A 115,343-nucleotide genomic window follows, 5' to 3' on the forward strand; every position below is an offset into this window, starting at 1 on the left:
TTCGAAATTCCCATTGGCATCGGTAACGCCTCCGGTGATAACATCCGGGTTTTCGGCACTTTGCAACACCAGGGTTGCAAATTCCAACGGTGCACCGTTATCGGCATCGATCACTTTTCCGGTAACGACAGCTTTTCGCTGGGGGTCGCTGCCGGGAGATTGAGCAAATAAGGTAAAGGTGGAGAATAACAGCAGGACGAGGGCTGTTGAGGTCTTAAGATCTTGTTTCATAGCTAGTTAGTGTCTAATCTTTTTCTTAAATCGTTGGACACCAAAAGTAGCAGAAGGTTTAACAGTGCGTAGTTAAAGGCCTGTTAAATAAAAAACCGGTATGTGGTATACCGGTTAATGTTTTCATAAAATGGCTTCGATCGCCTCGGGAGGCCTTCCTACAACGGCCTTATGGTCTTTAACCACGATAGGGCGTTCTATGAGTTTAGGGTGCTCAGCCATGGCTTTTATGAGGTCCTCATCGCTCAGGTCTTTTCCTTTGAATTCTTCCTTCCAGATCTTTTCGTTCTTTCTGATCAGGGCTTCAGGCTTTATATTTAAATATCCGAGAAGGGTTTTCAGGTCACCTTCCGATAAAGGGTTATCCAGATATTTAACAACCTCGAATTCCTGCCCTGACGCTTCCAGGATCTGCAGGCCCTGTCTTGATTTGCTGCAACGCGGATTGTGATAGATCTTGAGCATATATATTGATTTTAGTGTGGTTTCTAGAGCTCTTCCTGTTGTTGTCCCATCATCATGAGATACGCCTTGAGGAAGCCGTCGATATCGCCATCCATGACCGCATCTACATTTCCGGTCTCAAAGGCCGTTCTCACATCTTTTACCAGTTTATAAGGGTGCATGACATAATTTCTGATCTGCGACCCCCATTCGATCTTCATTTTCCCGGCTTCGATCTCGTCCTTGGCGGCCTGACGCTTCTTTAACTCGATCTCGTAAAGCTGCGATTTAAGCATTTGCATGGCCTTCTCGCGGTTTTCCAGCTGGGAGCGGGTTTCTGAGTTGTGAATAACGATCCCGGTAGGGTGGTGGGTAAGAATGGCCTTGGTTTCTACCTTGTTCACATTCTGTCCTCCGGCACCACTTGAACGGGCAAAATCCCAGGAGATGTCTGCCGGATTGATATCGATCTCTATGCTTTCATCGGCCAGCGGATAAACGTAAACCGAGGCAAAAGAGGTGTGGCGTTTGGCGTTACTGTCAAAGGGTGAGATACGCACCAGGCGGTGAACCCCGTTCTCTCCCTTAAGCCATCCAAAGGCAAAATCACCCTCAAATTCTAAGGTTACCGTCTTGATCCCGGCAACGTCGCCTTCCTGGTGGTTGAGCTCTTTGATCTTGAATCCCTGCTTTTCGCCCCACATGAGGTACATACGCATAAGCATGGAAGCCCAATCACAGCTCTCGGTACCTCCGGCACCGGCGGTGATCTGTAGTACGGCACTCATGCTGTCGCCTTCTTCAGATAACATATTCCTGAATTCCAGACTCTCGATCTGTTCCTTGGCTTTGTGGTATTGGGTGTCTACCTCTTCTTCGGAGGCATCGCCTTCACGGTGAAACTCCAGCAATACTTCCAGGTCATTGACCAGGGTATTGGCAAGATTGTAGTCGTCTACCCATTTTTTCTCTGTACGAAGGGCTTTCATGATCGCCTCTGCCTCTTTGGGATTGTCCCAAAAATCGGGGGCAAAGGTTTTTTCTTCCTCGTTCTGGATCTCTATAAGTTTCGCCTCTATACGGAGGTATTTTTTTAATGCTTCGACCCTTTTGCCTAGGTCTTTGAATTGATCGGTGGTGATCATAGGGATGTAATTTTGCTCAAAAGTAAGGTACTTTTTTCATACCTCCTACCGGCAAGGAGGCAGGAGGCTATGATAAACCTCAATTTATTGTGTAAAAACTACTATTTATTGTAAGAATTGTTTTTAAGGCTACTTTGACTATTTTTAGGCTTCTTATTTAAACCAACCATTTTATGTATTTACCACACCGTAAACCATCTGATCTGCTTTTTGCGATCCTGATATTGTCGATGCCTCTTTTACTGGGGGCTCAGGTAACCGATAATAAGGACCTGAAAAAGTACGACGGCTTCTTCGATTTTTATTACGATAACGACAAGGGGAAGATCTACCTGGAGATCGACAACCTCGACAAGGAGTTTCTTTATGTGTACTCCCTGAAAACCGGTGTAGGGAATAATGACCTTGGCCTGGATCGCGGTCAGTTGGGTAACGAACAGGTCGTGTATTTTACCCGTTCGGGGAATAAGATCCTTTTGGTACAGCCTAATTTGAAGTACAGGGCGGTTAGTGATAATGCTATGGAAAAACGATCGGTAGAACAGGCCTTTGCACGTTCGGTATTGTATGGCTTTGAGATCAAGGAAAAAACGGCCAATGGTTTTATTGTTGATATGACCCCTTTTTTAATGGAAGACTGGCACGGGGTGGCAGCGCGAATAAAAAGTGCGAACGGGGGTAGTTATTCTTTAGATAAGACACGATCGGCACTCTGGTTGGAGAGCACCCGCTCTTTCCCTGAGAATAGTGAGTTCGAAGCGTTGCTTACCTTTAAGGGAGCTCCTAAGGGCAATCTCCTGCGCTCAGTGACCCCGAATGCAAAATTGCTTTCGGTCATTCAGCACCATTCGTTCATAAAACTACCGGATGATGCCTACGAAACCAGAAATTTTCATCCGGGAGCAGGAAGTATCATGATGAGCTATTACGATTATGCCGGGCCTATTGGTGATGATCTTATTCGCAGAATGGCCATCAGGCACCGATTGGAGAAAAAAGATCCGAATACCGCGGTGAGTGAAGCCGTGGAGCCCATTGTATATTACCTGGATAACGGTACCCCGGAACCTGTGCGAAGCGCACTTATGGAAGGAGCATCCTGGTGGAACCAGGCTTTTGAAGCCATTGGGTACAAAGATGCGTTCAGGGTGGAGATCCTGCCCGAAGACGCCGACCCTATGGATGTGCGTTATAACGTGATCCAGTGGGTGCATCGCTCTACCAGGGGTTGGAGCTACGGAGCTTCTGTTACCGATCCCCGTACGGGTGAGATCATTAAGGGCCATGTGAGCCTTGGAAGTCTAAGGGTGAGGCAGGATTACCTTATTGCTCAGGCCCTGCTCGATAAGCCCTTTAGTGCCGAAAATGATCAAATGATGGAAGTGGCACTCTCGAGAATACGACAATTGGCGGCTCACGAGGTGGGGCATACCCTCGGATTCACCCATAATTTTGCGGCAAGTGTAAGCAACAGGGCTTCTGTAATGGATTATCCGCATCCGCTTTACGAGCTCAAAGATGGGAAAGTAGTGGCTTCTAATGCTTATGATACCGGAATAGGAGCATGGGATAAGGTGAGTGTGGCTTGCCTGTATGGCGATATTCCTGAAGGAACGCAGGAGTTTGCCTATGTTGAAGGAGTCTTAAAGAAGGCCCGTGAAGAAGGACTGCGTTTTATTACCGATGCCGATGCCCGTGCTACGGGGGGCGCGCATCCTGAGGCTCACCTTTGGGATAATGGTGAAAATGCAGCCAAAGCCCTGGAGGATGTCATGGACATAAGAAAGGTGGCCATTTCGCACTTTGATGCCGACCATATTAAAGAAGGCACGCCCTATTCTGTGCTGGAAGATGTTTTTGTACCACTTTACCTGTTCCACCGATACCAGACCGAGGCTGCAGTGAAAGTGATCGGTGGGGTAGATTATCGCTATGCGGTAAAAGGTGATGGCGGAATGATCGCTACCTATGTGCCTGCAAAGCAACAAAAGCAAGCCTTAAAGGCGGTGCTCGCTACACTTGAGCCCGAAGCACTGGCAATACCTAAAGAGCAGTTGGCCCTGTTCCCGCCAAGAGCTTTTGGTTACCCGAGAACACGAGAGAACTTTAAGTCGAAGACCGATGTGGCCTTTGATGCATTAAGTGCTGCCGAGACCGCGGCCGATATGAGTTTGTCGCTGCTCTTACACCCAGCCAGGGTGTCTCGAATGGTGCAGCAACATGCTGTAGATGCCTCTTTGCCGGGTGCAGGTGACCTTATGGAGTCACTAATAGCAAATACCTTTGGGCAAAAGCACAAAGACAACTACCTTCGCGAAATACAACATACAGTGAACTTCAGAGTTCTGGAGCATCTGTTGCGACTGGCGGGGAATAAAGGAGCCTACTCCCAGGTCAATGGCGAAGCCCTGAAGGCGATCGTGCAATTGGAGAAAGCCCTTAAAAAGGGATATGATTTTCCGGAAGGCTATACCCTTGAATACCTGAGCCGTGTTGAAAGGTTCAGGGAGCATCCGGAAGATTTTAAAGCCGCACCGGTGAAAAAGATCCCCGACGGTTCTCCGATCGGAAGTTATTGTGACTAAAATAGAGAACAATGGATATAAATTTAATTAGCGATACGGTAACCAAACCGAGTGCAGGCATGCTCGATGCCATGATGAATGCCGAGGTAGGTGATGATGTGTTCAAGAATGACCCTACCATTAATGCCCTCGAAGAAAAGGTAGCTGCCTTATTTGGAAAGGAGGCTGCCCTGTTATTCCCGAGTGGTACCATGGCGAATCAAACCGCCATCAAGGTGCACACCCAGCCGGGAGACCAGCTTATTGCCGATAAGTATGCCCATATATACAATTATGAAGGGGGAGGGGTGAGCTTTAACAGTGGCGTATCCTGTAAGCTTCTCGATGGCCACCGTGGCATGGTAACGGCTAGCCAGGTCGAAGCAGCGATCAATCCGCCCGACTTCTATCACAGTCCGCTAACCACCCTGGTGTCGCTGGAGAATACCACTAATAAAGGAGGTGGCGCCTGTTGGGACCTCGAGGAGATGAAGGCTATTCGCAAGGTTTGCGATGATCACGGATTAAAATACCACCTCGATGGTGCCAGGCTATGGAATGCCATGGTGGCGAAACAACAAAGCCCAAAAGATTTTGGAGCCCTTTTCGATACCATCTCCGTTTGTTTTTCCAAGGGATTGGGATGCCCGGTGGGATCCATGCTGGTAGGGTCAAAGGCCGATATGGATAAGGCCCTGCGTATACGTAAGATCTTTGGAGGAGGCATGCGACAGGCCGGTTACCTGGCAGCTGCAGCCATATACTCCATAGATCACCAATGGGAGCGACTGGCAGAAGACCATAGAAAGGCAAGGGAGATCGGTGATGTTTTGCAAACCCTGCCTTTTATTAAAAGCATAGAGCCTTTGGAGACCAATATCCTGATCTTTAATCTCACCGACCGTGTCGATGAACAGGAATTCTTAAAGCTGCTCAATGATCATGGAGTACGTATTATTACGATGGGGCAGGGAAAACTGCGTATTGTGACCCATATGGACTACACAGACGAACAGCACGAATATTTTATAGATCTTATCAAAAGATTACCTGTAAAAAAAGCGACCGTTTAAGGTCGCTTTTTTTTGCAGTGTTTTGCTTTGTGCTGTTTACTCACCGGATAATTCCTTCACTGAAGCATCGGGAGCATTCTTTTTAACCGATTCGATCCCGTTTTCCATTCCTGATTCGGAAGCATACATTTGCGAACTACCGATGATCTGTCCGTTCGCAGCTTTCAGGTTGAAGTGGAATTTTCCGTTCGCGGCAGTTTTTCTTTCGAACTTACTGTCGTCGGCAGCATTGGTCATAACCGATTTTACGCCATTTTCTGCCCCTGCAAGGCTTTCATACCCCTGGCTGGAAAGAATAACTTGTCCGTTTCCGGCCTTGAGGTTAAAGTAGTACTTGTTGTTTTTTTCGCTTTGAAATATCTCAAACATACGAACGCAATTTTTGTGATTAATGTATTGATTATCACTAAAATACGATCTTTCTTAGAGATTATGTGGCTTTCTTCCTTTTATGTAAGAAAAAAACGTTTAACAACGGACTATTTCGTTATTTGAACATATCCATTCCGGGAATATCGGGCATACCTTCCTTGGCTACGGCTCCTAATTCGGCTTCATTTACCTTGGTCGCCTTTTCTATGAGTTTGTTCATATGCAGCACCAGGTAGTCTTCCAGTTGTTCCTTATCTTCCAACAGGGCATCATCGATCTTGATCTCCTTGAGTTCCCTGTTGGCGGTCATGGTTAATTGGAGCAGTTGGTCATTGCTCTCTTCAGATACCATTACAGTATCCAGTCTTTTCTTAGTCTCTTCTATTTTTTTCTGGGTTTCCTTGATCTTTCCCATCATACCCATCAGATCTCCAAACATGTTATTTTTTCTTTAGGTTCGCAGGGGCAAAATTAATAATTTCATAAGCGATATCTTAAATCTTTCCCGAACAAAGTGTATTCCTTAGCGAAGTATTATTTTTGTGCGGATATTAAAGTGAGAACTCCTATATGAAGGTAGCAGATGCCCCGTTGGCCACTAAAAGACCTGTAGAACTTAAGAAACACGGTGATGTGCGCATCGATGAGTATTACTGGCTCAACGAACGCGAAGATAAAGAGGTGCTGGCATACCTCGAACAGGAAAATGCCTATTATGAGGCCGCTACGGCCCATACCTCAGACCTGAAAGAGAAGTTGTTCAATGAGATGCGCTCCCGCATCAAGGAAGACGATGAGTCTGTTCCCTATTTATATCACGGCTATTGGTATATCACCCGATTCAGGGAAGGTGGTGATTATCCGCTATATTACCGGAAAGCCGATAGGGAAGGCGCTGAAGAAGAGCTGCTCTTTGATTGCAACGCCATGGCAGAAGGGCACCAATACTTTAATCTGAGGGGGATCAACATAAGTCCCGACAACCAGTGGGTGGCCTATGGTGTCGATACGGTAGGCCGACGCATTTACACCATCTACATCAAGAATCTGGTAACCGGGGAATTCTACAAGCACGAGATCACCAACACCACCGGAAGCAGTGTATGGGGTAATGACAATACTACGCTGTTCTACACGCGCAAGGACGAAGTTACGCTGAGGTCTGATAAGATCTACAGGCACGTTTCGGGGACTGAACCGACTACAGACGCCCTGGTATATCACGAAGAAGATGAGGCGTTTTCGGCCTTTGTCTATAAGTCGAAATCATCCCAATACATCATTTTTGGCTCAGAGAGTACGCTAACCTCCGAATACAGTATTTTATCGGCCGATAAGCCGGGAGGAACACCAGTGGTCTTTCAACCGCGCATACGCGGACTCGAATACGATATTTCTCATTTTGAGGATCACTTCTATATTTTGACCAATGCCGATGGGGCAACAAACTTCAAGTTGATGAAAACCCCGGTTGGGAGTACCGCAAAGGATTCCTGGCAAGAGGTGATCGGTCACCGCGACGAAGTATTGCTTGAAGATGTCGATATCTTTAAAAAATACCTGGTGCTAAGTGAGCGTAAGGAGGGACTCAACCTGATCCGGATCATCAGGTGGGAAGATGGTCATGAATACTATATTCCCTTTGATAATGAGACCTATACCGCCTTTGCATCTACCAACCTCGATTTTGATACGGAAACGTTGCGGTATGTTTACAATTCGCTAACCACACCTGCAAGTACCATAGACTTTAATATGGATACCCGCGAAAAGAAGGTGTTGAAAGAACAGGAAGTTCTGGGAGGTGAATTTAATAAGGATAATTACGCTTCTGAGCGTATTTGGGTTACCGCAGACGACGGCCAAAAGGTTCCGGTCTCAATGGTTTACCGCAAGGGGATGGTTCGCAACGGACAGAATCCTCTGTTACTCTACGGATACGGGTCGTATGGCGCTATTATTGACCCTTACTTTTCAAGTGTTCGCCTGAGTTTATTGGATCGCGGATTCATCTATGCGATCGCACACATTCGCGGAGGGGAATACCTTGGACGCAACTGGTATGAGCAGGGGAAATTACTTCACAAGAAAAATACCTTCACCGACTTTGTGGCCTGTTCTAAAGCGCTGATCGCCGAAAATTACACGTCTCCCGATCATTTATATGCTATGGGAGGATCTGCCGGTGGCCTCCTAATGGGGGCGGTGATCAATATAGCCCCGCAATTGTACAAGGGGGTAGTGGCGCAGGTACCGTTTGTAGATGTGGTAACCACTATGCTCGACACCAGTATTCCTTTGACCACAGGAGAATTTGACGAATGGGGAAATCCCGAGGATCCCGAATATTACGAGTATATCAAATCGTACTCCCCATATGATAATGTAGAAGAAAAGGCGTATCCGAATCTGTTGGTAACAACCGGGTTGCACGATTCCCAGGTGCAGTACTGGGAGCCTGCTAAATGGGTGGCCAGGCTTCGTGAGCGCAAGACCGATGATAATATCCTGCTGTTTCATACCAATATGGACGCCGGACACGGAGGAGCTTCAGGGCGCTTTGAGGCCCTTAGGGAAGAAGCTATGGAATATGCTTTTCTCCTTGATTTAGAATGTATAAGAGACTAATTGAAAAAAAATTATAAATTTGCAGGTGCATAAGGCCCTTCAAATTCTTTGGACCTAACTATAATAATATGGAACAAAAGATCACAGCTTTCAACAATGTGCTTGAGTTGGTTGGGAATACTCCGCTTATCAAGCTGAACAAAATAACAAGTAACTTTCCCGGTAATTTTTACGCTAAAGTAGAAGGTTTCAATCCAGGTCACTCTTCTAAAGACCGTATTGCCCTTCACATTATCGAAGAGGCCGAAAGAAAAGGTATTCTTACCCCGGGAGATACGATCATCGAAACTACTTCAGGAAATACGGGATTTAGTATCGCTATGGTAAGTATTATCAAGGGATATGAGTGTATTCTTGCTGTGAGTTCGAAATCGTCTGCAGATAAGATCGATATGCTTCGCGCCATGGGTGCCAAAGTATATGTTTGTCCTGCAAATGTAAAGGCCGACGATCCGAGATCTTACTACCAGGTTGCTAAGCGCTTGCACGAAGAGATCAAAGGTTCGGTTTATATTAACCAGTATTTTAACGAACTCAATATGGATGCTCACTACAAGAGCACCGGTCCGGAGATCTGGGAGCAAACAGGAGGGACCATTACCCACCTGGTAGCTTGTAGTGGTACCGGAGGGACCATCTCAGGAACCGCAAGATTCCTGAAAGAGCAGAACAAAGACGTTAAGGTGATCGGGGTTGATGCCTATGGTTCTGTATTGAAAAAATATCACGAAACCAGAGAGTTCGATCCTAAAGAGATCTATCCGTACCGCATTGAGGGTCTCGGTAAGAACCTGATCCCTACAGCAACCGATTTTGATGCTATCGATAGCTTTGTAAAGGTTACCGATGAAGAGGCGGCACATACCGCTCGTGAGATCTCAAAAACAGAAGGATGCTTTGTAGGATATACCAGTGGTGCTGCCATGCAGGCAGTGAAGCAACTGGCTGCGGATGGGGAGTTCGATGAGAACAGTATCGTTGTGCTTATCTTCCCTGACCACGGTTCGCGCTATATGAGTAAGGTATACAGCGACGACTGGATGAACGAGCAGGGATTCTTTGACACCGTTAATTCAGAATTAGAACAGGATATCCAGTACGTGCAATAAGCAGGTACCGTACCCAACATATAAAAGCGCGGAGTTTCACTGAAATTCTGCGCTTTTTTTATGTCCGCACTTTCGTTCTTTACTATGCGTATAAACAGTATGCCGGGATTTGCGATCCCGGACTTTTTCAACAATGATTGTTAAAAAGAACTTGGTTTAAACCTTGCTGAGGACCCAAATTCACTCCCTTTTTTTGTAATTTGACCTCATCGGGGATGCGAGATCCCACAAGGCTTCGAAAGCATTTTGGTGTAAACGATGTTGACCGTAGTTTTAAAGTGGATCGAATCATCTGTGTGATGACAGCCCCGGAAGGTTCAGGTTTTTAGGTGATCGAAGTATTGATGCCTTTAATGATGAGAGATGATGTTGTTTGGATAAAGGGGTAGTACTTTATACTTGCTTAAAACTTATTGAAATAACGCTGAAAATTGTCTTGATGAAGAATATTTTGATCACCGGAGTATCTACCGGAATTGGCCATGTTACTGCATTCTATTTCCTCGAAAGAGGGTACCGTGTTTTTGGTAGTGTGCGAAAGGAAGCAGACCTCAAGCCGCTTCAGGAAAAGTACCCGGAGACCTTTATAGGTTTGGTGTTCGACACTACAGACCAGGAAGGAATCGATAAGTCGTTTGAAGAAGTTAAAGCTACTTTGGCGGGTGAATCCCTCGATGTGCTGGTGAATAATGCCGGGATCTCTGTGAACGGTCCCATGGCGTATGTAACCATCGAAGAGTTCAGGCACCAGCTCGAGGTTAATGTGCTGGGCGTGCTGCGTGTTACGCAAAAGTTCCTACCCCTGTTAGGTTTCGATAATGACCTGCCTAAAGGGCATATTATCAATATCAGTTCCGGGTCAGGAAAAGTAACGCGTCCGTTCATGGGGCCGTATTCGGCCTCGAAATTCGCTTTGGAATCCATGTCTGATGCCATGCGAAGAGAATTGCTCGACATGGGGATCAGGGTAACGGTAGTGGAGCCCGGACCTATAAAGACCGAGATCTGGGAAAAGGCCAGAAGTGGAGGGAACGAATCGAAGTATTTCGATACCGTCTACGGTAAGATCTATCGCAATATGGGGCGTATGGTCGATAATATGGAAGGTATCGCCCTGGATACCGAAAAGGTCTCTGAGGTGATCTATGACATCGCAGAAGGTCGAAAGAAAAAGACGCGTTACCTGGTAGCTCCAAAGAAATGGCTCTTCCTTTTGGCCATGTATGTACTGCCCGACAGGACGCTTGATAAGATGTTTCAAAAGCAGTTTCAAAAGCTGTTTCAAGATTGAGAAATAAGTTATGATAAGAAGGCAGAATTATTTACTTTTGCCACCGTTTGAACGACAATTTTAAAACACTCCATATACATGAGAGATTTATTTGACCGGATTAAAGAGAACAAAGGCCCTCTTGGAAAATGGGCTTCCCAAGCTGAAGGATATTTCGTGTTTCCTAAATTGGAAGGACACATTTCCAACAGGATGAAGTTTAATGGAAAGGATGTTATTACATGGAGTATTAATGATTACCTGGGGCTTGCAAATCACCCCGAGGTGATCAAGGCCGATGCCGATGCTGCTGCAGAACACGGTGCTGCTTACCCAATGGGAGCGCGTATGATGAGCGGACATACCGATCTTCACGAACAACTACAAAACGAGCTGGCTGCTTTCGTAAAGAAAGAGGCGGCTTACCTGCTTAACTTCGGATACCAGGGAATTATGTCGGCTATCGACGCACTGGTAACCAAAGATGATATCATTGTATACGACGTAGATTCACACGCGTGTATCATTGACGGGGTACGTCTTCATATGGGGAAACGTTTTACCTATCAGCACAACGATATGGAAAGCCTTGAAAAGAACCTGGAGCGCGCTACCAAAATGGCAGAGCAAACAGGCGGAGGTATCCTCGTGATCTCTGAAGGTGTATTCGGAATGCGTGGAGAACAAGGTCGTCTTAAAGAGATCGCTGCCCTTAAAAAGAAATTTAACTTCAGACTTCTCGTTGATGATGCTCACGGATTTGGTACGCTTGGTGCTACCGGGGCAGGAGCAGGAGAGGAGCAAGGGGTTCAGGACGATATCGATGTGTACTTCGCTACCTTTGCTAAATCTATGGCAGGTATCGGGGCCTTCTTAGCTGCAGATCAGGAGATCATCGATTATCTGAAATATAACCTGCGTTCACAAATGTTCGCCAAGTCGCTGCCTATGATCTTTGTAAAAGGTGCATTAAAGCGTCTGGAAATGTTAAGGACCATGCCTGAGCTTAAGAACAAGCTTTGGGAGAATGTTAATGCGCTTCAGAGCGGACTTAAAGAGCGTGGTTTTGATATCGGGAATACACAGAGTTGTGTTACCCCGGTATATCTTAACGGAAGTATTCCTGAGGCAATGGCCCTGGTAAAAGATCTTCGTGAGAACTACGGGATCTTCTGTTCTATCGTAGTGTATCCGGTAATTCCTAAAGGTCTTATCCTTCTAAGAATGATCCCAACCGCTACGCATACCATGCAGGATATTGAAGAAACACTTGAGGCATTCTCAGCGATCAGAAGTCGTCTGGAGAATGGTACCTATAAGCGTCTGTCGCAGGCTGTTGCCATGGCGATGGGTGAATAAAGGCTTGCCTTACATAATAGAAGTTGCAATAAGAGCCGCCGGGGAAACCCGGCGGTTTTTTTGTTCATAGGTAAGGAACTGGCTCCTTCCGCTTTTCGATCAGGTTCAAAAAAAAGTTCCGGATGGGGACCGGAACTGATTTTTTTCAACATGCGTAATAGCACTGGTTAAGTAGGGTATGATTTGAGTAAATCTTCACTGATCACATTGTTGGGGCGCTGTACCAGTGAGTAATAACAACAATTTTAACAACACTGCTAATATAAGGCTGGTTTACAGTGTTTTAAAACTATTGTTGCAACTGCCCTTTATTTTGTGGTTTAATAGCCGTGATATGTTGTGAGGTGAATCCTACGTACCGATCTCTTCAGCTATTTTCCTATGATCTTGCAAACCAACAAATTGGATTACTGTTTGAGCTTCTTGATAGACTCTTATTGCAGTAGTATTTCCCAATTGCGCCTGTATTGTTTGGTTTACAGTGATTTTTTATAGGTTCTCCACTTCTTGATGAGTCGTGGATCGTAATCTTTCCACAGGGCTTGCACCTGGTTGTTGGTTTCGAGTTCCGGATTGGTCTCTACAACCTTGATCCCTTTCCTGTTAAAGAGGTCGATCACCTCTTTAAAAATGATGGCGGTTACACCCTTTCCTGCAAATTCCGGCTTCACGCCAATGAGAAGTAAGGTGGCCTTGTCGTTCTTTTTCATGGCCTTCATCAGGTGATAGAACCCAAAGGGAAAGAGTCGGCCCTTGGATTTCTGTAGCGCTTTTGTAAATGATGGTACCACAACAGAAAAGGCTACCAGTTCTCCGTCTTGATCAGCGATAAGCGCAATGTAGTCGGGGTGGATGAACTTGAGGAACTTCTCCTTGTAGTGTTCCACCTGGTAAGGCTTAATAGGGGTGAACGATTGCAAGGAGCTATAGGTCTTGTTCATCAGATCAAAGATCCGGTCGGCATAGGGCAGGAGCTCCTTATTCGATTTAAAGGTGAGCAACTGGAACCCGAACTTTTTCATGATCAGCCCTGAGAACTTTTCTACCTTCGGAGGCACCTCTTTCGGAACGTCGATCTCGTATTCCTTCCAGTCTACTTCTTTGGTAAAGCCCAGACCTGTGACCAGGTCGTTGTAGTATTGCGGATTGTAATAGGTAGACATGCTTCCGGGACGGTCGAATCCTTCCAGTAACATTCCGGCCTTATCCATATTAGTGAATCCTGCCGGCCCTTCGGCGTATTCCAGGTTGAGCTCACGCCCTTTTTCGTATACTTTTTCAAACAGCTTCTCCGCTACTTCCTTATCGTTAATGGCTTCGAACCATCCCCACCTGATCTTGGGTTTTCCCAATTCCTTTACTTCCGGCCAGTTCACAATAACGGCGATCCTTCCTGCGGCTTTGTTGTTTTTGTAGGCCATATAATACCAGGCGTCTGCTTCCTGGTAGGCGGGATTCTTATTCCAGTCGAAGTTGTCGATCTCTTCATTAATGATCGGGGGTACCCAATGCGGGCTGTTACGGTAAAGCTCAAAAGCGAGTTTTACAAAATTGGTAAGTCTACGCCTGTTGGTGATCTCCCTGATCTCAATACGCTGTTCGCTCATAGGTCAATGCTCTGCAAGGGTTCTCAGAACCTCTTTTTTCGTTTCTTTTTCTTTTTACGAAGCGCACGTTTTTCAAAGTCGGATACGTTGTCGATCTTCTTTTTCGGATCCTTATGATAATCCAATCGGTAGGCGATCCCAACTTCTCCAAATATTCTTCGGGGCGTATCTTTAATATTGGTACCTCCCGAAATATCTACCTGCAGGTTCTTGTTTAAAAGGTGTGCAGCTCCTATTCTGAAGACCCCGTCACCATAAAAATCACTCTTATAGCCCTGGTGTTCAGCAAATAGCGAAAACCTTCCGTTGCGCAAGGAATGGGTTAGGGTGATGATGTAGTTGATCATGGGATCATCGCCGGTAAATTTATCATAAATGAGGTTGGAAACCAAGACCCAACGAGGCATTAGTTCGTGTTGTGTGATGAGCATTACCTTCGGACTTACGGTTGGTTCGGCAGGGGGTAAAAAAGGGTTGTCTCCAAAATTAAAATTCGCTCCGGCATAAACTGCAATGGCCGGCACGAGGTTCTTCCATTGAAATCCGTTATTGGCATTCCAGCTGTACAAATTAGGCTGGTCTCTACCTTCTTTTTTAAAGGGATCGTATATCAGGTATTTGACCCCAACGGTATTCTTTAGAAAATTGGAGCGATCGTACTCGGCTCCGGGAAGGGTAGAGTTGTCGGTAACCTGTTCGTAGGCAGCACTACCATCGATAATGAGTTCGAGCTCTTCCAACAGTAATCCGTAGCGAAAAACATAATCCAGGCCCAGTCGGCTGGCCTCAGTGCGCAGTCCGCTATGGTCCCTTTGCTCGTAAAAGAATCCGTTCTCACCTTGTATTACTCCGGTGCCAACACTAAAAGCACTGTATGAAGCTCCGGGACGGTTCGAATTTATGGTGTTGGTGTATTGCGACCAACCGTGGTAAAAACTAAAAAAAAAGGTAATTCCTAATAGTAGAATACTTTTCATAGGGTTAAGTTTTAGCGTTTTCGGGGGTGATGACGAACTAATTTTCCGGTCTAAAATAAAAATAAAGTAACATAAATCCTTCAAAATAAGCCTTGACACCCCCTTTAATAACAAGGGTAGGGTCAATTTATTATATTTTTAAGGGGAAGGCCTAAGTGAATCCCTTATTTTTGCCCCGAATTACAAAGTGAACATTATGCAATTTTTGAGAACGCTGTTCATTATCATTCTCATCCTTTACGGAATGCGTATCCTCGGTAGGATCTTCGGTCCTTTTCTAATGCGCTTCGCTTCAAAGAAAGTAGAGAAGAAGTTTAGAGAACGTTATGAACAGCAATACAATCGACAACAAAATAATCCGGGATATCAGGAAGGCGAAACCATTGTAGAGCCTAAACACAAGGCTTCGTCATCTAAAAATTCTTCAGAAAAAGTTGGAGAATACATCGATTTTGAAGAAATTGACTAACCTAATCAAGTTCGCAATTTAATGGCAGACCTATTAAAAAAAGCAGTACCTCATTTTGTGGTACTGTTCTTGTTTATGATCACTGCGCTTCTCTATTTTTCTCCGGTTCTTCAGGGGAAAAAGATCTTTCAAAGTGATATTGTTCAATATATTGGAATGGCTCATGAGAGAGATCAGCACAAACAGGCTACCGGAGAGGAATCTTACTGGACCAATAGTGCCTTTGGAGGTATGCCTACCTATCAGCTGGGGGCTAATTATCCGCATAACTATATCAAAGAACTCGATCGCGTCTTACGCTTCTTACCGCGGCCGGCCGATTACCTTTTCCTTTATTTTATTGGCTTTTATATTTTCATGCTGGTCCTGCGGGTGCCCTGGAAACTTGCAGCCATCGGGGCTTTAGGTTTTGGGTTCTCTACCTATTTGATCATTATCCTGGGGGTGGGACATAATGCAAAAGCACATGCTGTGGCGTATTTCCCATGGGTGCTCTCGGGTATCGTTTTGGCCTTGCGCAAACGGTATGTTGCCGGATTTTTGCTTACCGCTCTTGGGATGGCGCTTGAGATCAGTGCCAACCACTTTCAGATGACCTATTACCTTTTGCTCCTGGTATTGGTGTTGGGGCTGGTGTACCTTATTGATGCTGTAAAGAACAAGGAACTTCCCGATTTTTTTAAAGCTATCGGGGTATTGGTGCTTGCTGTTGTTTTGGCTATTGGTACTAATGCAGCCAACCTGATGGCCACCAGCGAATATGCGGCTTGGTCTACAAGGGGCTCAAAAGAACTAACCACAGATCCGGAAGGCAATCTGCTGAAGAAGAGTAGTGGTCTTGATAAAGATTATATTACTGCCTACAGTTACGGCCTCATGGAGTCTTTTAACCTGTTCTCCCCACGTTTGTTCGGAGGTGCCGATCAGGAAAATGTCGGAGAAGATTCTAATACCTTTCAATTCCTTATCAACCAGGGCGTGCCAAGATCGCAGGCTACCGGGTTCGTAAAGGCATTACCCATGTATTGGGGCGGACAGCCGGGAGTGGCGGCTCCGGCATATGTAGGAGCGGTATTGCTGTTTTTCTTCGTTCTGGGGATCTTCCTGGTAAAGGAAAAGCACAAATGGTGGCTGGCATTTGGTGCCTTACTTTCCCTTGTGTTATCATGGGGTAAGAACTTCGAGCTGCTTACCAATTTCATGATCGATCATTTTCCTCTCTACGACAAGTTCAGGGCGATCACCTCGGTACAGGTCATCCTGGAGCTTTGCGTGCCGGTGCTGGCAGTAATGGCTTTGGCCGCATTGCTTAATAAAGACCGGGATCATAACGAAAAGGCCAACGCCATAAAATACACTGCCATGATCTTCGGAGGCATTGGGGTGATCCTGTTCCTGCTCAAGGGAACATTCGATTTTGCAGGAGCTTACGACGACTACTACGCCCAGTCTATAGGGCCGGAGGTGGTAGATATGATCATTCGCGACCGCAAGGCATTTTACACCCAGGACCTGCTCCGGAGTATTGTTCTCGTAGCTTTGGCCGGCGCATTAAGCTGGTTGTGGCTTAAAGATAAGCTCAAGCAGAACTTATTTATAGCAGGAGTGGGAGTGCTTATACTTTTCGACCTGGTCGTGGTAGACCGACGCTATGTGAACGAAGAGGATTTTGTTCAGGCAAGGGTCATGAATAAGCCTTTCAGAGCCGATGCTGCAGATAATGCCATTCTTCAGGATGACGATGATCACTTTAGGGTGTTTAATCTCAAGGAAGGACTTAATGGTGCGAGTACATCGTTTTTTCACCATTCTCTTGGAGGGTACCACGCTGCGAAGCCCAAACGCATACAGGAATTGTACGAATACCAGATCGCCAGGAACAATCCTGAAGTATTGAATATGCTCAATGTGAAATACCTGAAACGACCCGACGAACAGGGTGCCATGACGGTGATCCGGAATCCCGATGTTAATGGTAATGCCTGGTTCGTTAGTTCTCTTGTTGCTGTTCAGGGTGCCGATGCCGAAATGGCGGCACTCAGTACGATGAATACCAAGGAGCAAGCGGTTTTTGATGAAACCGCCTTTGGAACCATGGCGAAATACCAGGGGAATTATGCAGTCGATTCGCTTACAACCATCAAATTAGAACAGTATCGCCCTGATGTATTGGTGTATCGAAGTACTAATGATCACGATGGGATAGCCGTATTCTCCGAAATGTATTATCCGCACGGATGGAAGGCTACCATCGACGGAGAACCGGCCGATACCTTTAGAGTGAATTATGCCCTTCGTGCCCTTTTTATTCCTGAGGGAACCCATGAAGTGGTCTTTACCTTCGATCCCGAAGTGGTCAAAACCGGTAGCACGCTTGGTCTCATAAGCAACCTCCTCTTGCTGCTTTGTGCTGTTGGTGGTGGATATCTGATATGGAAAAAGCAATCGGAACAACCAAAATCATAGCATTTGGAGCGGCGCAAGGGTAAAAGGGTACTGATCGTAACGTATTACTGGCCTCCGGCAGGAGGACCCGGAGTACAGCGGTGGCTGAAATTCGTGAAATACCTCCCCGGGCAAGGTGTAGAACCATGGGTTTATATACCTGAAAATGCCCATTACCCCCTTGTAGATGAAGGGCTGATCAAGGATGTACCCACAGGCATAAAGGTGCTTAGCAGGCCTATTTTCGAACCCTACCAATTGGCATCGTTGTTTTCTAAAAAAGGAACCCGCTCTATGAGCCGTGGCCTCATTAGCGAGAAGAAGCAAGGCTGGACAGAACGCCTGCTATTATGGGTACGTGGTAACTTATTTATTCCTGATGCCAGAAAGTATTGGGTAAAGCCCTCTGTAAAGTACCTGGAAGACGTGCTCCGATCCGAACAGATCGATACCGTTATTACAACGGGGCCACCACATAGTGTCCATCTTATCGGACTGGAATTAAAGAAGCGCTCCGGGATACGATGGATCGCCGATTTTCGTGATCCGTGGACCAGTATTGGGTATCATCAAAAGCTCAGGTTAACGGCCCGAGCTGCGCAAAAGCACAAGGATCTGGAGAAGCAGGTGCTTTCAGTGGCCGATGTGGTGATGGCTACGAGCAAGACTACAGCAAAAGAGTTCGAGGGGATCGCCGGCAGGGAGGTGGCGACCATTACCAACGGATTTGACGAATACGATCTAAGAGATCATAAGCCCTCTGAGAAATTCTGTATTTCGCATATCGGATCACTCTTGTCTGGGCGTGACCCTAAGATCTTATGGGAGGCTCTGGCTGAATTAACACGGGAGCGTGATGATATTCGGTCCTATCTGAAATTAAAGCTTGTCGGTGCCGTTAGTGAAGATGTATTGCGATCGGTGCAAGATGCCGGATTAAGCCCTTTCCTTGAGCACCAGGGCTATGTGGCCCACGAGCAAGCCCTGATCCTTCAACGAGAGGCGCGTGTATTGCTATTGCTGGAGATCAATAAGGAAGAGACCAGGGGTATTATTCCCGGGAAACTCTTTGAATATATGGCAGCCCGAAGACCCGTATTGGCCATAGGTCCGGAAGGGTGGGAGGCCGGAGAGCTGCTTGAAGAGAGTGGAGCAGGCAAAGTATTTACCTATAAAGATAAAACCCCTTTAAAGGCTACTTTGATCGCGTTGTACGAAGATTACAAGCAAGAAAAGGTCGAACCGGAGAACACCGATCTTGAGAAATTTACAAGAAGAGCCCTGACCAAAAGGCTTGCCAACATCATATTAGAGCATTAATGGGTATTGTCAAGAGTCAATCACTTAAGAATTTGCTGAGCACCTACCTGGGTTTTGGGATAGGAGCCATCAATACCCTTTTCCTGTTCACTTATTTGCTAACAGATACCTATTACGGTCTGGTTACCTATTTACTGTCTACCGCAAACCTTATGATGCCCCTTATGGCCTTTGGGGTGCATAATACCCTGGTCAAGTTCTATTCGGGGTATGGAACTAACGGAGAGCAAAGAAAGTTTACGACCATGATGCTATGTTTACCTGCCCTTGTAGCCATTCCTTTGGGAATAGCGGGTTGGTTGGGCTTTCATTGGATCGAAGCCTTTTTAACCAGGCGGAATCCGGAAGTGGCCCCCTACATCTGGACCATTTTTGTTATAGCTTTCGCGCTGTCGTATTTCGAGGTCTTTTACGCCTGGTCTAAGGTGCATTTACAAACCGTTTATGGGAATTTTCTTAAAGAGGTCTTTCCAAGGCTTTGTGTGATGATCCTGTTAGTGCTTATTGCCCTTGACATGCTGGAGGTTGCCCATTTTATCGTGGCCATGGTTGGGGTGTATGTATTGCGCATGTTGCTTATGGCTACAAGCGCGTTTATGGTGGTTAAAAAACCTGAGCTGGAGTGGGGGTTACCCACAAATTTCCGTTCGATACTCAAATATACCAGCCTGATCATTATCGGAGGGTCTGTTGCAGTGGTCTTTCTGGATATCGATCGATTTATGATCAACCAGTATAAGGAGATTCAGAATATTGCCTATTACAGTGTAGCGGTTTTTATCGCCGTGGTTATTGCTGTTCCGGCCAGAGCACTTCACCAGATCACCTATCCGCTTACTTCCGGTCTGATGAACAGTGGGAAAATGGATGAGTTGGAAGCATTGTATAAGAAGAGCTCTATCAACCTCTTTTTGGTTAGCGGACTCATATTCCTGCTTATTGTGCTTAATGTAGACCAGTTGTACCTGGTGTTACCTGAAACTTACCGCGGTGGGGTCATTGTGGTCTTTCTGATCGCGCTGGCCAAATTGAGCGACAGCCTTTTGGGAAATAATAATGCCATTATATACAACAGTGATCATTACAGGATGGTATTGTTCTTCGGGTTATTTTTGGCAGTACTCACCGTATTGCTCAATATGGTGTTCATTCCGCTTTGGGGGATCAATGGTGCGGCGTTTGCATCGTTGCTCGCCTTCTTGATATTTAACGCCACGAAGCTGTGGTTCGTTAAAAAGAAAATAGGAATCTCACCTTTTAGTCAAAACACCTTCAAAACCTTCTTACTGATCTGTGCTTTGGTACTCATCTTTTATTTCTGGAATTTCTCTTTCCACCCGTTACTTAATATCGCTTTAAAAGCGTTCCTTATAACAGTGATCTACCTGGTGGTTGCATACCGCCTTAGGTTATCTTCAGAGGTAAATGAAGAGATCGATAAGTACATAAAAAAAGGGACGCCGTAACCGGCATCCCCTTTTAGCTAGATCAAAATATATTTTAGTTCTCAAGCATTCTTAGCTTCTTCCGCCTCGGGAACTTCTTCCCGATGATCTTCCTGAAGCCTTTCTTACCTGGGTGCTTCTGCTTTTATTGCTTACCCTGGTGCTTTTTGAATTATTTGAAACGTTCCTTGAGCTTTTTGAATTCCTCGTAACGTTCCTGGTGCTTTTCGAATTCTTTGAAACATTCCTTGAGCTTCTGTTCACCGTTGGTGTATTTGAATTCGAATTTCTGCTCTTACCCTTATAGCTCTTAGTGTTGTTGCGCTGTGAGGTATTCCTGGTCTCCACAGAACGCTTTACAGTCGCTCTTGAATTTTCTCCTGAGGTCCTTGTATAGCCTCTGTCCGGTTTGCCAACATTCTGACTTCTGCGTGGGGTGACCGATTTTCTGCTATTGCTTCCAACCGCAGATCTTCGGGTACTTGTTCTGTAGGCATCAGATTTACTGTAGGCACGTTGGTTCGCTTCGTACTTCAGGCTTCTTTTTCTAATGGCTCTCTGGATGCTGGCGTCGTTTCTGCTGGCTACCCTTCGGTCGTTTCTATACACATTTCTACGCGGATTGCTTTCTTTGTAATGGTATGTTCTCCCGACAGGAGCGTAAGCTCTTCTGTGGTTGTTTCTGTAAGGGCGGTAATACGTATATCGTACGGGGTGGTAATACCTTCTGTAAGGCCTGGTATTTACGAGGCAAAAATTAACAGCAGGTCTTACAAAATAACTGTAAACGGGGCGGTGTACGTACAATCTGTTATACATGTTGATGTACCCGTTAAACCGTGCAAACCTTCCGTATCCATCGTAATACACATAGAGTCCGCCAATTCTTGAAACCCTTCCTCTTTGATAAAACACGTTCAGGCCTCCAATGCGGCTTACCCTTCCGTAGAAGTCGTAATAGATAGGCGTGTTCTCTATCTGGATCACTGCTCCGTAATCGTCATACTGTACCCACGGACTGTAATTGAATCCGGCGTTAAAACTTATGCTTACGTTTCTGCTGCGATAGTCAACACCTACGTAATTCGGATTGTCGATAAAGAAATCATACTCTCCGTCGGGATATACCGAAAACGTAATACCGTTCTCAACAAAGATGAGCGCATCTTGATACCCAAAAATTCTTCGGCCGGCATTCTCAGTAGTGGTAGAACCAAATGCCACCTGGCTTATAATAAGGCTAACGAAAGTTAAGATGAGATTTTTCATGGTCAAATGGTTTTAAGGTTAAACAATTTGCGGTTGGTATGTGTTTTTTTAAGAATCAAATCGCGTGCCAAAAAATGAAACACTTTGAATTCACTGGGGTTTCCAGCATATCGCATTAAATCAATCTATTGCTAATCAGCCTGTTAAGATTGTTAAAAAAGAAAACTCCGCAAACCGGTGAATTTCCGATGTTGCGGAGTTTTGCAACTAACCAACCAAATAATCAAAAATTAGCATGAAGCTAAAACGTTTGTATTTTTTTGAGATCAAAATCGTTTTATACAGAAGACCGGGATAAACGATCGAAAATTAGAAGAGTTTAGCATCAGGTCTTCAGATTCAGGGATTCTGTCGTTCATCCAGTTAAAAGCAATTAGCGTGCCAAAAATCTAAATATGGGGTAAAAAAATATGTTCACAGTCCGTGTAGCAGCGTGTATAATGGTTTGTTGTGCAGCTTGTTATGGTGTTTAATGGCTGATGGTTTTAAAACTCAGAGCTTATCCTGAAGGTATTTCCAGGTAGCTCCTTTTTTAGCTGCAACCACTTCTTCCGGGGTTCCTGCAGCAATCAGCTGTCCCCCCTTGATACCGCCTTCCGGCCCCAGGTCGATCAGATGATCGGCACATTTTATAAGGTCCAGGTTGTGCTCGATCACGATCACCGAATGTCCTTTTTCAATAAGCGCATTAAAAGAAGCCAATAGTTTCCTGATATCGTGAAAGTGCAATCCTGTTGTAGGCTCGTCAAAAATAAACAGGGCTTTGTCTGCACTATTGCCTTTAACCAGGAACGAAGCCAGTTTAATACGCTGGGCCTCACCACCAGACAGGGTAGAAGAAGACTGTCCCAGGGTTACATATCCCAGTCCTACGTCCTGCAAAGGCTTTAGCTTATTTGTCACCTTGGTCTGTTGATGCGTTCTGAAGAAATCTACGGCGTCATCGATGGTCATATTCAGGATGTCGTCTATATTCTTGTCTTCGAACTTGACTTCCAGGACATCCTTTTTAAAGCGCTTGCCTCCACAGGTTTCACATTCGAGGTGCACATCGGCCATAAATTGCATTTCTATGGTCACTTCGCCTTCCCCCTTACAGGTTTCACAGCGACCGCCCTCTACATTAAATGAAAAGTGCTTGGGTTTATAGCCTCTGATCTTTGCCAGCTTCTGAGTGGAGAACAGGTTTCTTATATCATCATAGGCTTTGATGTAGGTAACCGGGTTAGACCGCGATGAGCGACCTATCGGATTCTGATCTACGAACTCAACGTGTCTGAGCTTGCCGAAATTACCTTCCAGGGCCGAGAATTGCCCTGCTTTTTCACCGTACCCTCCCAGTTCTTTCAGAATGGCAGGGTAGAGGATCTTTTTGACCAAGGTACTCTTTCCGCTTCCGGAAACCCCGGTGATCACCGTGAGTCCGTTGAGTGGAAAGCGCACGTCGATATTCTTCAGGTTGTTCTCCCGGGCTCCAATGACATCAATGTAAAAGCTGCCTTTTCTGCGTTTTTCAGGTAGGGCGATAAGCTCTTCACCATTGAGGTATTTTGCCGTAAGGGAATCACTTTTCAGGATGTTTTCAAAATTGCCTGTGGCAACCACATTACCTCCATGGGTTCCTGCCTCAGGACCTATGTCTATGATCTCATCGGCAGCTCGCATAATATCTTCGTCGTGCTCGACAACGATCACGGTATTGCCAAGATCCCTTAATGAGCGCAATACCCCTATAAGTTTTTCGGTATCTTTAGGGTGTAGTCCAATACTCGGTTCATCGAGAATGTACATAGACCCCACCAGGCTGCTCCCCAGGGAGGTGGCCAGGTTGATGCGTTGGGATTCTCCACCACTAAGGGTATTCGATTTACGATTCAGGGTGAGGTAATCAAGACCTACATTAGAGAGGAATTCCAGGCGGCTGGTGATCTCTTTGAGCAAACGTTTAGCAATAGCCTGTTCGTGTTCTTCGAGCACGAGACTATTAAAGTATTCCTTTAATTGATCTATTGGAAGCTCCACCAGGTCGAGGATCGTTTTGGTTCCAACCTTCACATAGGAGGCTTCTTTGCGAAGTCTTTTGCCCTTACAAACCTCACATCTGGTTTTACCGCGATAGCGGGAGAGCATGACCCTGTTCTGGATCTTATAACTCTTATCTTCAAGCTCCTGGAAGAAGTCACGGAGTCCGGTAAAATATTGGTTACCGCTCCATACCAGGTCCCGTTGTGCTTCGCTAAGCTCGTACCACGGTTTGTGTATGGGAAAGTCGAACTTATAGGCATTATTGACCAACTGATCCCTGTACCAGCTCATAGATTCTCCACGCCAGGCAAAGATGGCATTTTCATAGATCGACAATCCTGTGTTGGGAACAATAAGTTCCTCGTCAAGCCCGATCACATCGCCATAACCTTCGCATTTAGGGCAGGCGCCGTAGGGGTTGTTAAAACTAAACAGGTGAACATTGGGTTCGAGAAAGGTAAGTGCGTCCTTTTCAAAGCGATTGCTGAAATGGTGCATTTCACCGCTGCTCAGATCTTCAACGAAACATTCGCCCTTACCTTCAAAAAAAGCGGTGTCGGTAGCATCGGCCAGACGATTGTAGAAATCTTCATCATGGCGTACTACGATACGATCAACTACAAGATAAAAGTCGTGGTCGATCTCTTCTTCGATCTCTTCGATCCGGAGCACCTCATTTTTGTATTTGATACGGGCATAGCCTTGTTGTGAAAGTATCTGCAGGGTTTTGACCACACTGCGTTCTTCGGGAATGTGTACCGGTGCGAGCAATAGCAGTTTGGTGCGCTCTTCATAAGACTTGATGCGATCGATCACATCAGAAACGGTATCTTTTTTTACCTCTTCGCCCGAAACGGGGGAGTAGGTCTTACCAATACGGGCATAGAGCAGTTTGAGGTAATCATAGATCTCTGTGGTGGTTCCTACGGTAGAACGCGGATTGGTAGAATTGACCTTTTGTTCGATGGCAATGGCCGGTGCGATCCCTTTGATAAAATCGACCTTAGGTTTATTCAGGCGTCCCAGAAACTGGCGGGCGTAAGACGATAAGCTCTCCACGTATCGTCGCTGACCTTCGGCATAAAGGGTATCAAAAGCCAGGCTGGATTTACCACTACCCGACAATCCGGTGATCACCACCAGTTTATTGCGCGGTATGGCCACATCTATATTTTTGAGATTGTGGAGTTTAGCGCCCTTTATGAGGATATTTTTCTTTGGGTCTAAGGTCGAAATGTTGGTCATAACCTGAATTGAAAAGCACAAAGATAAGAATCTAATAGGTTTGATTTTAAACGTCTTGTAAAAGAAAGATTATAAAGAAATGCCAATTTTTTTTTGTTTTTCTCTGTCAAATAGCTTTATATTTGGTTCATCCGAGCCTAAAAAACGAACGCCTATTCTATAAAATTACTTTTATCAATCAACTAATTACTATGTCTTTATTTTCCGTAAAGACTGGTGCGTTAAAAAGTAATTTTATGGACCAACAACTTCAGGACTCATGTTTGGTGAAGCGTTATCTCGACGGCGATGAAAAGGCACTTGAAGTGCTGATCAACAAACATTCTCAACGTATTTACGGATTTATTTATTCCAAGGTCTACGACCGCGATGTTACCGAGGATATTTTCCAGGACACTTTTATTAAGGTGATCAAGACCCTTAAGAGAGGGAAGTACAATGAAGAGGGGAAATTTCTTCCCTGGGTGATACGTATTGCTCAAAACCTTGTGATCGATCACTTTCGTCGTAATTCCCGTATGCCCAAATTCGAAGGCAATGATGAATTCAATATCCTCACGGTGCTGGGTGATCCCGGACTTAATGCCGAAAAACAGATCATTAAAGAGCAGGTGGAAACCGACTTGAAATCCCTGGTGGCAGAACTACCTCAGGATCAGCAGGAAGTGCTTATCATGCGATTGTACAAGGATATGAGCTTTAAGGAGATCGCAGCCGTTACCGGGGTTTCTATTAATACGGCTCTGGGGCGTATGAGGTATGCCATTATCAATCTGAGAAAGCTGGTGAAAAAAAATAATATTATTTTAACCAACTAACACAATAACAAGAGGTTCGCTGCGTTATCATATTGAATTTTAAACGCATAGCATGGCAAATCTTTACATTTCAGAATCCTCAAAACAAAAACAACTAAAACCCAGAAAGGAGACCATTCGTTTTCTTCTGGATTATTCTAAAGCTTTAAGTGTTACTAAGTACAAGGAGATGACCTTCGAGACCATCTCGAACTGATCCTTAGAAAAGATCCCGGAATATTACCGGGATCTTTTCTTTTTAATATACTCGTCGATCACGGTCTTTCTTCCGATGGTCCGGGTAATAATATCCTTATCCAGGTCCCATCCGCGGGCCGGTGAATATTCTCTTCCGTAAAATATGATCTGCAGATGTAGTTTGTTCCATTTTTCTTTGGGGAACAAGCGTTTAGCATCTTTTTCGGTTTGCACTACATTTTTCCCTGTGGTGAGGTTCCAGCGGTACATCAGTCGATGAATATGGGTGTCTACAGGAAAGGCCGGGATCCCAAATGCCTGAGCTACCACGACACTGGCTGTTTTATGGCCCACACCGGGCAGTTCTTCCAGGGCTTCAAGGCTTTGAGGCACCTCTCCTTCATATTTATCGATAAGGATCTGCGATAGCTCATGAATCGCCTTCGATTTCGAAGGGGATAGCCCTACCGGCTTGATGATCTCACGGATCTCATCAACAGTTAGGTTCACCATATGGTAAGGAGTAGAGGCCCTTTTAAAAAGGATCGGGGTAATGGTGTTCACCCTTGCATCGGTACTTTGTGCAGAGAGCAATACGGCGATCAAAAGGGTGTAAGGGTCTGTGTGATCCAGAGGAATGGGAACGGTAGGATAAAGTTCTTCAAGGGTATTTACAACGAATTCGGCCTTTTCTGCTTTGGTCATTATTTGCTAATTTAGACGAACGTAAAACTATTAAAAAAATTCTATGAACACATTGAAAGCAGGGGATAAGGTACCCGCCTTTTCCGGAGTAACCGATAAAGGAGAACCGATAAGCCTTGACGATTATAAAGGAAAAAAACTCGTGGTGTTTTTCTATCCCAAAGCGAGTACACCGGGATGTACTGCCGAGGCTTGTAATCTAAGAGATAACTACAAAGATTTGCAGGACAAGGGCTATGAGCTTTTAGGCGTTAGTGCCGATTCTGTAAAGCGTCAATCTAATTTTAGCACTAAATATGAATTTCCTTTTCCATTGGTCGCCGATGAAGAGAAGGAGGTGATCAATGCCTTTGGGGTATGGGGGCCTAAGAAATTCATGGGACGTGAATACGACGGCATTCACCGAATGACCTTTATCGTAAATGAAGAGGGGGTGGTAGACCGCGTGATCGCTAAGGTAAAGACCAAAGATCACGCTGCCCAGATCCTGGAAGACTGATGAAGCTATAGCAAAAAGAAAAGCCCCGGTGTTCAAATCCGGGGCTTTTTTGTTGTGGTATGCAATGCAGTTATGATTTCGATTTCTCCTCAATGGCTTTAGGAGCTTCGTAATCAAACAATTGTTTCTCTTTAATGAGTTTGGAGATCCCTTCAGGAAGCATTTCTTCCCAGCCTTCTTCTCCTTCAGAGATCTTTTTAAGTACTTCTCTTGAGAAGATATTAAGGCTTTCAGGATCGTAATCGAAAATATCGACCACTTTTCCATTGTATTTAAAGAACTTATAGAGCTCTTTCATACGTGGGTGTACCTTCAGGTTGTTGCTGGTAACGAGGAGTCCGGTATCCGGATCGATCATCGGATATAAGTATACCCTAAGGTCCTTGTAGAATAGTTTACCAAAGGCTTCGAGGATGCCTCCGCTCAAATGACGGTAATAGCGCTCGTCAAAGATCTCTACCAGGTTGTTAACTCCCATGGTAAGGGCCATACGTTCTTTGGTATAATTCGAGAAGTATTCTACCAGTTTGTAGTATTCCTGGAAGTTGGATATGAGCACGGTTTGTCCAAGAGAGCAGAGCAGTCGTGCGCGATCCATGAAATCTTCTTCATCGATCTCACCTTCGGCTCTGAGGTTCGAAAGCGTGATCTCAAAGATCACCTGGGTCTTTTCTTCCTCAACCTTGTTCTCGCGAATGAAAATGTCATACGATTTTTTGAACATGTCCATATTCACCTTGGTTACCGGTCGGAAACTTCCTCTCAAGGCCAGAATATTGCGTTTGTAGAGAATGGCGGCCGGAAGGATATTGTTTCCGTCAGGTCCGAACATTACCGCTTCGGTCATACCGTTCTTCACCAGCTGTAAGCTCATGACGCGGTTGTCTACATTTTCGAATCTCGGACCGGAGAAGTTGATCATATCGATCTCGATGGTGTCCTTATCTATGTGGTCGTAAAGGTATTTCAGGAGCTTCTTAGGCTTGTGATGCTTGTAAAAGGCACCATAGATCAGGTTTACCCCAAGAATACCAAGGGTTTCCTGCTGTAGCCTGGCTTCGTTCTGTTTGAAACGAATGTGAAGGATAATATCGTTGTATTCCTCACCGGGTTCCAGCTGGAACTTGATCCCCAACCATCCGTGGCCCAGATACTTCTTGGCGAAGTCAATGGTGGCAACGGTATTCGCATATGAGAAAAAGATCTTATTGGGATGTTCCTCTCTGGAGATACGCTGTTCCATGAGGGTCATCTCATGAGACAACATCTTTTTAAGGCGTTCTTCGGTAACGTATCTTCCGTCTTCCTCGGCACCATAGATCGCGTCACTAAAGGCTTTATCGTAGGCACTCATGGCCTTGGCAATGGTTCCGGAGGCACCACCTGCCCGAAAGAAATGCCTTACGGTTTCCTGACCTGCTCCTATCTCCGAAAACGTACCGTAAATAGTTTCGTTAAGATTGATCCTCAGGGCTTTGGCCTTAAGGGAAGGAACGTTCTCAAAATTCTTGTCTCCTTTTAAAACTAAGGGCATAGCGCAATTTTATTTTGAAAACAAAGTTAAAAAGTTTAATGAAGGTAATCGGATAATAAATGATAAATTTGAGAAAAAATTCAGTTTGAGAGTAACGTTTTTAGGCACAGGAACTTCACAGGGAATTCCGGTTATCGGAAGCGATCATCCCGTGTGTAAGAGTGAGGATCCCCGGGACAAACGACTGCGCGTTTCGGTTATGGTCTCCTGGGATAAATACAATTTTATTGTGGATTGCGGCCCTGATTTCAGGCAACAAATGCTGGCTAATGATGTAAGGCATATAGACGGTATTCTCTTCACTCACGAGCATGCCGATCATATTATGGGGATGGACGATATTCGTCCTTTTTTCTTCAGGCAGGGCGATATTCCCATCTATGCCCATCGCAGGGTTTTAGAGTCCCTACGCAAGAAGTTCGATTATATTTTTGCTACGGAAGACCGCTATCCCGGAGCACCTGCCGTAGAGGCAAATGAGGTGGTGAACGGCGAAGTCCTCCATCTGGGAGGCATCGATGTGATCCCAATAAACGCCTGGCACAATCGCCTGCAGGTTTTTGGTTACCGGTTTGGTGATTTTGCCTATCTCACCGATGTCAAACATATTGAAGCAGCAGAAGTGGCTAAGCTTAAAGGGGTAAAGGTATTGGTGGTCAATGCCCTAAGGAAAGAAGCGCATCACTCTCATTTTAATCTGGAAGAAGCCATGGAATTTGTTCGGGAAGTGGCCCCCGAATATGCTTATTTCACCCATATAAGTGCCTTGCTTGGCTTTCATGCGGAAGTAGAACAGGAGCTTCCCGATAATATGTTCCTGGCCTATGATAACCTCGTCGTAGACCTTTAAACGATTGTGAATTGTGAATGATGAATTGTAGATTACCTCTCATCACTGCGTCACTGCATAACCGCATGACTGCATAACCGCATCACCGTGTAACCGCATAACTTCGTACCTTCGTAACCTCATAACCCTAAAACACCATACCCATGAAAAGAAGGATCTTTATGTACCTCTTTGTTTTTTCGGCTCTTATCAACCTATACCAATTTGTGAGTGCCAAAAAGTTCGTAGAGGCTGAAGTGACTAAGAATCAGAGCCTGAGGAGCAGCAATGCAAAACTCACCGATTCTGTGCAGTCCTTACTACTGAAGCAAATGGATTTGCAATATTTTGACCTGGAGCATAACGATGATGCATTTGCGTATTACGAAGAGCTCAACCTCGAGGATCCTACACGCTATATCGCCGATAAATTGCTGGAAACCAACGAACAGAATGGAGATAACCCCTTAGTTCCCTATGAAGGAATGAGCGGTTCATCCATGAAGATCAATAAGATCAAGGTACTTAACCACCGTTGGATCATTGCCGATTTCTCTGATGGCAAATACTGGGGAGAGGTCCTCGTGGAGTATTTTATCAATGACGACATGAGCATTGATTTTACTACCATCGCACATTTACTGTATACCCGAAGCTAGGTAACTTCCGGCTTCTGTAATTTTTTTCTTATTTTTTGCGGTAGAAATCAACACCTATGATCGAACGGTTAGGACAAATTTTTACCGATGCTTACCGGAGGTTTATGCCCGACGCCTTTGTTTTTGCGATCGTGCTTACCGTAATATGTGCCCTCGCGGCCATGATTGTGATGTCTTCGGGCTTCTTTGAGGTATTAGAAGCCTGGTATCAGGGATTCTGGCTGTTGCTGGAGTTCGGTATGCAAATGGTGCTATTGGTGATCACGGGTTACAGTATAGCCCTGGCGCCTTTTTTAAGACGACAGATCGATAAACTTGCCGTACACCTGAAGACACCCCGGCAGGTTTATTTTTTCGTTACCCTTACCGGTACCCTGTTATGCCTTGTAAGTTGGGGGTGGATCATTATCACAGCGGTACTTGCAAGAGAACTGGCCTTGCGGGTTAAAGGTGTACATTACCCGTATCTCATTGCCTGTGTCTATTGCTCTTTTATAAGTTGGGTTACCGGACTTTCAAGTAGTATTCCGCTTTTACTGAACACCCAGGATAATTTCCTTATCGAAGCGGGCATTCTTCAAGAAACCATCCCAACCGGGTTTACCCTGGGATCTACGCTTAATATGGCTATGTTACTGAGCACGGTGATCCTTGTGCCTACAGTGATGTGGTTGTTACGCCCCGGGAAGGCAACAGACAAAGAACTTACGGTCATGCTTGAAGCAGGGGATACACCAAAGGAGATTCGATCTATTGCTCAGGAGGCAGATGCGACCAGGCTCCCGGGCGAAAAAGCGTGGTCCGACCGTCTGAATCACAGTGTGGTCCTGCAATACCTTATAGCCTTAAGCGGGGTGATCTATCTCGGCATGCATTTTTATAGCAATGGGGGCGATCTGAATCTGAATATCATGATCTTTATATTCCTGATGTTGGGCATGTTACTGCACAAAACCCCCATGCGTTATGGCATCTCTATGAAAAGGGCAAGTAGTAATGTTTCTGCCATCTTGTTTCAGTTCCCGTTTTACGCAGGGATCATGGGGATCATGATGTATACCGGACTGGCACGGGAGCTTGGCGAACTCATGGCGGCTTATGCCAGCCCCGATAACTTTCCTGTGTTTGCTTTCCTTACCGGTGGCTTGGTCAACTTTGCCATTCCGTCGGCCGGTGGCGAATTTGCCGTTATCGGACCCAGTGTGTTGCAGGCGGTGAACGATCTCGGGATTTCAGGAGACCAAACCATACCCATGATCGCCCGATCGGCCATGGCTATTGCCTATGGAGAATCTTTGAGTAATTTGTTACAACCCTTCTTTTTGTTGTTGGTCATTCCGGTGATGGCTGCCGGAATAAAGATACAGGCCCGGGATATTATGGGGTTTTTAGTGATCCCGTTCATGGTCTTTATGTGCGTACAGCTCCTGATTATTTACTTCTGGCCACTTGCCTGGATCAACTAAGTACCGGCTTATTTGATCTTATGAATAGGTTTCTTTTTGGTCAAGCCTCCGATGGTGTCTTTAACAGTAGAGAGCACCATGAAGGCATTGGAGTCGACCTTTTCGATCTCTGTCTTCAGCCGGGCAAATTCAAGACGGGTGATCACCGTATAAACAATGGTGATATCTCTTAATGTTTTTCCGTCAGCAGTAGTGGTGTATCCGCTTTGTCCTTTAAAAAGCGTGCATCCTTTTCTCATTTTTCCAACTATAGTCTTTCTAACTTCCTCATACTTATGTGAGATGATGGTCACAGCCATGTATTCTTCCAGACCGTCAATAACGAAGTCTACGGTTCTTGAGGCGGCAAAATAGGTAAGAATGGCATAGAGAGCGATCTCTGCTGTTAATACATAGGCAGCAGTGAGAAAGATCAGAAGATTAAAGATTAGAATAATGTTTCCGACCGTGAGGGGTGTCTTTCGACTCAGGTAGATGGCCAGCACCTCCGTTCCGTCAATAATAGCACCCCCGCGAATGGCCATGCCAATACCCAGTCCCAGGAAAAAGCCACCAAAGGCAGCTACCAGGATCCTGTCGTTGGTAATAGCCTCGAAATGAAACAGATGAATGGCCAGTGATAAGACGGCAATAGCAATGATACTTTTTATGGCAAAACGCCGGGTGATGGCAAAATAAGCAAGGATGAGAAAAGGAAGGTTAATTGCAAAAATAAGGATGCCTAATGGGATCCCGGAGATAGCAGAGACGATAAGAGAGATTCCCGTAACCCCACCATCAATAAAATTACTCGGCAGCAGAAAACCCTTCAGGCCAAAGGTAGCAGAGGCGATCCCTATAAAAATATAGAAGGTGTCTGTTACCCAGTGACGTAGCTCGATTTCCAGATCGGAAACCTGTTTTTTAAAATTTTTTTCATTGTATTTAAGATCTCCGGCGTGTTTTCTGAAATTGCGCTTTACCGTATCGATAATGATCCTCTTGTACAGGTAGTTCATAAGCTGCAGATTATTAACCTTTTAAAGGTATTAATAATCCCGTTGCTTTTTTGGGGATTTACCTGAAGTCCTGTTTTAATTTAACGGACAGGTGAGGGGATGTTGGCGATGGTTAAAATGCGATACAAACAGGAGCAGGAACAGCAAGCTCGTCTGTTTTATCCAGTTTCCCGGTAGTCAGGTCTCTTTTAAAACACACGAGGTTCTCTGAATGTTCATTGGCTACTACGAGGAATTTATTATCTGGGGAGATGGCAAAGTTTCTTGGCCAAGCCCCAAAGACCTCCTGAAAGCCAATAGGGGTCAGAGCTCCATTTTCTGTATTCACCTTGTATATAGCGATCGATTGATGTCCGCGATTAGAGGCGTAAAGAAAGTTTCCTGTGGCATCGAGGTGAATATCTGCACAAAAGTTTTCTCCGCTAAAATCTGCAGGGAGTGTGGTAATTGTTTGAGCGGGGGTATAGCGCTCTGTGGTCTTATTTTTCCTGATCAGGGTGATGGTCGAATTGAGCTCATTGATCACATAACCATAGCGGCCCGAGGCAGCCATGACCATATGTCGAGGCCCGGCAGCGGGAGCAAGGGCGATGGTATCTGTAACCCTGAGCTGCTTTTCTTGATTCTCCTTAACCAGTGTACTGATAATAATTTGATCACTCCCCAGGTTTGCCGTGGCCATATGGGTATCGTTCAGGAAGGTTGTGCTGTGTGCATGTGAGGCCTCCTGTCGGGGGTGAGGACCCTGACCTTGGAACTGAACACTGTCAATAGTACTAAGTTGCCCGTCTGTATCCATATGGATCAGGGCAATATTGCCGCCACTGTAATTGGAGATAACGGCTGTTTGGGCATTATGTATGCTAATATGGCAAGGGTGAGCGCCGAATGTTGATGCAGAATCGACAGGAGAAAGCAGGGTGTCATTGATCTGAAACGACAGTACTTTTCCTTCAACCTCTTCACTTACCGCCAGAAGCATTTTATGGTTAGCCGTTTTCCTGATAAAGGAGGCATTCCTTGCCTTTGCAGCCAGGGAAAGTCCTTTGAACTTTCCTTCAGGAGAAATTGTGGTGTGGTATATCCCTTTACTTTGGTTTCGGCTATAGGTACCTATAAAAAAAGAGGTGTCATTTGCCGTTGCAGCTTTATCGCCTTTGGTATGGCATGCACTTAAAACAGAGGCGAAAGCAGCGAGTAAAAAGATATACGTATTCTTCATATTAATTGTGGGCATCAAGCCATTTTAACATGGAATAAAAGTTTTGCGGAGCTACCCCATGGCCAACAGGAAATTCTTCATAGGTATGGTCTACGCCCAACTTTTTGAGGAATTCAGGTGTTCGTTGCGCCCATGAAACGGGGATCACCTGGTCTGAACTCCCGTGAGAGGCATACACGGAAAGGGCGGAGTGATCGAGTGTTTTGATCTGCTCGCCGAGGATATCCGGATTGATATATCCGCTTAATGCCATTACGTTCTTCACTTTCTCGGGGTAGGTTAATGCGACCGCATAGCTTAATATACTACCCTGGCTAAACCCTATCAGGTTCACTTTGTCTTTTGCTAGTCCGTAGGCATCGCAGGCTTCATCGATAAACTCAGCAATATGGTCTCTGGATCTAATGGCCTGTTCGTTGTCGCTCCATTTGTTCTGATCTGCATCAAAATTAATAGCATACCAGGCGTATGCATTAGGCATAAGAGTGTAGGGAGCTCTTGCAGAGATCACGAAAAAATGATCGGGGAGTTCACCGGAAAAGGAAAAAAGATCCTGTTCGTTCGAACCATACCCATGAAACATAAAGATCACGGGAGTATCCTGAGTTATCGTTCCTTCTGCAGGTCGTATAAGGTGTTCCAGGCTAAGAGATTTTGAAGTCAAAGCGCTATGAGTTTAATTAGAGGATTATTGAATAAAGGTGAACCATTTTTGAAACCAGGGACCTATAACCGGCACTGCGTACCATTTACCCTGGATTGCCCCTACAAATCCGTAAGCCCAAAGGGCAAAGAACAGGATCCAGTAGGAATACTGAAGCATCCAGATGTCCAGGCTGCCAATAATAAGTCCCATCGCCCAGTAAATGAGGTGGACCCCAAAAGCCTGGCGAATATGAAAACGCGCAAATGCATTTTTAGGCTCTTGATTCATGAAAATTGCGATCAATGCCCCGATTAGGGTGAGGTATGCAATGATGGCCGTGGTTTTACCTTCGTTTTCTACCGTTTGCATATCAGGGTTATTCTTCAATTTCGGTAAATGAGCCGTTGATCACTCCGAATACGTAACCTTTAAGCTCTTGTTTTAAAAAGGCGCTGTTCTTCGAGGTTGAAAGGATATGCCCTTTGGTAAAGGTGTATGTATGTTGTGGGTCAAAAAGGGTGAGATCGGCCTCAGCACCTTCTTCCAGTGTGGTTTCTTCTTTGAGGAAGCGCCTTCTTCCTGCTCCCAGTACCCGAATAGCGTCTTCAAGGGGTAACAGGGTGTTCAGAGCTCCAAACGCGCTCTCCAGGCCTATGCTGCCGTAATCGGCATGATCAAACTCCACTTTTTTAAGTTCGATATCTCTTGGATCATGATCGCTGGTAACCATGTCGATAGTTCCGTCCTTAAGCCCTTTTATAAGCGCTTTACGATCTTTATCGGTACGCAATGGAGGCATTACCTTATATCGGGTATCAAAGCCTTCCAGAACTTCTTCGGACAGGAAGAGATGGTGGATCGCAACGCTGCAACTCACATCAAGACCCTTTTTCTTCGCTTCTTTGATCAGGGTCACGCCTCGTTCGGTCGAGATCGTAGGGATGTGAAGTTTTCCACCGGTATACTCCAGGATGTACAGGTCTCTGGCGATCTGTAATTCTTCAGATAATGCCGGGATCCCTTTTAATCCCAGACGAATGGCAGTAGCCTCTTCGTTAACCACTCCTTTTCCTGAAATACTCTTTTCTAAGGGGAAAGACATCACAAGGCCGTCGAAGTTCTGCGTGTACTGCAGGGCGATCTTCAGTAGGTTCGGATTGGTTACCGGCGACTTGTAATCGCCAAATGCCACGGCTCCTGCCTGCTGCATATCGTAGAGTTCTGCAAGGTCTACGCCTTGGCCTCCGGCGGTCAGGGCACCTACGGGGTGTAGGGTAGTAGCCGTTCGTTGCCCTTTATGGCTTATAAATGCGATCTGCGCACTCGAATCGGTAACCGGCTTGGTGTTCGGATTTACTGCCACAGCTGTGAATCCGCTTCTTCCTGCCACCTTGATCCCGTTGGCCAGGGTTTCTCTTTCTTCATATCCGGGCTCTCCAAAACAAACACTACTGTCGAACCATCCGCGGGAAACATGGAGGTTATCCTTTTCTATAATACGGGTGTTCTTTTCCGGAGTAATTTGCCCGGCTATGGTGTGTATTTTACCATTTTTGATAAGAATGTCACTTTGTTGGCCGTGATGCTTGCCCTGAGGATCGATGATCGTAACTGATCTTAGGAGGATATTCATTTAAAATATTTTAAAATGAGCATTTCTGTTAGGAAAAAAGCTATTGCAAAAATAACAAACCATTTCCAAAGCTCATTGACCTTATTCTCACTTTTTACCTGTTCAAGACCCTCGTCGATACTACTGTATGCTGTAATGTTTTTAAAGGCTTCAGGATCGTGATATTCAAGTTGGCTTTCGGTTCTGGGTTCATTAAAGCTGATGTTCCCGATAGTTTCGTTCTCTTTGATAATGCGGTAATGGCCCGGACTTGTGATCTGCTCATCAGGATAGACCCTGACATAATTACCATAGGCTTCCTGTCGGGGAATCACCGAAGTTATCCCGTTGTCCAGGGCAAGGATCTGATCCTTTTGGAGAGTGGTTCTTATGTCTGCACTTTCCTGGTTGCCAAAGGTGTAGTAAGACCTTGGCAGTCGCATACTTTGGAGTCCGATAGCATAAAAAACAGGTACTACGAGGGCCGATTGTATAAGGTCTGTTGTTTCGCTGTTTACTGCTGTAGTAAAGGCGTAGTGGCCATTCTTCCCGTAGAGAAAGGGGAGGCCTCCGGCCAGTTCCAGTGCTGCAGATACCGGACCGCTCAAGGCATAATATTCACTGACATTAGGATATTGAAAATTACTCACCCGTTCGTTGAATACATTTTTAAACAAGGGGTGGTCATAACGTATGGTACTTACTACTGCAGACCTTCTTACCAAGCTGTCCCGGCGAGGAAGTCCCAATTGTGCATTGAGCTGGTAAAAGCTTTCAGAAGCCTCATTTGTCGCCGGTATCTGAAGGATGCGTAAACCCCGATCGGCCAGGTCAGAAAGACTTTGTCCAAGGGCAGGGGGCAAGGAGCGCACCTGATCGAGAATTACAAGATTCTGTTCTGAAAGTACGTTATAATCAACTGCATTAGGATCTGCTGTGATATACCTGAACTCGTCTTCGGTGAAAATCCGGTTTAAATAGTCTCCGGGAGCCTCGCTTATATGAAGTATGTTGATCTTTTCGCTTACAGGAAGGCTGAAATAGAGCTCATTATCATAGGGTAAACCGTTGTCTTTTATGCTGATCCGGGCCCTCGCCAGATCTGCCGGAGGTAGGTCAAAGGTAACCCTGGTCGTATCGGTTTCGAATACTGCCGGAGCCCTGGCCAGTAACTCGTTACCTGATAATACAGATACAGGAAGGTTTTCGGGGCTTACTCCTTCAGCATGCGACAAAAATACGGTGAGCCTGGTACTCTCTGGTGTGGTTTGTCCAATACTGAGGGAGTCTATAGCTATATTGGACGGCGTATCCGCACGAACTACGGTGAGCCGCGTAATAAGATCTTCAGCAGATACTTCAGGTAAGGATTGTTGTGTTCGCTGCAGGTCGGTAAGCAGATAGATTACTTTATTCTTTTGCTGGTCCGGGAATAAGGTTTTAGCCTTCAGGATCACCTCATCCAGTCCGAGTTGTGCAGAGCTGTATTCAAGGGTAAGTAATTGATTGCGGAGGGAGTTCTTAGTGCCGGGGCCTATGGTGCTGTTATTGGTGATCACGAGGATCTCAATATCTTCCGGCCATTGATCTACGAGGGTGTTTACCGCCTTTTGCAAGAGTGTTCCCTGGGCAGAGGGAAAACTCATGCTTTGTGAATTATCTATGTACACGATATAAGCGGTGTTGTCTTTACCTGCTTCAGGATCTCCTGAGTAGGGACCTGTAAATGCGAAGATAAGAAAGGCCAGGGCCAGCATACGTGTAAGCAGTACCAGCCATTTCTTTAAGCTGGAACTCTTGCGGGTTTGTAATTCCACTTCCTTAAGAAACCGCACATTGGTGAACGATTCCTTTTTAAAACGCCTTAACCGGAACAGATGTACGATAAGGGGGATGATAAGCAAAAATAGAGCCCAAAGAATTTCCGGATGTTTTAAATGCATTCCCTAAAGTGTATGTTCAAATATAAGATTATTAATCTACAGCACCTCATACTTTTCAGAACCGGGATATGAGTTTTTGAAACCACGTTCGTGGGGGTTCAGTGAAGGCTCCGAGGTCCATGTTCATCACGTGGTTATAACCGATCTGGAAGAGTTCATCTGCACGCTGGGTATCAAAGATCGGGTAGCTCGCCAAACTGGGTGGATCGATATAGAGATCGCATTCATGCTCGGCGAACCTGTTCGAGGCATTGACACTTAGCTGGAAGGTTCGCGCAGCAATAGAGGCAATATTGCCGAGTTCCTTGCTACGGGCCATCGGACTAATATTGATCACTATAGTTTTCCGGCATTCATTTCGTAATGGTTCTAACGGAATATTACTGAACACGCCACCGTCTACATAATACAGATCGTTGATCTTAACGGGAGAGAACAGCACAGGGATCGAAGCAGATGCCTGGACAATAGAGGCGAGGTTGCCCTCTCTGAAATATACCGGACTTCCATTGAGGATATCGGTTGCTGCAATGATCAGGGGGGTCGGAAGGTCCCTAAGGTCGGTCTCGCCGAGATGGGTTCGGATCAGGGAGCCCAGTTTATCGAGATTAAGAATGCCTGTGGTAGGCATTTGGAAGTTGGTGATGTCCCTTATGTTTAACTTCTTCATAAGGTCCAGGGTCTCTTCAGGAGTTTTTCCGGCAGCGATAAACGCTCCGGCTATGGCGCCGGCACTAACCCCGGAAATGATGTCGGGTGTGATCCCCTTTTCCTGAAGGGCTTTGATCGCCCCCAAATGAGCAAACCCACGGGCTCCCCCTCCTCCGAGGACGAACCCGTATTGGTATGCCTTTTTCTTATCGCTCATATCTCGCAGCCTTACCTTGGGCAGCAGTACGTGAAATGAACGCGCGCAGATCGTCGTTGGCCTTTTTAAGGTCTTCTGCACGGAGATACATCATATGTCCGCTGCGATACCCTTCAAAGCTAAGACGGTCTTTCATTTTTCCCGCCGGGTCCAATTGCCACATGCTGTATTTCGTATTGAAATAAGTGGTGGCACCATCGTAATACCCTGCCTGGTAGAATACATTAAGATATGGATTCTGAGCCATAGCCTGACGAAGGTTGTCCCGGGTGTTGTCCTTATCATTGTTCCACGGATGTACGGGTCCGAAAACATTGTATTTGAGATCGGTAGCAAAACCAAGCTCTTTTCTGAGGTAATAATTAATGGCAGGAGTAAAGGAATGCAACCACGAAGTAAGTTCGGCGCTGTAATCGGGAGCAGTACCGGCGTCGCTCTTATCAATTCCGAGGTATCGGGAATCCAGTCTTCCTACCGTATACCCTTCATCTCTGAGCAATTCTTTCCAGAAGAATTGGTTGGGAACCGACAGGTTGTGTTGCAGGATCACTTTTGCAGATATCCCGGTAAGACGAGCCATCTTCTCTGCGATCTTAACTCTTTCTTCCTGCGGAAGGAATCCGCCCTTTGCCAATGCCGGGATCAATTCATTGATCGTGAAATCTTCCGATTCAGGAAGCACATCGGTCAGGTCTTTACTTTGTAGCGCATTATCCAAAGCTTTATGATGCCAGGCAGCTGCTGTATAATAAGGGGTGTTTAGCGCTTCGGCAACCGGGCCACCGCGACGCAATACCTGGTAATCTGCCGGAGAAACCATGATCACTCCGTTCAGGTACATCCACTCACTGTTCTGAAGTTCCAGTGCCAATCCGGCAACGCGGGTACCTCCGTAGCTCTCTCCAATAATGTATTTTGGGCTTCTCCATCTGTTGTGGCGGGAGACAAAGGTGTTGATCCAGTCAGAGAGGTAACTAATGTCTTCGTTAACACCAAAAAACTGCTCTCTCTCAGGCATTTTACCGTCTTTACCCGGTACCATTCTCGAATACCCTGTATTTACCGGGTTTACATAAACAATATCGGCTACATCGAGAATAGAGTTTGGATTGTCTTTGACACCATAGGGCTGTAATGGGTATCCCTCGTCATCGATATTTAGCACCTTCGGACCTGTGTAGGCCAGGTGCATCCAAACCGATGCCGAACCCGGACCTCCGTTAAACGAGATCAGAAGCGGACGCGAAGCGCGGTCCTTGATATCTGTACGATAATAATAAGTGTGAAATAAGGTGGCAATAACCTCGCCTTCATCATTCCATACCGGCTGGGTTCCTGTTGCGGCATTGTAGGCCACTTTTTGACCCTGAATGGTTACCGAATGACTTGTGGTTATCAAGGTGTCGGTTGGTAGTTCGAGGGCTTGTGCAAATGCAGTACATGCACACAGGCAAAAGAGCCAAAGGCTCAATGTAATTTTTCTCATCTTGATTGTAGTTGATTTTTGCTTAAAAATAAAAATAAAGTTCTGCTCCGGAAAAGAAGACCCATAGTTATTCTGTATTGCATGCACTATTTCATTTATTCAAAGCGGTATGCAATGGCTGTATTTAACTAGGGTAAAGGCAGGTAAATTGCAGTTGTGGACTAAGTGATCTGGGGTTGGTGACTCCCGGAGGCCTGATCGTTCTCTTAGAATTTTTCGAAAACACCGAGCCCAAAAAGGGCAAAGTCATATTTTACCGGATCGTTCGGGTCCATTTTTCTAAGTGCGTTATCCAGCTCCTCGAGTGCCCTGGCGTCATTCTGTTTTCTTTTTAAAAGCCCCAATTTACGGGCTACATTGCCGGAGTGGACATCCAGCGGACAGGATAGCTGGGCAGGGGAGACCGACCTCCAGATCCCCGCATCAACCCCTTTATTATCCTTTCGTGCCATCCACCGAAGAAACATATTGATACGTTTTGCCGATGATCCTTTTCGGGGGTCCGAAACGTGTTTTTCGGTACGCGGTAGATGAGGGATCTCAAAGAATTTTGTTTTGAGGTCGCCTATAGCTTCCTGTAATCTTGGTGCATTGCTATGGGCAGCGAACACTCCTTCTAATCCGCCATAATTCTCGTAAAGGTACTTTAATCCGCGAATAAAATGTCTGAGGTCTTCGGCATTATAGGTACGGTGTACAAAATTTTCAAAACGATCGAGATCCTCCTCCTGGTGCGACATGATAAAATCGTACGGACTGTTTCCTAAAAGTTCCATCATGCGGTTCGCATTATTGATAATGCTTTTACGATTACCCCATGCAATGGTGGCGGTAAGGAATCCGGAGATCTCTATATCTTCCTTATCCCGGTACCTGTGAATGATCTGTACAGGGTCTGTGGTAATAAATTCCGGGTTATTGTATTGGTCGGCCTTTTCATCAAGAAAGGCTTTGAGTTCACCGGGAGGAAGCATCATCAGGAGTTTTGCAGGCTTTCAACCTCCTCGTTCACGATCTGTCCGTCGACCATTACCAATTTCCTGTCGGCCATATTAGCAAGGTCTTCGTTGTGCGTAACGATCACAAAGGTTTGTCCAAAGCGATCGCGAAGCTCAAAGAACAGGTTGTGCAGGCGTTCAGCACTCTCAGAGTCAAGGTTTCCACTGGGTTCGTCGGCAAAAACAATATCCGGATTATTCATCAGGGCTCTTGCCACGGCAACTCTTTGCTGTTCGCCACCCGATAAGGCACCGGGTTTGTGGTCAAGACGGTGTGAGAGTCCCAAAAATCCAAGGAGCTCCCTGGCACGGGCTTCGGCCTTTTCGCGCGATGTGTTCTTAATGAATGCGGGGATACATACATTCTCCAGGGAAGTGAATTCCGGTAACAGCTGATGAAACTGAAATATAAAACCAATATGCTCATTTCTGAACCTGGCCATGGCCTTATCTTTTAATTCATGAACCCTGGTGTTATTAATGATAATGGCCGTGTCTTTAAGCTTGTCCGGTGTATCCAGGGTTCCAAGGATCTGCAATAGGGTAGTTTTACCGGCACCGGAAGCGCCCACAATAGAAACGACCTCTCCCTTTTTGATCTCAATGTCGACACCCTTGAGCACCTCAAGCTCACCATAGGTTTTATGAATATTTACGGCCTTTATCATAGCTTTATTCAGAATGAATGCGAAAAGTACGGATTAAGGGGTAAACACGCAAACAGGTAAGGGGGGAGTTCGGTTCTCGGGTATTCTTCTAAAATAATCGTTAAAGAACAAAACCATTGTTTAATAAATTGATACTTTTGTTAAACATGTTTAAGGATTAACCGAAATGTGAACAGAATAATGATGGAGACGGCATATTTAGCAGGTGGTTGCTTCTGGTGTACAGAGGCGGTGTTTGAGCAGATCGAAGGAGTGAACTCAGTGATCTCCGGGTACACCGGCGGACTAATCAAGAATCCGGCATACAGGGAGATCTGTACCGGCCGTACCGGTCATGCAGAGGCGGTCAAGATCACCTTTGACCCTGAAGTGGTGAGTTTCAGGGGGTTATTAGAGGTGTTCTTTGCAACCCATGATCCGACAACCCTTAACAGGCAGGGCAATGATATGGGAACGCAATACCGTTCAGGTATCTTTTATACCACCCCTGAGCAGCGGGAACAGGCACAGGCTTTTATTGAACTCCTCACCGAAGAGAAAGTGTTTGATGACCCTATAGTCACGGAAATTACAGCAGCAGGTCCCTTTTACGCTGCCGAAGAGTACCATCAGGATTATTACGCCTTGCACAGGGAGCAACCGTATTGCAGAGTGATCATCGATCCGAAAATAAAGAAATTAAAACAGTATTATTCACATAAACTAAAGACCAAAAATGCCATATAAAACCTTCGAGGAATACAATATCAAGATCACCGATGAGGTAAGAGACCGTTACCGTCAGATCATCCAGGAACTTGGAGAAGACACAAGCCGGGAAGGCCTTGAGAAAACCCCTGAAAGGGCGGCCAAGGCTATGCAATTCCTTACTCAGGGATACTACCAAGACGCTTCCGCCATCCTAAAAAGTGCTATGTTCAAAGAGAGCTATAACGAGATGGTGATCGTTAAGGATATTGAATTGTATTCGCTTTGCGAGCATCATATTCTGCCTTTCTTCGGTAAGGCGCACATTGCCTACATTCCCGATGGACACATCGTAGGACTTAGTAAGCTGCCACGTATCGTAGATGTCTTCGCCAGAAGATTACAGGTGCAGGAACGCCTTACACACGATATTCTGGAATGTATAAATCAGACCCTGAAACCCAAAGGTGTGGCTGTGGTCATTGAGGCTTCTCATATGTGTATGATGATGCGTGGCGTTCAAAAACAAAATTCGGTAACTACAACTTCAGGTTTCCGCGGACAGTTCAAGGAGATCGAAACGAGGAACGAATTCCTGAAACTCATCAGTTCAGACCTGACCTGATCGTTTCGTTACTACCTTTATCTTTTTAAAAAACCGTATACTTGATGCATGAAATACGGAAAATTGGTTTTGAGTATTGCGCTTGACCTGGTGGGAATGGCATCTTATTTCTTTCCCGGAATAGGGGAAACGGCCGATTTTGTCTGGGCGCCCATATCAGGATTTTTGATCACGCGTATGTATCCCGACAGAGCGGGTAGGATAGGAGGATTTATAGGGTTCCTGGAGGAACTGATCCCCGGGATGGATTTTATTCCCACATTTACTTTAATGTGGGTTTACGTTCATCTACTCAAAAAAGATAAGTACCTGAAAAAGCGTGCTACTTGATCTTAATGCCCATACGGTTAAGCATTTTCTTCTCAAAATTCCAAAAGAAAGCGAATTGACCGAATAGCCAACCAAAAAACACTAAAAGCACCTGATAGATCGGAAAGATCAGAAAGATCCTTACCGGCCAGTAGATCCATCCGCTGGTCGTTGCAGGGTCCATGCCGATATAGTCGGTAACGGGGCTGGCAAGTTTCGTTGCTGTAGAGCCGGTAATGGCGAAGACCACCAAGATGACCACCAACTGAAAATTTGAATCAATACCCCAACGTTCTTTTAGCTTCTTCATGTGATTTTGTTTTCAGGGCGCAAATATATACTAATTTATCCGTGGATAAAAAGGCCCCAGGCGCTGATTGTACTTTCGCTGAAAAAATACAAAATAATTGTAGAGTAAATAGTTGACCTCGTAACCGTAATTGATACGCTGATCATAGTCTATAGGGAAAATATAGAGTTCAGGATCTTTGCGATTGGTCTGTTGCGCCCTGAGATTCCAATTCGCAACCAGTACGCGATTGCGGCTTTCCAGCCAACTTTGTTCGAAATACTTTCTGGGTGTAGCAACGGTGTTTAACCAGGTGTTGAACCCGGGTTCAAGAATAATGATCTCGTATTCAACGTCTTCGTTCGCAATGCGAACCGTATCTTGTTTACCCGAATTAAAGATCGCTTGTTCTTCTTCGGTGATGTTAAGGGGTTGGTTTTCAGTGCTGTTCTTGCTGCCCGAACATGCCACCAATGTAAGGGTCAAACCTAAGATGGTAAGGAATATTTTCATCGGTTAATAACACATTTGCTCCCTTAAATATAGTAAAAAGTCTGCAGTTTCCTCTGCAGACTTTTTGTTGCTATGAAAAGATGGATCATTTTCCGAAAAGGCTCCCCAGCATTCCTGCAAGGCCTCCTTTGTTCTTTCCACCTGCGAGCATATCGCTTACATCGTCTAATACGCTACCATCGCCATCGGCATCGAGGAGGCTCGTGATCATATCTCTGTTCTGTCCGGGTTGTCCGCCCAGCATACTTCCGAGCATGGAGCTCAGGTCGTTAGGAGAACTAATGTTGTTCTGCCTCGTTTGCTTCCCTAAAAGACCTAATGCAATAGGGGCAAGGGTCATTAAGGTTTTGCCGATAGTGCCTGCATCCAGTCCCGAACGCTGACTAAGAGCATTCTTAACTTCAGGCTCCTTGTCGCCAAATACGTGGCCTAAAATTCCGGCACCATCCTGAAGTACCTCCGGATTCACTCCTCCACTGAAAAGGCTTCCCAGGTTATCTAAAATACTTCCATCATGCCGGTCAGAGCGCGCAGCATTTAACAAACCTTCAGCAGTTTGCGGATTAGCTGCTTTTTTCTTCATCCCTGCCATGATCAGTGGCATGGCCATCCCGATCAGATCTGCAGCTTTACTGGTGTCTACTCCGGCTTCATTACTTAAACCATTAACCAGTTGCTTGCCCATGTCGCTGTTTAAGAGACTCATTAATCCATCCATTGTGTGTTGATTTTTTTAAATTGTTGATAATCAAGCATTAAGATACAAAAAAAGTCTCCCTTTAGCAGAGAGACTTTTTTAAAAATAGATGAAAGTCGTCTTATTTCAGAAGTGCTGAGATCTGATCGGCAAGTTCAACCCCGATACGATCCTGTGCTTCTGCTGTAGCAGCACCAATATGAGGAGTTAAAGACACCTTGGGGTGCATTAATACTCTGATAGCCGGAGTAGGCTCATTTTCGAATACATCAAGGCCTGCGAAGGCGAGCTGTTCGTTGTCCAGCGCTTCGACCATGGCCACTTCATCAATAACTCCGCCTCGAGCGGCATTGATGAGTCCTGCTGTATTCTTCATGAGTTCAAATTCCTTTTTACCGATCACATATTCCTTTTGAGCAGGAACGTGAAGACTGATAAAATCAGACTCTTTAAGGACTTCTTCCTTAGAAACGGTATTGATGTTGAAGTCAACGGTTTGGCCGTCAAAGAAAGGGAGCGTGATCGTAACCGCTTCGATAAACGGATCATAAGCGATGACCTTCATCCCGAGACCGAGGGCGATCTTCGCAGTTTCTTGTCCGATACGTCCGATCCCAATAATCCCCATGGTCTTACCGCGTAATTCGGAGCCTCCGGCGTATGCTTTTTTGAGGGTGCCAAATTTACTTTCCCCTTCCAGTGGCATATTTCTGTTGGCGTCGTGAAGGAATCGCACGCCTCCGAAAAGGTGTGCAAAAACCAATTCGGCTACCGATGACGATGAAGCGGCCGGTGTGTTGATCACGTGCAGGCCTTTGCTGCGGGCATAATCAACGTCGATGTTGTCCATACCCACTCCTCCGCGGCCTATGATCTTAAGGCTTGGGCAGGCGTCTATAAGTTCTTTGCGTACTTTAGTGGCACTGCGTACCAGGATCACACCTACCTCGTGTTCGTTAATGTAATTTTCGAGTTGTTCCTGAGCTACTTTAGTGGTGATCACTTCGAATCCGGCATCCTGCAGGGCTTTTTCGCCACTGGCAGAAATTCCGTCGTTAGCTAATATTTTCATGATTTTATTCTCTTTCCGTTTGTAATTCGGGGTTATGCTTTCTTTTCAAGGTCTTGCATTACATCTGCAAGCAGTTGTACGCTATCTACATCCATGGCATTGTACATCGATGCGCGATATCCTCCTACGCTGCGGTGACCGTTAATACCACTGATGCCGGCTTCTGCCACCAATTTGTCGAAAACAGGCTTTACCGATTCGTCGGCAAGGTTAAAAGTAGCGTTCATCATTGAGCGATCTTCCTTTGCTGCAAATCCTTTGAAAAGCGGATTGCGGTCGATCTCTGTATAGATGATCTCTGCTTTATTGTTGTTGCGCTCTTCAATAGCCTTTACGCCTCCGAGGCCTTTAAGCCAGCGCAGGTTAAGCATAGAGGTGTAGACGGCAAATACCGGAGGGGTATTGAACATGCTGTCCTTATCCATATGCTGACGGTAATCGAGCATGGATGGAAGTGTTCTTGATACTTTTCCCAGAACATCTTCTTTGATCACCACCAGAGTTGTTCCCGCAGGCCCCATATTTTTCTGGGCTCCGGCATAGATAATGGAGAATTTTGAATTGTCGATGGCTCTGGAGAAAATATCAGAACTCATATCGGCCATCATAGGCACATGGGTATCCGGAAACTCTTTGATCTGCGTCCCGAAGATCGTATTATTGGTCGTGCAGTGAAAATAATCGGCATCTTCAGGGATAGTATACCCTTTAGGGATGTAATTGAAATTCGCGTCTTTAGACGACGCAACCTCTACCACCTCTCCCAGGAGTCTGGCTTCTTTTATGGCCTTGGCTGCCCAGGTTCCGGTATTGAGATAAGCTGCTTTATTTTCTAGAAGATTATAGGCTACATTGAGAAATTGCATGCTGGCACCCCCCTGAAGAAAGAGGGCCTTATATCCCTTGCCTTCCAATCCGAGCAACTCAAGCGCCAGAGCCTGAGCTTCTTCCATGATCGCGATAAATTCCTTACTGCGGTGGGAGATCTCCAGGATCGATAAACCGATACCATCAAGGTCAAGTATGGCTTGAGATGCCTGTTCAAAAACCGTTTGGGGAAGAATGCAGGGACCTGCACTAAAGTTGTGTTTTTTCATAGATCCAGATAGTCAATTACGAATTTTAAGTATGCCTACAAATTTGCATATTATTGCCCGAATAGCATGGCATAAAACTCATAATTTTCAGGGGGGATTTGGGTAAAATATTACCGAAATCGTAAAAGATTAAGAATAGTCTTAGTAGATAGTTAATTAATACTGTGATTTGGTGATACTTGATAGATCGTACCCCATACAAAGGCCGGGAATCTTAAAACATTAACATTCACGGCCTGTCAGGCATGCCATTGGTTGGCTTGATGTTCGTTATTTCACGACCTTTTTATTTGAGCATATCTTCAAGGTCGATCTCAATGACCTTGTTTTGATCGCCATTGGTAAGTAAGATCCTGTATTTCTTCTTGTTCAATTTGTTCTTTTTATACAATGAAGAGTACTGACTGTTCTTAACATCCCAACCTTGGTACTGCTCAAGGATCTTATCTATAATGGATTCCGGCAATAACACATCGGTATACTTTTCCATACACCTTGTGATCTCGCCCTTGCTGTTGTACGTGGTATACATAGAGCCTCTTTTACACTTAAATTCAATGTGATACTCACTTTTCGTACTGCCGCGATAGAATTCACTCTCAATAAGATCGTAATTCGCTGCTTTTGCCTGTAATTCAAGAGCCATCTGCGGCGTGTTATCGTCCTGCATGGCTTTGATGAATTTAGAGTTCTTTGAAGTTACCGTTACGTCTTCCAGTGTTACTGTCGTTTCCTGTGCGCTGAGTATCCCAAAGGAGAATACTGCCAGTGCGCTGATGATGAATGTTTTCATAATGATCTGATAAATGGTTCGGGGCAAAGATGCAGAAACAGAACAGGTGAAGTGTAGCAACCCCGTTGCCAAACATTTAACGGTCGTTGCGAAGTATTATAAAAATGCTTTTAAGGATTGAAAAAAATATTTCAAGTGTTAACTGAGGGCTCAAAAGAGCCAAAATGTAGGAGATAGAGGGTTAATTTGGGAATGGGGAAAGGACCCCTTCCGGTCAAGCTACGAGCTTGACCACCTTCCCTTAATTAAGTGGAAGGGGAACGTTCTTTTTTTGAATGTCGGGAAAGTTATTGAACATCATCAAGAGCCAAGAGCCAAGAACCAAGAGAAAAGAATAAAGAGGGATTATAGATAAAAAATTTTGAATCAGGGTGTTGTAAGTACTAAATTCTCGTATAACCGTGTCATCCTCCGAAGCTTTAGCGAAGGAGGGTGTCACTGCCTCACTGTTTCACTAACTTAGTGGCATTGATCACATGGGTTCTTGCGCTTTGGGGGAAATTCATGCTATCCAGTAAAGCCTGGTATCGCTCTGACGACCCGAGAGGCGACAGATCGGGTTCCTGGGCGAGCCAGGTCATTTCAACCTCTCTCGCCTCATAAGAGCGTTCAAGCCAGTCCAGACACTTATCATAATCGTCTTCATAGGCGGCATAGAGGGCAAGGAACCAGGCAGGGCTGCCAGACTCCTCATTGCTGTAGGCTTGATCAAGCGCGACAAGCTGCGCATTACGAGTTTCATGATCCCCATTTCTGTCGGCAACTATAGCGGTTACCCAACTTATGATAGGAGATCGTTCTTCAAAAGTAGTTAAATAGTGACTCAGGGCGGCTTCCATTTTTTCTTCTTCTCCCAGAAAATAATAGGCTTTGATAGCTTCCCTTAGAAAATTCATTTCATCCTTATAAATAGGGTAGTTTTCATTCATGATCTCCTTAGCGTGTTCGTGCTCCTGAAGAAAGGTCCAATTAATAGCCATAAGCACATCGACCAACCCCATCTTAGGGTATCTTTGCTTATAGAACAAATGTCCTTCGTGTGCTTTTTGAAAATCGCCTGTTTTGGTGGCGAAATCGGTATTAAATGTTTTGTGATCTTCAAAGCTAACCTGCGACAGCTCCGGATAATTGCTTCTGACATTTAGTCCATAATAAAAGAGGCAGTCTTTAAATGTGTAAAGTGCCAGTTGGTCGTCCGGATCCATTTGCAGTGCTTTACGTAAAATGGGGACAAACGCTTTCCATGCTTGTTTCTGGGGAATATAGGCCGAGACAGTACCTCCACTTGCCCATTCTCCTGCCAGTCTGATATAAGCTTCTGTAAACAGTGAATCTTCATCTATAGCCATTTGATAAAGTTCAATAGCCCTTTCCCAGGAGTCTCTCGTACCCGACAAGCTTTGCTCCATAGCTTGGTGGTAATATTTTGTTGCAAGATCTGAACTGGTGTTTACCTGATCTTTATGTGGATAATAGTCGTCATTGTTTATATTCAACTTCGCAGTCACTCGGTTAGCTACTGCTGTCTGGATTTCGAAAGGAGTATTTGGGTCAAATTCCATAACGATACTTTCATCCCAAATGTGAATAGCTGTTTTGGGATCGATACAAAAAATATTAACCTTAACTTGAGCTGCAGTACTTTGAAGACTCCCTTGGATCACTAGGTCTGCCCCTTGTTCTTCCGGAGGAAGGTCTTCCATATTATCAAGGTCAATGAATCTTATATCCTGCTGCTTAATAAGGTCTGCTCGATTATTGATCGCGATGATGATCTCTTCTCTTATTCCTCGTGCCAAAGCATCATTCTGGGGGTCAGAAGTGAAGTTCAACAAAGGCATTACCGCAATAGAGGTGGTTTGTGACGAAGTTGCTGCAATTTCAGGGCCTTTTTGATCATTGCTAAAAAAACCTATTGCCCCAACGGCAAGAAAAGCCATCACAATAAGCACGATCAGGTAAGGGCGGGGGCTTTCTTTTTCTTTAGGCTGGATCGCATAGCGCTTCCCTAGTAATTCATTGATCTCATTAGGATGGTAGGCGGTGTCTCCCGGGGTGAATCCGTATTTCTCCTTAAAGCACTTATTGAAATAGGTGGCGCTGTTAAATCCTACTTCGAATGCGACCTGAGAGGCAGTAAGATGGCCGTCTTTTAATAATTTCAGCGCCTTTTCGAGCCTGATATCTCTTACGAACTGAGTAACAGATTTACCGGTGCCCTTTTTGATCTTTCGGTATAGCTCAGAACGGCTATAGCCTGCTAATTGGGCAAAGGATTCCACATCAAAATCTTCCCGGTTCATATGTTCTATCACAATGCATTCCAGGCGTTCGATATAGGTGGTCGAAGCAGATGTCTCCTCAGCCATTTTCAAGGTTGCTTATTGATCGGTTGTTGCGCAAAAATACTCAAAATCAACCTTTTATAATAAGCCGACCGGGCTAAACTACTGTGGACTAACCTTAAAAGACTTTAGAATAAAGGAATAGGCTATAACGCAAAATTCACTTTCAAGATGAAGAACAGTGACATTACCTTCATCTTTCATTCGAAAGGAAAGAGGCGTGCGCGGGATCTCTCTATAGTGATAACAGGAACCTGATCACATCTACACCATCGGCGTAATCATTAAGACCCGGACGCTGGGTTTGTCCAAAAGGAATGGCGTCGTTATCCCAGTGATTTCCTACGATACATTGTATCTTCTCCTGATCTTCCTCCAACTTTTTGCGCAAGGCATTTTGATCTGTATAAAACTCGTAGAAGAGCGTGGCAATAGGAGAGGCGTACGAAGGATCTTCCTTGAGCATCAGGAATCCGTTTTCCTTAAGTTTATAGAGGCTCATGAGGTATACGGCCTTATTGTAGTCGTAATTGTTGGCGTATTTGGTTTCTTCAATGATCTCCTTGTACGGGTAGATGGCCTTAAAAAAGGTGTCGAAATCATACCCCTCGGGTACAAAAAGCTTGGATACGTTACGACATCCGAGTCCGTAGTACCGGAAAATATCTTCCCCCAGGGCATGTAATTCTTCAGTAGTTTCCTTACCGGTGATCACGGCAGCAGAATTCCTGTTCTTGCGAATAATGTGCGGCTTACCCTTAAAGTAATACTCGAAGTATCTTGCTGTATTGTCGCTCCCTGTGGCGATCACAGCATCATAATCAGTTAACTGCTCGGTGGTGAATTTCACCATACCCTTGAAAGTCGGGTCTGCAAATTCCAGGTATTTTACGAGATAGGGAAGCAGATGCTTGTCGTTAGATGAAAGTTTTACTACGGACTTGTGTCCCAGGATAAGCACCGATAAAAGATCGTGAAATCCGACCATGGGGATATTTCCCGCCATGATAATGGCGATGGTCTTTTTATTGGACTCTTCAAGCAGGTAAGAAGACATCCACTCTTTAAGATGTGACGCATCGAGTAATTCGCTCCATCCCTTGAACGCAAATGCCAGTTGTGCACGGGTAAACCACTGATTGTGCTCTCCGGCAAGTTTGATCTGATGCAGAAATCCATCGTAAAACGTGTCGTTGTTCAAAACATCGTCGTTTCGCACCGGCTCCGGACTTTGGAACTGTTTTAAAAAACGGCCCAGATGTTCAAGGGCGTTGATTCTGCTATGGATATCACTCATGCTTATCGCTCTTCTTTAATTTTGATCGGGGCAAATTTACGATTTGCACTTCATTTTGCCACAGTTTTCCCAATAAGGTTCATCACAAGCAGTAAGAATGGTTTCTCGGCAGGTATACGGATATCCAATTGGGATATATAAATTTTTTATGGACGTATTTAGGATATTTTTTTTCAAAACAACCTCTTTGCCGTATTTTTGTGGCTCATTTAATCCTTATTGAAAGAAAATTTTTATGGCCATAATCATAACAGACGAATGTATTAATTGTGGAGCTTGTGAGCCAGAATGCCCTAATACAGCGATATACGAAGGGGCCGATGACTGGCGTTACAGCGATGGTACTTCGCTTAATGGCGATGTGGTGCTTCCCGATGGCAAATCGGCCAACGCAGATGAGGCGCAAACCCCGATAAGCGATGAGATCTATTATATCGTTCCCGATAAGTGTACCGAGTGTCAAGGATTCCACGAAGAACCACAATGCGCTGCCGTATGTCCGGTAGATTGCTGTGTGCCTGACGATGACCATGTGGAGACCGAAGAAGAGTTGCTTGCAAAGCAGCGCTTCATGCATCCGGAAGACTAAAGACCTTATTTTTATAAAAGATTGTAAAATCCTGAGCTACTGCTTGGGATTTTTTTGTTTTTAACTCGTATTTTTGCCGCTCTAAAACAAGAACTATGAAAGCCGGTATTGTAGGTTTACCTAACGTTGGAAAATCAACACTCTTTAACTGTTTGTCAAATGCGAAAGCGCAGAGTGCAAACTTTCCCTTTTGTACTATAGAACCCAATCTGGGGGTGGTTAATGTTCCCGATCCGCGAATCGAAAAATTGGAATCGCTGGTCAATCCGGAGAGGGTAATGCCGGCAAGCGTTGAGATCGTAGATATCGCCGGACTGGTACGTGGTGCCAGTAAGGGGGAAGGTCTGGGAAATCAGTTCCTGGGAAATATCAGGGAGTGTAATGCCATTATTCACGTATTGCGATGTTTCGATAACGACAATATCGTACACGTAGATGGAAGCATTGATCCTATAAGAGATAAGGAAACCATCGATATCGAGTTACAGCTAAAAGACCTTGAGACGGTTGAAAAAAGACTAGAAAAGGTGAATCGTGCTGCAAAAACAGGAGATAAGGACGCTCAGAAAGAACAGGCGGTACTGCAACGCTTTAAGGAAGCTTTGGAGAGTGGTGTGTCTGCAAGAGCCGTTGAAGTTACCGAAGATGAAGAGGAGTTCATGAAAGATTTCCAACTCCTTACCGCGAAGCCTATTCTTTACGTGTGTAATGTAGATGAAGCAGCTGCCAAGAACGGGAATGCTTATGTAGACCGCGTAAAAGAGGTGGTAAAGGACGAAAATGCAGAGATCCTTGTGTTGGCTGTTGCTACAGAAGCCGATATCGCAGAACTGGAAAGCTACGAAGAACGCCAGATGTTCCTGGAAGATATCGGATTGGATGAGCCGGGAGTATCCAAACTTATTCGTTCTGCCTATAAGCTGCTCAATTTGCAAACCTACTTTACGGCCGGTGTAAAAGAAGTAAGAGCATGGACCATACCGGTAGGTGCTACAGCGCCTAATGCCGCAGGGGTTATCCATACAGATTTTGAGAAAGGATTTATTCGCGCCGAGGTGATCGCCTATGCAGACTACGTGGAATACGGTAGTGAAGCCAAAGTAAAAGAAGCCGGGAAGATGCGAGTGGAAGGAAAGGAATACATCGTGAAAGATGGAGATGTGATGCATTTCCGCTTCAATGTATAACTTCAGAGATCCTAAAAATATATAGAAAAGCAGGCTTTACGGCCTGCTTTTCATGGTTGTATACGGCAGGGGCATATGGAATGAATCCTGATTTTCCGGCATAAGTGTAGAAAATAACTTACAAAAAATCAGGAGTTTAACAATAAACAGTAGATTCTTGTTAATTACTTTAGGAGTTTACATATTTTATATTATACGCTGAAACGCTATATTAGCACCAAACCCATAAATTACAGTATGTCGCAAACAGTTCAATATACCGAAGACAATATACGTTCGTTAGACTGGAAAGAGCATATCCGGATGCGTCCCGGAATGTATATCGGGAAATTGGGCGATGGTTCTTCTGCCGATGACGGGATCTATATCCTCATCAAGGAGGTCCTGGACAACTGTATTGACGAATTCGTTATGGGGGCCGGAAAAACCATTGAGATCTCTATCCAGGGAGAAAAAGTTACCGTTAGGGATTACGGTAGGGGAATTCCGCTTGGGAAAGTGGTCGATGTGGTATCAAAGATGAATACGGGTGGTAAGTACGATACCCGTGCCTTTAAAAAGTCTGTAGGACTTAACGGGGTTGGTACCAAGGCGGTAAATGCCCTTTCTACCTATTTCCGTGTGGAATCTAACCGCGACGGACAGTCACGTGCTGCAGAATTCGAAAAAGGAAACCTCACCAACGAGGAGGCCCTGGAAGAAACTTCACGAAGAAGAGGTACCAAAGTGACCTTTGTTCCGGATGAGACGATTTTCAGGAAGTATAAGTTCCGCCTGGAATACGTAGAGCGCATGGTGCGCAATTACGTTTATCTTAACCCGGGACTTTCGATCATACTCAACGGAGAGAAGTATTATTCGGAGAACGGACTTAAAGACCTCCTCCAGGATAATACGAATGAAGAAGATATGCTTTACCCCATCATCCATTTAAGGGGTAACGATATTGAAGTGGCCATGACACATAGCCGCACCCAGTACAGTGAAGAATATCACTCCTTTGTTAACGGACAAAACACTACCCAGGGTGGTACGCACCTCGCTGCCTTCCGTGAGGCCGTAGTTAAGACCATCAGAGACTTTTACGGGAAAAATTTCGATGCGTCGGATATTCGTAAATCGATCATCGCAGCCATTTCCATCAAAGTCATGGAGCCGGTTTTCGAAAGCCAGACCAAAACTAAACTCGGTTCTACCGATATGGGAGGTGAATTGCCTACCGTGCGTACGTATATCAACGACTTTATAGGGACGCAACTGGACAACTACCTGCACAAGAACCCGGAAACTGCCGAAAAGATCCAGAGAAAGATCCTCCAGGCAGAGAAGGAGCGAAAGGAATTGTCGGGGATTCGCAAGCTGGCCAGGGAAAGAGCTAAAAAAGCCAGCCTTCACAATAAAAAACTAAGAGACTGCCGCGTTCACCTGGGCGACATGAAAAAGGACCGCCGACTCGAAACTACCCTGTTCATTACGGAGGGGGATTCGGCTTCGGGTTCCATCACCAAGTCGCGCGATGTGAACACCCAGGCGGTATTCAGCCTCAGGGGTAAACCGCTCAATTCTTACGGAATGAGTAAAAAGATCGTTTACGAGAACGAGGAGTTCAACCTCCTTCAGGCTGCCTTAAATATCGAAGAGTCACTCGAAGACCTGCGCTACAACAATATCGTGATCGCTACCGATGCCGATGTCGATGGGATGCACATTCGTCTGCTGCTCATTACCTTTTTTCTGCAATTCTTCCCTGAACTCATCAAGGAAGGGCACCTCTACATACTTCAAACCCCGTTATTCAGGGTGCGTAATAAAAAAGAGACCATATACTGCTACAGCGAGGAAGAGCGTAAGGCAGCGATCAGGAAACTTAAAGGTAAGCCGGAGATCACCCGATTTAAGGGACTTGGTGAGATCTCGCCAGATGAGTTCAAGCATTTTATCGGAGACGATATTCGTCTGGATCCCGTTATGCTCGACAAAGCCATGTCTATAGAGAGTTTACTGGAATTCTACATGGGAAAAAATACGCCCGATCGCCAAAAGTTCATCATCGAGAACCTGAAAGTAGAACTGGATGTGATCGAAGAAGACAATGAATAAACGCCATAGTAGCATAAACCCTGTGTTTCCGGGGCGCAAAAAGGAAATAAACAAACCCAACTATAAAGAATAAAACTTACTTGTAATGTCTGAAGAGGTCAATATGAATCCGGAAGGATCTGAAGAGCACAGCCAGGATACGATCACCCGTGTTGGCGGGATGTATAAAGACTGGTTCCTGGATTATGCTTCCTACGTAATTCTTGAAAGGGCAGTGCCTGCAATTGAAGACGGATTCAAACCCGTGCAGCGCAGGATCATGCATTCGATGAAGGACCTCGATGACGGACGTTACAACAAGGTTGCTAATATCGTTGGGCATACCATGCAATACCACCCTCACGGTGATGCCAGTATTGCCGACGCCATGGTGCAAATAGGGCAGAAGGACCTCCTTATAGATACCCAGGGAAACTGGGGGAATATCCTTACCGGAGATAGCGCTGCGGCCTCCCGATATATTGAAGCCCGTCTTTCGAAATTTGCCCTGGAAGTGATCTTTAGTCCGAAGATCACCGAATGGCAGCTCAGCTATGATGGTAGAAAGAAAGAGCCGGTAAATCTGCCGGTAAAATTCCCTTTATTATTGGCCCAGGGAGCAGAAGGGATCGCAGTAGGTCTTTCTACCCGACTTTTGCCACACAACTTTAACGAATTACTCGACGCTTCTGTAAAACACCTGAAAGGAAAACGCTTTACCCTTTATCCCGATTTTCCAACCGCCGGTATCATGGATGTATCCAATTACAACGACGGAAACAGGGGAGGTAAGATCAGAGTGAGAGCCAAGATCTCTCAGCTGGATAAGAATACGTTAGTGATCAACGAGATCCCTTATGGCACCAATACCTCAAGCCTTATCGACTCTATACTTAAGGCGAATGACAAAGGAAAGATCAAGATCAAAAAGATCGAAGACAATACCGCCGCAGAAGTAGAGATCCTGGTGCATTTACCTGCGAATATTTCACCCGATAAGACCATTGATGCCCTCTATGCCTTTACGGCATGTGAAACGTCTATATCACCGCTGGCCTGTGTTATTGAAGACAATAAACCGTTGTTCATCGGGGTTTCTGAAATTCTAAGACGCTCAACAGATAATACGGTAGAATTGCTCAAGCAGGAGCTGGAGATCGAACTCAAGGAATTAGAAGAGCAATGGCACTTTGCATCACTGGAAAGGATCTTTATCGAGAACCGCATCTACCGCGAGATCGAGGAGGAGGAAACCTGGGAAGGCGTTATTAAAGCCATCGATACCGGTTTACAACCCTTTATCAAACACCTTAAAAGACCGGTTACAGAAGAGGATATCACACGACTCACGGAGATCAGGATCAAAAGGATCTCTAAATTCGATATCGATAAGGCGCAACAGAAGATCGACGCTCTCGAAGGTGATATCGAGCGTGTGAAGCACCACCTGGCGCACCTTATTGATTATGCGATAAGTTATTTTGAAGGACTAAAGAAGAATTACGGTAAAGACAAGCAGCGACAAACAGAGATCCGCGTGTTTGACGATATCGAAGCTCAAAAGGTGGTGATCAGAAATTCCAAGCTTTACGTAAACCGCAAGGAAGGATTTATCGGAACGTCTCTCAAAAAAGACGAATATGTTTGTGACTGTAGTGATATCGACGATATTATTGTGTTTACAGCCTCCGGGAAGATGATGGTAACCAAGGTAGACGCCAAAACCTTTGTCGGGAAGGATATTATCCATGTCGCGGTCTTTAAGAAAAAGGACAAGCGTACCATATACAATATGATCTATAGCGATGGTAAGGGCGGACCTACCCACATCAAACGTTTTTATGTGGCGAGTGTTACCCGCGACCGCGAATATGACCTCACCAATGGAAAGGCGGGATCTTCAGTATTGTACTTTACTGCCAATCCTAATGGCGAGGCCGAAGTGGTAACCATCCTCCTGCGTCAAAAGGGTAGTATCAAAAAACTAAAATGGGATGTTGATTTTGCAGACATCCTGATCAAAGGACGTAATTCTAAAGGAAATATCGTTACCAAATATGCGATCAAACGCATCGAGCTGAAGGAAAAAGGCGTTTCTACCCTGAAACCAAGAAAGATCTGGTTCGATGAAACCGTTAAGCGTCTTAATGTTGACGGGAGAGGAGAATTGCTCGGAGCCTTTAAAGGCGAAGACCGATTGCTTATCATAAATAAAAACGGTTCGATCAAGACCATTACTCCTGAACTTACGACCCACTTTGACGACAAAATGATCGTTCTTGAAAAATGGGATCCTAAGAAACCAATTTCTGCCATCTATTATGAAGGTGAAAAAGAACGCTACTATGTGAAGCGCTTTTTAGTAGAGAACGAGAACAAAGAAGATGTGTTTGTCTCTGAACACCCTGATACCAAATTAGAACTCGTTTCTACCGAATGGCGTCCTGTAGCAGAGGTTGATTTTGTAAAACCAAGGGGAAAGGATCCGAAACCCAAGCAAGAGATCGATCTTGAAGCATTTATTTCAGTCAAAGGCATTAAAGCTCTTGGTAATCAGCTCACTGCCGATAAGATAAAATCTGTTACTGAGCTTGATCCGCTACCTTATGAGGTAGAAGAAGAAGTGGCTCCGGAAGATATGGAGGTCGTAGATGAGGAGAATGTAGATAACCACTCTGAAAAGGAAGGCGACGGACAGATCACGATGGAATTAGAGGAGTGATCCAAGCTAACAATGCTCCCGAAAACATTTTAAACCCTGTGATGCAGCGCCTCACGGGGTTTTCTCATTTATTTCGGTACTGATCACTAATCAGGACAGTTACGCTATGAACTTGTCATAAATAGCGTATTTAAAAAATGTCAAGGATCAGATGCATATGGCCCGGATATGGGATAGCCGAAAAAGCGATCATTATCCTTGGCTACTCCGGTTGCATCTAAGCATCTCCGGATTTTGAAATAAAAAACGCAACAGCATGACCTGAAAACATCCTGTAACGGGAAGACCATTTTTAGCCGTAACCGAAAATAGAGCTTGTTCATGGAAAGATAAAGAAGTGGATATATGCGGTTTTTTTGTTTAAAGTATTAAATGAAGTGAATCCATAAAGCTTACATATATAAAGGCGTAGCTCAATTAACTTCAACAAAAACTTTAATCATTGCGATTTTGTTGGTCTGCAGGGGCAGCAACACCATTCTTGTTCATATTTTTCCTGAATCGCATATTTAAAAATTCAACCAGCAGTGAAAATGCGATAGCAAAATAGAGGTATCCTTTAGGAATGGCACCAATACTTTGGCCGAATATTTCGGTATGAGACAGGTGGGCAGCCTCTGTAATAAGCATGAACCCGATCAGAATAAGAAAAGAAAGGGCCAGTAGTTGCATGGAAGGGTGCTTTTCTATGAACTCACGGATAGCATTCGCAAAGACCATCATAATGATAATGGAGATCACTACGGCAATGATCATGATCATCAAAGCATGATCCGGGTTGTCACTGATCCCGTTGGTCATTCCGACCGCAGTAAGGATAGAGTCGATGGAAAATATAAAGTCAATGATCATGATCTGCACGATCGCCTTGGAAAGCGTGTCCAGGTTACGGGATTTGATCTGCTTTTCGTCGTGATCAGGATACTCTACCTTTTCCCTGATCTCACTGGTACTTTTATAGAGGAGGAATAATCCCCCGGCAAACAGGATGATGCTTTGCCAGCTTATTCCGGCAGTCATCCAGTCATTATCGATGTATAAGAACGGATTTTTAAGTCCGACGAGAAAAGAAACAGCCATGAGGAGCAGGATTCGCTGAACCATCGCAGCAATGAGTCCGATATTAGTGGCTTTTTTTCGGTTACCCTCCTCAAGCTTGTTTGCTGCAATAGATATGAAGACGATATTGTCAATACCAAGAACTATTTCGAGAAACGTAAGGGTTAATAAGGCGACCCAGGTGTCTACATTGGTAAATAGTTCTAACATAATTTAATCTATTCTGTAAGCAGTTCCTCTTTGTTTGTTTTTAAGATCTCCGAGAAGTGAATATTCGAAGTTATAACTTTCTTCTGAAGTAGACAAGATTCTAAAATGCAAAGGCTTAGCCTCTTGCATGTTCGCCGGATTCACCTTTTTTACGATAAATTCACAGTCGTTTACCCATTTCACCGTATTCGTGTCAATATGGTCGTCGTAGAAGTCGTATTCCATACTGTCTGTACGTATGAACCTGCTTTCTTTCTCCACGCCCTCCAGGGTGTATTTAAAAACGAATTCTCCGGTTTTGAACTTACTGCAATCCCTGGTGTTTTGGTAGCAGGACTGCATCAGGATGAATAGTATAAGAAAAGGAAGGTATTTATACATAGTCACAGTTTTTAAGCCCTCAAATGTACCTATTTTTCAAGAGAACATCCTGCCTGCAGGCACCCCTTTTAGCTTCAGTTCTACAAAAGAGCATTAGTGTACCTTTACGAGCTCCTCAAAGGTGTTGTCATCATAAAAGATCAATACCTTGGTAACCCGCTTTGAGTTACCAACAGGCATTTGTTCAGCAAAAGCAGGCCCTTTTGTTGCTGCCGGTTCTGCTTTAGCATGCTCCTGTGTAGAAAAGAGATCATCTGCCGGAGTTTCTGCGACAGATTTAAACGGATTGTTCCCCTTGCCGTTTAAAAGCCAGTATAGCTCTATATCGGGGTAGGCCTCAAGGATCTTCATCACAAACTCCAGGCTGGGTTTATTTCTGCTGGAAAGAATATGAGAAATAGCAGAGCGTTGTACGCCTATGCTTTCAGCAAACGAGGAGCCGTTTAATTGATAATGATCCATGACACGTTGCAGGCGTGCAGCAAATTCTTCACTATTTACCATGACATAAAATATATTTACAAATGTAAACATTTCAACCATAACAAACAAGGTTACATCTGTAAACAGCAAGAAAGTTAATAAATAGAAATGACCCTCTCTAACAGAAATACTATTAAACTATAACTTTAATAATGTTACGTAAAATACTGTTATACAATAATTTAGAATATATAAAGCGGGTCACTATAAAGGTTACCTATCAGGCAGTTAGGAGTGGTTACTCGCGTAACATCCACCGTATAACTTTTGTATACATTCGTATACGAACTTGCTTTTTATTTTGTATACAATTGTTAACCAGAATAAGTTTAGCTTTGTAAACAACTACAGGTTTATGCACATCACAGATCATTTTACAAGTCATTACAGTTCTTTTGTATGCGAAGGATTATCCGGTCGTTATTTTACCGCAGACTATCATCACGTATTTCTCCATCCATTAAAAGCCTTAGACGGCAGCAGCGAGGTCAGGGGATGTTCTGTGAATGGAGAAGATATTCATTTACTCACAATGGGGCGTGGACCTGTGAAAGTGCTTATGTGGTCACAGATGCATGGAAACGAATCGACGACTACACGCGCCCTTGCCGATCTGTTCCAATACCTGCTGGAATTCCCTCAGATCGCTTCGGAGCTGCTCGACAAGCTTACGCTTTACATTATTCCCGTTCTCAATCCTGATGGCGCCCGTGCGTATACCCGTGTAAATGCCGTGAATATAGACCTTAACAGGGATGCACAGAACCTCTCTCAACCGGAAAGCAGGGTGTTAAGAGCGGTATTTGAACAGGTCAAGCCTGATTATTGTTTTAATCTTCACGATCAACGCACCATTTTCAGCGCCGGCCCCGTGGCAAAGCCTGCCACCGTATCTTTCCTGAGTCCATCCTTTAATGAGGCCAGGGAGATCAATGCCACGAGGGAAGTGAGCATGCAGCTTATCGCAGGCATGAATAAAGTACTTCAGGAGAGGATACCGGGCCAGGTGGGACGCTACGACGACGGATTCAACCTGAATTGTGTAGGTGATACCTTTACGTATATGGGAGTACCTACTGTTTTATTCGAATCCGGGCATTATCAGGAAGATTACCAGCGTAATTATACCCGCGAATGTATTGCCGTATCTCTCATAACTGCCCTGGAGCTGATCACTACCAATACCTATGATCAATTCAGCAAAGAAGATTACTTGAATATTCCGGAGAACGAAAAGCTGTTTTGCGATGTACTTATACCGGGAGTCATTCTGGTTAAAGACGGAAAAGAATCTACTGTCGACCTATGTTTTATGTATAAAGAGGTGTTGCGTGATCAGGAGGTTGTCTTTGAATTGAATTTTGAAAAATGGGTGCCGTCATCTAGTCATTTTGGCCATAAGGTCCTGTCGTTAAACGCACCTGTGATCTATAATGCAGATACAGAAGAAAGTCTGGAGGCATTCGCAACTAATTTACGCAAACGGTTGAAATAGCAGCTATAACGATTTCGTTGAAAAAAGCCGATAAAAAGCGGTAATAATTGTGAATTATTCACGATTTTTGGTTTAGATTTGTGTTATCCTTAATAATCATCGAAATTATGGCCAAATTTAAGTTAGACGAGGTTGATCATCAGATCCTTGATATGCTCATCGAAAACACCAGGACCCCTTTTACGGATATCGCTAAAAAATTATTGATTTCTGCCGGTACTGTACACGTACGTGTGAAAAAGATGGAAGATGCAGGAATTATCAGAGGCTCATCACTTACCCTGGATTATGAAAAACTGGGATACTCGTTTATCGCTTATGTAGGTGTATTTTTAGAAAAAACACATCAAACCAAATTCGTACTTGAACGTCTACACGAGATACCTTATATTACAGTGGCTCATATTACCACCGGGAAATTCAATATTTTCTGTAAGATCAGAGCCCGGGATACCAAGCACGCAAAAGAGGTGATCTTTGCTGTCGACGATATCGAAGGAGTTTACCGTACAGAGACCATGATCTCCATGGAAGAGAGCATCAATGATAAAAAGCGTCTCATGCACAGGATCTTCAACGAATTGTGATCGAAATAAGTTCTTAATGTTAACAGGCCCTCTTGAAGATACTTTAAGAGGGTTTTTTTTTTGACCAATCAAAACCTAATACGTATGCATCGCAAACCGAGAATAGAGCGTTTTAATGAAAATGTCTTATCAAAATACCAGATATACAATAGCATTTTTATGACGCTCCCCTTTGATGAAATTACCAACACAGGGGTTTTACTGCCGCTTTTTTCTGAAACCTGTGAAAAGGGCTTCCAGGAAAACAAAGATCCTCAGGAGATCGTCAATTCTTTTTTTAAGCAATATTTTGAAGACCCGGTAGAAGAAGAGCGTTTATCGTTGCTCTTCAGGTTCATTCAGTATATCGAAAGACAGGTCGTACTTTTTGATGCTATTGAAGATGCCGGTTTTGCCGAAGTGAACAATATGAACGGGCGGGGAACCCTCCGGAACGTGAAGGAAGAGGCAGAAGCGACCGGAAAGCTGGATGACCTTAGAAAATACCTTCAGGATTTTAAGGTACGTACCGTGCTAACGGCCCACCCCACACAGTTTTATCCGGGATCGGTATTGGGGATCATCACCGACCTCGATCAGGCAATTCGCGCCAATGACCTGAGTCTTATTAAAAAATTACTGGCCCAATTGGGTAAAACACCTTTCTTCAATAAGGAAAAGCCAACACCTTATGACGAGGCTGTGAGCCTGATATGGTACCTTGAAAACGTCTTTTATCACGCAATCGCCACCATATACAATTACCTTCAGAGTAATGTTTACGATCACGGAGAAATTCGCAATGAGGTGCTCAACCTTGGATTTTGGCCCGGCGGAGATCGAGATGGTAATCCTTTTGTTACAACAGAGATCACTCTAAAGGTAGCCGAAAGGTTGCGGAGTACCGTGCTCAAAAATTACTATCGCGATGTGCGCAGGTTACGCAGAAGGGTCACTTTCAGGGAAGTCGATAAGATCGTACTAGACCTGGAACAAGGGCTTTATGAGCATATCTTTATGGATGCCGATAAAAATACGCTCACCGCGCAGGATACCCTGAAAACGTTAAAACAGATCAGAGCGATCCTGGTCGCGAAACACCAGTCCTTATTTGTAGAAGAGGTCGATGACCTGATCAATAAGGTGCGTCTCTTCGGATTTCACTTTGCCAGCCTGGATATTCGCCAGGATTCGCGTGTGCACCACGATGTGCTATCGAATATCATCAGGGAATCCCTGGAAATGGGACTCGATATATTCCCGGAAAATTATGAGGCGCTTAAAGAGGATGAAAAGATCGATGTGCTTTCTTCGGTCACCGGTAAAATAGATACATCCCGCATACAGCACGAAATGGCCAGAAACACTCTGAATTCTATCTACGCCATTAAAACCATACAAAAACGCAATGGAGAAATGGGCTGCAACCGCTATATTATTAGTAATAACGGAAGTGCTCTGAATGTGATGGAGGCTTTTGCCATGATCCGGATCTGCGACTGGAATACACCAACCCTCGATGTCGTTCCTCTTTTTGAGACCGTAGACGATCTCGAGGTTGCGCACACCGTTATGGAGCAGCTGTATACCAACAAGGAATACGCAGCCCACCTCGAGCGCAGAGGGAAGAAGCAAACGATCATGCTCGGATTCTCAGACGGTACCAAGGACGGAGGCTATCTGATGGCGAACTGGAGTATCTACAAGGCCAAGGAGGCACTTACCAGGATCTCGAGGGAATACGGCATCGAAGTGCTCTTTTTTGATGGTAGAGGAGGACCACCGGCCAGGGGTGGAGGAAAAACACATCAGTTCTATGCTTCATTGGGGCCTGAAATCGAAAATAAGGAGATCCAGTTAACCATTCAGGGGCAAACCATTAGCTCTAATTTCGGGACGCTTGAAAGCTGTCAGTATAACTTAGAGCAATTGTTGTCTTCCGGCATCATGGGAGGTATTGCACTTAGTGCGAACAACAGTCTTAACAGTGAAGACAGGGAAACCATGGAAGCGCTGGCTGCACTGAGCTATGAGGCCTATGTTGATTTTAAGAACCACCCTTGTTTTATTCCCTACCTGGAACATATGAGTACCCTTAAGTACTATGCAAAGACCAATATCGGAAGTCGCCCTTCAAAGCGCGGGAAATCTGATAAACTGGTGTTTTCAGACCTCCGTGCCATTCCTTTTGTTGGAAGCTGGAGCCAGCTCAAGCAAAATGTCCCCGGGTTTTACGGGGTAGGAATTGCAATAGCCGATTTCAAAAAGAGGGGAGCGCTGGACAAGGTAAGATCACTCTATGCCAATTCGGCCTTTTTCCGCGCCTTGATCGAAAACAGTATGATGAGTCTCACCAAATCGTTCTTCAAACTTACAGCCTATATGGCCAAAGACCCTGAGTACGGCGATTTCTGGAACCTTATTTACCAGGAATACGAGCGCAGTAAGGAGATGATCCTGGAGATCACCGGATACAGCGAGCTTATGGAAGATTCGCGAACCATGAAGGCTTCCATAGAGGTAAGAGAGAAGATCGTGTTGCCATTGCTCACCATTCAGCAATTCGCACTCTTACAGATACAGCAGTTGAACGCTGCCGGTAAAGACGATCCTGAAAAAAGAGAGATCCTCGAACGCATGGTAACCAGGTCATTGTATGGAAATATCAATGCGAGCAGAAATTCAGCATAAAAAAAGGCCGGTATCACACCGGCCTTTTCTTTTTTAAAAGTTTGGACTGAGATTAAATTCCTTGTAGAAGTTGTCCAGCACACTGCAAACCTCTTCCGGGGTGTCTACCAGGGCGAAAAGGTTCAGGTCGTCAGGACTAATATTCCCTGCCTTTTTTAACAGGGTATCCTTGATCCAGTCTACGAGTCCGCCCCAAAATTCAGTGCCCACCAAAATGATCGGGAACCTACCTATCTTATGGGTTTGGATCAGGGTTAGTGCTTCAAAAAGCTCGTCTAATGTTCCGAATCCGCCGGGCAAAACAACGAAGCCCTGGCTGTACTTAACGAACATCACCTTGCGAACGAAGAAATAATCAAAGTTCAGATTTTTATCTGCATCAATATAAGGGTTGTCGTGCTGCTCAAAAGGAAGGTCGATATTAAGCCCTACAGAAGTTCCTCCTGCCAGGTGCGCTCCTTTGTTTCCGGCCTCCATGATCCCGGGGCCTCCCCCGGTAATGATCCCGTAACCCGATTCCACGATCTTTCGCGTTACGTCTTCTGCAAGTTTGTAGTAGGGGTCTTCAGGTTTTGTTCGTGCCGATCCGAAAACAGAAACACATGGGCCTATACGGCTCATTTTTTCATATCCGTTCACAAACTCGCCCATGATCTTGAAAATAGCCCAGGAGTCATTTGCTTTTATATCGTTCCAGCTTTTGTGGTGCATCATATCTTTTGTCATAACGCTTCTGTTTAAAGTTCTTTTTTAAGGTATTTGGCCGTATAGCTTTTCTTGTTCTTTACGATCTCTTCCGGTGATCCTGTGGCAACGACCTTACCGCCGCCTTTACCACCTTCGTAACCGATATCGATAATGTGATCGGCCATTTTTATCACATCCATATTGTGTTCTATAATGAGTACGGTATTCCCTTTGTCGGTGAGCTTGTTCAGCACGTTCATCAAGACATTGATGTCTTCAAAATGCAGCCCTGTGGTAGGCTCATCGAGAATATAAAAGGTGTTTCCGGTATCTTTTTTCGACAGTTCGGAGGCTAGTTTTACCCGTTGTGCTTCACCACCTGAAAGGGTGGTAGACTGCTGTCCCAAGGTAATATAACCTAATCCCACATCCTGAATGGTCTTCAGTTTTCTGTGGATCTTGGGTATGTTGGAAAAAAAATCGACGGCCTCGTTCATGGTCATATCCAATACATCGGCAATAGACTTCCCCTTATACCTGATCTCCAGGGTTTCCCGATTGAATCGTTTTCCCTGGCAGGTTTCACATTCTACGGTGACATCGGGTAAAAAGTTCATTTCGATCACTTTGACACCACCTCCCTGGCAAGTCTCACAGCGTCCGCCTTTTACGTTAAAACTAAATCTTCCGGGTTTATAGCCTCTTATTGAGGCCTCCGGTGTTTGGGCAAAGAGCGATCTAATCTCACTAAAGACCCCGGTATAGGTGGCCGGATTCGATCTCGGTGTTCTCCCGATCGGGCTTTGATTGATGTCGATCACCTTATCCACATGATCTATTCCCACGATCTTTTTATACGGCATAGGCTTTTTAACCGCATTAAAAAAGTGTGCGTTCAGAATAGGATAGAGCGTTTCATTTATGAGGGTCGATTTTCCGCTTCCCGACACGCCGGTTACCGCGATCATTTTTCCTAAAGGAAAGCTCACATTCACCGATTTCAGGTTGTTTCCCGTACAGCCCTTTAGGGTGATCGTTTTTCCGTTTCCTTCGCGGCGTTTTTCAGGTACTTCGATCTGTTTGGTTCCTTTGATATAGCTCGCCGTAAGGGTAGGGTCATCGAGGATCTCGTCGGGTGCGCCTTGTGAGATGATCTCGCCTCCATGGCGCCCGGCCTTAGGGCCAATATCGATAACGTGATCGGCCCTTACGATCATATCTTTATCGTGTTCTACAACGATCACAGAATTGCCGATATCTCTTAATGATTCCAGCGAATTGATCAAACGGTCATTATCGCGTTGATGCAATCCGATACTGGGCTCGTCGAGAATGTACAATACGCCTACGAGCTGTGACCCGATCTGTGTGGCAAGCCTGATGCGCTGCGCTTCTCCTCCAGAAAGGGACTTGGAACTGCGGTGCAGAGAAAGATAATCCAACCCTACGTCCAGCAAGAACCGGATACGGGCATTGATCTCTTTGAGGATCTCTCCCGCAATGGTCATCTGTTTCTTACTCAGCACTTCCGGAAGTTCATCAAAGAACGCCTTAAGATCGGCAATATCCAGATGGGATAGTTCGGCGATATTCTTTTCGCCCACCTTAAAGTAGAGCGATTCTTTGCGAAGGCGCGAACCTTCGCATTCCGGACACTCGATCTGGTCCATATACTCTTTGGCCCAGCGTTTTATAGAGGCTGAGCCACTATCTTCATACTGGCTCTTGATAAAGCGTTCGATCCCTTCGAAATCTATTTTATAATCTCTGGTAACTCCCAACGTCTTTGACGAAACAGAAAATTTTTCATTTCCGCCTTCCAGGATCATGGTTATAGCCTCTTCAGGAACTTCAGAAAGGGGAGTGGTTAGTTCAAAACTAAACCGCTGTGCAATGGTCTCGATCTGCTTGAAGATCCACGAGCGTTTGTAATTCCCCAGAGGGGCGATCCCCCCGTTCTTTATACTCACAGCAGGGTCCGGGATCACCTTATTCCTATTCACCTCGTGTACGACCCCCAATCCGCTACAGGTAGGGCACATCCCCTTTGGAGAGTTAAATGAGAAGGTATTCGGCTCCGGATTGGGATAAGAAATACCACTGGTGGGGCACATAAGATTTCGACTAAAATACCGTGTAGCTCCTGTATCGTGGTCCATGACCATGAGTACATCATCTCCGTGATACATAGCTGTATTGATGGTCTCCATGACGCGCTTGGAAGCCTCGGCAGAGTCGGCGTCTACCGCTAAACGATCAATGACGATCTCAATGTCGTGGGTCTTATAGCGGTCTACCTTCATGCCTTTCTCGAGATCCCGAACCTCGCCATCTACCCGCACTTTTACAAATCCTTGCTTGGATATCTGCTCGAAAAGCTCACGGTAGTGTCCTTTACGGCTTTTGATCACGGGAGCGAGGATATTGATGCGCTTGCCTGCAAAATCCTTTAGAATGAGATCGCAGATCTGCGTATCGCTATAGCTCACCATCTTCTCTCCTGTATTGTAGGAGTAGGCGTCTGCAGCCCTTGCGAATAAAAGACGTAGAAAATCGTAGATCTCTGTAATGGTACCCACGGTAGATCGCGGAGACCTGGAGGTGGTCTTCTGCTCAATGGCGATCACAGGAGAGAGTCCGTCGATCTTGTCGACATCCGGACGCTCCAGTCCGCCAAGAAACTGCCTGGCATAGGCACTAAAGGTTTCGATATACCTGCGCTGTCCTTCGGCATATATGGTATCAAAGGCCAAAGACGATTTCCCACTTCCCGACAATCCGGTGATCACCACCAGCTTTTCACGAGGTATGGTAACGTCTATATTCTTGAGGTTGTGAACCCTGGCGCCTTTAACTTCAATATTTTCTTCAAAATCGGTCATATAGAGAGCAAAGATGCGAAGTTACATATTTGATCGTTAATTTAGAAGTCCGAACTCCGGCAGTTCATCCTTCAGAAAAGTATTTTCGGGTGATACCCGCTGCCAGAACCTCTGCTGCTTCCGGATGAAACCGGAACCATAATTCCGGTTCGATGAGTTCCAGCTCCGCAAGGCATAACTGCCCTTTGTTGTCCCTGAAGATATCCACCCTGGCATAGGCAAGGTCAAAACCTGAGGCCTTAACACAATCTTTGGCAAACCTGATCTCCTCGTTTGTAGGTTCATAGGGATGAACGCTACCACCAAAATCGTCCTGTACCCTGAACTCGCCTTCCCGGGCCTTCTTGAGTACCGCATGCGTGTAAATGCCGTCAATGATCATAAGCGATAGCTCTCCCCGATCTACGATGTTTCTCTGAAACTCCTGAACCATCATTGCTTCCCGGGTCAAGAGTTCATCCATGACTTGCTGGGTGCTTTCAGTGTGGCTTTCCGAGATCTTGTACGTATGTCTTCCGGCTCCCGAAACACAGGGTTTAACCACTGCTTCAGACCATTTTTTGTCTTTAAGGAGCGCTTTCAGGTCACATGCGTCAACCTTTTCAATGATCACGGTAGGAGGAATATTGATGCCGCCAGACTTCAGGTCGTTCAAGTAGTGTTTATCGATGTTCCAGTGCAGTACTTCCGGCGGATTTACAAGGATGCAGCTTTCCGACACTTTCTTCAACCAAGGGGCAAACTCGGCAAACCGGTCAAAATAATCCCAGGTGGTACGGAAGAGCAAAACCCCTGCATTTTCCCATTTAAATTGGTCGTCATCCCACGATCTGCGCTCCACACGCAGTCCCCGTTGTTTCAACGCCTTTACCACGATAGCATCTTCATGGAGTACGTTGTTAATGTAATCATTGGTCTGTTCCGGGGCCACATAACGGTGGTCGGTAAGCACCACCACATCGACCAGGGTATTGTTCGATCTATTCAATGGTTCCATAGGCGCGAACATCATTGAGCTTCAAATTAAAGAAAAGGAGTTTGTGGCCGGTAGGGAGGTAAGTGGCGGTTTCGGTGACCTTCCATTGTTTCCACCCTGCTTTTACGCCTCCGACAGGAATGATGCGCACCCACATTTTAAACGCTACAGGAAAACCTTTATCGTCTAAAAGCCACAGGTAGGAATCGCCGGGCGTAGAGCCTCCGGAAGTATAGGTAACCAGTAAGGCATCGCCGTATTCTTCGGTTTTCACCAGGCGTCTTTCTACACCTTTATCAAATACCTTGAACGGTGCTACCAGCCAGAAAGAATCATTGTTAAAGTAATCTACAGCATCTGCGATGATAGCGTGATTTTCTTCATCGTGAATGCGAACGCCGTTCCTGTAAACCTGGCTCTTAGCGTAATCGTTAAGGTTGAGCACGACGCGGTTTTCGTCCCAGAACACTTCGGCTATTTGTTTTTGGCGATCCCATTTATAGCGATGTATGCCGTTAAAATCCCATTCCATGAAGCGGGTTTTGTTGTAGTTCACCGCATTTACCGCCTTGAGCATCTTATTAGCCAGTGCCTCTGCTGCAGGCCCTTTTTCACCCTGCGGCAGGGGTTCGTTGTAAACAAAATAGGCTACCCCTCCGAGCAACAGCACAAATAACAGAAATACAAGTATGCGTTTTATGATCTTTTTCATGCTACTAAGTTAATAACCTTTTGCTGCATCATCACCACGTTTATCGGCTCCGGCTTCCAGTGTTCCGTCTTCACGAACCAGAATGGCATCGACCTTCCCAATGATGCGATTATCTTCCTGGTTGATGGTATAGCCCATGCGCTCCAGTTTTCTGATCAGGGACCTGGGGAACAATCCGGGCTCCATACGGATAACATCGGGTTTCCATTGATGGTGAAAGCGTCCGGCATCTACGGCCTCCTGCATGTTCATATCAAAATCGTAAACATTGAGTATAGTTTGCAACACCGAAGTGATAATAGTAGACCCTCCGGGCGTTCCTATAACCATGGCCAATTTACCGTCTTTTTCGACTATGGTTGGGGTCATACTGCTAAGCATGCGTTTTCCAGGGGCAATACTGTTGGCCTCTGCACCGGTAAGACCGAACATATTCGGCACACCGGGTTTAGCACTAAAATCGTCCATTTCATTATTCAGGAAGAATCCAAGCTCATCACAGAAGAGTTTTGATCCGTAGGCCCCATTCAGGGTGGTGGTCACCGACACGGCATTCCCCTGGTCATCGACGATGGAATAATGGGTGGTTTCCATACTTTCAGCAAAATTAATTTCTCCTCTGGCTATTTCTGTGGAAGGGGTAGGGGTTCCAAATTCAAAGGAAGCCATACGGTCTTTAAGATAGGCCTCACTTAATAAGATATCGTCCGGGATGGTCACAAAATCAGGGTCACCAAGGTAGTGATTACGATCGGCAAAAGCTCTTTTTTCCGCTTCAACCAATAGTTGAACCATCTCAGGGGAATGGTGTTTAAACTCCCTGATAGAAAAGGGTTCAACCATTTTCATGATCTGCGCCAGGGTGATCCCACCACTGCTGGGTGGCGCCATGGAGATCACTTCCAGGTCGCGATAGCTGAAAAAGACAGCTTCTCTCCAGGCGACGTCATAATTCTTAAGGTCTTCCCGAGTTATATATCCGCCTTGTTCTTGTATGAAATCGGCCAGGGTAGCGGCAATACTTCCGTTATAAAAGGCATCTACGCCTTCCTTTTTTATCGTTTTTAAAGTGTTGGCAAGTGCAGGTTGCCGGAGGGTGTCTCCTGCCTTTAAATTTTGGGCGAACAGGGTTTCTTCTCCATTAACCTCTACAATAAGATCGCGGTAACGATTCAGGGTGCTGGCTTGTTTTTCAGTAATGATCACCCCGTTTTCGGCGAGGGCTATAGCCGGATCCAGCAATTCATGAAAGGGCAATTTCCCAAAGCGGGCATGCGCTTCTGAGAGCCCTTTTAAACTACCGGGAACACCTGCGGCAGTGGCGCCCAGTGTACTTTTACCCGGGATCACATTCCCTTCGGCATCCAGGTACATATCTCTGTGAGCAGCAGCAGGCGCTTTTTCACGAAAATCAAGACTCCCTTTTTCGCCATCGGCCATTCTGTAGACCACAAAGCCACCACCGCCGAGGTTTCCTGCAAAAGGATAAGCCACAGCAAGGGTGAGATGGGTAACCACCATGGCATCGAAGGCATTACCTCCATTCCGGATGGTTTCCAGGGCCAGGGCCGATGCTTCCGGACGGGCGCTAACCACCATGGCATGCTCGGCGGTATAAGGTGCAGCCGAACGCTGTAAGGTATTGCAACCTTGTAGAATAAGCAAGAAGATGAGTAATAGAGGGAGTAGGTTTTTCTTCATAAAATTTAATTTTCCAGTTGTATGAGTTTATCGTTGGCTGCCTTTTTAAGGTCTTCAAAGAACACTTTGAATTCCCCTTCAAAGGCGTCGTAATGTGCTTCCAGGTCTTCTACAGCGCGATGCATACCAGAACGCTTGCCGGTTCTTCTGTTCATACCGTCCAACACCCTGGCCACCCCATCGATCTCTGCATAGGTGTACAACCAGTTATCGGCAATGAGATAGGGCATGAACTTCTTTACATTTAAGGGCAGTACCGCGTAAAATTGCCCGAGGGTTTCGTAAAAATCAACGGTGTATTCCAGTAGGGGAGTTTCGCAGTAATCTTGCCAGTTGCTGGCCAGAAAATGATCGTAATAGATATCTACGATCACCCCACTGTAATGACTGTAGTTCGCGTGTAAGCGCTTGGTGCTCGCACGAAACACGGGATGTGCATCGGTATACGAATCGATAAAGCGGTGCAGTAAGATCCCTTTTTGGAGGTCAGGCGCATAGTCCAGGTATTTTTTGCCACGGATACTATCGGCCATAAAATTGCCCACTTTAACAGCGTCCTTATTTCCAGACAAGTAGATGTGCGCTAAAAAGTTCATCGGTCTAAAATACGAATAAGGCCCAAACAAAAGGGCTGTGGAATTGTATATTTGCAATAACAAAATGGAAATGACATGACGTTAATAAAATCAATTTCAGGAATACGAGGTACCATTGGCGGGCAACAGGGCGATAACCTTACCCCCCTGGATGCTGTGAAATTTGCAGGTGCTTATGGTAGCTGGTTAAGAGAGAACAACCCGGGAGATCGACTTAAAGTGGTTATCGGCAGAGACGCCAGACTTTCTGGTGCGATGATACAAAACCTGGTAAGTGCTACCCTGACAGGTTTAGGTATCGATGTTACCGATCTCGGACTTTCGACCACGCCTACGGTAGAGATCGCTGTGCCCAAAGAAAAGGCGCACGGCGGTATCATCCTTACTGCCAGTCACAATCCGAAACAATGGAACGCCCTTAAATTGCTTAATGAAAAGGGAGAATTTCTGAGTGGTAACGATGGTAAGCAGATCCTCGAGATCGCCGAGAAAGGTGCTTATGACTTTGCAGAGGTCGATGACCTGGGAACCATAACCCCGGTGAACGATTATATAGAGCGACACATCCAATCGGTTCTCGATCTTAAGTTGGTTGACGCCGATGCGGTAAAAGCTGCCGGCTTTAAGGTCGTGGTAGATGGGGTGAACTCTACAGGAGGTATCGCTATTCCTGCCCTGCTGAAAGCGTTGGGAGTAGACGTAGTGGAGCTGTTCTGCGAGCCTACCGGACATTTCCCTCACAATCCGGAACCGCTAAAAGAACACCTTGGAGACATCATGGAGAAGGTCGTTGCCGAGAAAGCCGACCTCGGTGTGGTCGTTGACCCTGATGTAGATCGTTTGGCCTTTATTAGCGAGGACGGTACCATGTTCGGAGAAGAATATACCCTTGTGGCTTGTGCAGATTACGTATTAGGTAAAACAAAAGGCAACACGGTCTCTAACATGTCATCATCGAGAGCACTGGCCGATGTTACCGAAGCGCATGGAGGTAGCTATGAGGCTTCTGCCGTTGGAGAGGTGAACGTGGTCGAGCTCATGAAAAAGAACAATGCCGTGATCGGGGGCGAAGGTAATGGAGGTATCATTTACCCGGAAAGTCACTATGGTCGCGATGCGCTGGTTGGAGTGGCCTTATTTTTAACCCACCTGGCAGAGAAAAAGATGAAGGTAAGCGAGCTTCGCAAAAGTTATCCTTCATACTTTATGAGCAAAAAGAAGATCGAACTCACACCGGAGCTGGATGTAGACCAACTGCTTGTTGCTATGGAAGAGAAATACAGCAATGAAAAGGTGACCACCATTGACGGAGTAAAGATCGATTTTGCCGACCATTGGGTACACCTCAGAAAATCGAATACCGAGCCCATTATCCGTATCTATACCGAAGCTCCTGACCAGGAGATGGCCGATCAAGTGGCCGACAAGGTGATCGGAGAGATCAAAGCGATCGCCGGTCTGGACTAACAAAGAGCATACCTAAGGTTCCGGTGGTGTTATTTCAATGCCGCCGGAGCCTTATCTTTATGCTTAAATCGGTTATGGGTCCACAGATAATATGCGGGATCCTTTCTGATCTGCGCTTCCAGCAATTCAGTATATTCATCGGTGATCTTATAATCAGGAACCGATTTCGGATCGTCCGACAATAATTTAAGCGTTGCGCGATAATAGCCTCGCTTGACCTTTTCAACCCCAATATACATTACGGTCATATCCAGGTTCTTTGCCAGTCGTTCTGCGTTGGTAAAAACCGGTACAGTAACCCCCATAAAGGGCCTCCAGTAGTGTGCTTTATGCGGCTGAGGCGACTGGTCGTTCGCAAACCCATATATGGCCAGGGTGCCGTTCTTTAAATGCGATTGAATGGTTTCAATGGCTCTGTAACGCGACACCAGAAACGCATTATGCCTTGAACGGATACGTCTTACCAGGCGGTCGAAGTATTTATTAGATAAAGGTGCATAAATGGCGTGCCCTTCGTGTTGAATAAGATACCCAAGAGACATAAGCCATTCGTAGCTGGCATAATGACCGGCCAGCAAAATGATGCTTTTACCTTCCTGCTCATATTTATGAAGGAGTTCGATATTGGTATACTGAAAACGTTTCAGCATTTCTTCTTTGGAAATGGTCATCGATTTGATCATCTCCAGGAAAAGGTCTACCATATGGGTATAAAAACGTGCTTCTATGATATCCAGCTCCTCCTTGCTTTTTTCAGGGAACGACAGCTCGAGATTACCCCGAACCACCTTCTTGCGATACCCAATGACCCTGTATACCAGAAAACAAACAGCATCCGACACCAGGTAGAACAAACGAAAAGGAAGTATGGAAATTACCCAAAGCAATGGATATAACAGCAAATAGACCAGTAATTGCATTCAGAATAGTTTTGGGCAAATTTATATATTTGATCATAAACCAATCAGGAAAAATGAATATAAGTATGCTCCTGGTCATTGCGGCCAATGTTATCGCCTCTATAAAAGGGTTCAATGACTTTAGTTTTTTTGAACGTTATAAATTCAATATCGGGGCCATACAGCGTGGAGAGTACATCAGAACCATCACCTCAGGGTTTTTGCATGTTGATTTCACCCACCTTTTATTCAACATGATCACCCTGTATTTTTTTGCCCCTATTGTGATCGGGTATTTTGGCTCTGAGAAATTCTTACTCATTTATATGCTTTCCCTGATAGCCGGGAGTTTGCTCGCCATGATATTTCATAAGGACGAATACCACTACAGTGCTGTAGGAGCCAGTGGTGCAGTTACAGGGATCCTCTACGCGGCCATTCTCCTGAGACCGGATATGAAATTGTTTCTGTTCTTTATTCCGATTCCTATCCCGGCGTACATCTTCGGGATCGGGTATTTGCTCTATTCGATCTACGGAATGAAGAATCGCCTGGGGAATATCGGCCATACGGCGCATTTTGGAGGCGCCATAGGAGGTTACCTCACCACCCTTTTATTCATGCCCTCCCTTCTGGTCGAAGAAACCCTCATGGTGGTTTTGCTGGCCATTCCCATTGTGATCCTGTTTATCATGGAAAAGACCGGGAAGATCTAATTCTGGCATATGAATTGCTTAGGAAGGTGAAAACACCTTTATTATGAAAAGAATTCTTATCGCTTTCGCATTGGGCTTTTTCAGCCTCATCACACTACAGGCCCAGGGATCTGATGTTTCGACCATTACCGTAACCGGAGAAGGGATCGTGCGCGTGGTTCCGGATCGTGCCGATCTATATTTCGGGATCAGAACAGAAGGGCAGGAGGTAGCCCTGGTTAAAAAGGAGAACGACAGCCTCGTGATGCAACTCCTGGATATGCTCTACAGCATGGGGATCGATAAAAAAGATGTACAAACCAAAAGGCTCAACCTGCATAAAAATTACGATCACAGGAAGAAGGAAGAAACCTATTACGCTAACCAAAGTCTTATGGTGCGTATTCATCAACTAACCCAATACGAAGAAATTACCGCAGCCTTACTGGCTTCCGGGGTGAACCAGATCGAAAGGGTTGTTTTCGGACACTCCGATCGCGAAACCTTCGAAGATCAGGCGCGTAGCAAAGCAGTTTCTAACGCCATGAAAAAGGTTAAAGGTTACGCAGCGGCCATGGGGCGTAAAACGGGAGACTTCATGAAGCTCGAAGAGCTCGGTGCTCATGATCCGGCGCCGGTTTACCGTATGGCCATGGACGAGAGCAGTGGTGGGGCAGGAGAAGCCTTTGCCATGGGCGAAATAGAGGTCATCGCTAAGGTCCGGTTGGTTCAGGACCTGAAATAGTGAAAAAAAAAGGCGTTCCCGGAAAGGAACGCCTTTGGTATTTGCAGGCTGAAATTACTTATGGCAGCAATTCGGCGATCTTAGCCTCAAGAGCTTCACCTCTTAATCCTTTAGCAATGATCATCCCGTTCTCATCCAGAACGAAAGTCGCGGGAATACTGGTTACATTGTACATACGTGCAATAGGATCGTTCCCTGCCTGAAGATGTGAGATCTGGTACCATGGAAGTCCGTCTTCCTCAATGGCCTTCAACCAGTCTTCTTTGGTGCGGTCCAGAGACACTCCGATCATATTAAGCCCTTTGTCGTGGTAGGCTTCGTAAAGCTTTACCATGTTGGGATTCTCCTTGCGGCAAGGCTGACACCAGGCGGCCCAGAAATCTATGATGGTCACCTTTCCAAGGACGTCTTTCAAAGCAAGTTCCTTACCTTCAGGAGTAGGTGCAGAAAATTCAGGAGCCTTGGCGCCGATCTTTACCTTATTCACGGTTTCCAGAGTTTCATTAATGAACACTCCAAAATCTGAAGATTTCACCTCTTCATCAAACGCATTGAACAATACATCAATGGTATCCATTGGTTGCGATTTTGAACGCAACATATTGGCTAGCAATACAGCAGAGAATAAAGAAGAAGGATTCTCCTTTACAAAGTTGTAGTTCATCTCCTGAGCATCTTCGCGAAGCTCGTTATAGGTCTCGCGCATCACGTTAATGCTTACCGTATCTCTTTTGTTCGTAGCCTCGCGCATTTGTTCCTGGATAGACATAAAACGCTTTTCCAGGTTGCTTCTGTTTTCGGTAAATGTCACTGCATCCTGGTTGGTCGGGGTTCCGGTTACAAGCGATTTAGCTACAGAATCTTTGTATATGGTAATATCGATATCACCGGCCTCAATAAAGAACGGGAACCCTCCTCTGATGTTCTCCACGATCATGGCGTGAAGGCCTGGCTTGGCAGCAACACCTTCGTAGTGGGCTTTTTCACCAATAACCATGAGGGTATCTAGCATTTCGGCTTGTGAACCGGCATTTACTTTCTGGATATAGATGCTGGTGCTGTCTGCTACACCGGCAGCAGTAATGTCTATTTTATAGGCGTTTTCAGGGGTTTCTGCACAGCTCCCGAAAAGGGCGGCGAAACCGAGAATTGTAAGGATCTTTTTCATGAGATCTTAAATTTGATTTATGGGTTTCTGCAAATTTAACATATCGCGCTCCACAGCAAAGCGAATTAACAAAAAAAGCCCCGATCCTGGGACCGGGACTTTTGGTATCGTGTGCAATATGTATTAGAATTGATAGCGCACCCCTAGTGCGATATCAAAATCAAGGTCATCGTTGAAATCTCCGAAACCTAGTTCCGGACGGAAATCTAAGGACAATAATAAGGGGATGTCAAAGTTGTATTCGATCCCGATATCACCGGCTACGAAAATAAACGTTCCACTATCGTCAAGATCAGGGTCAAGATCAAAGCCGTTATCGTAGTCATAACTTCCCAGACCACCACCGGCTCCAACATACCAGTTAAAATTCCCATCAAGTGGCATTACCCACTGGTAGAGTCCGGTGAGTTTAAAGGCATCCCAGTTGTTGCTGTCTCTCCATCCAAGATCGACTTCCAGTCGGTTAGCGTCACCAAGTGCACGCTGGTACGAGATCTCTGCACCAAAACCATCGCTGTCGCCCAGTCTTAATCCAAGGGCATTTGGAGAAATACGTTGTGCCTGAGCGAAGGAGATCATTCCTCCAAAAAGCACCAAAAAGAAAAGTAACTTTTTCATTATAATTGATTTTGTGTTTTCCTATTTTAACGACGAATTTACATTGAAATTACTCAGGTCACCAAATAGATGAAAGAAATTCTGCACCAAAAAGCAATAAAAGATACGTTTTCAGGAGAATTTTATACCGATGACCTCCACCGAATGCTCTATGCAACAGATGCGTCCGTATACAGGGAAATCCCTCAGGCGGTAGCCTATCCAAAAACTGTCGAAGACCTGAAAACTCTGGTGGCCTATGCTCAGGAGCAAGGCACATCGCTTATTCCGCGTGCCGCAGGGACTTCCCTGGCAGGGCAGTGTGTAGGTAATGGGGTCGTGGTCGATCTGTCAAGGTATTTCGATCGCATTCTCGAATTTCTCCCTGAAGAACGCAAGATAAAGGTACAGCCAGGGATCATCAGGGACGAACTCAATGCTGAGATCGCCTCCAGCGGCTTGTTCTTTGGCCCTAATACCTCTACCTCCAACCGCTGTATGATCGGTGGTATGACGGCGAATAACTCTTCAGGATCTACATCTATAAAATACGGCGTTACCCGCGATAAGGTGCTCGAAGTAGATATGGTTCTGAGTGATGGGAGTGAAGTGACTTTTGGTGCGTTGTCTCCAACGGCCTATGCAGCCAAACTGGCTCAGGATGATAAGGAGGGTGAGATCTACAGGTTCTTTGACCGCGAATTACGGGACCCTGAGGTTCGCAAGCGGATAGCAGAAGGATATCCAAAGGCAGACATTCATCGCAGAAATACCGGGTATGCCATTGATATGATCTGTGGCATGAAGCCATTTGATCCCAACGGAGAAACATTTAACCTCGCAAAATTGATCTCCGGAAGTGAAGGCACCCTTGGCCTGATCACCAGTATTACCCTTCAGCTGGACCTGCAACCACCTAAACAGCGAACCATGATCGCTGCTCATTTTAACAGCATTCACGATACGTGTAAGGCCGTAAAACCACTTATGGAGCACGACCTTTATGCCTGTGAAATGATGGATAAGGTGATCCTGGACTGTACGAAGAACAATAAATCCCAGGCACCCAATCGCTTTTTTATTAAAGACGACCCCAAGGCTATCTTGTTATTGGAGCTCTGCAGCGATAACGAGAGCGACCTGGAAGCTCAGAAGGTGAGGTTGCTCGATACACTTTATCATGCAACCAACGCTTATGCCTGCCCTGAACTTAAGGGAGCAGAAATAAACAAGGCCTTAGAGCTCAGAAAGGCCGGTCTCGGACTACTGGGCAATATCGTAGGTGATAAAAAAGCGGTGGCCTGTATTGAAGACACTGCGGTTAGCATAGACGATCTCAGTGATTATATTGACGAATTTGAGGCCTTAATGGCATCTTATGGGCAGGAGGCTGTATACTACGCTCATGCCGGAGCAGGAGAACTTCATTTGCGTCCCATTCTCAATTTAAAGAAGCGGGAAGGGGTGAAACAATTCCGCGCCATCACCACAGAAGTAGCACATTTGGTAAAGAAATACAGAGGCGCTATGTCGGGGGAACACGGCGAGGGAAGGGTTCGCTCGGAGTTTATCACCATGTTTATTGGAACGGATAACTACCAATTACTTCGTGGCGTTAAGAGGGCGTTTGATCCTTTGAACCTGTTCAATCCCGGTAAGATCGTAGATCCCGTCGCCATGGATACCCACCTGCGGTATGAAACCGACAGGAAAGAGCCCGTTATAGATACCTTTATGGATTTCTCAGACTCACAGGGACTCCTTAAGGCGGTAGAAAAGTGCAACGGAAGTGGCGATTGTCGCAAGACAGAACGAAGCAACGGAGCCATGTGCCCCAGCTATCACGCTACCCGTGAAGAGAAGAACACTACCCGAGCCAGGGCCAATGCGCTGAGAGAAGTGCTCAGTGATAAAGAAAAGACCGATCGCTTTAACAGCAAGGATTTAAAAGAGGTGCTTGATCTCTGCCTGAGCTGTAAGGCCTGCGCCAGCGAATGTCCTTCAAACATAGACATGGCCGCATATAAGGCCGAGTTTTTACATCAATACCAAAAAGCCAATGGCCGCAACCTCCGGGATAAACTCTTTGCTTACAGTGGCGTGCTTAATAAATGGGCGGCTCATGCCCCGTTGCTGATAAACAACAAAATAACCGCCGGATTGATCACACGATTCGGAGGAATAGCCCCGCAACGACGCCTGCCGGAGATCAAAAAATGTAACCTGGAGCGCTATCGGTTAAACGAGTTAAAGGGCAGGGAGACCGTCCAAAAACTCATTCTTTACATTGATGAGTTCAGTGAATATCTGGATTCCAATGTTGCTAAAGACGCGATTTCTTTGCTTATAGCTTTGGGATACGAGCCGGTACTCTTGTTCGGGGATAGCGGCAGAACCTTCATCTCTAAAGGCTTTCTTCCTGAAGCAAAAAAATGCATCGACAATCTTCTGGATACTCTGGAAAAGCTAGGGGAACCGGAACTTCCGGTCGTTGGTATAGAGCCTTCGGCTATTCTCGGATTCAGAGACGATTTCTTGCGAATGGCCTCCGATAAGAATCTGGTACAGAGCATTGCCAAAAGGGCTTTTACCCTAGAGGAGTTCTTTGCCGGAGAGTCAAGAAAGGGAGCGATCAAGGCCGAAATGTTCACTACAGAAAAACGTACCGTAAAATACCATGCACATTGCCATCAAAAGGCACTGTCTGATATTCGTTCGACCTTTGATATGCTAAACATCCCTCAAAACTACACCGTAAGTATGATCAATTCCGGCTGTTGCGGGATGGCAGGATCGTTTGGATATGAGAAGGAGCATTACGAGGTGAGCATGAAAATAGGAGAACAACGGTTATTTCCGGCCATACGCAAAAGCGGACCGGAGGTGATCATTGCAGCGAACGGGAACAGTTGCCGCCATCAGATCTACGATGGAACAAAAAGAACTGCAAAACACCCTGTAAGCGTTCTTAGGGAGGCACTCAAAGTGTAGAGGGGTAACGCCTTGCAAATGAAATCCTAGAGACGGGGAGTAATGGTGATCGCAGCCAAAAGGTCTTTGTAATCCATCTCCTTGAGATTTTGATCTGCAAAGAACGGACTGAGCTTATCATTTTTGAATCGGTACAATTCCCATTGTTTTCTCGAATACTCCAGGGCGGTGAGATTTTCTATCCAATCTCCCGAGTTCAGGTATAAACAGGTGCCTTTATCGTTAACCTTACGTATCATCTGGGGTTGATGTATGTGACCGCAAACCACGTATTTATAGCCATTGTCAATAGCAAGGTCGGCTGCAACCTGCTCGAAATCATCAATGTATTTCACGGCCTTCTTCACGCTGTTCTTGATCTTCTTGCTTAGGGAATACCGCTCTTTCCCCATAAACAGCAATGCTGCGTTCAGGAGCGTATTCACTCGAATGAGCAGCTCGTACCCCCAACCACCGAGTTTAGCGATCCACTTGGCGTGTTGGATCGAGGCGTCGAAAACATCCCCGTGAAAGATCCAGGCCTTTTTTCCGTCGAGATCGAGCACTAATTTATTCACTACATGAATATTACCGATGTGGAGATCGGTGAACTTTCTGAACATCTCATCATGGTTTCCAGTGATATAATACACCTTGGTGCCCTTGGCTGCCATATCCAGGATCTTCTTGATCACCTGTAAGTGTTCCTTCGGAAAATAGCGTTTTCTGAATTGCCATACATCAATGATATCCCCGTTAAGCACCAGGATTTCAGGTTGTACGCTGTTCAGGTAGGATAGTAATTCACCTGCATGGCATCCATAGGTCCCTAGGTGGATATCCGAAAGTACGACAAGTTCTGTTCTTCGCTTTTTCAAGATCAAATTGGTTTGAATGCAAGTAATAAAACTGCAGTTCAAAACGAATTAACTGAGGTTTAACGGTTTGTGACACTTTGGTTAACCCCGCATTAAATTGGTGTGAATAAGTTTAAATTACGATAACCAGCTTAAATTTTTGATTATTGGGTTTAACGTCTATTTTTGTTTAAAAACCAACTGAATGGCAGGAAATACCTTTGGAAATCTTTTTAAAATAAGCACTTTCGGTGAGTCTCACGGGGAGGCTCTGGGCGGTGTCGTAGATGGATGTCCGGCAGGGATCGACCTTGATCTCGACCAGATCCAATGGCATTTAGACCGAAGAAAGCCCGGGCAATCGGCTATCGTAACACAGCGTAAAGAACCGGACCGGGTTCGAATCTTATCAGGTATTTTTGAAGGTAAAACAACGGGAACTCCCATTGGTTTCGTCATCGAGAATTCCAATCAGCGCTCCGGCGATTATTCCCATATCAAAGACCAATACCGTCCGTCTCACGCCGATAAGGTGTACGACGATAAATACGGTATACGTGATTATCGCGGTGGTGGAAGAAGCTCGGCCAGGGAAACGGCCAGCAGGGTAGTGGCAGGGGCTATAGCCCGCCAGTTTCTGGACGGGGTTGAGATCAAGGCCTACGTTTCGGCTGTAGGTACCCTCGAAATGAAAACACCCTACCAGGAACTTGATCTGGAGGTTACAGAAACCAATGCTGTTCGTTGTCCGGACGCCACGATGGCCGAAAAGATGGAAGCCTATATTCGCGAGGTTCGCAAAGATGGTGATACCGTAGGTGGCGTGGTTACCTGTGTGGTACGCGGATTACCATCAGGGCTTGGAGAACCGGCCTTTGACAAATTACACGCCGAGCTGGGAAAGGCCATGCTCTCCATTAACGCTGTAAAAGGATTTGAATACGGTAGCGGTTTTAATGGTGCTGCCATGCGCGGAAGCCAGCACAACGACCTCTATAATGCCGATGGAACCACAAAAACCAATTTTTCGGGAGGTATACAAGGAGGTATTAGTAATGGGATGGATATCTATTTCAGGGTAGCTTTCAAACCCGTGGCTACCATCATGCAAAAACAAACCACCATCGATAAAGACGGAAACGCTGTCGAAATGCAGGGTAAAGGAAGACATGACCCCTGTGTAGTGCCACGTGCTGTCCCTATTGTTGAGGCCATGGCCGCATTGGTTCTGGCCGACCATATGCTTATTAAACGAAGTAATAAAAAATAACCCTAAAGTATTCAATGAAGAAACTTGCTTTGCACTGGCAGATCATTATCGGGCTCGTTCTCGGTATTGTCTGGGCAGTATTATCCGGAATATTCGAATGGAGTGAATTTACGATCAATTGGATAGCTCCTTTCGGGACTATCTTTATCAACCTTCTTAAGCTCATCGCCGTTCCTCTTGTATTATTTTCAATCATTAATGGTGTAGCCAACATCGGTGACCCTTCAAGCCTCGGTAGAATGGGAGGGAAGACCCTGTTAGCCTACCTGGCCACTACCTTACTGTCTGTAGCGGTAGGACTCACCCTAGTAAACCTGATGAAACCCGGGAAGCTTATCGATGAGCAAAGCCGTATCGATAACCGAATTAGTTACGAGCTCTGGGCCGCTTCTCAGAACCTGGAGATCAAAGACGGGGTAAATTACCTCAAGAACCCTGAATTCTCTCAACGGGCACAGGAGATCTACGAGCTTTCTAAAGCCGATCTGGCCGATGCAACCGTTAAGGAAAAAATGGAAACCGCCAACCAGGCGAAAGAAGCAGGACCGCTTCAGCCCCTGGTAGATATGGTGCCACAAAACATTTTTATTTCTCTGGGTGATAACGGACTCATGCTACAGGTGATCTTTTTCGCTTTGTTCTTTGGTATAAGTTTATTGTTCATTCCGAGGGATAAGGCGCAGCCCGTAATGTCGTTTGTAGACGGGGTCATGGAGGTATTCCTTAAAATGGTTGACCTCGTAATGCGAGCAGCACCATTTTTCGTATTCGCACTTTTAGCCGGAGTAGTAAGCAAAATGGCCGGAGACGACCTTGGTAAGATCACAGAGATCTTTAAGGGTCTTAGCTGGTATTCACTAGCGGTATTTGTTGGATTAATGCTCATGATCTTTGTGATCTATCCGATCATCATAAAACTCTTTATCAAAGGGGTCTCGTATACCGGATTCTTTAAAGCGATAAGTCCCGCTCAAACCCTTGCTTTTTCTACTTCAAGTAGCGCAGCCACCCTGCCTGTGACCATGGAATGTGTTGAGGATAATATGGGGGTAGACAAAAAGATCACCAGCTTTGTGCTCCCCATTGGAGCTACAGTAAATATGGATGGAACCTGTCTTTATCAGGCAGTGGCTGTAGTTTTTCTGGCTCAGTTACATATGATCGATCTTACCATTGGTCAGCAGCTTACCATTGTACTTACAGCAACCCTGGCGTCGATAGGATCTGCAGCAGTACCAAGTGCAGGTTTGGTTATGCTTATCATCGTGCTGCAATCGGTAGGGCTTAATCCGGCCTGGATCGCCATCATACTTCCGGTAGACCGTATCCTTGATATGTGTCGTACCGTAGTAAATGTTACGGGAGATGCCACTGTTTCTTCTCTGATCGCTCAGAGTGAGGGGATGATGAACTTCCCCGGGAATGACCTCCGTAAAAACAACTAAAAAACAACGAATTACAGCAAAATAGCGCTCTTTATAAGGGCGCTATTTTTGTATGGTCTGGTGTGGCCGCTGCTCTGAAAATACCGCTAAATAGCTTTCACATACAAAAAGTAAACGTTCACAACATAATTTTTGAAGGCTATGGGTTATGCCATTATTTTATAAGTATGATTACTTGGCAGGTAAAACAGGCTCGCCTTAGAGCTGTGATACCTGCTGTGAATAGCCCCCAAAAACCTGAATTGATTTATGTCGAACACAACAGAAAAAAATCAGCTTGCCAATATTTCAAAGCTATTTGAATATTGCCTGAACGACCGCCAGCACCTGGAGGAGTTATTGCAATTGCTCGATGAGCGCGTTGAGGAGTTTCTCACTACCGCCAGAGTGTATTTAAAGGCCAAAGACCGGTATTCACTCTCAAGAGTAAGCCACAGGTTGAGAAACAGCTTGTTGATGATCGATGCTCAGAGCCTGCTTGACTTTCTGGATATTATCGAACACGAGTGTCAGCAATTAGACACCCTGATCGTATTGGAAAGATTGCTTAAGGATTTTGAAACAGAATACAAATTGGTAAACGCTGAAATTCAGCAACAACTCAAGAGCATCTATGCCTGACAAGAAACTCATACTCATTGCCGAAGAAGATAAAATGCAGGCCACCCTTCTCGCGTTCAGATTACGTCGTAAAGGCTTTCGTGTAGAAATGGTACACCACGGAGAAGGCGCCATGCGTTACCTTAAAGAATACCATCCTAACCTGATCATTTGCGGACTCGAACTTCCGGGGTTGCACGCCTTTGATCTTTTAAAGATCGCCCGTAATCGCTTCCGTGAAAGCCTTCCTGTTGTTGTGCTTACCAATAACTCAGAAAACAGGCTTCATCCCCGTTTATTTGAAGCAGGAGCTACAGAGTGCATGACCAAACCTGTAGATCCGGCTGCATTTGTGGAAATGGTCGAACTCGAATTAAATCAGTTCACAGCTCTATAATTCAATCCTACTGTAAACAAGGGGAGCGGACTTCCACTTAAAGTTTAGCTTTAAGTGATTTAGGTTCAGACTTATAGGTCGAAACAATGCTATTTCACATTTAGACATCTAAAATCCTGACCTTCACAACATAAAGTTTTTTCTTACAGATGTACAGGGTATATTTAAATTGTATTTGAAGGTCACTGCCCTTGATCTTCAACATCTTAAACAAGTACCTGCCTGTTGGTCTTATCAAAGAGCTTAACCTGCTTACCCCAATAGTGCTATTTAGAAAATATTTTGGAAGCTTTTAACGTATGCCGTAGCTTTCATTTAAACGTAGTTTTTTCGGGTTTTCATTAAAACCGATTGGTTGTTTTCATGGCCGGCCTTACTTTGATCCTGCAGACGCTGTCTAAAGAATTTGAGTAAGGCCGGTCGCTTTTCGTATCCCTCTGAAAATAAGAGATAAATTCGTATCTTTTGGGGAGAAAAAATTATAGCTATGACAACCCTTTCTATACATTTAAGATCACTCTTATTATTCGTAGTCATGACCGCACTATCTGTGCAATCTCATGCCATGGCAGCCGATATACCTATGGTCCAGGACTCGACCCTTGTCAAGGAGTTTAAAGGTAAGGTTTTGGGAGAAACCACCGGTGAACCGCTGGTATTCGCAACCCTTACAGTAAAAGGTTCCAACATAAGCACCATAACCAACGCAGAAGGCGACTTTTCGTTAAAGGTGCCTCTGGAAATGGCAGAGAGCGATCTCGTGGTGTCCTTTTTAGGATATAAGCCGAAAACCGTAAACCTGAGCAGATTTACCAGGAACGGGAATACTATCTATCTTACCCCGGCAACCATTGCCCTGGAGGAGGTTAGTGTAAGCACGCCCAAGAGTGCGTTGGAATTGGTTAAGACCATGATCAGGAAACGTGGAGACGTCGCCATAAAAGATCCGGTTAAAATGACCGCCTTTTACAGGGAAACCATCAAAAAGCGCAGGAGAGATGCTTCACTGTCGGAAGCTGTGGTGAATATATACAAACAGCCCAATCTCAATTCCCGTAACGATATCATTACCTTGTACAAATCGCGAAAGAGCACCAATTACAACCGATTGGATACGGTATCTGTAAAGCTTCAGGGAGGTCCTTACACGCCTTTGAATCTCGATATCATGAAGTACCCTGAAAATATCTTCACGGATGATATGATAGGGGGGTATCGGTTTTCTTTTGACAATCCTACCGAGATCAATAACAGGCTGGTCTATGTAGTGAACTTCGAACAAAGCCCCAACGTTATAGATCCGCTTTATTATGGAAAACTCTACATCGACATGAATAGTTATGCGCTGGTGAGTGCAGTATTCAATCTCAACGTGGAAAATCGTGATCTGGTGAGCGCGCTTCTCGTTAAAAAAAGGCCAGCCCGAACCGAAGTGTATTTTACCAATGCCTCTTACCGGGTCGATTATCGTATTAAAGATGGTTTGTGGTATTACGGATATAGCAATGTGCAATTGGCCGTTGTAGTGAATAAGAAGGGAAAACTTTTTAATTCCAAGTATTACCTCAACAGTGAAATGGCGGTTACCGATTGGGAAGCCTATGACGACGACAAGCGCATTCGAAATCGCGAACGTCTGCGCCCTACGGTGATCCTGTCTGATGAAGCTTCCGGATTCTCAGATCCCGATTTCTGGGGACCTTATAATGTTATCGAACCCGAAAAATCCATTGAATCGGCTATTAAAAAGATCCAGCGCCAGCTTGAAAAAGGGGATAGCGCACCTTAGTGGCAGCTTTGATAATAATTTAACAGCATGTCATAGGATTATTTTCCTGCTTTGGCATTATTTTCGCTGTAAACAGAAAAAGTACACATCTACATGAAGCGTTTATTTCTGCATATCTTCTTACCGGCTATATTCCTGTTTGCCGGTCTTGTACCTGCAATGGCCCAGGGTGACCTGCCGGGTGCACCGATCAAGATCGAAGGAATAAACACCAAAAAGAACAATAACAACAATACGCTTAACTTGTTGCGAAGGAACAACATGAACACCCCTTCGCTTTCCGACCTCGAAGAAAAAAAGAACTTTATGATCGGGGAGGAGTTCATGGATCCCGGCGAGAGGTATAAGAAAAAAGTGAAAACCCCGGAAGGTGAGAACCAGATCGGAGCTACGAGCAATCAGTTCCTGGGAGATTTCAAGAGTAATGGGAAGTTTGTAAAGATCGTTTGCAGGGACCACCAGTACGTTGATGGAGACCGGGTGCGAATTTTTATGAACGATAAGGTCGTACAACCCAATGTTTTGCTGGACGCTTCATACAAAGGTATATATGTAGACCTGGTCCCGGGTTTCAATAAGATCGATTTTCAGGCGCTCAACCAGGGAAGTTCGGGTCCTAACACCGCTGCACTGGCCGTTTTTGACGACCAGGGGAATGTGATCTCTGTCAAAGAATGGAATCTGGCAACAGGGGTTAAGGCCACCATGATCATCGTCAAAGAAAAATAGGGGAGTACCGCTATTCCCTTGGGTGAAAACCTCTGCTTCAACTTTGTTTTTATCCCTGTTTTTTGGATGCATTTTTTTAAGGCGAAAGGCTTTAAATCAAAGGTTAAGTCGTTGTAAATGATTAAATTGCAAATACTAAACCTTCGTTCATTAAATAATCCAGTTATGACTACGAATAAACCGACTTCCGAAGCACCGGAAGATTTCGGCAAACGAATTCTTTCGGTTACACCCCATATCTATCCGTATTTGAAACACCGATTATATGTTGCTGAAGCCACAGGTTTAATTCCCCGTAATATGTATAAGGCCAACGGACTTCTCGATGATGCTATTGTAGATCTTTACGATGAGGCAGATGACCTGGAAGATGACATGAAGCTAAAACTTCGTTTGTTCGCCCTGGTCGATAAAAGATTGGATGACCTGTATGAGAACGAATCCTTTCATAAAAACACCATGAGTACCAGTGAAATCCTAAGTAAAGAATTGGCATCTCTGGAAGAAAATTACGTGATGGATGCTGATGACGATCTGATGATGAACGAGGATCTTGACGATATTTCCTATCACCAGCAAGATGAACATAAGCAGGTATTTCTCTATGATGATGCCGAAAAGAACCTGATCAAAAGTCTGGACCTGACCGATCCTGAAAGAGACCTTAAAAAATCGGAACGACTGAGGTTTAATAAGGTGTATACGTGGTTACCCCACAAAACCTCCAATATTCTAGACCTCTATGTCTTTGGGAAGATGTCGGTGAATGAGATCTCTCAGATCAAGGGCATAGACACCCATGAAATACATAAACTCCTGCATACCGTGCGTAAAAGCTTTAGGCAGAATATGGGATGATGGGGTAAAGTATAGTGAGTAGTGAGTAGGGAGTAGTGAGTAGTGAGTAGTGAGTAGGGAGTAGGGAGTAGTGAGTAGGGAGTAGTGAGTAGTAGTAAAGAGTGAAGAGTGAAGAATTCAGCTTAAAGCTTAAAGCGTAATGTCTAAAGCGTAAAGCCTAAAGCCTAAAGCAGGGCAGAGCGCAATAAAACAGCTGAAACCGTCAACTAAATAGCAAAAAAAAGAGGGGATGTTTGTCATCCCCTCTTTTTCAGTTAACATTTATGTTACAACCAACAATTAGTTGTTTTGCATAAGAGCAAGGAACTGATCGATATTTGGAAGAATAACGATTCTTGTTCTTCTGTTTTGTGCACGACCTTCTTTAGTATCGTTGCTTGCAACTGGCTTGTAGCTACTTCTTCCTGATGCGATAAGTTTTTCCGGAGCAATTCCGAACTCATCCTGAAGCTTGTTCACTACAGAAGCAGCTCTGAGTACACTTAGGTCCCAGTTACCTCTTAGTTGCTCTGTTCTTACCGGACGATCGTCTGTGTGACCTTCAACCATTACAGAGATGCTTGGCTCAGAATTTACAACATCTGCGATCTTCTTAAGAATGTTGTCAGCCTTGTTGCTAACTCTGAAGCTTGCAGTGTTGAATAAAAGCTCATCTGCAATAGAGATCATTACTACAGTCTCGTCAATGCTTACAGAGATGTTGCTTTCTTCGTCCATATTACTTTCACTAACGTGCTTTTTAAGCTTGTGTGAAAGTGCAATATTCATAGAATCTTTAAGGGTTTTGGCTTCGGCCAGAACAGCAGGATCAACCTCTTTAAGGGTTTCAAGCATAGCAGCCTTAGCATCATTAGAAAGTACCGCTACATCGTCTACATTAACGAGTCTTGCATTGTTCTCTTCAGTAAGTGAATTGATCTTGTCGTTGTATGCAGCAACACGACTTTCGATCTCAGCAAATTTTTCCTCGAGTTCCTCTTTTTCTACAGTAGTTTGAACAAGCTCACTTTTTATTTGTCCGTTCTCTTCCTGAAGTGCAACATATTTCTTTTTAGAAACACATGAACTCATGAGTGCGATAGCAAGAACTGCAATTGAAATTTTTTTCATAATGATTATTTAGATTTTGTTATATGTACGAGCATTTTTCCGAATTAGATCTTTTAAAATCACTTTTATTTTAACAAAAAATTACGCCACCAATTCCTGCACTTCCTAGCATTTTATAATTCAATAAGTTACAGGAAGTAATGAAGTTGAGTTTTTTTAAAAAAAAATGGACCTGAGACAGCCATTTGAGACTAATCAGGTCGATATTCCCGATAAATTAGCTAAACAAAACCGGAAAGGGGATACATGAGAATTAATATTGACCGAAAATTCCCGTCATTCATGGACGCTTGGTATCCCTCTGGCCGATTTAACCTAACTTGCTGGCCGACAATAATTTCCCTGAATTATGAATTTTAGAGTAGGCCTTGTGATTTTGCTATTATCAGTTGCCTTGTTTTGGTCTTGTGAGCGGGACGATCCGCCGGCCATCAATGAGGTCCCTTCGGCGCCGATACCACAAAGTCCTGAAAACTACAGCATACTAACAGGGAAAACAGTACTTTTTACCTGGAATGCCGCAAAAGATCCGGAAGGGCAGAAGATCTCCTATAACCTTCAACTTTCTACAAATGCCGACTTCACGGAGATCATATTCTCTGATGTATTGCACACACCCGGTCACGAGATAACTGTTCCCGATTCAGGTTTTTATTTTTGGCGGGTGAGGGCCAGAGACGATTCAAAAAAGACCAGTGCGTTCTCAGAAAGACAGAACTTTTGTATCGCATCATCAGAAATCACCAATTATCCGCCATTCCCACCAGAACGTCGGTTTCCGGAATTAGATGAAGTGGTAAATCCCGATCAGGTAGATCTGGGATGGTCTGCTTTTGATCTCGATGATACCTCCCTTAGTTACAATGTTTATGTAGGTACCGAATACGGTAGTCAGAACCTGGTGGCCCAGGACATTACTGAAGATGCTATAACCCTCAAACTGGAGGAAGCAGATGTATATTATTGGAAGGTCGAGGCCATAGACCCTTCAGGAAACCGCACGGAAAGCCCAATTTGGTGGTTTACGTCTATATGACAGCAAACACCCGCAGGCTCTCAGACCTTTATGATCCTAAAAAATACTCCAGATACTTGAGCTGAATTGCCATATTAGTAACAACTCTCCCAAACCTATGAAATTGGTGATTATTCCTATGGGCAGGAAAAAAACCGCACACAGCTAAATGTGGCGATAATGGCCTATGTACATTATTTATCGCATTTGAACAGCCACTGGATGCCCATGAGGTTAAGGATTGAAATTGGATGACATCTGGAAATGTGTCCTCATAATTCTTGTAAAACCGTTCGCAGCGAATAGTTGGTTAAATACCAAAGTATTTGGAAACACTTCATGAAAACCATTTCTGGTAATATATGAACCAATTTGGTTCAGGATCCCTATAGCTGCGTATGATGATAAAATCGCTGCGCTATATGAGATATATTCCAATTGCACTATAGATATCCGGGTAATTATTAATTACCTAATAGGGTTGCCATACATCACTTTTACATAATACCTGACGATATGGTTCAGAAGGCCCCATATCTGATATTATGCTAAAATAGCTTCGCTATGCGTGATGTATTTCATTTGCACTATAATTTATATTATGTAAAATAGGATATTTTGAATACCACATATACTACCCGGATTTATAACGTACTTTTGCCAAATGATCCAAAAACGTATTCCCTCCCAATTTGAGTTTATAGCTCTAATGGCTTCCCTTATGTCTATTGCCGCCCTGGCCATAGATGCCTTATTGCCGGCCTTAGACCTGATCGGGATCGATATCGGGATCACCAATACTGCGAACAACCAGCTTTTGATCACCATGATGTTCCTCGGCCTTGGTACGGGTCCGCTGTTATTCGGCCCGCTTTCTGACAGCCTTGGTCGTAAACCCATTGTATTCATGGGCTTCTTTGTATTTATTATAGCAAGTATCATTTGCGTAAAGGCGCCAAATCTTGAAGTTATGATCATGGGCCGTATTCTTCAAGGTGTCGGACTCTCTGCGCCAAGGACGATAAGTATTGCCATGGTTCGCGATCTCTATCGCGGCGACCATATGGCCCGTATCATGAGCTTTATCACGGTAGTATTTCTGCTCGTACCTATTGTGGCACCGGCTATGGGCCAGATGGTGATCGATAGCTATAACTGGCAGGCCATTTTTTATATACAGCTCCTATTCACCCTTTTGGTATGCCTTTGGTTTTGGAAAAGGCAGCCCGAAACCCTTGAATACGACAAGCGAACCCCGCTAAAAATGAATTTGTTTTCAAGAGGTACGCGAGAACTCTTTAAATATCCACGCACCATAGGTTTTACCCTGATATCCGGTTTTATAACCGGGTCTTTCCTGGTATACCTCAGTGCTTCTCAACACATTTTCCAGGAGCAATACGGACTCAAAGAAGAGTTTCCTTATATATTCGCAGCACTGGCCATTTCTATTGGCCTGGCCACCTTTATGAATGGGTCTTTGGTATTACGACTGGGTATGGAGCGCCTGGTAACCATTGCCCTGGGAGGCTACTTTATTTTTTCGGCCACCTACCTCCTGCTGTTCTTTGCTGCGCCCAACCCTCCTGTAGTAGTCTTACTGGTATTCTTTGCCCTGCAATTTTTCTCTGTAGGATTTCTTTTCGGAAACTTAAGAGCGCTTGCCATGGAACCCGTGGGGCATATTGCGGGGATCGCTGCAGCCATTACGGGACTCATATCTACCCTTATGGCGGTTCCCATTAGCACCTTTATCGGACGCTTTGTTTCTGGCGCAAGAGTGTATCCGCTGTTTATCGGCTTCACGGTATGTGCATTTCTCTCGATCTGTATCCTCGTTTACCTGAAAACCTATGGGTTCAGGCTAAAAAGGATGCGTTCCCGAAATTAATTAACCACTCACCTATTTTAAAAGGAGATCACGACCCTTGTTTTAACTCAAAGCTTTGCTTTCTGAAATGGTCTCTGCAGATCGTTGAAAAATACCTTTCAATTCGTTAAAAATCTTGGAGGGCCATCATAATTTATTTACCTTTCTAAATCATGATACAAGTCATCTTTCTTAGCAATAGATGGTTGTATCTTAGAGATAGTAACGGTTGGAAAAACCGTATTGTTTAACCCATAAAGTAAACACTATGCAAATAAATTTTGAGTATGATGCCGTGACCGCCAGCAGCCGATTAGAAGAAATGGTAAGCAAGAGAATCGACAAACTCGTTGATAAGTACGATTTTATAGTTCGTGCCGATGTGTTCTTTAAAACAGAAAATACATCATCTCCTGATACCGGTAAAATTTGCAATATTCGGCTAAGTGCTCCCGGCCCGCGTTTGTTTGCTCAGGCTAATACCAAAAGCTACGAAATGTCTATTGCCGAGGCATCAGACGAACTTGAGATCCAATTACGTAAGCGTAAAGAAAAAATGAAAACTCATCACTAAGGGTACAACAACCATCATAAAAAAAGGGGCCACAGCGCCCCTTTCTTTTTGCTTTTTATGGACATCATTCAAATACCTCGTCAAGCATCGATCGTAATGCTTCCCATGATCTGCGATCGGCCTCTTCATTATAGGCCAAAGGCAATCCGAACTCTTCGCCCAGGGCATCGGCCTCTTTCGAGGTAAAGGCGTGAACAGCATTTTCATAGGCTATGTATTCGTAATTTGCTCCGGCCTCGTCCATGGCCGCCTTAAAGGCTGTTACATCTTCCTGAGTCACCATAGGATCGTCGGCCCCGTTACATACAAGAACCCTGGCCTTTAGGTCTTCCCCCGGTGGTACCGGAAGGGCGATCCCACTGTGAAAAGCGGCAACCGCATCGACATCGGCACCTGCATTAGCCATGGTGAGGGCTACAGAACCTCCGAAGCAATACCCGATAACGGCGATCTTTTCCGGATCCACTTGTTCATTATTTTTGAGCACCTCCATGGCGGCATTGAATCGTGCCTTAGCTTCGGGCATGTTTTTCATCACCATCCCGGCAAATTTTCCTGCCTCCTCAGGGTGTTTGGCTTGTTTCCCTTCACCATACATATCTATCGCAAAGGCCACATACCCCATTTCGGCAAGCATATCTGCTCGTTCGCGCGTATAATCATTATGCCCCCACCATTCGTGGATCACAATAATTCCGGGAACCTTCCCCGTTATTTGTTCATTCCAGGCCATATAACCTTTCATCAGGGTAGTGTCGCTCTGATATTCGACCTCCTCCCCTCTTATATTCACTTCAACTATTTCTTCAACGGTCTCTGTTACCGCAGGTGCTTCTGTTGCTGCCTTTGGTCCCTGTTTACAGGCACTAACGGCAAGCAACAAAAAGCATACACTAATTACAGATGTAATTTTCATGAGTTTTGATTTTTAATTAAAAAAAGGTTCGCTAATTGCGAACCTTAATATAAAACTATTTTACTGAAGATCAGTTTCCTTCTTTTGCCTCTTCGATCATTTCCTCTGAAGCCACGATACCCAATTCTACCCTCCTGTTCTTAACACGGCCTTCTTCTGTAGCATTGTCGTATTTAGGTTGTGTTTCTCCATACCATTTGGTTTTAAGTCGGCTTGAAGCCACTCCGTGAGAGATCAGGTAATCGGTAACAGACTGGGCTCTCTTCTGAGAAAGGGTCATATTGTAGTCGTCTCTTCCCGAACTATCAGTATGTCCTTCTACTAGTATATTCGTATCGTCATACTCAACGAATACCTCGGCCATTTTATCTAAGGTAGCCTTTCCTTCGGATGTAAGCTCTGCCTTATTGATCTCGAATTGAACGCCACTATTTTCATCGAAGGTTACATTGATGCCCTCTCCTATCCGGGTTACCTCTGCTCCGGGTACCGACGCCTCAATGGCCTCTGCCTGCCTGTCCATCTTATTTCCTATTCGGTTACCCACAGCACCACCAATGGCGGCACCAATTATGGCTCCGATCACCGAATTGTTCTTATCACCGACATTATTCCCGATGATCCCTCCGATCACAGCTCCCGATGAAGCACCGATCGCTGTACCTTTCTGAGTACTGTTAGAATTCTGGATGGCATCGCATCCCGTGATGAGCACCAGGCCTAAACAAAGCAGGGCGATCTTTTTAATTACTTTTTTCATAACGCTATTTTACATTGATTTTTTACTGAATTCAAAGGTCATTCCAACCGAGTCTCCTCCTGCACTTTCAGTACTGCTAAGCACCATGGAATTAGGAGTTATACTTTCGATGTTAAAGGCATATCCCACCCCTCCATAAAGGTCCTTTTTCTTCTCGTCGGTAAATTTGAACGTAAAGGTCGACGGATTACCATTCGCATCGTTCTGGATCGACCATCTGATATAGCGAATTCCGGGGTTGCAATCTTCATTGTAAAGGGTATAGGTCCCGGTACTGTTGTTGGACCTGAAGAACCACTCGCTCCCATTAAAACATTTGGTATCGGCGTCGTTAAAGAGTACAGATTTAAAATAGCCCTCAGACTGATAAGAAACCTGATCCAGGTTCCATGTGCCATCGAGACCACTTCGAAGCCCCTTGTTTTCCTTTCCTAAGTTCGAACTCCCCCCACAGGAAAGAAAAAGTAACACTCCTGAAAGTGTTAAAAAGAATTTGATGTATTTTTTCATAACTATCTAATTATTAGCTACATAAAAATACTACAATAACATTTCCCTACCAAAATATAGGAAGAATGAACAGGAAAATCGGTCAATACTCCAGCAAGTCATCGAGGGTATTCACAAGCCTTTCTTTAGGAAGGAATTCTTTCTCCAGATTCTTCGCAAAAGGCACCGGGGTATCTAAGCTTCCTACTCTTTTTACCGGAGCATCGAGATATTCAAAACAGTTTTCCTGGATCAAGGCTGCCAATTCTGCACCAAACCCCATAAAAGAGGTGTCTTCATGCACCACCAGCACCTTTCCTGTGCGCTTTACCCAGGTATAGATGGTTTCGGTATCCAAAGGTTGTAAACTGCGCAGATCGATCAAAGCAACCTCTTGATATGATTCTTGTTCCAGAACTTCCATGGCCCAATGCACACCGGCACCATAGGTAATGATCACCGCTTTAGCACCTTCTTTCAGTACGGCTGCCTCCCCAAGGGGAAGCGAATAATACGCTTCAGGAACTTCCTGCCTTATCGTTCGGTATAAGGCTTTATGCTCAAAGAACAATACCGGATTAGGGTCTTCGATGGCTTCGGTCAACAGACCTTTAGCATCTGCCGGAAAGGCCGGATAGACCACCTTCAAGCCAGGTGTTTTTAGGAACCAGGCCTCATTGGTCTGTGAGTGAAACGGACCGGCACCGACACCACCTCCACAGGGCATCCTAACCACTACATCGGCATTTTGGCCCCAACGGTAGTGTACTTTGGCCAGGTAGTTAACGATCGGATTAAATCCGGAAGACACGAAATCGGCAAATTGCATCTCTACCACAGATTTGACGCCTTTGACCGATAGGCCCATGGCTGCAGAGAGCACGATCGATTCACAAATAGGAGTGTTCCTTACGCGTTCTTTCCCAAATCGGTCTGAAAATCCTTCGGTGATCTTAAATACCCCACCGTATTCGGCGATATCCTGCCCCATGATCACCATCTCCGGGTACCTTTCCATAGCCTGGTATAGGGCTTCAGATACAGCGTCAACGAACCGGAGTTCCTTAGAACTTCCTATGGCCGGCACGGCTTGTGATCGATAGGGTGCATAGACATCGCTAAGCTCGTTTGCACTGTTGGCCGTCACAGCATCTTCAGCAAAAGCCTGGGCTAAACCTTCATTGATCTCCTTTTTAATAGACGCTCTCAGGTGGTCATCAGCATCGGTGTCAAGAATACCTTCTGCTATTAAAAATTCCCTGTAATTGGTCACAGGATCCTTTTCTTCCCAGGCGCGAATAAGATCATCAGGAACGTAGGCAACCCCACTGGCTTCCTCATGTCCGCGACGCCTGAAGGTTTTAAACTCGAGTAATACAGGTCTTGGATCTTTCCTGATGCTCTGCGCTACAGCGTTCACCTTTTCATAGACCTCAAGAATATTATTTCCTTCAATAATATGAGATTCCATACCATAGCCAGCACCACGATCGGCAATATGCTCACAGCGGTACTGTTCTGATGAAGGAGTGGATAACCCATACCCATTGTTCTCCACACAAAAGATCACAGGCAGGTCCCAGACCGAAGCCAGGTTAAGGGCTTCGTGAAAATCTCCTTCACTGGTGGCCCCTTCTCCTGTAAATACGGCTACTGCCTCTTGATTATTGCGCAACTTGGCCGCCAGGGCAATACCGTCGGCAACACCCAGCTGAGGGCCCAAATGAGAGATCATCCCGACAATATTATAGTCGTTGGCACCAAAATGAAAACTGCGGTCTCGACCCTTGGTAAATCCGGACATCTTACCTTGCCATTGGGCAAATAACCGCGGTAACGGAATACCACGGGTGGTAAATACCCCGAGATTTCGGTGCATGGGCAAAATGTATTCATCTGCCTGCATGGCCATGGTCACTCCTACAGCAATAGCCTCCTGCCCGATCCCGCTAAACCATTTGGAGATCTTGCCCTGCCGTAATAAAATGAGCATCTTTTCTTCTATAAGCCTGGACCGCAACATATGGCGGTACAGATCAAGCTGTACTTGCTGTGATATATTTCTGTTTTCGTATGAGAAAACGGTTGTTCCGGAAAAACCTGACATAAGCATATTTAAGTATCACCCCAAAATAGTAAAAAAGATGAAGCTCGTATTCAGTCTAAAATATTTTTCTTACAAAAACCTTCTTTTAGGGGAATACGAAAATATGTACCTTTGCATGCATCAATGCACGTTAAAACACTGATTAACAATGGATAGGATACCAAGTGTGGATCTGGGAGAATTTCTGTCGGAGGATCCGAAATTAAAGCAAAAATTTATCGACGAGATCGGAAAGGCCTACGAAGAGATCGGATTTGTAGCCCTGAAAGGACACTTCCTTTCCGACAGTTTGATCGAAGACCTCTACGAACAAGTGCGTAATTTCTTTGCGCTGCCTGAAGATGTGAAGAAGAAATATGAAATAGAGGGTATTGGCGGTCAACGCGGGTACACCGCTTTCGGTAAAGAACATGCGAAAGGCCGTAAGGAAGGTGACCTGAAGGAATTCTGGCACTTTGGACAATATGTCGAAGACAACATGGAATTAGAAAAGGCTTATCCTCCTAATGTCCTGGTAGAGGAAATACCTGAATTCAACGCTGTGGGTAAAAAGGCGTATAAGGCGCTGGAGAACACCGCGCGCTATGTACTTCGGGCCCTTGCACTCCACCTGGGATTGGAAGAAACCTATTTTGACGGATACATCAAGAACGGAAATTCCATTTTAAGACCCATCCACTATCCACCAATCACCGAAGAGCCTAAAGATGCTGTAAGGGCTGCCGCTCACGGTGATATTAATCTTATTACCCTCCTCATGGGAGCTCAGGGTCGCGGACTCCAGGTGCAGAATCACCAGGGAGAATGGATAGACGCCATTGCAGCTCCTGATGAACTCATGATCAATGTTGGTGATATGCTGTCGAGACACACCAATAACAGGTTAAAATCGACCATCCACCGCGTGATCAATCCACCTAAAGAACTTTGGGGTAGTTCCAGATACTCCATTCCTTTCTTTATGCACCCTGTAAGCGATATGCCTTTAAACGTGCTGGATAGCTGTGTAGATAGCGATAATCCTAAACAATACGAGGATATTACCGCCGGGGAGTTCCTACATGAACGTTTGGTAGACCTCGGACTCATAAAAGAATAAGAACCCTTTAAACATACTGCCTCAATGGATCTTCAGGATCAACTCAAAAATCTTTTTCCCGACCACGAATTCCAGGAAGAAACACAGAATACCCAGGACGATGGCCTATGGCTACAGGATGAGCCGTTGCTGTGTAAATACGAAAAAAGAAAAGGGAAACCGATCACCATTATAGAAGGATATACCGGAGCCGACTCCGATTTTAAAAAACTGGCCAAAGATATCAAGACCACCTTAAGCGTTGGCGGTAGTTTTAAGAACGAACGCATTATTATTCAGGGGGATTACCGCGATAAGATCATGACGCTTCTGAAGGAAAAAGGCTTTAAGGTAAAACGGGTAGGCGGTTGATCGATCTCTGGTTAGGATACGGGGCATATTAAAGTTATTTTATTACTTTTATAGCTACCTAACTAACTAAAAATGAAGACTCCACTACACATTACCAACGGGGATGCACTAACGCAAACCCTGGAGCAGCTGGATCTCGAAGGTTACATCGTGACCTGGCGTGAAATGCTTTGTGAAGGAAAGACCACCACCGATGTGGGTAGTGAATCCTTCTGGCGACAGCGCTTTGAATTTCTTAATTCCCGCTACAAAGTCTCCAAAAAGAAATTTATCGACCTTACCCTGAAAGAGTATCGGAACCTCTGTAAACACAAAAAAGAGGATGAGATCGTACTCTGGTTCGAAGACGACCTGTTTTGCCAGGTCAACATGCTCGCCGTCCTGAGCTGGCTTTTGAAACATCGCAAGCATGCTAATATCTTCCTGGTCAAACTTACCAAAAAAGACAAGAAGGGTCGTTGGGTGCCGCTGAGCGATCTGAACGAAAAAGAACTCAGAAAGTGTTATGAAAAACGCCAACTACTTTCTGAAGACGATATAGAATACGCCGATTACATCTGGCAGTTGTACTGTGAAAGCAATCCGATGAGGCTGCAAAATGCCATTAATGAGCATAGAGAAGCCTTCCCTTTCCTTTCACCTGCCCTGGAGGCACATTACAGAAGATTTCCTTCGGTAAAGAACGGACTAAATTTTCTGGAAAACAGGATGCTGGAAATTACCGACACCCATACCCCGGCTAATAAAAGCAAACTTATAGGTGCAATGCTGGGTAACCAAGAGAATTACGGATTCACAGAACTCCAGTACGAGAGCATGAGCAAACGACTCCGTCCCATGTTCCAGGCCATAAATCCCGTTCGCCTGAGCAAACTTGGAAAAGAAGTATTGGCCGGAACCACGAATTACTACCCTGTACTTCGCAATGACAACGATTACCTGGGTGGAGCATCCAAATACGCCTATTTGTTCTACGAAGAAGAAAATCAATTACTAAAACTCTGATCACGTGCTGCAAGCCTCAGAACTCATACTAAATAGTGACGGGAGTATTTATCATCTGGCCCTGAAGCCGGAAGATATTGCTCCCAGCATTATTACTGTGGGCGATCCGGGTAGGGTTGGCATGGTTTCACGATATTTTGATCATATTGAAGTGAAGCGTGAAAAAAGAGAGTTCGTAACCCATACAGGCACCTTTAAATGCAAACGCATTACGGTGATCTCTACCGGGATCGGTACCGATAATATCGATATTGTCCTGAACGAATTGGATGCCCTGGTTAATATCGACCTTGAAAAAAGGGCCATTAAAGAACATCTCACCCCACTTAACATTATCAGAGTAGGAACTTCGGGATCCCTGCGCAGAGAGCTTGAAGTAGATAGTTTCGTGGCATCGGCCTATGGTATAGGTTTTGATAACCTTTTACACTTTTATCAGGATGGGAATATCGTAGAAAAAGCGATGTCTAAAGCCCTCTACGATCATATGAACTGGCCTAAGGAGAACAGCACTCCCTATATTGTAAAGGCCCACCCTGATCTTATTGCGCTGTTCTCCGGAACAGAGATCACCTCTGGAGTTACCACGACCAATTCCGGGTTCTATGGGCCTCAGGGGCGCCAGCTTCGCACCCCAATCAAAGACCCGGTGTTTAATGATAAATTATTTGATTTTGAGTTTGAAGGTCTTCGTATCACTAACCTGGAGATGGAAACCTCAGCTATCTACGCCCTTTCTGCCCTGATGGGACATCGCGCCATGTCTCTTAATGTTATTCTGGCCAATCGCGCCAGCGGTACGTTCACTAAAAATGGGAAAGCAGCTGTAGACAGCCTCATACAATACACCCTGAATAAGATCGCCCTGTCCCCTATTTTTTAATTTTAGGCGATTTTTTTCGCCCATATATCGCTAAACCGCTAAATCCACCTTAATTTTAACGAACGATCACAAAATACCATCTCGATGAAAACCATCAAAATCGTTGGAGTCCCCGAGCACTTTAACCTGCCATGGCATTTAGCCATTGAAGAAGGGGCCTTTGAAGACCGGGGCATCGAAGTGGTTTGGACCGATATCCCGGAGGGAACGGGACGTATGTGTAGCATGCTCAGAGCGCAAGAGGCCGACCTGGCCATTATCCTTACCGAAGGGATCACTAAAGACATTGCTGAGGGCAACCCCAGTAAGATCCTCCAGGAATACATCGCTTCTCCTCTTTATTGGGGTATTCACGTAGATGCGCATAGTCCTTACCGGGAGATGAGCGATATACGTGGTAAAACAGCAGCTATAAGCCGCTATGGCAGCGGAAGTCACCTCATGGCATTTATCCATGCAGACAACCAGGGATGGGACACAAATAACCTTTCCTTCAAAGTCGTTGACCATCTCCAGGGGGCTGTAGCTTCTCTGCAAAATGGGGGATCTGATTACTTTATGTGGGAACATTTTACGACCAAACCCCTGGTCGACCAGGGCATATTCCGAAGGCTGGGCGATTGCCCGACACCATGGCCCTGTTTTGTGATCGCCGCCAGTGATCATGCCATAAAAAAACATGGTTCAGCACTTAAACATATACTTGAAGTGATCAATACATTTACGGCTGAATTCAAGGATATCCCCAGTATAGACCGAATGCTGTCTAACCGCTACGAACAGGACCTCGGAGATATCAGGGAGTGGTTGGCACTAACCCGCTGGAGCCAGCAACAATTGCCGCCGGCCATCCTTAAGAACGTACAGGATCAGCTTATGAAATTAGGCCTCCTTAAAGAACAACTTTCCTATAGCGAAATCACTACCACTCTATAGGTTTCCTGTTCTTGTTTTTCAGCCAGGTATTGCACTGGGAGAAATGCCCGTTACCAAACCAATAGCCCCTGTTGGCGCTTAGCGGTGATGGATGTCCGCACTCAAGAATGAGATGCTTCTCCCTATTAATGAGCTTTTTCTTTTTTCTGGCATAGCCACCCCATAACATAAATACCACATGTTGCTGTGATGCCGACAAACGGGCGATCACCTGGTCGGTAAATCGCTCCCACCCTTTTCCCTGATGACTTCCTGCTTGTGATGCCCTAACCGTTAAGGTGGCATTAAGCAGTAGCACCCCTTGTTGGGCCCAATGAGTAAGGTCTCCGGATACCGGCACAGGGTTTCCAGTATCAGCATGGATCTCCTTAAAGATATTCACCAGGGATGGAGGGTGTTTTACCCCCTCATTTACAGAAAAGCAAAGACCATGGGCCTGGCCTTCCCCGTGATAGGGATCCTGCCCAAGGATCACCACCTTAACCTCTTCAGGAGCACAATATTCAAAGGCCTTATACACATAAGCTTCAGGCGGATAACAGGTGTGCTGATCGTATTCCCGCGCTACGTGATCCATAAGCGATTTAAAATAAGGCGCCGCTAACTCGTCCTTCAGTAGGGATCGCCATTCACGGGGTAGTTGGTTCATGATCATAGGGTTATTTTTTTGGGTTAGCCGATTTCTGAATTGAATTCAGAATTGCCGTATAAGTTATGTAAATTTGTGCTGCTCAAAAAGCCTCCTAAAAGCAATGCATAAAATAACAGAAAAAACATTGAACGACCTTGAACTGAACAAGGTTCTGGAACAAATAAGCGAATGCTGCGTTACCGGACCGGGCCGGGCCCTGGCACTGAAAACTGCACCATTTCGCGAGGAGGAAGCTATCATGTCTTCGCTGAAGCAAACGCATGAGTACCTGGCATCGTTCGAAAACAACAATACCATACCCAATCACTACTTTGACCCTATTCATGAAGAGCTCAAGATGCTACAGATCGAAAATAGTGTTCTTGAAATTGAAAGCTTCAGAAAGATCGCCGGCATTTCGGCCACAGTGAATGAGCATCTCAAGTTCTTTAAGAAGTTCGAAGAATACTATCCGCATTTGGCTTCGGCTTGCAACCATATGGAACTTACCACTCTTTTTGTGGATGAGACCGGAAAAGTGATCGATCGTTTTGGAGAGATCAAAGACAACGCCTCAGAAGCCCTTTATCACATCCGAAAGGCCATGGGCATGGTGCGCAACAAGATCAACCAAAGTTTTGGCAGCGCGCTTTCCAATTATGCATCTGCCGGTTATCTTGATGATATTCGCGAAAGTGTGATCGACAATAAACGCGTATTGGCTGTGACGGCCATGTACCGCAAGCGTATTAAGGGTTCTATCCTTGGCCATTCCAAAACCGGCAGTATAGTCTATATGGAACCGGAATCTACCCATCAGTACAACAGGGAACTGGACAACCTGAAATACGAAGAGACCGAGGAGATCCAGCGTATCTTAAAGGCGCTTACCAATACATTCAGGCCGTTTACGGCATTATTGGCCGATTACCAGGATTACCTTTCCATGACCGACCTTACTGCGGGAAAGGCGAAATATGCGGCTTCTATTAACGCCTTATTGCCTGAGATCACCAAAGAAAGGGTCATGCATTTCAGGGAAGCCTACCACCCCTTATTGCTTGTGGCCAACCGCAAGGAAAATAAACCCACCTATCCGCAAACCGTAACCCTGGAGCAGGAAAACAGGATCATCGTGATCTCCGGACCCAATGCCGGAGGAAAGAGTATCACCCTCAAGACCGTCGGATTACTACAGCTCATGCTGCAATGCGGTATTCTGATCCCTGTACACGAACGAAGCTCTACGTTTCTGTTTGACCGTATTCTCACCGATATTGGCGACAATCAATCTATAGAGAATCATCTGAGTACCTACAGCTACCGACTGAAGAACATGAACTACTTTTTGCGAAAATGCAATGATCGCACCTTGTTCCTGATCGATGAGTTCGGAACGGGGAGTGATCCTGAGCTTGGTGGAGCCCTTGCTGAAACCTTCCTGGAAGTATTTTACGAGCGGGAAGCCTATGGTATTATAACCACCCACTACTCCAACCTTAAAATGTTGGCCAACGAACTTCCGCACGCCATGAATGCCAATATGATGTTCGATCGCCGAACACTTGAGCCTGTATTTCAATTGGTACTCGGAGAAGCCGGTAGCTCCTTCACATTCGAGGTTGCTCAAAAGAACGGGATCCCGTACAGTCTGATCAACAGGGCTAAAAAGAAGATCGAACGCGGAAAGGTTCGATTTGACGCCACCATCGCCAAACTGCAAAAAGAACGCAGTAAAATGGCCAAGACCTCAAGTTCCCTGAAGGATGAGGAGGAAAAAACCAGAGAGGAAGCCAGGAAAATGGAACAGCTCAATACCCGTTTAAAGAGCAAGCTGGAAAGTTACCAGGAACTCTTTGACCATAACCAACGTATGATCTATCTCGGGAATAAGATCAACGAGATCGCCGAGAAGTATTTTATCAACAAGAAGAAACGACCACTCATTTCTGAATTCCTCAGGATCGTAGAAACAGAAAATTCGAAGCGGAAGAAAGAATCGGCGGCCAAAAAGCGATCAGAGCGCGAACGTAAGGAGGTTATTGCGAAAGAATTGGAGAAAAAGGTTGCCGTGATCCGGGAAAAGAAAAAAGAAGAGAAGAAAAAGAAAGCTGCAGAACAGGTTAAACCAAAACCAAGACCGGCCTTGAAAGTGGGCGACCGCGTGCGCCTGGAAGACGGGCGTGCCGTTGGAAGCATTGACACCATAGAAAAGAACAAGGCCATTGTAAATTACGGCATGTTCACGACCTCTGTGGCATTGGATAAACTGGAATTGGTCGAGGCCAAAAAACGATCCTGAGGTTAAAAATCCTTAACTTTTACCCATGGAACTGGAACAAGGAAAAAAGATCATACTCTTTGACGGGGTTTGCAATTTGTGCAACGGTGCAATAAATTTTGTAATCGACCGCGACCGAAGGGATGTATTCCGATACGCTTCTCTACAGAGTGAAACGGGATCCAGGTTACTGTCTGAGCGCAATATAAACCCCGAAGAAACCGATTCTATCGTCCTCATAGAGCCGGGAATGGCTTGGTTCGTTAAATCTGACGCGGCCATGGAAATAGCCAAAGACCTGGGATGGCCATGGAAGGCCTTATCCGTGTTCAGCTATATACTTCCGGGGGTTTTTCGCGACAGGATCTACGACCTTATTGCAGCCAACCGCTATAAATGGTTTGGCAGGAAAGAACAGTGCATGATCCCCACCCCAGACCTTCGCTCCAAGTTTCTTGACGACCTGGAATAGGCGATTTTTTTTATCCCGGCATACTTTTGAACAGCGTCTCGTCGTTATTTAGGTATAACCAAAGCTTAAACGCATACGATGAGACTACCTATTCTTTATCCGGCTTTCCTATTATTTTCTCTTTTATTTCTATCCTGTGGCAATGCCGATGACGGCCCCAACACCCAAGGCATAGATCCCTGCCTCGACCTGGGGAAAAGTGAACTCCGCGTGACCATACAGGAAGAATACACCACCCTGCCCGGTAAGGTTTCGGTTTTCTTTAAGGTTAACGATGTCTCCGGTGATCCGGTACCCGGGCTCACCGCAAGTAGCTTTAATATTTACGAGAAAGGAAGGAATGACAATTGCTTTAATCCGATCTCTGCAACCGAATCGAACGCGCGCATTTCTCCCAACGAGCAGATCTTCAGGCAGCATACCCTGCTAGTACTCGATCTCTCTAATAGTGTGCTCAGTCAAAGTCTCCAGGAGCTCAAGAGCGCCTCGGTAAGTTTTATAAGAAATGTCATGCCCGTAAATCCGAATCCCGCCTATCAAATGGGGATCTTCTGGTTTGACGGGGAAGATGTACTTCACGAGCTTCAAGGCTTTACCGAAGACCGCGATGTGCTCACAGCGGCCATCGAAAGTATTACTACCAATATTAGCCAGGACCCTTCTACAGACCTTTACGGAGCAGTGATCAAATCGACCGCTATCGCCAATGACCTGGTTATGGCTGCCGATAACGAGGAGATCATTTCTGCGGCCTCTGTGGTATTATTTACCGACGGAACCGACCAGGCTGGGCGCTACACGCGAAATCAAGCCTTGGGAACCGTGGAAAGTGCCGACGAGAACATCAGCTTTTTCAGTATAGGACTGGGATCAGAGATCGACGAGGCCGTTCTCCTGAACATTGGGAAGACCAGTAGTGTTTTTGCAAATAATAAAGAAGAACTGGAAGCCACTTTCAATGAGATCTCCGAAGCTGTTGGCGGACAAGCCCGTAGTTTTTATCTTTTCGAGTATTGCAGCCCTAAACGAGATGGTAGTGGTATCAATCAACTGGTGATACAGGCCGTAGACGGATCCCGAAGCGGAGCCGTTCAAACCAAATTCGATGCTACCGGATTTACCTCGGGTTGCCGGTAACTCACGGCTTGTCCTATAAACAAAAGATCCCCCCGTTTTTGCGGAGGGATCTTTTGTTTTTATTGGTATGCTTTGACAATGTTTACCCGAAGCTTTTTAAAGTAATCATCGGCAAGCCAGTCTCTGTAGTTTTTGGTACTTTTTGCTATACACTGGGAGTATCTGTTTATGCGGCAATCGATATCGTCTCTGAGCTCCATGGCCAGCATTCTTGCCTCGTAGGCATCCTCACTGTTTTCGACACACATGCGTGTATGTTGCTCTAAGGATCGCTCCAGGATCACCTTAGAACGTTGTCCGTTCTTCAACACCTCGTCGTAAATACTTTCCACATCAAAGGTTACCACCGGGGTATTCGCGAACTTCTCGCGAATGTGGTTAGGCATCTGGTAGAAGAAATTACGTTCGATCTCTTCATCGTCTTTAATGCTTTCCAGGTAAAAATCAGGGAATTTAAAGATGTGTTGCCAATCTACGGGATCGCTCCACAATCCGAAGCGGGCAACGTTATTCCCCAGGTCGATCACCGTAAAGTTCTTCTTATTGGCCAGAACCCTTGATCCCCTACCGATCATCTGGAAATAAAGCGTTAAAGAACGCGTAGCCCTGTTCAGGATAATGCTCTCCACTGTAGGCTCATCGAATCCGGTAGTAAGAATACTTACCGAACTCAAAATAGCATCCGGGGTATCTCTGAACCACCTCAGGATCTCCTTACGCTCGTTACTACTATGGGTATTATCCAGGTGACGAACGGGGTATCCCGCTTCCCTGAACAATTCATAAACGTACCAGGAGGTGTTGATCCCGTTATTAAATATCAGGGTCTTTTTACCCTTAGAACGCTCCTCATATGCCGTAAGCAGCTTTTCCTGCATATCGAGCTTTGAGTAAAGAGCCTCAGACGACTTAACGGTATAATCGCCATTGATACCTACCTTAAGAGAAGTTAGCCCTACGTCATAAGAATAGATCTCTGCCTTGGCGAGGAACCCCTTATCTATAAGGGCCTGAATAGGTTCTCCTGTAATGAGTTCGTTGTAATTATCCTTCATCGGAAGTTTAATATTAGAACTCAGCGGGGTGGCTGTAACCCCAATGATAAAGCTCTTTTTAAAGAACGAAAGGAGTTTACGGAACGAATTGTAATGCGCCTCATCAATAATGACCAGGCCAACATCGTCAATTTCCAGTTTCTTATCGTAAAGTCGGTTCTTGAGCGTCTCGACCATGGCTACGAAACACATGTATTCGTGCTGATCGGGCAGCTCCTTCACCTTGCTGTTTATGATCTTATTCTTGACTTTGAAGCCACGTAGCATCTTAGAGGTCTGCTTACTCAATTCGATACGATGGGTAAGCACAACCACCTTCTTTCCGGTTTCTTCAATATACCTTCTCACGATCTCCGAGAAGATCACCGTTTTACCACCACCCGTAGGTAGCTGGTAAAGCAAATGATAGTTATCAGGGCGGTTATTAATGCGATCGAAGATCTCGTCTATGGCGCCTTTTTGATAGTCATAAAGCTCTTTTTTCTCTATTTCATCTATCGCATACATAATTCCAGGGCAGCTTAAATTTCAATCCAGCAAAATTAATCGAAATAAGGGATACACTGAAATTTTAGGCGGCTAAATCTGAAAATTAACACAACCGTATGAATGTCAGGATATCAACGAGCGTTTTCACGAATCTTAACAAAATTCATATGGTTGTCCGATATATTAGGAGTAGTTTCGTAGCTTATTTAAAATCGGGCCACTGGCCCACCCTAAAAATAATTTTATGAGTCAAGTAAAAGCTAACGACACTGTAAAAGTTCATTACACCGGTAAACTCACAAACGGGCAGGTTTTTGATAGTTCCCTGGAAAGAGAGCCCCTTGAATTTACCCTCGGTAAAGGAATGCTTATCCCCGGATTCGAGAACGGGATCCTTGATATGAAAGTAAACGAAAAGAAAACTATTGAGATACCTGCAGAGCAAGCCTATGGTGATACCCGCGAGGAACTCATCCAGGAAGTACCAATGAGTGAGCTTCCGGAAGAGATAAAGCCTGAGGTAGGAATGCAACTTATTTCTAAGGCGCCTGACGGACGTGAAATTCCGCTTATGGTTTCTGAAGTAAAAGAAGAAAGTATCATGGTAGACGCCAACCACCCACTGGCTGGAAAAGACCTGATCTTTGATGTAGAGGTGATCGAGATCCTCTAATTCTTTCTCAACATACATTCAAAAGCACCGATGGCATGAACTTGCTGCCGGTGCTTTTTTTATGACGATATATCCTTCTACCTTCATGGTTTTTTAAATAAATTTTCTTAAAAAAACCTTAAAGTTATTGTATTTCAGGCGTTTAAGATTTGTTTTACTTGCTTTTCTCACAAAAAAATGTTATTAAGAGGATAATTCCTTAATAAGAGAAAATATATGAGACAACTAAAGATCGTTAAGCAGGTTACCAACCGCGAATCCAAATCCCTTGATAAATACCTACAGGACATCAGCAAGATCGATATGATCACCGCCGAAGAAGAGGTGGAGCTGGCCCAGCGTATCAAACAAGGAGATCAACTGGCTCTTGAGAAACTCACCAAGGCCAACCTGAGATTTGTGGTGTCGGTGGCCAAACAGTACCAGAATCAGGGACTAAAGCTTGCCGATCTTATTAATGAGGGAAATATAGGACTGGTAAAAGCCGCTAAAAGATTTGATGAGACCCGTGGTTTCAAGTTCATATCGTATGCGGTTTGGTGGATTCGTCAATCGATCCTTCAGGCCCTGGCCGAACAGTCGCGAATTGTGCGTTTACCGCTAAACAAGATCGGCTCGATCAATAAGATCAATAAGGCCTTTTCTTTCCTCGAACAAAAACACGAGCGTCCGCCTTCTGCAGAAGAGCTGGCACGGGAGCTTGACATGACCGTTAAAGATGTCAAGCAATCGCTAAAGAATGCCGGAAGGCATGTCTCTATGGACGCCCCGCTCAAGGAGGGCGAATCTTCAAGCTTATACGACGTTGTCAAATCGGCAGAATCACCTAATCCAGACAAAAAGTTGCTGCATGATTCTTTGTTCACAGAGATCACCAGGGCACTTGACACCTTGTCGACACGTGAGGCCGATGTGATCAAATTGAATTATGGCATTGGGCAGGAACAACCCATGACCCTGGAGGAGATCGGAGATATCTTTGATCTTACCAGAGAACGGGTAAGGCAGATAAGGGAAAAAGGTATTAGACGCCTTCGCCACAATTCCAGAAGTAAGATCCTGAAAATGTACCTGGGGTAACCATACCACTTTTTATTAGTGACAAACATCTATTTCTGCATTCCTTACGTATAATATTTAAAATGCGTGAAGATGAAGTGGAGATTTCCCGGTAATTTCAAAAAAATACTGGCTATCTTTTTAGGTAGCCTTTTCTTTTTATCCCTCTTATTCCTGATATCTGTATTTTCCGGATTCTGGGGTCCACTACCCGGCAAAAAAGCACTGGCATCCAAAAACCTGGATCTGGCCACCGTACTGGTAGACCACCACGGACAAACCATTGGAAAATTATTCAGGGAAGACCGCATTCCTATATCGATCGAAGACATGCCTCCTCACCTTCTTGAGGCCCTCGTGGCAACTGAAGATGCCAGGTTCTACGAGCATAGTGGTACGGATACAAAAAGTCTTTTTCGCGTTTTCATTAAGACCATTGTCCTGCAAAATGCCTCTTCAGGAGGTGGCAGTACCCTGACCCAACAATTAGCAAAGAATCTTTATGGAAGGGAAAGATCGGGGAATCTGGCCCTGGTTGCCCATAAGATCAGAGAGTCTGTGATCGCATCACGCCTGGAAGAACTTTACACTAAGGAGGAACTATTGGAGAAATACCTTAATACGGTTTCCTTTCCCGACAATACCTACGGCATAGAAAGCGCCTCAAGGCGTTTTTTCAGTAAACCTGCAGCAGCATTAACATTACCTGAAGCAGCCGCGCTCATCGGGTCTCTAAAAGCAACCCATACCTATAACCCTCGTTTATTTCCTGAACGAAATATGCAAAGGCGTAATGTGGTATTACATCAAATGCTGAAATACGGCAAGATCGATGAAGCCTCCTACCTCGAATTAAGCGAACAACCTTTGATTCTCGAACTGAATTCCAAACGAATAACCCACGATCGCGCAGCCTATTTCAGAGAACAGGTGAGAAAAGAGCTGGAAGCCTGGGTAGCGACCTTTCAAAAGGAGAATGGTGAAGAGATCGATCTATACAGGGACGGACTCATCATTAAAACTACCCTTGACCTGGATATGCAGGTCATGGCCGAAGAAAGTGTAAAACAGCACATGGAGTCCCTGCAAAAGGTATTTGAGGCAAGTTATGGCAAACGCGCTCCATGGGATAAGAATACCACCCTTGCCAAAGCCGTGATCAAAGAATCTGCCCCCTATAAGAAATGGGCCGCGCAAGGATGGCCTCATCAAGCGATCATGGATTCGCTCGAGGCCAGATCAGAGAAACAAATATTCACCTGGCAGGGCACAAAAAAACGCAACCTGAGCACTACAGACAGCTTATTGCACTACCTTAAACTGATCAATGTAGGCTGGGTAAGCCTGGATCCTCCAAGTGGCGCCGTAAGAACCTGGATCGGGGGCATCGACTACGATCATATCCAGTACGATCACGTAGTACAAAGTAAAAGGCAGGTGGGCTCTGTCTTTAAACCCATAGTCTATGCCACCGCCATCGAACAGGGAATCCCTGCATGCACCTATTATGACCTGAGAAAGATCGCCTACAAGAACCTGGGCGGTTGGACCCCTGAGAATGCCTCGGAAAAAGACGATAAAAAGTACATGAACTATTCTATGGAATACGCCTTAAGTCGCTCTGTAAATACAGTTTCAGTTAAGGTGATGGAAGATGCCGGTATACCCAATGTCATAAGTACCGCCAGGAACATGGGAATCTCCTCCCCCCTGCCGCCAGTGCCATCGCTGGCGCTTGGAACGGCCGAGCTTTCGGTACTGGAAGTAGCCCGTGCCTATACAGCCTTTGTGAATAATGGAATACCCAGTGACCCCTATTTTATAGAAGAGATCACCACCAATGATGGTAAGGTCTTATTTACCCGTGAACCGCAACAACCCAATACAGCTGCCTTTTCAAAACGAACAGCACAAACCATACGTGAAATGCTCAGGTCGGTAGTGAGAGAAGGTACCGCCAGCCGACTGGCCGGACGTTACGGAATACATGCCGAGATAGCAGGTAAAACAGGTACCACCCAAAATAATAAAGACGGATGGTTCGTTGGCTTCAACCCCGGGATCGTAAGCGTTTCCTGGGTCGGGTTAGACGATCAACGACTTGGATTTAATTCGACCGCAATTGGTCAGGGAGCGAATTCGGCACTGCCCCTATTTGCCTTGTGGTGGCAACAGCTGGAAGATCACAGACCTTCGAAAGCCTTGACTACAGCCAAATTCGAAACCCCTGAAGCAGAGGTGCTGGAAGCCTTAGACTGTAAGACAGAAAAAAGGGACGGATTCTTCAAGCGGCTATTCAAGAACCCGAACAAGACCCGCAACAAGGATTTTAAAGGCATTCCAAACCAGGGGAAATAACCTTTTACAGGATTTTAATACTCTGAAAATCCTGCTAATTTTGTATTCCAAATAGTACAACCATGATCGACAACGAAAACCTGCCCAAGGTCTTTAGTTTAATAAAAAATCTATTACTCGAACAGGGCTATTCTGAAACCCTGGCCAAGCAGGTCAACCTCGGAATAAACCTCGTGCTGGCGTTGGTTATGCTCATTGTGCTTGACCGGTTACTGCGAAAACTTATCATTACCGGATTCAAAAGGTTCTCTGATAAGACCAACACGACCTTCGATGATTTCCTCGCAACCAGTAATTTCCCGAAATACACGGCCCATATTATTCCTTTCGTCATTTTTGAAAGGATGATCCCTTCTTTATTTCACGATTTCCCCTTTTGGGAAGATCTTTTTTTGAAAGCAACAGACATCTATCTCATCCTGCTTATTGTCTGGATCATACGCAGTGTGATCAAGTCGACCAAGGAATACCTTAAAACCAAGGAGTATTTTAAGGATAAACCCCTTGACTCATACAGCCAGATCGTGATCATCTTCTTATGGGCCTTTGCCGCACTGGTGATCTTTTCGCAGGTCATGAATCAGGATATTTTTCAGTTCCTGGCCACGTTGGGAGCAGCATCGGCCATTATCCTGCTCGTATTCAAAGACACCATTCTCGGATTTGTAGCGAGCATACAGGTATCTGTAAACGATATGGTGCGTATTGGCGACTGGATCACTATTGAGAAATTCGGAGCCGACGGTGATGTGATCGAGATCAATCTCACCACGGTAAAAGTGCGCAACTTTGACCATACCATTACTACCATCCCTACCTATTCCCTTATTTCTGATTCGTTCAAAAACTGGAGAGGCATGACTCAAAGTGGTGGCCGCAGGATCAAACGCTCTGTTTTTATCGCTTCATCAAGTGTTCGCTTTCTTTCGGAAGAAGAGATCGAGCATATTTTGAGGATCCAGCTTATAGCTCCTTATGTAAAGAAAAGGCAAAGCGATATCAACCGTTTCAACACCGATCGAAGTGCAGACAAGTCACTGGCCATAAACGGGAGAAACCAAACCAACCTTGGCATCTTTCGTAAATATTGTGACCATTACCTGGAAAACCATCCGGCGGTCAATAAAGACCTCATGATCATGACAAGGATCCTGCAGCCTACTGCTCAGGGCATTCCATTGGAGATCTATGCCTTTTCGGCCGATAAAGTTTGGCAGAACTACGAACGCATACAAGCCGATATCATGGAACACCTCATTGCAGCTGTACACTACTTCAAGCTCGAGCTACACGAACAACCTACCGGCAAGGATGTAAAATGGCTAAAAAGCTGATTTTTAGCTATTTATTAAGATGTTTTAACCTGATAATCGCGTATTTTTTGGAAAAAAGCTATGCGATCAACAGCTATTATTCTGGTTTACGCCGTAAGTATCTTTCTGGTATTCTTTGTCGCCCTCACACAAATGGACGTTCGCTTCGACCTCGTGTTCTACGCCATGGTCCTGGGACAGTTTCTTGTAGGGGTTATGGTCTATATGGTACTTAAAGACAATTACAAAACCGATAAAACCTTTGACCATTGGTATGAGGATCATCCCAATGAAATAGAGTAAAATTTTTTGAACTCTTTCACATTTACATTTCTATTTCTAAGGGATTCGTTAAAACTTCTGTAAAGTAATCTTAAGGCTTACGATTTTACAACCAGGTAGTTATAAATTCATGGTGACCAATAAATACATCAATTATGAAATCGCTTGTCTACCTTTTACTTATGTTGCTTACCGCAGCCATAAGTGACGATCCTGAAAACGAAAAATTCGAGGATAAATCATCAAAATGTCTTAAAGCCCGTACTTCATGTACCGTTAAAACCGTATGCACTTACAACCTTGAACAGCGTGCAAGGGTATGCACCAAACCTGAGGGAGTATCTTAATAAGTTACTTAAAGCAATTATTGAATATACACGGTCTTTTTATTGACAAAAGCCAGGATACCCTCCTGCCCTAACTCCCTGCCATAACCGGAGTTCTTTATGCCTCCAAAAGGCAATCGAGGGTCTGACTTTACCATCTCATTGATAAACACCGCCCCTTCTTTAAAGTCATGGATCACAGGTGTGATACGCTCAGGGTACGCTGTAAAAAGACTTACCCCCAGACCAAATCCAGTATGGTTCGAAAGCGTTACCGCTTCTTCAAGACTACTAAATGTTGAAACAGTTACCAGTGGTCCAAAGGTTTCCTCCCGCATTAGCGGGTTCATCGGATCCTGAGTGCGTACTACCGTAGGCTCAAAATAAGCTCCTTTTCGAGATCCGCCGATCAGCACCTGAGCTCCGGCACCTATAGCACGTTCCAGTTGATCTTCCAATTCTTTAGCAAGATCCTCCCTGGCCATTACACCAATATAGCTCTCCTCATTTTTCGGATCTCCTGAACAGAGAAGATTAACTTCTTCGAGAAAGCGGGTGATAAAGCTATCGGCTATCTTCTCATGCAAGAGTATGCGCTTGGCTGCGATACAACTTTGTCCTGTATTCTGATACCGGGCTTGAACTGCTGTGGTCACCGCCTTGTCGAGATCGGCATCATCCAGTACGATAAAGGCATTACTCCCCCCCAGTTCCAGTAAGGATGTTTTGATCTCTCGTCCGGCTATTTCTGCCACGGCACTACCCGCCTTTTCACTACCGGTCAAACTTACTCCTCTCACA

At 45.2% G+C, this 115,343-nt stretch carries 104 protein-coding genes (2 of these 104 cut by a window edge); 54 read left to right on the forward strand and 50 right to left on the reverse strand.

Going from position 1 to position 115,343, the window contains the following annotated elements; all coding sequences use genetic code 11:
- The 3 genes from IS446_RS11545 to prfB form a co-directional block, all read right to left on the reverse strand.
- Positions 1-231: the 5' end (the start) of a TonB-dependent receptor domain-containing protein gene (locus IS446_RS11545; protein ID WP_203060868.1), read on the reverse strand. It extends 2,271 nt beyond the left edge of the window; 231 of the gene's 2,502 nt are visible here — the first part of the coding sequence; its start codon is at positions 229-231; its stop codon lies off the left edge, out of view.
- 123 nt (positions 232-354) lie between these two features.
- Complete coding sequence (gene arsC, locus IS446_RS11550) at positions 355-696, reverse strand: arsenate reductase (glutaredoxin) (RefSeq protein WP_203060870.1); 342 nt, start codon at positions 694-696, stop codon at positions 355-357.
- Positions 697-719: 23 nt separating this feature from the next.
- Complete coding sequence (prfB, locus tag IS446_RS11555; protein ID WP_203060872.1) at positions 720-1,820, reverse strand: peptide chain release factor 2; 1,101 nt, start codon at positions 1,818-1,820, stop codon at positions 720-722.
- A gap of 173 nt (positions 1,821-1,993) precedes the next feature.
- Here prfB and IS446_RS11560 point away from each other — a divergent pair, with 173 nt between their 5' ends.
- On the forward strand, positions 1,994-4,405 hold the full coding sequence (locus tag IS446_RS11560; protein ID WP_203060874.1) for a zinc-dependent metalloprotease: 2,412 nt from the start codon (positions 1,994-1,996) through the stop codon (positions 4,403-4,405).
- A gap of 11 nt (positions 4,406-4,416) precedes the next feature.
- Entirely contained in the window at positions 4,417-5,457 is a 1,041-nt protein-coding gene (locus IS446_RS11565) for a threonine aldolase family protein (RefSeq protein WP_203060876.1), read from the forward strand.
- Between the two features lie 36 nt (positions 5,458-5,493).
- On the opposite strand, the gene IS446_RS11570 is transcribed toward IS446_RS11565, so the two are convergent.
- Together IS446_RS11570 and IS446_RS11575 are read right to left on the reverse strand one after the other, a co-directional pair.
- Positions 5,494-5,826 carry a YegP family protein gene (locus IS446_RS11570; protein ID WP_203060878.1) on the reverse strand — a complete coding sequence of 111 codons (333 nt, stop codon included), beginning with the start codon at positions 5,824-5,826 and terminating at the stop codon, positions 5,494-5,496.
- A gap of 118 nt (positions 5,827-5,944) precedes the next feature.
- Positions 5,945-6,268, reverse strand: a complete 324-nt coding sequence (locus IS446_RS11575; RefSeq protein WP_203060880.1) for a YbaB/EbfC family nucleoid-associated protein — start codon at positions 6,266-6,268, stop codon at positions 5,945-5,947.
- A gap of 131 nt (positions 6,269-6,399) precedes the next feature.
- Between IS446_RS11575 and IS446_RS11580 the strand changes: the two genes are divergently transcribed.
- The 4 genes from IS446_RS11580 to IS446_RS11595 all read left to right on the forward strand — a co-directional run bounded on the left by IS446_RS11580 (position 6,400) and on the right by IS446_RS11595 (position 12,195).
- Positions 6,400-8,457, forward strand: coding sequence for a S9 family peptidase (locus tag IS446_RS11580; RefSeq protein ID WP_203060882.1), 2,058 nt, complete (start codon positions 6,400-6,402; stop codon positions 8,455-8,457).
- A gap of 68 nt (positions 8,458-8,525) precedes the next feature.
- On the forward strand, positions 8,526-9,566 hold the full coding sequence (locus tag IS446_RS11585; RefSeq protein WP_203060884.1) for a PLP-dependent cysteine synthase family protein: 1,041 nt from the start codon (positions 8,526-8,528) through the stop codon (positions 9,564-9,566).
- A gap of 439 nt (positions 9,567-10,005) precedes the next feature.
- Positions 10,006-10,857 carry an SDR family oxidoreductase gene (locus IS446_RS11590; protein WP_203060886.1) on the forward strand — a complete coding sequence of 284 codons (852 nt, stop codon included), beginning with the start codon at positions 10,006-10,008 and terminating at the stop codon, positions 10,855-10,857.
- Positions 10,858-10,935: 78 nt separating this feature from the next.
- Positions 10,936-12,195 (forward strand): aminotransferase class I/II-fold pyridoxal phosphate-dependent enzyme, encoded by a 1,260-nt coding sequence (locus tag IS446_RS11595; RefSeq protein WP_203060888.1) that lies wholly within the window; start codon positions 10,936-10,938, stop codon positions 12,193-12,195.
- Positions 12,196-12,671: 476 nt separating this feature from the next.
- Here the strand turns inward: IS446_RS11595 and IS446_RS11600 are convergent, their stop codons facing one another.
- Together IS446_RS11600 and IS446_RS11605 are read right to left on the reverse strand one after the other, a co-directional pair.
- Complete coding sequence (locus tag IS446_RS11600) at positions 12,672-13,802, reverse strand: GNAT family N-acetyltransferase (protein WP_203060890.1); 1,131 nt, start codon at positions 13,800-13,802, stop codon at positions 12,672-12,674.
- A 23-nt stretch (positions 13,803-13,825) separates the two neighbouring features.
- Positions 13,826-14,779, reverse strand: a complete 954-nt coding sequence (locus tag IS446_RS11605; RefSeq protein WP_203060892.1) for a transporter — start codon at positions 14,777-14,779, stop codon at positions 13,826-13,828.
- A 196-nt stretch (positions 14,780-14,975) separates the two neighbouring features.
- Between IS446_RS11605 and IS446_RS11610 the strand changes: the two genes are divergently transcribed.
- From IS446_RS11610 to IS446_RS11625, 4 genes are read left to right on the forward strand one after another with little or no spacing between them, the layout of a single operon-like run.
- Positions 14,976-15,248 carry a DUF4834 family protein gene (locus tag IS446_RS11610; RefSeq protein ID WP_203060894.1) on the forward strand — a complete coding sequence of 91 codons (273 nt, stop codon included), beginning with the start codon at positions 14,976-14,978 and terminating at the stop codon, positions 15,246-15,248.
- A 21-nt stretch (positions 15,249-15,269) separates the two neighbouring features.
- Positions 15,270-17,714, forward strand: a complete 2,445-nt coding sequence (locus tag IS446_RS11615) for a YfhO family protein (RefSeq protein ID WP_203060896.1) — start codon at positions 15,270-15,272, stop codon at positions 17,712-17,714.
- Between the two features lie 3 nt (positions 17,715-17,717).
- The gene (locus tag IS446_RS11620; RefSeq protein WP_203060898.1) at positions 17,718-19,013 is read left to right on the forward strand and encodes a glycosyltransferase family 4 protein; all 1,296 of its coding nucleotides are present in this window, start codon (positions 17,718-17,720) and stop codon (positions 19,011-19,013) included.
- Positions 19,013-20,479 (forward strand): lipopolysaccharide biosynthesis protein, encoded by a 1,467-nt coding sequence (locus IS446_RS11625; protein ID WP_203060900.1) that lies wholly within the window; start codon positions 19,013-19,015, stop codon positions 20,477-20,479. Before IS446_RS11620 ends, IS446_RS11625 begins: the two co-directional genes overlap by 1 nt.
- A gap of 51 nt (positions 20,480-20,530) precedes the next feature.
- On the opposite strand, the gene IS446_RS11630 is transcribed toward IS446_RS11625, so the two are convergent.
- On the reverse strand, positions 20,531-21,727 hold the full coding sequence (locus IS446_RS11630) for a hypothetical protein (protein WP_203060902.1): 1,197 nt from the start codon (positions 21,725-21,727) through the stop codon (positions 20,531-20,533).
- Between the two features lie 492 nt (positions 21,728-22,219).
- Positions 22,220-24,997: an excinuclease ABC subunit UvrA gene (gene uvrA, locus IS446_RS11635; protein ID WP_203060904.1), complete on the reverse strand. Its 2,778-nt coding sequence runs from the start codon at positions 24,995-24,997 to the stop codon at positions 22,220-22,222.
- Positions 24,998-25,233: 236 nt separating this feature from the next.
- On the opposite strand from uvrA (IS446_RS11635), the gene IS446_RS11640 reads away from it, so the two are divergent.
- Both IS446_RS11640 and IS446_RS11645 read left to right on the forward strand, forming a co-directional pair.
- Positions 25,234-25,815, forward strand: a complete 582-nt coding sequence (locus IS446_RS11640) for an RNA polymerase sigma factor (protein WP_203060906.1) — start codon at positions 25,234-25,236, stop codon at positions 25,813-25,815.
- A gap of 52 nt (positions 25,816-25,867) precedes the next feature.
- Positions 25,868-26,011 (forward strand): hypothetical protein, encoded by a 144-nt coding sequence (locus IS446_RS11645; RefSeq protein WP_203060908.1) that lies wholly within the window; start codon positions 25,868-25,870, stop codon positions 26,009-26,011.
- A 23-nt stretch (positions 26,012-26,034) separates the two neighbouring features.
- Here IS446_RS11645 and nth read toward each other — a convergent pair whose 3' ends face one another.
- Positions 26,035-26,697, reverse strand: a complete 663-nt coding sequence (gene nth / locus IS446_RS11650; protein WP_203060910.1) for an endonuclease III — start codon at positions 26,695-26,697, stop codon at positions 26,035-26,037.
- A 43-nt stretch (positions 26,698-26,740) separates the two neighbouring features.
- On the opposite strand from nth, the gene bcp reads away from it, so the two are divergent.
- A complete protein-coding gene (bcp, locus tag IS446_RS11655) occupies positions 26,741-27,196 on the forward strand; it encodes a thioredoxin-dependent thiol peroxidase (protein ID WP_203060912.1) in 456 nt (151 codons plus the stop codon).
- Between the two features lie 70 nt (positions 27,197-27,266).
- On the opposite strand, the gene IS446_RS11660 is transcribed toward bcp, so the two are convergent.
- Positions 27,267-28,730, reverse strand: a complete 1,464-nt coding sequence (locus IS446_RS11660) for a TonB-dependent receptor (RefSeq protein WP_203060914.1) — start codon at positions 28,728-28,730, stop codon at positions 27,267-27,269.
- An 85-nt stretch (positions 28,731-28,815) separates the two neighbouring features.
- On the opposite strand from IS446_RS11660, the gene IS446_RS11665 reads away from it, so the two are divergent.
- The 3 genes from IS446_RS11665 to IS446_RS11675 all read left to right on the forward strand — a co-directional run bounded on the left by IS446_RS11665 (position 28,816) and on the right by IS446_RS11675 (position 31,684).
- A complete protein-coding gene (locus IS446_RS11665; protein ID WP_203060916.1) occupies positions 28,816-29,580 on the forward strand; it encodes an MBL fold metallo-hydrolase in 765 nt (254 codons plus the stop codon).
- A 143-nt stretch (positions 29,581-29,723) separates the two neighbouring features.
- Positions 29,724-30,218, forward strand: coding sequence for a hydrolase (locus tag IS446_RS11670; protein WP_203060918.1), 495 nt, complete (start codon positions 29,724-29,726; stop codon positions 30,216-30,218).
- Positions 30,219-30,274: 56 nt separating this feature from the next.
- Positions 30,275-31,684, forward strand: a complete 1,410-nt coding sequence (locus tag IS446_RS11675; RefSeq protein ID WP_203060920.1) for a short-chain fatty acid transporter — start codon at positions 30,275-30,277, stop codon at positions 31,682-31,684.
- Between the two features lie 8 nt (positions 31,685-31,692).
- Here the strand turns inward: IS446_RS11675 and IS446_RS11680 are convergent, their stop codons facing one another.
- The 10 genes from IS446_RS11680 to IS446_RS11725 all read right to left on the reverse strand — a co-directional run bounded on the left by IS446_RS11680 (position 31,693) and on the right by IS446_RS11725 (position 42,125).
- Positions 31,693-32,682 carry a YitT family protein gene (locus IS446_RS11680; protein ID WP_203060922.1) on the reverse strand — a complete coding sequence of 330 codons (990 nt, stop codon included), beginning with the start codon at positions 32,680-32,682 and terminating at the stop codon, positions 31,693-31,695.
- A 112-nt stretch (positions 32,683-32,794) separates the two neighbouring features.
- The gene (locus IS446_RS11685; RefSeq protein ID WP_203060924.1) at positions 32,795-33,919 is read right to left on the reverse strand and encodes a lactonase family protein; all 1,125 of its coding nucleotides are present in this window, start codon (positions 33,917-33,919) and stop codon (positions 32,795-32,797) included.
- Positions 33,906-34,568, reverse strand: coding sequence for an alpha/beta hydrolase (locus tag IS446_RS11690; RefSeq protein ID WP_203060926.1), 663 nt, complete (start codon positions 34,566-34,568; stop codon positions 33,906-33,908). Before IS446_RS11690 ends, IS446_RS11685 begins: the two co-directional genes overlap by 14 nt.
- A gap of 24 nt (positions 34,569-34,592) precedes the next feature.
- Entirely contained in the window at positions 34,593-34,919 is a 327-nt protein-coding gene (locus IS446_RS11695; RefSeq protein WP_203060928.1) for a DUF4870 domain-containing protein, read from the reverse strand.
- Between the two features lie 7 nt (positions 34,920-34,926).
- Positions 34,927-36,183 carry a dihydroorotase gene (locus IS446_RS11700; protein WP_203060930.1) on the reverse strand — a complete coding sequence of 419 codons (1,257 nt, stop codon included), beginning with the start codon at positions 36,181-36,183 and terminating at the stop codon, positions 34,927-34,929.
- Entirely contained in the window at positions 36,180-38,105 is a 1,926-nt protein-coding gene (locus tag IS446_RS11705) for a BatA domain-containing protein (RefSeq protein WP_203060932.1), read from the reverse strand. Before IS446_RS11705 ends, IS446_RS11700 begins: the two co-directional genes overlap by 4 nt.
- A gap of 55 nt (positions 38,106-38,160) precedes the next feature.
- Positions 38,161-38,973, reverse strand: coding sequence for a patatin-like phospholipase family protein (locus tag IS446_RS11710; protein WP_203060934.1), 813 nt, complete (start codon positions 38,971-38,973; stop codon positions 38,161-38,163).
- Positions 38,963-40,459, reverse strand: a complete 1,497-nt coding sequence (locus IS446_RS11715) for a S10 family peptidase (protein ID WP_203060936.1) — start codon at positions 40,457-40,459, stop codon at positions 38,963-38,965. The genes IS446_RS11710 and IS446_RS11715 overlap by 11 nt, the downstream gene beginning before the upstream one ends.
- A gap of 206 nt (positions 40,460-40,665) precedes the next feature.
- Positions 40,666-41,433, reverse strand: a complete 768-nt coding sequence (locus tag IS446_RS11720; protein WP_203061175.1) for a TIGR02757 family protein — start codon at positions 41,431-41,433, stop codon at positions 40,666-40,668.
- A gap of 2 nt (positions 41,434-41,435) precedes the next feature.
- Positions 41,436-42,125, reverse strand: coding sequence for an ABC transporter ATP-binding protein (locus tag IS446_RS11725; protein WP_203060937.1), 690 nt, complete (start codon positions 42,123-42,125; stop codon positions 41,436-41,438).
- Between the two features lie 180 nt (positions 42,126-42,305).
- On the opposite strand from IS446_RS11725, the gene msrA reads away from it, so the two are divergent.
- The 3 genes from msrA to IS446_RS11740 are packed head-to-tail and all read left to right on the forward strand — an operon-like array spanning position 42,306 to position 43,767.
- On the forward strand, positions 42,306-42,851 hold the full coding sequence (gene msrA / locus IS446_RS11730) for a peptide-methionine (S)-S-oxide reductase MsrA (RefSeq protein WP_203061176.1): 546 nt from the start codon (positions 42,306-42,308) through the stop codon (positions 42,849-42,851).
- Complete coding sequence (gene folE, locus IS446_RS11735) at positions 42,841-43,437, forward strand: GTP cyclohydrolase I FolE (protein ID WP_203060938.1); 597 nt, start codon at positions 42,841-42,843, stop codon at positions 43,435-43,437. Before msrA ends, folE begins: the two co-directional genes overlap by 11 nt.
- 48 nt (positions 43,438-43,485) lie before the next feature.
- Complete coding sequence (locus IS446_RS11740; RefSeq protein WP_203060939.1) at positions 43,486-43,767, forward strand: hypothetical protein; 282 nt, start codon at positions 43,486-43,488, stop codon at positions 43,765-43,767.
- On the opposite strand, the gene IS446_RS11745 is transcribed toward IS446_RS11740, so the two are convergent.
- From IS446_RS11745 to IS446_RS11780, 8 genes are all read right to left on the reverse strand, one after another.
- Entirely contained in the window at positions 43,760-44,056 is a 297-nt protein-coding gene (locus tag IS446_RS11745; protein WP_203060940.1) for a DUF6787 family protein, read from the reverse strand. The genes IS446_RS11740 and IS446_RS11745 overlap by 8 nt on opposite strands.
- Before the next feature lie 30 nt (positions 44,057-44,086).
- Positions 44,087-44,548, reverse strand: a complete 462-nt coding sequence (locus IS446_RS11750) for a DUF6146 family protein (protein ID WP_203060941.1) — start codon at positions 44,546-44,548, stop codon at positions 44,087-44,089.
- Positions 44,549-44,633: 85 nt separating this feature from the next.
- On the reverse strand, positions 44,634-45,266 hold the full coding sequence (locus IS446_RS11755; RefSeq protein ID WP_203060942.1) for a DUF937 domain-containing protein: 633 nt from the start codon (positions 45,264-45,266) through the stop codon (positions 44,634-44,636).
- Positions 45,267-45,366: 100 nt separating this feature from the next.
- Positions 45,367-46,317 carry a D-2-hydroxyacid dehydrogenase gene (locus tag IS446_RS11760; RefSeq protein WP_203060943.1) on the reverse strand — a complete coding sequence of 317 codons (951 nt, stop codon included), beginning with the start codon at positions 46,315-46,317 and terminating at the stop codon, positions 45,367-45,369.
- A gap of 32 nt (positions 46,318-46,349) precedes the next feature.
- Positions 46,350-47,414 (reverse strand): 3-phosphoserine/phosphohydroxythreonine transaminase, encoded by a 1,065-nt coding sequence (gene serC / locus IS446_RS11765; RefSeq protein ID WP_203060944.1) that lies wholly within the window; start codon positions 47,412-47,414, stop codon positions 46,350-46,352.
- A 286-nt stretch (positions 47,415-47,700) separates the two neighbouring features.
- Positions 47,701-48,207 (reverse strand): hypothetical protein, encoded by a 507-nt coding sequence (locus IS446_RS11770; RefSeq protein ID WP_203060945.1) that lies wholly within the window; start codon positions 48,205-48,207, stop codon positions 47,701-47,703.
- Between the two features lie 443 nt (positions 48,208-48,650).
- Positions 48,651-50,576: a helix-turn-helix domain-containing protein gene (locus IS446_RS11775; protein ID WP_203060946.1), complete on the reverse strand. Its 1,926-nt coding sequence runs from the start codon at positions 50,574-50,576 to the stop codon at positions 48,651-48,653.
- Between the two features lie 211 nt (positions 50,577-50,787).
- Positions 50,788-51,849, reverse strand: coding sequence for an acyl-CoA reductase (locus IS446_RS11780; protein WP_203060947.1), 1,062 nt, complete (start codon positions 51,847-51,849; stop codon positions 50,788-50,790).
- A 235-nt stretch (positions 51,850-52,084) separates the two neighbouring features.
- On the opposite strand from IS446_RS11780, the gene IS446_RS11785 reads away from it, so the two are divergent.
- From IS446_RS11785 to IS446_RS11800, 4 genes are all read left to right on the forward strand, one after another.
- Positions 52,085-52,438, forward strand: a complete 354-nt coding sequence (locus IS446_RS11785; protein WP_203060948.1) for a 4Fe-4S dicluster domain-containing protein — start codon at positions 52,085-52,087, stop codon at positions 52,436-52,438.
- Between the two features lie 95 nt (positions 52,439-52,533).
- Positions 52,534-53,625, forward strand: a complete 1,092-nt coding sequence (ychF, locus tag IS446_RS11790) for a redox-regulated ATPase YchF (protein ID WP_203060949.1) — start codon at positions 52,534-52,536, stop codon at positions 53,623-53,625.
- Positions 53,626-53,862: 237 nt separating this feature from the next.
- Positions 53,863-55,725: a DNA topoisomerase IV subunit B gene (locus IS446_RS11795; RefSeq protein ID WP_203060950.1), complete on the forward strand. Its 1,863-nt coding sequence runs from the start codon at positions 53,863-53,865 to the stop codon at positions 55,723-55,725.
- Positions 55,726-55,810: 85 nt separating this feature from the next.
- Positions 55,811-58,426 (forward strand): DNA gyrase/topoisomerase IV subunit A, encoded by a 2,616-nt coding sequence (locus tag IS446_RS11800; protein ID WP_203060951.1) that lies wholly within the window; start codon positions 55,811-55,813, stop codon positions 58,424-58,426.
- A 435-nt stretch (positions 58,427-58,861) separates the two neighbouring features.
- Here IS446_RS11800 and IS446_RS11805 read toward each other — a convergent pair whose 3' ends face one another.
- From IS446_RS11805 to IS446_RS11815, 3 genes are all read right to left on the reverse strand, one after another.
- Positions 58,862-59,695 (reverse strand): TerC family protein, encoded by an 834-nt coding sequence (locus IS446_RS11805; protein WP_203060952.1) that lies wholly within the window; start codon positions 59,693-59,695, stop codon positions 58,862-58,864.
- Between the two features lie 3 nt (positions 59,696-59,698).
- Complete coding sequence (locus IS446_RS11810; protein WP_203060953.1) at positions 59,699-60,076, reverse strand: hypothetical protein; 378 nt, start codon at positions 60,074-60,076, stop codon at positions 59,699-59,701.
- 93 nt (positions 60,077-60,169) lie between these two features.
- Positions 60,170-60,580: a helix-turn-helix domain-containing protein gene (locus IS446_RS11815; RefSeq protein WP_203060954.1), complete on the reverse strand. Its 411-nt coding sequence runs from the start codon at positions 60,578-60,580 to the stop codon at positions 60,170-60,172.
- A 334-nt stretch (positions 60,581-60,914) separates the two neighbouring features.
- Between IS446_RS11815 and IS446_RS11820 the strand changes: the two genes are divergently transcribed.
- The 3 genes from IS446_RS11820 (at position 60,915) to IS446_RS11830 (ending at position 65,311) form a co-directional block, all read left to right on the forward strand.
- A complete protein-coding gene (locus IS446_RS11820; RefSeq protein ID WP_203060955.1) occupies positions 60,915-62,054 on the forward strand; it encodes a M14 family metallopeptidase in 1,140 nt (379 codons plus the stop codon).
- A gap of 107 nt (positions 62,055-62,161) precedes the next feature.
- A complete protein-coding gene (locus IS446_RS11825; RefSeq protein WP_203060956.1) occupies positions 62,162-62,641 on the forward strand; it encodes an Lrp/AsnC family transcriptional regulator in 480 nt (159 codons plus the stop codon).
- Positions 62,642-62,725: 84 nt separating this feature from the next.
- On the forward strand, positions 62,726-65,311 hold the full coding sequence (locus IS446_RS11830) for a phosphoenolpyruvate carboxylase (protein ID WP_203060957.1): 2,586 nt from the start codon (positions 62,726-62,728) through the stop codon (positions 65,309-65,311).
- A gap of 33 nt (positions 65,312-65,344) precedes the next feature.
- Here IS446_RS11830 and IS446_RS11835 read toward each other — a convergent pair whose 3' ends face one another.
- The 6 genes from IS446_RS11835 to IS446_RS11860 form a co-directional block, all read right to left on the reverse strand.
- Positions 65,345-66,037, reverse strand: coding sequence for an LOG family protein (locus IS446_RS11835; protein ID WP_203060958.1), 693 nt, complete (start codon positions 66,035-66,037; stop codon positions 65,345-65,347).
- An 11-nt stretch (positions 66,038-66,048) separates the two neighbouring features.
- Complete coding sequence (uvrA, locus tag IS446_RS11840) at positions 66,049-68,880, reverse strand: excinuclease ABC subunit UvrA (protein WP_203060959.1); 2,832 nt, start codon at positions 68,878-68,880, stop codon at positions 66,049-66,051.
- Between the two features lie 64 nt (positions 68,881-68,944).
- Positions 68,945-69,877: an ATP-grasp domain-containing protein gene (locus tag IS446_RS11845; protein ID WP_203060960.1), complete on the reverse strand. Its 933-nt coding sequence runs from the start codon at positions 69,875-69,877 to the stop codon at positions 68,945-68,947.
- A complete protein-coding gene (locus tag IS446_RS11850; RefSeq protein ID WP_203060961.1) occupies positions 69,861-70,568 on the reverse strand; it encodes a hypothetical protein in 708 nt (235 codons plus the stop codon). The genes IS446_RS11845 and IS446_RS11850 overlap by 17 nt, the downstream gene beginning before the upstream one ends.
- A gap of 9 nt (positions 70,569-70,577) precedes the next feature.
- Complete coding sequence (ggt, locus tag IS446_RS11855; protein WP_203060962.1) at positions 70,578-72,269, reverse strand: gamma-glutamyltransferase; 1,692 nt, start codon at positions 72,267-72,269, stop codon at positions 70,578-70,580.
- A 5-nt stretch (positions 72,270-72,274) separates the two neighbouring features.
- Positions 72,275-72,865, reverse strand: a complete 591-nt coding sequence (locus IS446_RS11860; RefSeq protein ID WP_203060963.1) for an acyl carrier protein phosphodiesterase — start codon at positions 72,863-72,865, stop codon at positions 72,275-72,277.
- A gap of 75 nt (positions 72,866-72,940) precedes the next feature.
- Here IS446_RS11860 and glmM point away from each other — a divergent pair, with 75 nt between their 5' ends.
- Entirely contained in the window at positions 72,941-74,332 is a 1,392-nt protein-coding gene (gene glmM, locus IS446_RS11865; protein WP_203060964.1) for a phosphoglucosamine mutase, read from the forward strand.
- 29 nt (positions 74,333-74,361) lie between these two features.
- Here the strand turns inward: glmM and IS446_RS11870 are convergent, their stop codons facing one another.
- Positions 74,362-75,252, reverse strand: a complete 891-nt coding sequence (locus IS446_RS11870; RefSeq protein ID WP_203060965.1) for a lysophospholipid acyltransferase family protein — start codon at positions 75,250-75,252, stop codon at positions 74,362-74,364.
- Between the two features lie 53 nt (positions 75,253-75,305).
- Here IS446_RS11870 and IS446_RS11875 point away from each other — a divergent pair, with 53 nt between their 5' ends.
- Positions 75,306-75,947 carry a rhomboid family intramembrane serine protease gene (locus IS446_RS11875; protein WP_203060966.1) on the forward strand — a complete coding sequence of 214 codons (642 nt, stop codon included), beginning with the start codon at positions 75,306-75,308 and terminating at the stop codon, positions 75,945-75,947.
- Between the two features lie 43 nt (positions 75,948-75,990).
- A complete protein-coding gene (locus IS446_RS11880) occupies positions 75,991-76,671 on the forward strand; it encodes an SIMPL domain-containing protein (RefSeq protein ID WP_203060967.1) in 681 nt (226 codons plus the stop codon).
- Positions 76,672-76,729: 58 nt separating this feature from the next.
- Here the strand turns inward: IS446_RS11880 and IS446_RS11885 are convergent, their stop codons facing one another.
- Positions 76,730-77,839, reverse strand: coding sequence for a redoxin domain-containing protein (locus tag IS446_RS11885; protein WP_203060968.1), 1,110 nt, complete (start codon positions 77,837-77,839; stop codon positions 76,730-76,732).
- Positions 77,840-77,962: 123 nt separating this feature from the next.
- Positions 77,963-78,457 carry a hypothetical protein gene (locus IS446_RS11890; protein ID WP_203060969.1) on the reverse strand — a complete coding sequence of 165 codons (495 nt, stop codon included), beginning with the start codon at positions 78,455-78,457 and terminating at the stop codon, positions 77,963-77,965.
- Positions 78,458-78,526: 69 nt separating this feature from the next.
- On the opposite strand from IS446_RS11890, the gene IS446_RS11895 reads away from it, so the two are divergent.
- Positions 78,527-81,427, forward strand: coding sequence for an FAD-binding and (Fe-S)-binding domain-containing protein (locus IS446_RS11895; RefSeq protein ID WP_203060970.1), 2,901 nt, complete (start codon positions 78,527-78,529; stop codon positions 81,425-81,427).
- Positions 81,428-81,453: 26 nt separating this feature from the next.
- Here IS446_RS11895 and IS446_RS11900 read toward each other — a convergent pair whose 3' ends face one another.
- The gene (locus IS446_RS11900) at positions 81,454-82,284 is read right to left on the reverse strand and encodes a UDP-2,3-diacylglucosamine diphosphatase (RefSeq protein ID WP_203060971.1); all 831 of its coding nucleotides are present in this window, start codon (positions 82,282-82,284) and stop codon (positions 81,454-81,456) included.
- Between the two features lie 184 nt (positions 82,285-82,468).
- On the opposite strand from IS446_RS11900, the gene aroC reads away from it, so the two are divergent.
- The 7 genes from aroC to IS446_RS11935 all read left to right on the forward strand — a co-directional run bounded on the left by aroC (position 82,469) and on the right by IS446_RS11935 (position 89,351).
- Positions 82,469-83,533: a chorismate synthase gene (gene aroC, locus IS446_RS11905; RefSeq protein ID WP_203060972.1), complete on the forward strand. Its 1,065-nt coding sequence runs from the start codon at positions 82,469-82,471 to the stop codon at positions 83,531-83,533.
- Positions 83,534-83,547: 14 nt separating this feature from the next.
- Positions 83,548-84,978: a dicarboxylate/amino acid:cation symporter gene (locus IS446_RS11910; RefSeq protein WP_203060973.1), complete on the forward strand. Its 1,431-nt coding sequence runs from the start codon at positions 83,548-83,550 to the stop codon at positions 84,976-84,978.
- A gap of 249 nt (positions 84,979-85,227) precedes the next feature.
- Positions 85,228-85,599: a hypothetical protein gene (locus IS446_RS11915; protein ID WP_203060974.1), complete on the forward strand. Its 372-nt coding sequence runs from the start codon at positions 85,228-85,230 to the stop codon at positions 85,597-85,599.
- Positions 85,592-85,975, forward strand: coding sequence for a response regulator (locus tag IS446_RS11920; protein ID WP_203060975.1), 384 nt, complete (start codon positions 85,592-85,594; stop codon positions 85,973-85,975). Before IS446_RS11915 ends, IS446_RS11920 begins: the two co-directional genes overlap by 8 nt.
- 487 nt (positions 85,976-86,462) lie before the next feature.
- Positions 86,463-87,764 carry a carboxypeptidase-like regulatory domain-containing protein gene (locus tag IS446_RS11925; RefSeq protein ID WP_203060976.1) on the forward strand — a complete coding sequence of 434 codons (1,302 nt, stop codon included), beginning with the start codon at positions 86,463-86,465 and terminating at the stop codon, positions 87,762-87,764.
- Between the two features lie 93 nt (positions 87,765-87,857).
- On the forward strand, positions 87,858-88,493 hold the full coding sequence (locus IS446_RS11930; RefSeq protein ID WP_203060977.1) for a hypothetical protein: 636 nt from the start codon (positions 87,858-87,860) through the stop codon (positions 88,491-88,493).
- A gap of 165 nt (positions 88,494-88,658) precedes the next feature.
- Positions 88,659-89,351 (forward strand): hypothetical protein, encoded by a 693-nt coding sequence (locus IS446_RS11935; RefSeq protein ID WP_203060978.1) that lies wholly within the window; start codon positions 88,659-88,661, stop codon positions 89,349-89,351.
- Between the two features lie 279 nt (positions 89,352-89,630).
- Here the strand turns inward: IS446_RS11935 and IS446_RS11940 are convergent, their stop codons facing one another.
- Positions 89,631-90,461 carry an OmpA/MotB family protein gene (locus tag IS446_RS11940; RefSeq protein WP_203060979.1) on the reverse strand — a complete coding sequence of 277 codons (831 nt, stop codon included), beginning with the start codon at positions 90,459-90,461 and terminating at the stop codon, positions 89,631-89,633.
- 349 nt (positions 90,462-90,810) lie between these two features.
- Here IS446_RS11940 and IS446_RS11945 point away from each other — a divergent pair, with 349 nt between their 5' ends.
- From IS446_RS11945 to hpf, 3 genes are all read left to right on the forward strand, one after another.
- The gene (locus tag IS446_RS11945; RefSeq protein WP_203060980.1) at positions 90,811-91,497 is read left to right on the forward strand and encodes a fibronectin type III domain-containing protein; all 687 of its coding nucleotides are present in this window, start codon (positions 90,811-90,813) and stop codon (positions 91,495-91,497) included.
- Positions 91,498-92,140: 643 nt separating this feature from the next.
- A complete protein-coding gene (locus tag IS446_RS11950) occupies positions 92,141-93,367 on the forward strand; it encodes a multidrug effflux MFS transporter (RefSeq protein ID WP_203060981.1) in 1,227 nt (408 codons plus the stop codon).
- A gap of 247 nt (positions 93,368-93,614) precedes the next feature.
- Positions 93,615-93,920: a ribosome hibernation-promoting factor, HPF/YfiA family gene (gene hpf / locus IS446_RS11955; protein WP_203060982.1), complete on the forward strand. Its 306-nt coding sequence runs from the start codon at positions 93,615-93,617 to the stop codon at positions 93,918-93,920.
- A gap of 64 nt (positions 93,921-93,984) precedes the next feature.
- Here the strand turns inward: hpf and IS446_RS11960 are convergent, their stop codons facing one another.
- The 4 genes from IS446_RS11960 to IS446_RS11975 form a co-directional block, all read right to left on the reverse strand.
- The gene (locus IS446_RS11960; RefSeq protein WP_203060983.1) at positions 93,985-94,836 is read right to left on the reverse strand and encodes a dienelactone hydrolase family protein; all 852 of its coding nucleotides are present in this window, start codon (positions 94,834-94,836) and stop codon (positions 93,985-93,987) included.
- A 70-nt stretch (positions 94,837-94,906) separates the two neighbouring features.
- Positions 94,907-95,596, reverse strand: a complete 690-nt coding sequence (locus IS446_RS11965) for an OmpA family protein (protein WP_203060984.1) — start codon at positions 95,594-95,596, stop codon at positions 94,907-94,909.
- 9 nt (positions 95,597-95,605) lie between these two features.
- Positions 95,606-96,106, reverse strand: coding sequence for a lipocalin family protein (locus tag IS446_RS11970; protein WP_203060985.1), 501 nt, complete (start codon positions 96,104-96,106; stop codon positions 95,606-95,608).
- Between the two features lie 82 nt (positions 96,107-96,188).
- Complete coding sequence (locus tag IS446_RS11975) at positions 96,189-98,192, reverse strand: alpha-ketoacid dehydrogenase subunit alpha/beta (protein WP_394370966.1); 2,004 nt, start codon at positions 98,190-98,192, stop codon at positions 96,189-96,191.
- 148 nt (positions 98,193-98,340) lie between these two features.
- Here IS446_RS11975 and IS446_RS11980 point away from each other — a divergent pair, with 148 nt between their 5' ends.
- The 5 genes from IS446_RS11980 to IS446_RS12000 all read left to right on the forward strand — a co-directional run bounded on the left by IS446_RS11980 (position 98,341) and on the right by IS446_RS12000 (position 102,466).
- Entirely contained in the window at positions 98,341-99,291 is a 951-nt protein-coding gene (locus IS446_RS11980) for an isopenicillin N synthase family dioxygenase (RefSeq protein ID WP_203060986.1), read from the forward strand.
- A gap of 24 nt (positions 99,292-99,315) precedes the next feature.
- Positions 99,316-99,642 (forward strand): translation initiation factor, encoded by a 327-nt coding sequence (locus IS446_RS11985; protein WP_203060987.1) that lies wholly within the window; start codon positions 99,316-99,318, stop codon positions 99,640-99,642.
- A gap of 72 nt (positions 99,643-99,714) precedes the next feature.
- Positions 99,715-100,647 (forward strand): DUF1835 domain-containing protein, encoded by a 933-nt coding sequence (locus IS446_RS11990; RefSeq protein WP_203060988.1) that lies wholly within the window; start codon positions 99,715-99,717, stop codon positions 100,645-100,647.
- 4 nt (positions 100,648-100,651) lie between these two features.
- Entirely contained in the window at positions 100,652-101,530 is an 879-nt protein-coding gene (locus IS446_RS11995) for a nucleoside phosphorylase (protein ID WP_203060989.1), read from the forward strand.
- A gap of 84 nt (positions 101,531-101,614) precedes the next feature.
- The gene (locus IS446_RS12000; protein WP_203060990.1) at positions 101,615-102,466 is read left to right on the forward strand and encodes a substrate-binding domain-containing protein; all 852 of its coding nucleotides are present in this window, start codon (positions 101,615-101,617) and stop codon (positions 102,464-102,466) included.
- On the opposite strand, the gene ung is transcribed toward IS446_RS12000, so the two are convergent.
- Entirely contained in the window at positions 102,453-103,115 is a 663-nt protein-coding gene (gene ung, locus IS446_RS12005; protein WP_203060991.1) for a uracil-DNA glycosylase, read from the reverse strand. The two genes, IS446_RS12000 and ung, sit on opposite strands and share 14 nt — an antisense overlap.
- 103 nt (positions 103,116-103,218) lie before the next feature.
- On the opposite strand from ung, the gene IS446_RS12010 reads away from it, so the two are divergent.
- The 3 genes from IS446_RS12010 (at position 103,219) to IS446_RS12020 (ending at position 106,987) form a co-directional block, all read left to right on the forward strand.
- Positions 103,219-105,399, forward strand: coding sequence for an endonuclease MutS2 (locus IS446_RS12010; RefSeq protein ID WP_203060992.1), 2,181 nt, complete (start codon positions 103,219-103,221; stop codon positions 105,397-105,399).
- Positions 105,400-105,424: 25 nt separating this feature from the next.
- A complete protein-coding gene (locus tag IS446_RS12015) occupies positions 105,425-105,850 on the forward strand; it encodes a thiol-disulfide oxidoreductase DCC family protein (RefSeq protein ID WP_203060993.1) in 426 nt (141 codons plus the stop codon).
- 78 nt (positions 105,851-105,928) lie between these two features.
- The gene (locus IS446_RS12020) at positions 105,929-106,987 is read left to right on the forward strand and encodes a VWA domain-containing protein (protein WP_203060994.1); all 1,059 of its coding nucleotides are present in this window, start codon (positions 105,929-105,931) and stop codon (positions 106,985-106,987) included.
- Between the two features lie 59 nt (positions 106,988-107,046).
- Here the strand turns inward: IS446_RS12020 and IS446_RS12025 are convergent, their stop codons facing one another.
- Positions 107,047-108,549, reverse strand: a complete 1,503-nt coding sequence (locus IS446_RS12025) for a DEAD/DEAH box helicase (protein ID WP_203060995.1) — start codon at positions 108,547-108,549, stop codon at positions 107,047-107,049.
- A 226-nt stretch (positions 108,550-108,775) separates the two neighbouring features.
- On the opposite strand from IS446_RS12025, the gene IS446_RS12030 reads away from it, so the two are divergent.
- From IS446_RS12030 to IS446_RS12055, 6 genes are all read left to right on the forward strand, one after another.
- Complete coding sequence (locus IS446_RS12030; protein ID WP_203060996.1) at positions 108,776-109,204, forward strand: FKBP-type peptidyl-prolyl cis-trans isomerase; 429 nt, start codon at positions 108,776-108,778, stop codon at positions 109,202-109,204.
- A gap of 216 nt (positions 109,205-109,420) precedes the next feature.
- Positions 109,421-110,284, forward strand: coding sequence for a sigma-70 family RNA polymerase sigma factor (locus IS446_RS12035; RefSeq protein ID WP_203060997.1), 864 nt, complete (start codon positions 109,421-109,423; stop codon positions 110,282-110,284).
- Between the two features lie 72 nt (positions 110,285-110,356).
- Complete coding sequence (locus IS446_RS12040) at positions 110,357-112,621, forward strand: transglycosylase domain-containing protein (protein WP_203060998.1); 2,265 nt, start codon at positions 110,357-110,359, stop codon at positions 112,619-112,621.
- A 62-nt stretch (positions 112,622-112,683) separates the two neighbouring features.
- Positions 112,684-113,955, forward strand: coding sequence for a mechanosensitive ion channel family protein (locus IS446_RS12045; RefSeq protein WP_203060999.1), 1,272 nt, complete (start codon positions 112,684-112,686; stop codon positions 113,953-113,955).
- A 60-nt stretch (positions 113,956-114,015) separates the two neighbouring features.
- On the forward strand, positions 114,016-114,237 hold the full coding sequence (locus tag IS446_RS12050; RefSeq protein ID WP_203061000.1) for a hypothetical protein: 222 nt from the start codon (positions 114,016-114,018) through the stop codon (positions 114,235-114,237).
- Between the two features lie 134 nt (positions 114,238-114,371).
- Complete coding sequence (locus tag IS446_RS12055; RefSeq protein WP_203061001.1) at positions 114,372-114,563, forward strand: hypothetical protein; 192 nt, start codon at positions 114,372-114,374, stop codon at positions 114,561-114,563.
- Between the two features lie 17 nt (positions 114,564-114,580).
- On the opposite strand, the gene IS446_RS12060 is transcribed toward IS446_RS12055, so the two are convergent.
- Positions 114,581-115,343, reverse strand: the 3' portion of a protein-coding gene (locus tag IS446_RS12060; protein ID WP_203061002.1) for an NAD-dependent succinate-semialdehyde dehydrogenase. 590 nt of this gene lie beyond the right edge of the window; the window shows 763 of its 1,353 coding nt (coding positions 591-1,353); its start codon lies off the right edge, out of view; it ends in the stop codon at positions 114,581-114,583.

The organism is Robertkochia sediminum (assembly GCF_016786255.1).
Lineage (GTDB): Bacteria > Bacteroidota > Bacteroidia > Flavobacteriales > Flavobacteriaceae > Robertkochia > Robertkochia sediminum.

Excerpts from the sequence above, each read along its gene's own strand:
- IS446_RS12015 (WP_203060993.1), top strand. The coding sequence starts at position 105,425 with ATGGAACTGGAACAAGGAAAAAAGATCATACTCTTTGACGGGGTTTGC.
- IS446_RS11670 (WP_203060918.1), top strand. The coding sequence starts at position 29,724 with ATGAAAAGAAGGATCTTTATGTACCTCTTTGTTTTTTCGGCTCTTATC.
- IS446_RS11625 (WP_203060900.1), top strand. The coding sequence starts at position 19,013 with ATGGGTATTGTCAAGAGTCAATCACTTAAGAATTTGCTGAGCACCTAC.
- IS446_RS11935 (WP_203060978.1), top strand. The coding sequence starts at position 88,659 with ATGACTACGAATAAACCGACTTCCGAAGCACCGGAAGATTTCGGCAAA.
- IS446_RS11575 (WP_203060880.1), bottom strand. The coding sequence starts at position 6,268 with ATGTTTGGAGATCTGATGGGTATGATGGGAAAGATCAAGGAAACCCAG.
- serC (WP_203060944.1), bottom strand. The coding sequence starts at position 47,414 with ATGAAAAAACACAACTTTAGTGCAGGTCCCTGCATTCTTCCCCAAACG.
- hpf (WP_203060982.1), top strand. The coding sequence starts at position 93,615 with ATGCAAATAAATTTTGAGTATGATGCCGTGACCGCCAGCAGCCGATTA.
- IS446_RS11890 (WP_203060969.1), bottom strand. The coding sequence starts at position 78,457 with ATGAAAAAGTTACTTTTCTTTTTGGTGCTTTTTGGAGGAATGATCTCC.
- IS446_RS11785 (WP_203060948.1), top strand. The coding sequence starts at position 52,085 with ATGGCCATAATCATAACAGACGAATGTATTAATTGTGGAGCTTGTGAG.
- IS446_RS11675 (WP_203060920.1), top strand. The coding sequence starts at position 30,275 with ATGATCGAACGGTTAGGACAAATTTTTACCGATGCTTACCGGAGGTTT.
- IS446_RS11705 (WP_203060932.1), bottom strand. The coding sequence starts at position 38,105 with ATGCATTTAAAACATCCGGAAATTCTTTGGGCTCTATTTTTGCTTATC.
- IS446_RS11800 (WP_203060951.1), top strand. The coding sequence starts at position 55,811 with ATGTCTGAAGAGGTCAATATGAATCCGGAAGGATCTGAAGAGCACAGC.
- ychF (WP_203060949.1), top strand. The coding sequence starts at position 52,534 with ATGAAAGCCGGTATTGTAGGTTTACCTAACGTTGGAAAATCAACACTC.
- IS446_RS11810 (WP_203060953.1), bottom strand. The coding sequence starts at position 60,076 with ATGTATAAATACCTTCCTTTTCTTATACTATTCATCCTGATGCAGTCC.
- IS446_RS11825 (WP_203060956.1), top strand. The coding sequence starts at position 62,162 with ATGGCCAAATTTAAGTTAGACGAGGTTGATCATCAGATCCTTGATATG.
- IS446_RS11985 (WP_203060987.1), top strand. The coding sequence starts at position 99,316 with ATGGATCTTCAGGATCAACTCAAAAATCTTTTTCCCGACCACGAATTC.
- IS446_RS11695 (WP_203060928.1), bottom strand. The coding sequence starts at position 34,919 with ATGCAAACGGTAGAAAACGAAGGTAAAACCACGGCCATCATTGCATAC.
- IS446_RS11740 (WP_203060939.1), top strand. The coding sequence starts at position 43,486 with ATGAAATACGGAAAATTGGTTTTGAGTATTGCGCTTGACCTGGTGGGA.
- IS446_RS11750 (WP_203060941.1), bottom strand. The coding sequence starts at position 44,548 with ATGAAAATATTCCTTACCATCTTAGGTTTGACCCTTACATTGGTGGCA.
- IS446_RS12040 (WP_203060998.1), top strand. The coding sequence starts at position 110,357 with ATGAAGTGGAGATTTCCCGGTAATTTCAAAAAAATACTGGCTATCTTT.
- IS446_RS11945 (WP_203060980.1), top strand. The coding sequence starts at position 90,811 with ATGAATTTTAGAGTAGGCCTTGTGATTTTGCTATTATCAGTTGCCTTG.
- IS446_RS11860 (WP_203060963.1), bottom strand. The coding sequence starts at position 72,865 with ATGAACTTTTTAGCGCACATCTACTTGTCTGGAAATAAGGACGCTGTT.
- IS446_RS11685 (WP_203060924.1), bottom strand. The coding sequence starts at position 33,919 with ATGCCCACAATTAATATGAAGAATACGTATATCTTTTTACTCGCTGCT.
- IS446_RS11560 (WP_203060874.1), top strand. The coding sequence starts at position 1,994 with ATGTATTTACCACACCGTAAACCATCTGATCTGCTTTTTGCGATCCTG.
- uvrA (WP_203060959.1), bottom strand. The coding sequence starts at position 68,880 with ATGACCGATTTTGAAGAAAATATTGAAGTTAAAGGCGCCAGGGTTCAC.
- IS446_RS11870 (WP_203060965.1), bottom strand. The coding sequence starts at position 75,252 with ATGCAATTACTGGTCTATTTGCTGTTATATCCATTGCTTTGGGTAATT.
- IS446_RS11610 (WP_203060894.1), top strand. The coding sequence starts at position 14,976 with ATGCAATTTTTGAGAACGCTGTTCATTATCATTCTCATCCTTTACGGA.
- IS446_RS11710 (WP_203060934.1), bottom strand. The coding sequence starts at position 38,973 with ATGAGCGATAAGAAAAAGGCATACCAATACGGGTTCGTCCTCGGAGGA.
- folE (WP_203060938.1), top strand. The coding sequence starts at position 42,841 with ATGCCATATAAAACCTTCGAGGAATACAATATCAAGATCACCGATGAG.
- IS446_RS11880 (WP_203060967.1), top strand. The coding sequence starts at position 75,991 with ATGAAAAGAATTCTTATCGCTTTCGCATTGGGCTTTTTCAGCCTCATC.
- IS446_RS11745 (WP_203060940.1), bottom strand. The coding sequence starts at position 44,056 with ATGAAGAAGCTAAAAGAACGTTGGGGTATTGATTCAAATTTTCAGTTG.
- aroC (WP_203060972.1), top strand. The coding sequence starts at position 82,469 with ATGGCAGGAAATACCTTTGGAAATCTTTTTAAAATAAGCACTTTCGGT.
- IS446_RS12020 (WP_203060994.1), top strand. The coding sequence starts at position 105,929 with ATGAGACTACCTATTCTTTATCCGGCTTTCCTATTATTTTCTCTTTTA.
- IS446_RS11720 (WP_203061175.1), bottom strand. The coding sequence starts at position 41,433 with ATGCTTCCTCCCGGTGAACTCAAAGCCTTTCTTGATGAAAAGGCCGAC.
- IS446_RS11580 (WP_203060882.1), top strand. The coding sequence starts at position 6,400 with ATGAAGGTAGCAGATGCCCCGTTGGCCACTAAAAGACCTGTAGAACTT.
- IS446_RS11755 (WP_203060942.1), bottom strand. The coding sequence starts at position 45,266 with ATGGATGGATTAATGAGTCTCTTAAACAGCGACATGGGCAAGCAACTG.
- IS446_RS11965 (WP_203060984.1), bottom strand. The coding sequence starts at position 95,596 with ATGAAAAAAGTAATTAAAAAGATCGCCCTGCTTTGTTTAGGCCTGGTG.
- IS446_RS11850 (WP_203060961.1), bottom strand. The coding sequence starts at position 70,568 with ATGAAAAAGATCATAAAACGCATACTTGTATTTCTGTTATTTGTGCTG.
- IS446_RS11605 (WP_203060892.1), bottom strand. The coding sequence starts at position 14,779 with ATGAAAAGTATTCTACTATTAGGAATTACCTTTTTTTTTAGTTTTTAC.
- bcp (WP_203060912.1), top strand. The coding sequence starts at position 26,741 with ATGAACACATTGAAAGCAGGGGATAAGGTACCCGCCTTTTCCGGAGTA.
- msrA (WP_203061176.1), top strand. The coding sequence starts at position 42,306 with ATGATGGAGACGGCATATTTAGCAGGTGGTTGCTTCTGGTGTACAGAG.
- IS446_RS11950 (WP_203060981.1), top strand. The coding sequence starts at position 92,141 with ATGATCCAAAAACGTATTCCCTCCCAATTTGAGTTTATAGCTCTAATG.
- IS446_RS11570 (WP_203060878.1), bottom strand. The coding sequence starts at position 5,826 with ATGTTTGAGATATTTCAAAGCGAAAAAAACAACAAGTACTACTTTAAC.
- IS446_RS11630 (WP_203060902.1), bottom strand. The coding sequence starts at position 21,727 with ATGAAAAATCTCATCTTAACTTTCGTTAGCCTTATTATAAGCCAGGTG.
- IS446_RS11590 (WP_203060886.1), top strand. The coding sequence starts at position 10,006 with ATGAAGAATATTTTGATCACCGGAGTATCTACCGGAATTGGCCATGTT.
- IS446_RS11805 (WP_203060952.1), bottom strand. The coding sequence starts at position 59,695 with ATGTTAGAACTATTTACCAATGTAGACACCTGGGTCGCCTTATTAACC.
- IS446_RS11895 (WP_203060970.1), top strand. The coding sequence starts at position 78,527 with ATGAAAGAAATTCTGCACCAAAAAGCAATAAAAGATACGTTTTCAGGA.
- ggt (WP_203060962.1), bottom strand. The coding sequence starts at position 72,269 with ATGAAGAAAAACCTACTCCCTCTATTACTCATCTTCTTGCTTATTCTA.
- ung (WP_203060991.1), bottom strand. The coding sequence starts at position 103,115 with ATGAACCAACTACCCCGTGAATGGCGATCCCTACTGAAGGACGAGTTA.
- IS446_RS11820 (WP_203060955.1), top strand. The coding sequence starts at position 60,915 with ATGCACATCACAGATCATTTTACAAGTCATTACAGTTCTTTTGTATGC.
- IS446_RS11815 (WP_203060954.1), bottom strand. The coding sequence starts at position 60,580 with ATGGTAAATAGTGAAGAATTTGCTGCACGCCTGCAACGTGTCATGGAT.
- IS446_RS11595 (WP_203060888.1), top strand. The coding sequence starts at position 10,936 with ATGAGAGATTTATTTGACCGGATTAAAGAGAACAAAGGCCCTCTTGGA.
- prfB (WP_203060872.1), bottom strand. The coding sequence starts at position 1,820 with ATGATCACCACCGATCAATTCAAAGACCTAGGCAAAAGGGTCGAAGCA.
- IS446_RS12030 (WP_203060996.1), top strand. The coding sequence starts at position 108,776 with ATGAGTCAAGTAAAAGCTAACGACACTGTAAAAGTTCATTACACCGGT.
- IS446_RS11725 (WP_203060937.1), bottom strand. The coding sequence starts at position 42,125 with ATGATAAAGGCCGTAAATATTCATAAAACCTATGGTGAGCTTGAGGTG.
- IS446_RS11770 (WP_203060945.1), bottom strand. The coding sequence starts at position 48,207 with ATGAAAACATTCATCATCAGCGCACTGGCAGTATTCTCCTTTGGGATA.
- IS446_RS11795 (WP_203060950.1), top strand. The coding sequence starts at position 53,863 with ATGTCGCAAACAGTTCAATATACCGAAGACAATATACGTTCGTTAGAC.
- IS446_RS11910 (WP_203060973.1), top strand. The coding sequence starts at position 83,548 with ATGAAGAAACTTGCTTTGCACTGGCAGATCATTATCGGGCTCGTTCTC.
- IS446_RS11920 (WP_203060975.1), top strand. The coding sequence starts at position 85,592 with ATGCCTGACAAGAAACTCATACTCATTGCCGAAGAAGATAAAATGCAG.
- IS446_RS11775 (WP_203060946.1), bottom strand. The coding sequence starts at position 50,576 with ATGGCTGAGGAGACATCTGCTTCGACCACCTATATCGAACGCCTGGAA.
- IS446_RS11875 (WP_203060966.1), top strand. The coding sequence starts at position 75,306 with ATGAATATAAGTATGCTCCTGGTCATTGCGGCCAATGTTATCGCCTCT.
- IS446_RS11830 (WP_203060957.1), top strand. The coding sequence starts at position 62,726 with ATGCATCGCAAACCGAGAATAGAGCGTTTTAATGAAAATGTCTTATCA.
- IS446_RS11585 (WP_203060884.1), top strand. The coding sequence starts at position 8,526 with ATGGAACAAAAGATCACAGCTTTCAACAATGTGCTTGAGTTGGTTGGG.
- IS446_RS12050 (WP_203061000.1), top strand. The coding sequence starts at position 114,016 with ATGCGATCAACAGCTATTATTCTGGTTTACGCCGTAAGTATCTTTCTG.
- glmM (WP_203060964.1), top strand. The coding sequence starts at position 72,941 with ATGACGTTAATAAAATCAATTTCAGGAATACGAGGTACCATTGGCGGG.
- IS446_RS11960 (WP_203060983.1), bottom strand. The coding sequence starts at position 94,836 with ATGAAAATTACATCTGTAATTAGTGTATGCTTTTTGTTGCTTGCCGTT.
- nth (WP_203060910.1), bottom strand. The coding sequence starts at position 26,697 with ATGACCAAAGCAGAAAAGGCCGAATTCGTTGTAAATACCCTTGAAGAA.
- IS446_RS11970 (WP_203060985.1), bottom strand. The coding sequence starts at position 96,106 with ATGAAAAAATACATCAAATTCTTTTTAACACTTTCAGGAGTGTTACTT.
- IS446_RS11645 (WP_203060908.1), top strand. The coding sequence starts at position 25,868 with ATGGCAAATCTTTACATTTCAGAATCCTCAAAACAAAAACAACTAAAA.
- IS446_RS11780 (WP_203060947.1), bottom strand. The coding sequence starts at position 51,849 with ATGAGTGATATCCATAGCAGAATCAACGCCCTTGAACATCTGGGCCGT.
- IS446_RS11835 (WP_203060958.1), bottom strand. The coding sequence starts at position 66,037 with ATGACAAAAGATATGATGCACCACAAAAGCTGGAACGATATAAAAGCA.
- IS446_RS12025 (WP_203060995.1), bottom strand. The coding sequence starts at position 108,549 with ATGTATGCGATAGATGAAATAGAGAAAAAAGAGCTTTATGACTATCAA.
- IS446_RS12010 (WP_203060992.1), top strand. The coding sequence starts at position 103,219 with ATGCATAAAATAACAGAAAAAACATTGAACGACCTTGAACTGAACAAG.
- IS446_RS12035 (WP_203060997.1), top strand. The coding sequence starts at position 109,421 with ATGAGACAACTAAAGATCGTTAAGCAGGTTACCAACCGCGAATCCAAA.
- IS446_RS11680 (WP_203060922.1), bottom strand. The coding sequence starts at position 32,682 with ATGAACTACCTGTACAAGAGGATCATTATCGATACGGTAAAGCGCAAT.
- IS446_RS11715 (WP_203060936.1), bottom strand. The coding sequence starts at position 40,459 with ATGAGAAAAATTACATTGAGCCTTTGGCTCTTTTGCCTGTGTGCATGT.
- IS446_RS11615 (WP_203060896.1), top strand. The coding sequence starts at position 15,270 with ATGGCAGACCTATTAAAAAAAGCAGTACCTCATTTTGTGGTACTGTTC.
- uvrA (WP_203060904.1), bottom strand. The coding sequence starts at position 24,997 with ATGACCAACATTTCGACCTTAGACCCAAAGAAAAATATCCTCATAAAG.
- IS446_RS11660 (WP_203060914.1), bottom strand. The coding sequence starts at position 28,730 with ATGCCCTTAGTTTTAAAAGGAGACAAGAATTTTGAGAACGTTCCTTCC.
- IS446_RS11980 (WP_203060986.1), top strand. The coding sequence starts at position 98,341 with ATGGATAGGATACCAAGTGTGGATCTGGGAGAATTTCTGTCGGAGGAT.
- IS446_RS11940 (WP_203060979.1), bottom strand. The coding sequence starts at position 90,461 with ATGAAAAAAATTTCAATTGCAGTTCTTGCTATCGCACTCATGAGTTCA.
- IS446_RS11930 (WP_203060977.1), top strand. The coding sequence starts at position 87,858 with ATGAAGCGTTTATTTCTGCATATCTTCTTACCGGCTATATTCCTGTTT.
- IS446_RS11760 (WP_203060943.1), bottom strand. The coding sequence starts at position 46,317 with ATGAAAATATTAGCTAACGACGGAATTTCTGCCAGTGGCGAAAAAGCC.
- IS446_RS11600 (WP_203060890.1), bottom strand. The coding sequence starts at position 13,802 with ATGAGCGAACAGCGTATTGAGATCAGGGAGATCACCAACAGGCGTAGA.
- IS446_RS11915 (WP_203060974.1), top strand. The coding sequence starts at position 85,228 with ATGTCGAACACAACAGAAAAAAATCAGCTTGCCAATATTTCAAAGCTA.
- IS446_RS11565 (WP_203060876.1), top strand. The coding sequence starts at position 4,417 with ATGGATATAAATTTAATTAGCGATACGGTAACCAAACCGAGTGCAGGC.
- arsC (WP_203060870.1), bottom strand. The coding sequence starts at position 696 with ATGCTCAAGATCTATCACAATCCGCGTTGCAGCAAATCAAGACAGGGC.
- IS446_RS11845 (WP_203060960.1), bottom strand. The coding sequence starts at position 69,877 with ATGGAACCATTGAATAGATCGAACAATACCCTGGTCGATGTGGTGGTG.
- IS446_RS12055 (WP_203061001.1), top strand. The coding sequence starts at position 114,372 with ATGAAATCGCTTGTCTACCTTTTACTTATGTTGCTTACCGCAGCCATA.
- IS446_RS11975 (WP_394370966.1), bottom strand. The coding sequence starts at position 98,192 with ATGTCAGGTTTTTCCGGAACAACCGTTTTCTCATACGAAAACAGAAAT.
- IS446_RS11700 (WP_203060930.1), bottom strand. The coding sequence starts at position 36,183 with ATGAATATCCTCCTAAGATCAGTTACGATCATCGATCCTCAGGGCAAG.
- IS446_RS11885 (WP_203060968.1), bottom strand. The coding sequence starts at position 77,839 with ATGAAAAAGATCCTTACAATTCTCGGTTTCGCCGCCCTTTTCGGGAGC.
- IS446_RS11925 (WP_203060976.1), top strand. The coding sequence starts at position 86,463 with ATGACAACCCTTTCTATACATTTAAGATCACTCTTATTATTCGTAGTC.
- IS446_RS12000 (WP_203060990.1), top strand. The coding sequence starts at position 101,615 with ATGAAAACCATCAAAATCGTTGGAGTCCCCGAGCACTTTAACCTGCCA.
- IS446_RS12045 (WP_203060999.1), top strand. The coding sequence starts at position 112,684 with ATGATCGACAACGAAAACCTGCCCAAGGTCTTTAGTTTAATAAAAAAT.
- IS446_RS11640 (WP_203060906.1), top strand. The coding sequence starts at position 25,234 with ATGGACCAACAACTTCAGGACTCATGTTTGGTGAAGCGTTATCTCGAC.
- IS446_RS11990 (WP_203060988.1), top strand. The coding sequence starts at position 99,715 with ATGAAGACTCCACTACACATTACCAACGGGGATGCACTAACGCAAACC.